The sequence below is a fragment of the Chitinophaga oryziterrae genome, assembly GCF_009758125.1.
Taxonomy (GTDB): domain Bacteria; phylum Bacteroidota; class Bacteroidia; order Chitinophagales; family Chitinophagaceae; genus Chitinophaga; species Chitinophaga oryziterrae.
Map to the genome: position 1 here is coordinate 57,672 of NZ_WRXO01000008.1, position 115,343 is coordinate 173,014.

The 115,343-nt window shown below is 43.2% G+C and carries 99 protein-coding genes, 3 tRNA genes and 1 pseudogene (2 of these 103 cut by a window edge); 50 read left to right on the plus strand and 53 right to left on the minus strand.

Translation table 11 applies throughout. The annotated features are described in order from the left end of the window. On the minus strand, window positions 1-166 hold the beginning of the coding sequence (locus GO495_RS23200; RefSeq protein WP_157302243.1) for a hypothetical protein. It extends 290 nt beyond the left edge of the window; the window shows 166 of its 456 coding nt (coding positions 1-166); it begins with the start codon at window positions 164-166; the stop codon falls past the left edge of the window. A 327-nt stretch (window positions 167-493) separates the two neighbouring features. Between GO495_RS23200 and GO495_RS23205 the strand changes: the two genes are divergently transcribed. The 3 genes from GO495_RS23205 (at window position 494) to GO495_RS23215 (ending at window position 4,877) form a co-directional block, all read left to right on the plus strand. Further along, window positions 494-3,493: a T9SS type A sorting domain-containing protein gene (locus tag GO495_RS23205; RefSeq protein WP_157302245.1), complete on the plus strand. Its 3,000-nt coding sequence runs from the start codon at window positions 494-496 to the stop codon at window positions 3,491-3,493. 88 nt (window positions 3,494-3,581) lie between these two features. Further along, window positions 3,582-3,953, plus strand: a complete 372-nt coding sequence (locus GO495_RS23210; RefSeq protein WP_157302247.1) for a nuclear transport factor 2-like protein — start codon at window positions 3,582-3,584, stop codon at window positions 3,951-3,953. A gap of 144 nt (window positions 3,954-4,097) precedes the next feature. Further along, window positions 4,098-4,877 (plus strand): LamG domain-containing protein, encoded by a 780-nt coding sequence (locus GO495_RS23215; RefSeq protein WP_157302249.1) that lies wholly within the window; start codon window positions 4,098-4,100, stop codon window positions 4,875-4,877. A 153-nt stretch (window positions 4,878-5,030) separates the two neighbouring features. On the opposite strand, the gene GO495_RS23220 is transcribed toward GO495_RS23215, so the two are convergent. Then, window positions 5,031-5,417, minus strand: a complete 387-nt coding sequence (locus tag GO495_RS23220) for a response regulator (RefSeq protein WP_157302251.1) — start codon at window positions 5,415-5,417, stop codon at window positions 5,031-5,033. A gap of 184 nt (window positions 5,418-5,601) precedes the next feature. Between GO495_RS23220 and GO495_RS23225 the strand changes: the two genes are divergently transcribed. Continuing rightward, a tRNA-Glu gene (locus GO495_RS23225) sits at window positions 5,602-5,673 on the plus strand. 417 nt (window positions 5,674-6,090) lie between these two features. Here GO495_RS23225 and GO495_RS23230 read toward each other — a convergent pair. Both GO495_RS23230 and GO495_RS23235 read right to left on the minus strand, forming a co-directional pair. Continuing rightward, window positions 6,091-6,270 (minus strand): hypothetical protein, encoded by a 180-nt coding sequence (locus GO495_RS23230; RefSeq protein ID WP_157302253.1) that lies wholly within the window; start codon window positions 6,268-6,270, stop codon window positions 6,091-6,093. Between the two features lie 59 nt (window positions 6,271-6,329). Continuing rightward, entirely contained in the window at window positions 6,330-6,830 is a 501-nt protein-coding gene (locus tag GO495_RS23235; protein WP_157302255.1) for a DUF6934 family protein, read from the minus strand. Between the two features lie 574 nt (window positions 6,831-7,404). Here GO495_RS23235 and GO495_RS23240 point away from each other — a divergent pair. From GO495_RS23240 to GO495_RS23280, 9 genes and pseudogenes are all read left to right on the plus strand, one after another. Next, window positions 7,405-8,283, plus strand: a complete 879-nt coding sequence (locus tag GO495_RS23240; protein WP_157302257.1) for an ADP-ribosylglycohydrolase family protein — start codon at window positions 7,405-7,407, stop codon at window positions 8,281-8,283. A 185-nt stretch (window positions 8,284-8,468) separates the two neighbouring features. Then, window positions 8,469-9,776, plus strand: a complete 1,308-nt coding sequence (locus GO495_RS23245; RefSeq protein WP_157302259.1) for a hypothetical protein — start codon at window positions 8,469-8,471, stop codon at window positions 9,774-9,776. A gap of 685 nt (window positions 9,777-10,461) precedes the next feature. After that, on the plus strand, window positions 10,462-13,608 hold the full coding sequence (locus GO495_RS23250) for an AsmA family protein (RefSeq protein ID WP_157302261.1): 3,147 nt from the start codon (window positions 10,462-10,464) through the stop codon (window positions 13,606-13,608). A gap of 332 nt (window positions 13,609-13,940) precedes the next feature. Continuing rightward, window positions 13,941-14,717, plus strand: a complete 777-nt coding sequence (locus tag GO495_RS23255; protein ID WP_157302262.1) for a hypothetical protein — start codon at window positions 13,941-13,943, stop codon at window positions 14,715-14,717. A gap of 260 nt (window positions 14,718-14,977) precedes the next feature. After that, complete coding sequence (locus GO495_RS23260; protein ID WP_240915307.1) at window positions 14,978-15,364, plus strand: helix-turn-helix domain-containing protein; 387 nt, start codon at window positions 14,978-14,980, stop codon at window positions 15,362-15,364. Window positions 15,365-15,471: 107 nt separating this feature from the next. Beyond that, window positions 15,472-16,272, plus strand: a pseudogene (locus GO495_RS23265) (aldo/keto reductase). 259 nt (window positions 16,273-16,531) lie between these two features. Beyond that, a complete protein-coding gene (locus GO495_RS23270) occupies window positions 16,532-17,389 on the plus strand; it encodes a helix-turn-helix domain-containing protein (protein WP_157302266.1) in 858 nt (285 codons plus the stop codon). Window positions 17,390-17,466: 77 nt separating this feature from the next. Further along, window positions 17,467-18,588: an FAD-dependent monooxygenase gene (locus GO495_RS23275; protein ID WP_157302268.1), complete on the plus strand. Its 1,122-nt coding sequence runs from the start codon at window positions 17,467-17,469 to the stop codon at window positions 18,586-18,588. A gap of 192 nt (window positions 18,589-18,780) precedes the next feature. After that, window positions 18,781-19,347, plus strand: a complete 567-nt coding sequence (locus GO495_RS23280) for a dihydrofolate reductase family protein (RefSeq protein WP_157302581.1) — start codon at window positions 18,781-18,783, stop codon at window positions 19,345-19,347. 152 nt (window positions 19,348-19,499) lie between these two features. Here the strand turns inward: GO495_RS23280 and GO495_RS23285 are convergent, their stop codons facing one another. Together GO495_RS23285 and GO495_RS23290 are read right to left on the minus strand one after the other, a co-directional pair. Further along, the gene (locus GO495_RS23285) at window positions 19,500-19,721 is read right to left on the minus strand and encodes a helix-turn-helix domain-containing protein (protein WP_157302269.1); all 222 of its coding nucleotides are present in this window, start codon (window positions 19,719-19,721) and stop codon (window positions 19,500-19,502) included. Window positions 19,722-19,723: 2 nt separating this feature from the next. Further along, window positions 19,724-20,353 (minus strand): DUF2975 domain-containing protein, encoded by a 630-nt coding sequence (locus GO495_RS23290; RefSeq protein ID WP_157302271.1) that lies wholly within the window; start codon window positions 20,351-20,353, stop codon window positions 19,724-19,726. Between the two features lie 333 nt (window positions 20,354-20,686). On the opposite strand from GO495_RS23290, the gene GO495_RS23295 reads away from it, so the two are divergent. From GO495_RS23295 to GO495_RS23310, 4 genes are all read left to right on the plus strand, one after another. Continuing rightward, window positions 20,687-21,538, plus strand: coding sequence for a helix-turn-helix domain-containing protein (locus tag GO495_RS23295; protein ID WP_205691312.1), 852 nt, complete (start codon window positions 20,687-20,689; stop codon window positions 21,536-21,538). 77 nt (window positions 21,539-21,615) lie between these two features. Then, entirely contained in the window at window positions 21,616-22,521 is a 906-nt protein-coding gene (locus tag GO495_RS23300; protein ID WP_157302275.1) for an oxidoreductase, read from the plus strand. Window positions 22,522-22,719: 198 nt separating this feature from the next. Continuing rightward, on the plus strand, window positions 22,720-23,061 hold the full coding sequence (locus tag GO495_RS23305; protein WP_157302276.1) for a hypothetical protein: 342 nt from the start codon (window positions 22,720-22,722) through the stop codon (window positions 23,059-23,061). A gap of 88 nt (window positions 23,062-23,149) precedes the next feature. Further along, window positions 23,150-23,347, plus strand: coding sequence for a hypothetical protein (locus tag GO495_RS23310; RefSeq protein WP_157302278.1), 198 nt, complete (start codon window positions 23,150-23,152; stop codon window positions 23,345-23,347). A gap of 30 nt (window positions 23,348-23,377) precedes the next feature. On the opposite strand, the gene GO495_RS23315 is transcribed toward GO495_RS23310, so the two are convergent. From GO495_RS23315 to GO495_RS23380, 14 genes are all read right to left on the minus strand, one after another. Continuing rightward, on the minus strand, window positions 23,378-24,010 hold the full coding sequence (locus GO495_RS23315) for a Crp/Fnr family transcriptional regulator (protein WP_157302280.1): 633 nt from the start codon (window positions 24,008-24,010) through the stop codon (window positions 23,378-23,380). A gap of 70 nt (window positions 24,011-24,080) precedes the next feature. Continuing rightward, a complete protein-coding gene (locus GO495_RS23320) occupies window positions 24,081-24,395 on the minus strand; it encodes a rhodanese-like domain-containing protein (RefSeq protein ID WP_157302282.1) in 315 nt (104 codons plus the stop codon). Window positions 24,396-24,461: 66 nt separating this feature from the next. Beyond that, window positions 24,462-24,647, minus strand: coding sequence for a YgaP family membrane protein (locus tag GO495_RS23325; protein ID WP_157302284.1), 186 nt, complete (start codon window positions 24,645-24,647; stop codon window positions 24,462-24,464). A gap of 17 nt (window positions 24,648-24,664) precedes the next feature. Next, window positions 24,665-24,973, minus strand: a complete 309-nt coding sequence (locus GO495_RS23330) for a hypothetical protein (RefSeq protein ID WP_157302286.1) — start codon at window positions 24,971-24,973, stop codon at window positions 24,665-24,667. After that, entirely contained in the window at window positions 24,970-28,182 is a 3,213-nt protein-coding gene (locus GO495_RS23335) for an efflux RND transporter permease subunit (RefSeq protein ID WP_157302288.1), read from the minus strand. The genes GO495_RS23330 and GO495_RS23335 overlap by 4 nt, the downstream gene beginning before the upstream one ends. Before the next feature lie 5 nt (window positions 28,183-28,187). Further along, the gene (locus GO495_RS23340) at window positions 28,188-29,297 is read right to left on the minus strand and encodes an efflux RND transporter periplasmic adaptor subunit (protein ID WP_157302290.1); all 1,110 of its coding nucleotides are present in this window, start codon (window positions 29,295-29,297) and stop codon (window positions 28,188-28,190) included. Between the two features lie 10 nt (window positions 29,298-29,307). After that, on the minus strand, window positions 29,308-30,651 hold the full coding sequence (locus tag GO495_RS23345; RefSeq protein WP_157302292.1) for a TolC family protein: 1,344 nt from the start codon (window positions 30,649-30,651) through the stop codon (window positions 29,308-29,310). Between the two features lie 299 nt (window positions 30,652-30,950). Further along, a complete protein-coding gene (locus GO495_RS23350; RefSeq protein ID WP_157302294.1) occupies window positions 30,951-31,562 on the minus strand; it encodes a c-type cytochrome in 612 nt (203 codons plus the stop codon). Between the two features lie 9 nt (window positions 31,563-31,571). Further along, window positions 31,572-32,216, minus strand: coding sequence for an SCO family protein (locus GO495_RS23355; RefSeq protein ID WP_157302295.1), 645 nt, complete (start codon window positions 32,214-32,216; stop codon window positions 31,572-31,574). Continuing rightward, the gene (locus GO495_RS23360) at window positions 32,200-33,918 is read right to left on the minus strand and encodes a cbb3-type cytochrome c oxidase subunit I (protein WP_157302297.1); all 1,719 of its coding nucleotides are present in this window, start codon (window positions 33,916-33,918) and stop codon (window positions 32,200-32,202) included. The genes GO495_RS23355 and GO495_RS23360 overlap by 17 nt, the downstream gene beginning before the upstream one ends. Window positions 33,919-33,921: 3 nt before the next feature. Next, a complete protein-coding gene (locus tag GO495_RS23365; RefSeq protein WP_157302298.1) occupies window positions 33,922-34,371 on the minus strand; it encodes a cytochrome c oxidase subunit II in 450 nt (149 codons plus the stop codon). A gap of 19 nt (window positions 34,372-34,390) precedes the next feature. After that, window positions 34,391-34,525 carry a cytochrome c oxidase subunit 2A gene (locus GO495_RS23370; protein ID WP_157302299.1) on the minus strand — a complete coding sequence of 45 codons (135 nt, stop codon included), beginning with the start codon at window positions 34,523-34,525 and terminating at the stop codon, window positions 34,391-34,393. Between the two features lie 131 nt (window positions 34,526-34,656). After that, on the minus strand, window positions 34,657-35,535 hold the full coding sequence (locus GO495_RS23375) for a helix-turn-helix domain-containing protein (RefSeq protein WP_157302300.1): 879 nt from the start codon (window positions 35,533-35,535) through the stop codon (window positions 34,657-34,659). A 244-nt stretch (window positions 35,536-35,779) separates the two neighbouring features. After that, window positions 35,780-36,961: an exo-beta-N-acetylmuramidase NamZ family protein gene (locus tag GO495_RS23380; RefSeq protein WP_157302301.1), complete on the minus strand. Its 1,182-nt coding sequence runs from the start codon at window positions 36,959-36,961 to the stop codon at window positions 35,780-35,782. Between the two features lie 171 nt (window positions 36,962-37,132). On the opposite strand from GO495_RS23380, the gene GO495_RS23385 reads away from it, so the two are divergent. After that, the gene (locus GO495_RS23385; RefSeq protein ID WP_157302302.1) at window positions 37,133-37,915 is read left to right on the plus strand and encodes an HAD-IIA family hydrolase; all 783 of its coding nucleotides are present in this window, start codon (window positions 37,133-37,135) and stop codon (window positions 37,913-37,915) included. Between the two features lie 87 nt (window positions 37,916-38,002). Here the strand turns inward: GO495_RS23385 and GO495_RS23390 are convergent, their stop codons facing one another. Continuing rightward, window positions 38,003-39,421: an MBL fold metallo-hydrolase gene (locus tag GO495_RS23390; RefSeq protein ID WP_157302582.1), complete on the minus strand. Its 1,419-nt coding sequence runs from the start codon at window positions 39,419-39,421 to the stop codon at window positions 38,003-38,005. Window positions 39,422-39,886: 465 nt separating this feature from the next. Between GO495_RS23390 and GO495_RS23395 the strand changes: the two genes are divergently transcribed. Continuing rightward, the gene (locus GO495_RS23395) at window positions 39,887-42,859 is read left to right on the plus strand and encodes a glycoside hydrolase family 9 protein (protein WP_157302303.1); all 2,973 of its coding nucleotides are present in this window, start codon (window positions 39,887-39,889) and stop codon (window positions 42,857-42,859) included. A 53-nt stretch (window positions 42,860-42,912) separates the two neighbouring features. Here GO495_RS23395 and GO495_RS23400 read toward each other — a convergent pair whose 3' ends face one another. From GO495_RS23400 to GO495_RS23415, 4 genes are all read right to left on the minus strand, one after another. Continuing rightward, window positions 42,913-44,346 carry a TolC family protein gene (locus GO495_RS23400; RefSeq protein ID WP_157302304.1) on the minus strand — a complete coding sequence of 478 codons (1,434 nt, stop codon included), beginning with the start codon at window positions 44,344-44,346 and terminating at the stop codon, window positions 42,913-42,915. Then, complete coding sequence (locus tag GO495_RS23405; RefSeq protein ID WP_157302306.1) at window positions 44,339-47,506, minus strand: efflux RND transporter permease subunit; 3,168 nt, start codon at window positions 47,504-47,506, stop codon at window positions 44,339-44,341. Before GO495_RS23405 ends, GO495_RS23400 begins: the two co-directional genes overlap by 8 nt. A gap of 27 nt (window positions 47,507-47,533) precedes the next feature. After that, window positions 47,534-48,616 carry an efflux RND transporter periplasmic adaptor subunit gene (locus GO495_RS23410; protein WP_157302308.1) on the minus strand — a complete coding sequence of 361 codons (1,083 nt, stop codon included), beginning with the start codon at window positions 48,614-48,616 and terminating at the stop codon, window positions 47,534-47,536. Window positions 48,617-48,779: 163 nt separating this feature from the next. Further along, window positions 48,780-49,166 (minus strand): hypothetical protein, encoded by a 387-nt coding sequence (locus tag GO495_RS23415; protein WP_157302310.1) that lies wholly within the window; start codon window positions 49,164-49,166, stop codon window positions 48,780-48,782. Between the two features lie 225 nt (window positions 49,167-49,391). Here GO495_RS23415 and GO495_RS23420 point away from each other — a divergent pair, with 225 nt between their 5' ends. The 10 genes from GO495_RS23420 to GO495_RS23465 all read left to right on the plus strand — a co-directional run bounded on the left by GO495_RS23420 (window position 49,392) and on the right by GO495_RS23465 (window position 58,557). Next, window positions 49,392-50,729 carry a Gfo/Idh/MocA family protein gene (locus GO495_RS23420; protein ID WP_157302312.1) on the plus strand — a complete coding sequence of 446 codons (1,338 nt, stop codon included), beginning with the start codon at window positions 49,392-49,394 and terminating at the stop codon, window positions 50,727-50,729. Between the two features lie 44 nt (window positions 50,730-50,773). Then, the gene (locus tag GO495_RS23425) at window positions 50,774-51,235 is read left to right on the plus strand and encodes a RidA family protein (protein ID WP_240915308.1); all 462 of its coding nucleotides are present in this window, start codon (window positions 50,774-50,776) and stop codon (window positions 51,233-51,235) included. A gap of 29 nt (window positions 51,236-51,264) precedes the next feature. Beyond that, entirely contained in the window at window positions 51,265-52,062 is a 798-nt protein-coding gene (locus GO495_RS23430; RefSeq protein WP_157302314.1) for a HipA family kinase, read from the plus strand. Then, window positions 52,040-52,420, plus strand: a complete 381-nt coding sequence (locus tag GO495_RS23435; RefSeq protein WP_157302316.1) for a DUF3037 domain-containing protein — start codon at window positions 52,040-52,042, stop codon at window positions 52,418-52,420. The genes GO495_RS23430 and GO495_RS23435 overlap by 23 nt, the downstream gene beginning before the upstream one ends. Before the next feature lie 10 nt (window positions 52,421-52,430). Further along, window positions 52,431-53,114 carry a response regulator transcription factor gene (locus GO495_RS23440; protein WP_157302318.1) on the plus strand — a complete coding sequence of 228 codons (684 nt, stop codon included), beginning with the start codon at window positions 52,431-52,433 and terminating at the stop codon, window positions 53,112-53,114. A 6-nt stretch (window positions 53,115-53,120) separates the two neighbouring features. Beyond that, window positions 53,121-54,392, plus strand: a complete 1,272-nt coding sequence (locus GO495_RS23445; protein ID WP_157302320.1) for a sensor histidine kinase — start codon at window positions 53,121-53,123, stop codon at window positions 54,390-54,392. Window positions 54,393-54,400: 8 nt separating this feature from the next. Continuing rightward, window positions 54,401-55,087 (plus strand): VIT1/CCC1 transporter family protein, encoded by a 687-nt coding sequence (locus GO495_RS23450; protein ID WP_157302322.1) that lies wholly within the window; start codon window positions 54,401-54,403, stop codon window positions 55,085-55,087. Between the two features lie 83 nt (window positions 55,088-55,170). Beyond that, window positions 55,171-56,574, plus strand: a complete 1,404-nt coding sequence (locus tag GO495_RS23455; RefSeq protein ID WP_157302324.1) for an ATP-binding protein — start codon at window positions 55,171-55,173, stop codon at window positions 56,572-56,574. 24 nt (window positions 56,575-56,598) lie between these two features. Further along, a complete protein-coding gene (locus tag GO495_RS23460) occupies window positions 56,599-58,281 on the plus strand; it encodes an NAD(P)/FAD-dependent oxidoreductase (protein WP_240915309.1) in 1,683 nt (560 codons plus the stop codon). Between the two features lie 6 nt (window positions 58,282-58,287). Next, window positions 58,288-58,557, plus strand: coding sequence for a UBP-type zinc finger domain-containing protein (locus GO495_RS23465; RefSeq protein ID WP_157302326.1), 270 nt, complete (start codon window positions 58,288-58,290; stop codon window positions 58,555-58,557). 31 nt (window positions 58,558-58,588) lie between these two features. Here the strand turns inward: GO495_RS23465 and GO495_RS23470 are convergent, their stop codons facing one another. After that, window positions 58,589-59,857, minus strand: a complete 1,269-nt coding sequence (locus tag GO495_RS23470; protein WP_157302328.1) for an acetyl-CoA C-acetyltransferase — start codon at window positions 59,855-59,857, stop codon at window positions 58,589-58,591. Window positions 59,858-59,943: 86 nt separating this feature from the next. Here GO495_RS23470 and GO495_RS23475 point away from each other — a divergent pair, with 86 nt between their 5' ends. Beyond that, window positions 59,944-62,100, plus strand: a complete 2,157-nt coding sequence (locus tag GO495_RS23475; RefSeq protein WP_157302330.1) for a M48 family metallopeptidase — start codon at window positions 59,944-59,946, stop codon at window positions 62,098-62,100. Between the two features lie 104 nt (window positions 62,101-62,204). Here the strand turns inward: GO495_RS23475 and GO495_RS23480 are convergent, their stop codons facing one another. The 9 genes from GO495_RS23480 to GO495_RS23520 form a co-directional block, all read right to left on the minus strand. After that, window positions 62,205-63,194, minus strand: coding sequence for a YncE family protein (locus GO495_RS23480; protein ID WP_205691313.1), 990 nt, complete (start codon window positions 63,192-63,194; stop codon window positions 62,205-62,207). Window positions 63,195-63,253: 59 nt separating this feature from the next. After that, a complete protein-coding gene (locus tag GO495_RS23485; protein ID WP_157302332.1) occupies window positions 63,254-63,508 on the minus strand; it encodes an alpha-N-acetylglucosaminidase C-terminal domain-containing protein in 255 nt (84 codons plus the stop codon). A 6-nt stretch (window positions 63,509-63,514) separates the two neighbouring features. Next, on the minus strand, window positions 63,515-64,867 hold the full coding sequence (locus GO495_RS23490) for a glycoside hydrolase family 27 protein (RefSeq protein ID WP_157302334.1): 1,353 nt from the start codon (window positions 64,865-64,867) through the stop codon (window positions 63,515-63,517). A gap of 99 nt (window positions 64,868-64,966) precedes the next feature. Beyond that, window positions 64,967-66,571 (minus strand): RagB/SusD family nutrient uptake outer membrane protein, encoded by a 1,605-nt coding sequence (locus GO495_RS23495; RefSeq protein ID WP_157302336.1) that lies wholly within the window; start codon window positions 66,569-66,571, stop codon window positions 64,967-64,969. A gap of 19 nt (window positions 66,572-66,590) precedes the next feature. Next, on the minus strand, window positions 66,591-69,887 hold the full coding sequence (locus GO495_RS23500) for a TonB-dependent receptor (RefSeq protein ID WP_157302338.1): 3,297 nt from the start codon (window positions 69,885-69,887) through the stop codon (window positions 66,591-66,593). A gap of 276 nt (window positions 69,888-70,163) precedes the next feature. Next, on the minus strand, window positions 70,164-71,309 hold the full coding sequence (locus tag GO495_RS23505; RefSeq protein ID WP_157302340.1) for a FecR family protein: 1,146 nt from the start codon (window positions 71,307-71,309) through the stop codon (window positions 70,164-70,166). 75 nt (window positions 71,310-71,384) lie between these two features. After that, window positions 71,385-71,957: an RNA polymerase sigma factor gene (locus GO495_RS23510; RefSeq protein ID WP_240915316.1), complete on the minus strand. Its 573-nt coding sequence runs from the start codon at window positions 71,955-71,957 to the stop codon at window positions 71,385-71,387. Window positions 71,958-72,138: 181 nt separating this feature from the next. After that, entirely contained in the window at window positions 72,139-73,644 is a 1,506-nt protein-coding gene (locus tag GO495_RS23515) for an ArnT family glycosyltransferase (RefSeq protein ID WP_157302344.1), read from the minus strand. A gap of 58 nt (window positions 73,645-73,702) precedes the next feature. Then, a complete protein-coding gene (locus GO495_RS23520) occupies window positions 73,703-76,162 on the minus strand; it encodes a phosphocholine-specific phospholipase C (protein WP_157302346.1) in 2,460 nt (819 codons plus the stop codon). 141 nt (window positions 76,163-76,303) lie between these two features. Between GO495_RS23520 and GO495_RS23525 the strand changes: the two genes are divergently transcribed. After that, the gene (locus GO495_RS23525) at window positions 76,304-77,728 is read left to right on the plus strand and encodes a cation:proton antiporter (protein WP_157302347.1); all 1,425 of its coding nucleotides are present in this window, start codon (window positions 76,304-76,306) and stop codon (window positions 77,726-77,728) included. 173 nt (window positions 77,729-77,901) lie between these two features. Here GO495_RS23525 and GO495_RS23530 read toward each other — a convergent pair whose 3' ends face one another. From GO495_RS23530 to GO495_RS23570, 9 genes are all read right to left on the minus strand, one after another. Then, complete coding sequence (locus GO495_RS23530) at window positions 77,902-79,203, minus strand: lytic transglycosylase domain-containing protein (RefSeq protein ID WP_157302349.1); 1,302 nt, start codon at window positions 79,201-79,203, stop codon at window positions 77,902-77,904. A 13-nt stretch (window positions 79,204-79,216) separates the two neighbouring features. Further along, window positions 79,217-80,656 carry an Asp-tRNA(Asn)/Glu-tRNA(Gln) amidotransferase subunit GatA gene (gene gatA / locus GO495_RS23535; protein ID WP_157302351.1) on the minus strand — a complete coding sequence of 480 codons (1,440 nt, stop codon included), beginning with the start codon at window positions 80,654-80,656 and terminating at the stop codon, window positions 79,217-79,219. A gap of 190 nt (window positions 80,657-80,846) precedes the next feature. After that, window positions 80,847-81,083 (minus strand): Sec-independent protein translocase subunit TatA/TatB, encoded by a 237-nt coding sequence (locus GO495_RS23540; protein WP_089782222.1) that lies wholly within the window; start codon window positions 81,081-81,083, stop codon window positions 80,847-80,849. Window positions 81,084-81,307: 224 nt separating this feature from the next. After that, window positions 81,308-81,658: a 50S ribosomal protein L19 gene (gene rplS, locus GO495_RS23545; RefSeq protein WP_425549819.1), complete on the minus strand. Its 351-nt coding sequence runs from the start codon at window positions 81,656-81,658 to the stop codon at window positions 81,308-81,310. Window positions 81,659-81,777: 119 nt separating this feature from the next. Then, window positions 81,778-82,449, minus strand: a complete 672-nt coding sequence (gene trmD / locus GO495_RS23550; protein ID WP_157302353.1) for a tRNA (guanosine(37)-N1)-methyltransferase TrmD — start codon at window positions 82,447-82,449, stop codon at window positions 81,778-81,780. A 2-nt stretch (window positions 82,450-82,451) separates the two neighbouring features. After that, window positions 82,452-82,985, minus strand: a complete 534-nt coding sequence (gene rimM, locus GO495_RS23555) for a ribosome maturation factor RimM (protein ID WP_240915311.1) — start codon at window positions 82,983-82,985, stop codon at window positions 82,452-82,454. A gap of 61 nt (window positions 82,986-83,046) precedes the next feature. Further along, a complete protein-coding gene (gene rpsP / locus GO495_RS32820; RefSeq protein WP_157302355.1) occupies window positions 83,047-83,490 on the minus strand; it encodes a 30S ribosomal protein S16 in 444 nt (147 codons plus the stop codon). 131 nt (window positions 83,491-83,621) lie between these two features. Next, the gene (gene ffh / locus GO495_RS23565) at window positions 83,622-84,947 is read right to left on the minus strand and encodes a signal recognition particle protein (RefSeq protein WP_157302357.1); all 1,326 of its coding nucleotides are present in this window, start codon (window positions 84,945-84,947) and stop codon (window positions 83,622-83,624) included. Window positions 84,948-85,105: 158 nt separating this feature from the next. Beyond that, complete coding sequence (locus GO495_RS23570; protein ID WP_089782218.1) at window positions 85,106-85,975, minus strand: sigma-70 family RNA polymerase sigma factor; 870 nt, start codon at window positions 85,973-85,975, stop codon at window positions 85,106-85,108. Between the two features lie 367 nt (window positions 85,976-86,342). Between GO495_RS23570 and GO495_RS23575 the strand changes: the two genes are divergently transcribed. Then, window positions 86,343-86,723 (plus strand): START-like domain-containing protein, encoded by a 381-nt coding sequence (locus GO495_RS23575; protein ID WP_157302359.1) that lies wholly within the window; start codon window positions 86,343-86,345, stop codon window positions 86,721-86,723. 9 nt (window positions 86,724-86,732) lie between these two features. Here the strand turns inward: GO495_RS23575 and GO495_RS23580 are convergent, their stop codons facing one another. Further along, complete coding sequence (locus GO495_RS23580) at window positions 86,733-87,341, minus strand: hypothetical protein (RefSeq protein ID WP_157302361.1); 609 nt, start codon at window positions 87,339-87,341, stop codon at window positions 86,733-86,735. 120 nt (window positions 87,342-87,461) lie between these two features. Between GO495_RS23580 and GO495_RS23585 the strand changes: the two genes are divergently transcribed. Genes GO495_RS23585 through GO495_RS23595 form a run of 3 tightly spaced genes read left to right on the plus strand, consistent with a single transcriptional unit; the run spans window position 87,462 to window position 91,284 of the window. After that, window positions 87,462-88,907 (plus strand): LptF/LptG family permease, encoded by a 1,446-nt coding sequence (locus GO495_RS23585; RefSeq protein ID WP_338075457.1) that lies wholly within the window; start codon window positions 87,462-87,464, stop codon window positions 88,905-88,907. Between the two features lie 45 nt (window positions 88,908-88,952). Then, a complete protein-coding gene (locus tag GO495_RS23590) occupies window positions 88,953-89,615 on the plus strand; it encodes a phosphatase PAP2 family protein (RefSeq protein ID WP_157302363.1) in 663 nt (220 codons plus the stop codon). Between the two features lie 43 nt (window positions 89,616-89,658). Further along, window positions 89,659-91,284, plus strand: coding sequence for an ArnT family glycosyltransferase (locus tag GO495_RS23595; RefSeq protein WP_205691314.1), 1,626 nt, complete (start codon window positions 89,659-89,661; stop codon window positions 91,282-91,284). A 92-nt stretch (window positions 91,285-91,376) separates the two neighbouring features. Here GO495_RS23595 and GO495_RS23600 read toward each other — a convergent pair whose 3' ends face one another. Beyond that, on the minus strand, window positions 91,377-92,108 hold the full coding sequence (locus GO495_RS23600; RefSeq protein ID WP_157302367.1) for a superoxide dismutase: 732 nt from the start codon (window positions 92,106-92,108) through the stop codon (window positions 91,377-91,379). Window positions 92,109-92,515: 407 nt separating this feature from the next. Between GO495_RS23600 and GO495_RS23605 the strand changes: the two genes are divergently transcribed. From GO495_RS23605 to GO495_RS23630, 6 genes are all read left to right on the plus strand, one after another. Then, entirely contained in the window at window positions 92,516-93,631 is a 1,116-nt protein-coding gene (locus GO495_RS23605) for a ThiF family adenylyltransferase (protein ID WP_157302369.1), read from the plus strand. Window positions 93,632-93,652: 21 nt separating this feature from the next. Then, on the plus strand, window positions 93,653-94,363 hold the full coding sequence (locus GO495_RS23610; RefSeq protein WP_157302371.1) for a hypothetical protein: 711 nt from the start codon (window positions 93,653-93,655) through the stop codon (window positions 94,361-94,363). A 49-nt stretch (window positions 94,364-94,412) separates the two neighbouring features. Then, on the plus strand, window positions 94,413-96,563 hold the full coding sequence (locus GO495_RS23615; RefSeq protein WP_157302373.1) for a sensor histidine kinase: 2,151 nt from the start codon (window positions 94,413-94,415) through the stop codon (window positions 96,561-96,563). A 74-nt stretch (window positions 96,564-96,637) separates the two neighbouring features. Then, window positions 96,638-97,735 carry a sensor histidine kinase gene (locus GO495_RS23620; protein WP_089782208.1) on the plus strand — a complete coding sequence of 366 codons (1,098 nt, stop codon included), beginning with the start codon at window positions 96,638-96,640 and terminating at the stop codon, window positions 97,733-97,735. Further along, complete coding sequence (locus GO495_RS23625; protein ID WP_157302374.1) at window positions 97,719-98,135, plus strand: response regulator; 417 nt, start codon at window positions 97,719-97,721, stop codon at window positions 98,133-98,135. The genes GO495_RS23620 and GO495_RS23625 overlap by 17 nt, the downstream gene beginning before the upstream one ends. Before the next feature lie 47 nt (window positions 98,136-98,182). Further along, window positions 98,183-98,255 (plus strand) — tRNA-Ala (locus GO495_RS23630). 46 nt (window positions 98,256-98,301) lie between these two features. On the opposite strand, the gene GO495_RS23635 is transcribed toward GO495_RS23630, so the two are convergent. The 3 genes from GO495_RS23635 to GO495_RS23645 all read right to left on the minus strand — a co-directional run bounded on the left by GO495_RS23635 (window position 98,302) and on the right by GO495_RS23645 (window position 101,342). Then, window positions 98,302-98,862, minus strand: coding sequence for a DinB family protein (locus GO495_RS23635; RefSeq protein ID WP_338075458.1), 561 nt, complete (start codon window positions 98,860-98,862; stop codon window positions 98,302-98,304). Then, window positions 98,819-100,744 (minus strand): gamma-glutamyltransferase family protein, encoded by a 1,926-nt coding sequence (locus GO495_RS23640; RefSeq protein WP_157302376.1) that lies wholly within the window; start codon window positions 100,742-100,744, stop codon window positions 98,819-98,821. Before GO495_RS23640 ends, GO495_RS23635 begins: the two co-directional genes overlap by 44 nt. Window positions 100,745-100,982: 238 nt before the next feature. After that, window positions 100,983-101,342: a nuclear transport factor 2 family protein gene (locus GO495_RS23645; RefSeq protein ID WP_157302378.1), complete on the minus strand. Its 360-nt coding sequence runs from the start codon at window positions 101,340-101,342 to the stop codon at window positions 100,983-100,985. Window positions 101,343-101,676: 334 nt separating this feature from the next. Between GO495_RS23645 and GO495_RS23650 the strand changes: the two genes are divergently transcribed. The 8 genes from GO495_RS23650 (at window position 101,677) to clpX (ending at window position 110,156) form a co-directional block, all read left to right on the plus strand. Next, window positions 101,677-102,630 carry a helix-turn-helix domain-containing protein gene (locus GO495_RS23650; protein ID WP_157302380.1) on the plus strand — a complete coding sequence of 318 codons (954 nt, stop codon included), beginning with the start codon at window positions 101,677-101,679 and terminating at the stop codon, window positions 102,628-102,630. 19 nt (window positions 102,631-102,649) lie between these two features. Further along, window positions 102,650-103,813: a M20 metallopeptidase family protein gene (locus GO495_RS23655; RefSeq protein ID WP_157302382.1), complete on the plus strand. Its 1,164-nt coding sequence runs from the start codon at window positions 102,650-102,652 to the stop codon at window positions 103,811-103,813. A 39-nt stretch (window positions 103,814-103,852) separates the two neighbouring features. Further along, entirely contained in the window at window positions 103,853-105,031 is a 1,179-nt protein-coding gene (locus GO495_RS23660; RefSeq protein ID WP_205691315.1) for an MFS transporter, read from the plus strand. A 395-nt stretch (window positions 105,032-105,426) separates the two neighbouring features. Next, window positions 105,427-106,329, plus strand: coding sequence for an arginase family protein (locus GO495_RS23665; RefSeq protein ID WP_157302384.1), 903 nt, complete (start codon window positions 105,427-105,429; stop codon window positions 106,327-106,329). A 102-nt stretch (window positions 106,330-106,431) separates the two neighbouring features. Further along, window positions 106,432-106,513: transfer RNA gene (locus GO495_RS23670), tRNA-Leu, on the plus strand. 231 nt (window positions 106,514-106,744) lie between these two features. Then, complete coding sequence (gene tig / locus GO495_RS23675; RefSeq protein ID WP_157302385.1) at window positions 106,745-108,127, plus strand: trigger factor; 1,383 nt, start codon at window positions 106,745-106,747, stop codon at window positions 108,125-108,127. Continuing rightward, window positions 108,117-108,818, plus strand: coding sequence for an ATP-dependent Clp protease proteolytic subunit (locus GO495_RS23680; protein WP_089782197.1), 702 nt, complete (start codon window positions 108,117-108,119; stop codon window positions 108,816-108,818). Before tig ends, GO495_RS23680 begins: the two co-directional genes overlap by 11 nt. Window positions 108,819-108,920: 102 nt before the next feature. After that, window positions 108,921-110,156, plus strand: coding sequence for an ATP-dependent Clp protease ATP-binding subunit ClpX (gene clpX, locus GO495_RS23685; RefSeq protein ID WP_157302387.1), 1,236 nt, complete (start codon window positions 108,921-108,923; stop codon window positions 110,154-110,156). 90 nt (window positions 110,157-110,246) lie between these two features. On the opposite strand, the gene GO495_RS23690 is transcribed toward clpX, so the two are convergent. Beyond that, the gene (locus GO495_RS23690; RefSeq protein WP_157302389.1) at window positions 110,247-110,966 is read right to left on the minus strand and encodes a hypothetical protein; all 720 of its coding nucleotides are present in this window, start codon (window positions 110,964-110,966) and stop codon (window positions 110,247-110,249) included. A 140-nt stretch (window positions 110,967-111,106) separates the two neighbouring features. On the opposite strand from GO495_RS23690, the gene GO495_RS23695 reads away from it, so the two are divergent. Next, on the plus strand, window positions 111,107-111,301 hold the full coding sequence (locus tag GO495_RS23695; protein WP_089782194.1) for a hypothetical protein: 195 nt from the start codon (window positions 111,107-111,109) through the stop codon (window positions 111,299-111,301). Between the two features lie 289 nt (window positions 111,302-111,590). On the opposite strand, the gene GO495_RS23700 is transcribed toward GO495_RS23695, so the two are convergent. From GO495_RS23700 to GO495_RS23710, 3 genes are all read right to left on the minus strand, one after another. Continuing rightward, window positions 111,591-113,216 (minus strand): NADP-dependent glyceraldehyde-3-phosphate dehydrogenase, encoded by a 1,626-nt coding sequence (locus tag GO495_RS23700; protein ID WP_157302391.1) that lies wholly within the window; start codon window positions 113,214-113,216, stop codon window positions 111,591-111,593. Between the two features lie 425 nt (window positions 113,217-113,641). Then, entirely contained in the window at window positions 113,642-114,781 is a 1,140-nt protein-coding gene (locus GO495_RS23705; protein ID WP_157302393.1) for an acyl-CoA dehydrogenase family protein, read from the minus strand. Between the two features lie 9 nt (window positions 114,782-114,790). Next, on the minus strand, window positions 114,791-115,343 hold the 3' portion of the coding sequence (locus GO495_RS23710) for a ComEA family DNA-binding protein (protein ID WP_157302395.1). 137 nt of this gene lie beyond the right edge of the window; the window shows 553 of its 690 coding nt (coding positions 138-690); its start codon lies beyond the right edge, outside the window; the stop codon is at window positions 114,791-114,793.

Genomic DNA, 115,343 nt, shown 5'->3' on the forward strand with positions numbered 1-115,343 from the left:
CAGAACTATTACGGAAACCTTTGAACGCAGGATCTTTCTTAATTCTTTTGCCGGTGATGGAACTTTGCAGGCGTACGTAGTACTGCTCATCTTTGAGCCTGTAAACGGTAACACCGTCTTTTGTACCCGTAAAAGGAGGAGGCTTTTGCCCGCACCACCTTGCCATCGTTTGTGTCTTTTACTAAATTTACTGAATTCTTACACCATTTCCATGACAATATCTTTTGACCTTGATTAATCCCAACTGGACAGCCTTCATCCTGAATACAATAAGTGCATAGATTCGCTTTAACCCCGCACTTTCGTAAGGGTCAGACTTATACCCGGGGCCGCATCGCACGTTAAACCTGCGTAATGAACGAAGGATAAACGAAGGATGACCGAATCTATACAGTACATCCTTTCCTCTTCCCTACAATAATCCCTTACTCAATTCCGTTTAATACCAAACCTGTGGCAACCTGAACCTAATAACCATACCTTAATCCTCTACATGAAATACCCGATTTTACTATTTGCTTTATTGCTAAATGTGCTGTCCGTTAATGCAGGAGACATTGTATTACCTCCTGTATCTGCGTCTATTAAATTTACTAATCCTGTGGTAGCCAGTAATATGGCGTTTGGTACAGAGACCAATGCCAGTGGGGAAGGATACACCGAGATTACTACCGTTGATGGTGTACCCTGCCGCAAAATTCCCGCCGGGAAGTTTATGTACGTGAACTGTAACAGGTCCGCAGTTCCCAGTACAGCTAAACAGCTGATCCTTTCCATTACCTATTATGATAACAGCATGAGCTACCTCTGGTTAAACTATACCAGAACAGGTACCGGCTGGGGTGGTGCTGACTTTAAAAAGTCGAACACCAGGAAATGGATTACCCGGCTCGTTATTCTTACTGATGCAGGGTTCGATGGCTCTATGGGCTATGGCGGAGATATCAGGATGGGATTTGGCAGTGAGGATAATTATATCAAAGATATTACTGTGTATACAGGCACATTAACCCCTGATGCACAACCGATTCCGGCAAGACCATCCACTACTTCAGAGTTCATCGGAAAGTCGTACGCCGGGTATCAGTTGTGGCACGAAGCCGGAAATGAACCGAAAGACTGGAGCCATTGGGCTTATGGCAAACTGCCTTCCGCAGGAAGAGGGAACCATAATACAGAGACTTTCCCTTATATCGCTGATTATGCCAATACGAATGTGACCATGTACCCTACCAACTTCGCAAACTTAGGGAATGGTAATCCGGCGAAATTGTATAATTCTACTGATAAAGGAGTGATAGATGTACAGATGTCATTACTGCAAAAAGCAGGTTTTGATGGTGTAGCCATACAGAGGAATGCACCTGTGGGAAGAGACCTGAAATATACTTCTACAGATGATTATTATGTGAGTATCAAGAATGCCTGTGAGACTAGCGGCAGATCGTTCTATGTGATGTATTGCATGCCTGATGTGAATAACGGAGCCGCATTGTCTGCTGATCTCGTGGAAGGAATTAAGCGGGATTGGGTATACCAGATGGAACAGATCTATGCACTCACGTCTTCCGGCGCATATGCCACCGTGAATGGCAAACCTGTTGTTGAATTATGGGGATTAGGCTATTCGACGATTACAGTGGATAGAACACAGGCATTAGCGCTGGCCCAGTTTTTTAAAGACAGGGGCTGTTATGTGATTGCTGGTGTTCCGCGCGACTGGCGACTGATGGACGGTGGTTCGAGAACAGATTTTGCCGACGTTTACAAGGCATATAATATGATCTCTCCCTGGACGGTAGGTGTGTATAGCGATACCACCGGCGCCAATGATTTCAGGACAAATTACATGATTCCTGACCAGCAATATTGTACACAGAACGGGATGGCCTTTTATCCTGTAATATTCCCCGGCAGCGCCTGGTCTCAGCATGTGTCAGGATATCCGAATGATACGAAAAGGCTTGGCGGGCAGTTTCTCTGGAAGCAGGCAAAGAATATAAAGAGCTTAGGGATTAAGTCCATGTACTTCGCCATGCTGGACGAATTTGAGGAGTCTACTAATATTATCAGCTCCGCTGTTGATTATTTTGATATCCCTACAGACCAGTATTTTGGCACATTGGCCATGGATGGTGTATGGACTTCTTCTGATTATTATACCAGGCTGGCCGGTGCAGCTTCTAAGATGCTGACCAGCGCTACTACGCCGTCAGAAATACCCATCCCATATTCTAATGGGCCTCTATATTACAGGAACAGCTTCGAGAGCAGGGTCGCTAATTGTTTAATCAATGATGTAGCGACCGATATTATCTCTCCTATTGATGCCTGTTTTTATAAGAATGCGTTACTATCCGGCTCTGCGGTGAGTAATACTTCCGTGGCTATTGTAAATGAGCCCGCGTTTGCTAAAAGCGGTATTTATAGCGTAAAGATCAATGGGACTGCTGCGGGAGCAGGGAGTTATTATTATAAGATCTCTGAGACAAAGATTGCGGTAAAAGCAAACATGCAATTGAGTTTCTGGAAATATACAGTGAATGATCCGGGAAGATATACGTCGGTCGATCTGGCATTTAAGTCGGGGAAAGTGTTACGTAATCTTACAGCGTATAAAGATAATAAAGGGAATAGCATGCATCCCGGAACTGCGAGAGGTACCATAGGTGCATGGGAGAAATTTACCTGTCAGATAGGGAAAGGAGAACTGATAGGTGATGAGATCAATAGTATTATTGTTGCCTATGCCAACCCATCTTTAAGTGGCAGCTTCTCTGCTTATTTTGATGATATTATTGTTGAAGATGCCATTGATAGCAGTGTGACTACTAAAGCCCCTATAGGCAGTGTCATTTCGTTAACGAATGGTGGATTTTATGTTTCCTCTGAGAATGGCGGTGCTGCAATGAATTGTAACAGAACAAGCGTCGGCCCCTGGGAGAATTTCACGGTAGTAGATGCAGGTAATGGTACAATTGCCTTACAAGGCAATAATGGTTTGTATGTGAGCGCTACCAGCCCGATGTATTGCAACAGCAGTACGATGGTACCATTTAACTGGATTGATACAGGCAATAATGCCGTGGCTTTCCAGAGCGCAGCAGGACTATATATCTGTTCTGAGAACGGAGCCGCGTCTATGAACTGTAACAGGACTGCCATCGGTGGCTGGGAGACTTTTAACTGGAATAGTACTGTTGCAGCCAGACAGGCCGTAACAATGGTGAAAGAGGCATCAATGACAACGCTTAAAGTATATCCTAATCCAGCCAGCTCTTATGTGATTATCAGTTACGAACTGAAAACGGCAGGTGTTGTGTTGATAGAGATCGCCAATATGCACGGAGAGGTGGTGAAGACGGCGAAAGTTAATGCACAGTCGGGAGCGCAACGGTTGAATGTTACATTAAATGGCCTTACGTCTGGTATTTATATGGTGAGGATGGCTGCCAATAACAATGTAGAAACAAAGAAACTGGTCGTTTATTAATCGTCTATAGTGTCCCTTCGCATAATGTAACCCCAGGAAGCTGTCTCTTGACAGTGAGGCAGCTTCCATTTTTGTTGTAAATTTGCTGATGACTACTTTAAAAGATAATGTAAACGCTCTGAATGAGCTGATCATTAATGATGAAACTGTGAAGGCAATGGAGTTGTTCTATTCTCACGATGTGGAGATGCAGGAGAATGAGGATAAACCGAGGAAAGGGAAGGAAACGAATATAGAACATGAGAAGATGATCCTGGATACGTTTAAGATTGTGAGTACGTTGATAAACCAGGCTATTGATGAAGAAAAAAATGTAGTCTTCAGTGAGTGGGAATTGCTCATCACCAATAAGGAGACAGGCAAAACTGCCAGAAGAGTGGAAGTTTCAGTGCAGCAGTGGCATGAAGGTCTTATTGAATCAGAGAAATTTTATTATAACAGAACTCCTCAGAAAATATAGCTCCCACCCGGGAGCTTTTTTATTACCCCAACTTTTTTCTGTAAACATCAAAGTCATGCCTTTTTAAATTGTCATTATATCAGACACCTGTGCTGAGAAACCTATCCACGTCATTTTTTCACCCTTAAAATAAACCATTCTTTTATGCACAAAATCGCAATGCTGATCATCTCTTTGGCTGTTCTTTCCAGCTGTAGCAAAGAGACTGCACAAAGCACACCAACAACAACCCAGAACGAGTCTGCACGTAAAGCAGTAGCTGCTGCTTCTACTATCAGTTTCAGCGGTTATACCTGGGAAGTAAGAACTGAATCCGGTACTTCCGGTCCTGGTCCAAACTACTGGAGCAACAGTAGCAGCAATGTATGGGTAGACGCCAGCGGATACCTTCATCTGAAAATCAGGAAGGATGCATCTACCGGCAGATGGTTATGCTCTGAAGTAACAAGTACTGCTACTTTCGGATATGGTACTTACTTATGGGAAGTAGAAGGCGCGGTTGATAAACTGGACAAAAACATTGTACTGGGTCTGTTTAACTACAAAGCCGGAGATGATGGTCACCATGAAGTGGATATCGAGTTTGCACGCTGGGGTAATAATGCATGGCCTAATTACAATTACACGGTGTATCCAGCTACAGGGTCCGGCAGTGTTTCCCAGACCAATGAGCTGACACTGAATGGTACTTACACTACGCATACATTTACCCGCACCAGTTCAGCAGTATCTTTCCAGGGATATCACGGGCATACAACGGCTCCGGCTAATGCATTTTTCCCGTGGACCACTCCTGCAGGATATAATGTAAGTACGCTGGCCTTGCCTGTTCATATGAACCTGTGGTTGTTTAACGGGAACGCACCATCCAATGCAACTGAAGTAGAAATTATCATACACTCATTCAGATTTACGGCTGCGTAAAATTGAGTATCCTCAAAAAAGTAAGCATATAGCCCGCGTTGACGGGCTATATGTTTTTATAGCTACTGCGATATTGTTTCATTCGGGCACCAGACAAAGTGCGCGGTTAATATGGCGGAGATATGAAGTTAGGTAGAAGGAGCCATGCATCAACTACTCTTCCGACAGGAAGACGTAGAGTTCTTTTGCAAATTCGTGGTAGCGGTCCGGATTATCCGGTTTATCAAAATGCCTGACAGCGCCCAGTTGCTGGCATTTCTTTATATTATCATCTGCGGATGAACTGGCGAATGTAATAACAGGGATTTCCCTGAATGCTTCGCTGGTTTTGATGTAATACAGGATGTCATATCCGGGAGCAACATCAGACAGGATCAGATCGGGATAAAAGATATCCGAATCTTCCATAATGCTTTTTAGCTCCTCTCCGTTTTCTGCGATAGCCATGACATTGAATAGGCCGGAACCTTCAAAGGATTCTTTGATGAATACCTTCCCTTCTGCATCATTTTCTGCTATCAGGATGTTTAGCTTTCTCATAATAGTGCAAAGGTAACTCCTTCATTCACAAATTATAGCGCATGTTTTACACATCACATATAAGATTGATAATCAAATTTAAAAACATAGAAATCGGATAGATACATAGATGTTGTAATAAATAGCATAAATAAATTTTGAATTATTCAGTATTTCCTTACCTTTGCCATCCCAAACACGAAATGCCGCGTTGGTAAATCGGTTAATACACCTCCCTTTCACGGAGGAATGACGGGTTCGACTCCCGTACGCGGTACACGAAAAGGAACATCGAATGATGTTCCTTTTTTCATATCATGCATTATCTTATGCTATGTTCGTATGCGATAGGTTATTTTGCACTCCACCTTACAAGGCCAAAGCCATAAATTTCTTGTAGCAAAAACAATTGAATAAGGCAACCCTCCCAAGTAGGCAAATAGATATCTCATCATAATCATAATGAAACACCAGAGATCTGAAGGCGTAATCTATCCGTATCGCTGGGTCGTTGTGCATTATAATTAACAGAACATGAGGAATTAAAAGATGAGAACCTGATAGCTCATTCAGTATATGCATCTCAGCATTACGAATAGATGGCGAATAAATATTTCCATCTGAAATTCGTTAGGCAGCTTTTTCTGAAGTAAAGAAAGATGATGTATATAGGTAATTGAGAGGGAAGAGAAACTTAACGTATTTTTTTATTAATACCCTTAGGTAAACCTACTCTACTGAAAAGCTTCTTTGCAGCATTAGCTTTCTTTTCAAAAAAAGGATGTCCTTCAAATGAAGACAAGGTTGGGTCTACCGTAACTAATGGCTTAGTACCGACCTGAACAAAAATCTCTTTTTTTGCTTTACGTAACATAATACAAATTTAGTCATTTTTTTTTAATCGCTGACTGGCATATTCATTTGATAATCAGTTCAATCCTTCCTAAATCCTAAGAACGCCAGGTAGTTAATTCCTTTTTTAAGCGGTTCCCATGATTCATCTTCAAGCAATCCATACACTTCAAAAACAGGTTCAATTCCTTCCCAATGTTTGCTTATATTCATCTGATAAAGCCTGGTCCTGGCTTTATTAGTCCCTTGAATTGAAATCATTGCATCGGGGAATAAATTGGTAAAATCGTAAATAATTGATCCTACTGTCCCCATGACAACATCAACATCTTTGTTATCGCTAGTAACAGTGTCAGAAATATCACCGGTCATAGGCTCCAGATCACCAAATCCAAAATTGTAAAGATTCTCGCCAATGAGGCTAAACTTAGCAATTTTCTGTATCGCACCCTGAGGCCCATTACTAATAAAATGATAAGCCGTGAAAGTCTTATCAGCTGTATATTGATATTTATCAAGCCCAAACATAAGATGCAATATACAAAGGAAACCATTTTCAAAATCCATCATTATAAATTGCATATCAACATCATACGCATTTTAATACTAGCCTTATTAAATTGAAATCCCCCACCCAGAAGTTCGACTTTTGTCCGCCCCGCGGTACAGGAAAAGAAGGTTGCTCAAATGAGCAACCTTCTTTATTAATGAGCAGATTTTTTGTTTAAAACATTTCTTCCCAAATATCCAAATCAATTGCAGTCTCTTCCTTTTCATCATCGAAGACAATCCAACACCCACATTTCCGTACTAAAGACCACAATTAGTCAATCTCTTCCTGCGTAAGAACATGATGTCAATAATGTTTATCACCTCCATTTATAATACGCCAAAGGGCGAATTCTAAGCCCGCCATCCAAGCAGCGTAAAAACCCTCTTCAGAAATCTGACTCATTAATAAGTAGTACGATCACACAAAATTCTTCTTTAGACTGCCTCAATGAAAATATATACTTATCGTAATGGTTAGTACAAAAACCAGCGAGCTCAATCTTTCGGCACCACCATTTAAAATCATTTCGGATACCTGAAAATATTTTACTTTTGGAGAGCAATAAACACTTTCCATGTAAGTGGAAAATATACATCTGATTATATGCATGCATCCTTTCTCTATACCATGGCGCTGGGCGACAGCTATGGAATGAAATATGAATACCTGCCACACACTACCAATGCCGACCTATCTGACCTCGTACATGCGGAGCATCCTAAACTGACAGCTTATAAAAAGGGCGATTATACAGATGATACACAGATGTCACTGGCAAATATGGAACTGCTACTCGCAAAGCAATCTTTTGATATTACAGCAGAGGAATTTGTAAGCGCCTGGCTGCATACATTCAAACGTGATCCTCACGTAGGATATTCAAGACACATGCAAAAACTATTAGCAGAGTGCGAAACTCCGGCAGAGTTTGTGAGCCAGCTTGCACCTTCCAGCAGAACTACAAGCGGTGCAGCGATGCGCGCAGGTGTTTTTGGAGTGATTGAAGATATTGAAGAAATGAAACGACTGACACTGCTACAGGGTCGTATTACACATAATAACCTCGCAGGGACTACGTCTGCATTGGCAGTAGCACTGTCTGTGCATTTTTTGCATCACGGAGGTACTCGTCAGCAATTGGAAGCGTTTTTAACTGCGCAGTTAGGCGAAGGATGGGAACAAAATGGTATTGAAAATGATCCCGGAAATGCAATGATGATAGTGACACAAGCACTCTCTGCATTGAAGAATGCAAAAACGATAGCAGATGTATTTTTGAATGTGGTAAACCAAATAGAGAATTCGGATACAGATACAGTGTGTGCAATAGCCGCAATTATTGCCTCCCGTTGTACTGTTCTTGAGGATTATGTGCCGGAGACATTAAAGAAAGGATTGGAGAATGGAACATATGGAGCTGATTATCTTCGTAAGATTGATATGCAGGTAGAAGCAATATTTCCGCGGAAAATGCTTTATTAATTCCTCCATTCTTTTACCGTTTACCTCATTAGTAATTGGAATATAAGGAAAATGGGGAGGCGACCAATGCTAAAGCCGGCAGAATCATCTGATAATGCTATACCCTTTTCTTCACCAGAAAATTAACTTACAAATATTACTAATTTTTATAATTTTAATATCTCATAATAATATGTATAACCTTTATGAGACAAATTTCCCTGTACGCGCCAGCGTTATTAATCCTGTTTTTATCAGCCTGTAAGAAGGATGATCCTTCATCTAAACCATCTAATATTGATTATACCAAAGTAAGTTTTACTTACGATAAGTTCGGCTCAACTGAATTGTATGATCTGTTTTCAGGCGTTAATCCCGCGGCTAAAATAAGCACCGGCAAAGCCTCCAGCGCTTTCAGTTATGAATTAACGGGTAGCAATGGATTGAAAAAAGCATCAGATACGCTTGTAAAAGGTAATGGCACATTAGATGGAACTGGTAATGCCTCCCTCTCATTACAAGGGCTAAAGGATTATAAGGATGGAGAGCTTACCTTGAAAATCCACTTTACTGCAACGGATTCAACTTTACAGGTAAAAGCACAAAAAGCAGAGTATCAGATCAGGAATTACCGGGATTTCATACATATGAGCCCTTTTCGTTTGGCTGATACTTCCGACCATTACGTGCAGGTAAATGACATTGCTTTCCCGGATACGGTATTTACAACAGCGCCATGGAATTCCTTCTTACTTGGAAGCTATGATGGGAAAGGTTTTAAAATCACTAATCTCACTATTAAAACCACTGGTGCAACTCCTAACGGAACGCCATATATTGGCTTATTCACAGGCGCTGATAGTGGAAGTGTATTGAAAAACATACGACTGGAACTCTCTGATGCCGGTATTACATCTACTGGACAAGTTAACGGTGCAGGATTAGTTGGTTATGCCTCTGGCTGCACTATCAGCCAATGTTCTGTAAAAGGGAATATCCTGATTGCCAAGGATGTCCCCTCCTTTATAGGAGGGATTTCCGGGCACAATGACAAAGTTACGATGACTGGCTGTTCTTTCAGAGGACGGATCACCGGAAGCAATGTTGGCGGATTAATGGGTAGTATGGGTACATCCTCAGTAATAAATATGTGTTATGCCTATTTCTCATTTGATTCCTATGCGGTTGGTGGAATTGGATCGGTGTATTCACCTTCTTCCGTTTTAACCATTTCCAATAGCTATGTGGTTGCTCATGATTATACTTCACCAACGTTCGTAGCCATAGGTCCTGTACAATATGCAATGACCTCAACAACTGTTACTAATTGTTTTGCAAATGCAGGAACAGCACAGAATGGTGTAACTATTTTTACTTCTACTACTGACATTAATACAAACCTCTCTACATTAACAATAGCTAATTGGCCTGCGGAAGCAACAGCTCCTGCCGACAAAAAGCCTTATAAATATGATACAGATCTTACTGCTCCTATGAAATTGTGGTGGGAATAATAGGAATCTATTGTATATACAGCGGAAACAATACGTGTATTGTACCCCTTGTATATACTTTTAAAGTATGGAAGCAAAAGAAATATTAGAAGAACATATTGCTAAAACAGCGTCATTAACTGATGAGCAGTTCGAGTATTTCATTTCTCACTAATTTAAAATCCTCCACCCAGAAGTTCGACATTTGTCCGGTCTGTTGTACAATAAAAAGGGAACGATACATATGTATCGTTCCCTTTTTATTGTACAACAGTCTGGCATTACCATTTTCTACTACATAAAAGGTAGTGTTCTTTTAGCCGACTAATCTTTCTGTTAATCTCTTCTATGCGTAATTCCGGTGGGTTCGTTCTTTCCGGCTTTCATCTATCAGCGTTCTGTTAATATTAATACGGTTGAATTACTATACTCAGAAATAACACTGAGAATGATAGAAGAAATATTGGTGGCTATTCTTGTGAAACAGCCACCAGAGAATAAAAAACTCTAGAAATTATTATTTATTCGAATTTGACAGAATCAAGGTAATTAGCATAGCTAATTGATTACCTATCAAACTCATGAGAATCTGCTTACCTTTACTTCCGTAATCATTATTTACTCTCATGCATACCGGTTTTCTCTTATGTTCCATAGGAGAGGGTCTATGCACAGCCAACTGTTCTAAAATATTTCGGGGACTTTTATGAGCAATTTTCAAATCAAAAGAGCTGCACTAAAAACATTAAAGATTGCCATCATTTCAATTGTATCACTGTTACTATTGTTGTTCCTGCTACCTATCCTTTTTCCGGCAACAATATCCAGCAAGATAAAGACATGGACCAATAACAGCATTACAGGTGATCTTAATTTCTCCAGGGCAAGACTTTCGTTCTTCAATCACTTTCCTTCCCTTACACTTACCTTGTATGATTTCAGTCTCAAAGGTGCCGCTCCCTTCCAGCAGGACACGCTGATAGCTGCAAGCGAAGTAGCCCTCGGTGTTAACCTGACCAGCATTTTTTCAAATGTGATCAGGATTGATGAAATTTACCTGACAAAAGGGAATATCCATGTATTGGTGGACTCAGCGGGGCATCCCAACTACAACGTGTACCAATCAGCACCTTCTTCAGGTTCCAATAAAACGGATAGCGGAAGCGCCTCCCTGAAAATAGCGCGCATTCAGCTGGAGCAATGCAACATTATTTACGATGACCGGTCCCTTCCCGTATATATTCAGGCCAAAAACGCGGATTATCTCGGTAAGGGTGATCTCAGCAAGGCACAATTCGATCTGCATTCCAGTATTCATGTTGGTTCATTCGATCTTACTTATAACAATACGCCTTATATCCAGTCCAAAAAACTGAATGGGCAACTTATTACAATGATCAATACCAATTCGTTAGACCTTGTTTTTGAAAAGAACGATCTGAAAATAAACGAACTGCCAGTACAGTTGAACGGAACATTCGGGTTCCTGAAGAACGGTTACCAGATGGACTTCAAACTCAATTCCCGGGAATCCGACCTGCATGCCATTTTCAGCGCACTGCCGCCTGAATACACGACCTGGCTGGAACAGACAAATATAGAGGGATCGGCCGATGTGAACGCCACGCTTACCGGCAAATACATTGCGGAAACCAACACCATGCCTGACCTCACTTTTAATATGCAGGTGAGGAATGGTATGATCTCCAATGCAAAAGCCCCCGCCCCTGTAAAGAACCTGTTCCTCAACTTCCAGTCAAGACTGCTGCAACTTAATACAGACAGCCTTTACGTTAATATCGATTCCATTTTCTTCAACATTGATAAAGACTATTTCAGTGCCGTGATGAAGCTGAAAGGCATGGAAACCCCGGAAGTCCATGTAAAAATGAACACCGATATAGACCTGGAAAAATGGAGCAAAGCCATAGGATTGAAGTCATTCGACCTGAGAGGCAGACTGCAGGCGCACCTGCTGGCAGATGGGAAGTATGCACGGGCTGTTGTATACCGCGGGCTGCGGCAACAGGCAGACACGGTCATCAGCAGCATACCCGTATTCAGCTTCCGGTCTTCCTTCCGTAAGGGATATTTCAAATTCACGTCCCTGCAACAGCCTATTGACAATATCAGCTTTGATATAGATGCCTCCTGCCCCGACAGTAACTATGCACATGCAGATCTTGGTGTCAGGAACATTAATGCAAATGTGCTGAGCAATTATATCAAAGGTTTTTTTCAACTCAGCAATGCCAGGAGTCCTGTCGTGGATGCCATGCTGGAAGGAACCCTGCACCTGAGAGATGTGAAGCAATTCTACCCGTTGGACAGCCTGGACATGTCCGGTGATTTGCATATCAACATCGTCACCAAAGGCAGCTATTTGCCTGTTAAAAAAATGTTCCCTGTAACAACAGCCAGCCTTACTATAAACAATGGCATTGTGCAGACGAAGTATTATCCCAGTCCTGTGGAAAAAATAAATATAGATGCTACCATTACCAATACAACTGGTACCTTCCAGTCGTTGAACGTAAATCTCAAACCTGTGTCCTTTGAATTTGAAGGGCAACCCTTCGCTCTTAAAGCCGATCTGAACAACTTTGATAATCTGCGTTATAATATCATATCCACTGGCAATATAGACATCGGCAGAATATACAAAGTGTTTGCGCAAAAAGGTTATGATGTGAAAGGCTTCATAAAAACAAACCTGTCATTACGCGGTACGCAAAGCGATGCAATGGCAGGACGATATAACAGGCTTTACAACAAGGGCAGCCTTATTTTAAAAGATATTACCCTTTCATCCGAACTGTTTCCTCTTCCCCTTTATATTACCAATGGCGTGTTCCGATTTGACCAGGACAAAATGTGGTTCGATCAGTTCAACGCCCGTTACGGCAAATCAACAGTCCACCTGGATGGTTTTTTAAGTAATGTGATCGGCTATACTATGCAGAAAGACCAAATCCTGCATGGCGTCTTCGACCTTAAAAGCGATTATATACTGGTAGATGAGCTGATGGTGTACGCCGATAACAAAAGTAATACTACAGCAGTTAATACTTCCGCCACTCCTTCGGGCATTATCATGGTTCCCCACAACCTGTCGCTCACCCTGAATGCCAGTGCAACGCTGCTGCATTTCAACGGTATGGACATCAATAATTTCCATGGTCAGCTGGTGATTGACAGTAACCGTCTCCAACTGAACAAAACCGGTTTTACCATTATCGGTGCACCGGTGGAAATGGACGCAAAATACGCCAGCATCAATCCGCGAAAGGCTACGTTTGACTACCGTATCAGCGCCAGGGAATTTGATATAAAACGAGCCTACAACGAAATAAAGCTCTTTCATGACATGGCTACCTCTGCCGCCAGCGCAAGTGGCATCGTGGGCCTCGAATACCAATTAAGTGGAAGACTTGATGAGAACATGCAGCCAGTCTATCCCTCCCTGAAAGGAGAAGGTGTACTGTCTGTAAAAAAGGTAAAGATGAAAGGCTTCCGGTTGTTCAATGCTGTGAGTAACGCTACAGGAAAGAAAGATGTAAAAGACCCGGATCTTTCAAAGATAAATATCAAGTCCCGGATCAATAATAATATCATTACCATTGACAGGACCCGGATGCGCGTAGCCGGCTTCCATCCCCGCTTTGAAGGACAGGTGAGTTTCGACGGAGAACTTAACCTGAAAGGCAGACTGGGACTGCCTCCATTCGGACTGCTTGGTATCCCTTTCAACATTACGGGCACGCAAAACAATCCTAAGGTTAAACTCCGCAGAGGTAATGATAAAGACAGCCTGGAAGAAAAGGAAGATGTTGAAAAAGAGGAAAAGCAATGATACGGGCGAGCTTACATACTCGCCATAACACCTCCGGAATCACTTAATCCTTATTGCATATTTTGTCCAAATCCCCCACATAGCAGTCCGACATTTGTCCGGTCCGTTGTACGAAAAAAAGCCACTTATAGTGTTTTTTTTTCGTACGCTATAGAGCTGCCTGGTTCTATTGTTTACCCACCTTGTCAAATGTGCGTTTTCCTCCGTCGATAATACTCTATACAGAGATAACATTACCTCTTCCCTTGTCTTCTAAATAGGCTCCTGGATGGTACTGAGATGGCTCAATCAAGCCAGGATAAAAGGTTATATTTGTTGGCATATTTATGCCTATGAAACTGAATTACCTCTATTTGTCCCTGATTATCATTAGCGGCTGTCAACCATCGGTGAAGCAGACAGCATTGCCCACAGATAGTATTTCCCCGGTAGAAGATACTGTTCCTGTTGTTCCAACCACTGAAAAATTTCACGAAGTAGTAACCATAGATCTCAATAATGATGGAAAAATCGATACCCTTATACTTTCTAACCCTCCGGCAGATGGTGATCCCGGTATATTTCAGAAGATTGAGATCTCATTGAACGAAGGCGACAGGGAATCATTTGAGACAGAAGATGTGTGGGATGTTGTAGATGAAAGTTTTTTAAAGGAAAACCAGAATTCAGTGGAATCCCCTCATATTTTTGTTTATAAAGACAATAACCAGTTTGCAATTTTGTTGTTTGGATATATTTATGGATCAGGAAGAAGTGATTTTAGCATTATCTATGGCCAGAGAGCGCACTTTAAGATGATTTTTAAAGGCGCAATTCAAGTCCCTATGAAATTGCAGGATATGAACCAGGATGGCAAACTAGAATTCCTGGGCCGCAAATCAGAGTACGAAATAACTGGTGGACCTATAGATAGTCTGGGGCCTGGACAGGTTGGCACCTATGATCCATTTTCTGTGTTTGCAGTTAAGAAGGATACCATTGTGTTAGATGAAGTTGCTACCCGCGAGTATAATGAGCAGCATTATATATGGCTTGGTAAGGAGACGAGTGAAACATTGAGGGTTTATTATTTTAGTGATGAGCATAAGGCCCCTGTAGAGGTTAAATAATTCTCCCATTTGGGGTAACAAAAAAAGGGAATATCTAAGATATTCCCTTTTTTTATCTTCAGCCAATACCTACGCTAGCCCACCCATATGAAGGAGCGCATCATTACCCGCGGGGTTCGACGCTCATTTTTAACAATTGGCGGTAACCTTCATTTATATCCCTGAATATATTGTGCAGACTAAAGCAAATACTTGACACCTCACCATTTTGTATTGATCATCCTCTATACTTTTACAACAGTAATACAAAGACGAAAATGATGGCTAAGATACCTGACATCTATATTTCCCGCAAAGCTGAGATCCTGGCCCAGTTCAAGCAGGTTTTGAAGAGCCATATGGACGACTTCATGGCGGGACGAATAGATAAAATGTATGAGCTGAAGGATATCGCCGATATCATCTGCCTGCATCCTGTTCATCTGAGTAAAGTGATCAAACTGGAAACGGGGCATCATGCCTGCTACTTCTATGAGCAAAGAATCTTACTGGAAGCCAAAAAGCTACTGGCTGATACAGCTTTGCCCATCGGGACGATCGCTCACAAGCTGGATTATGATGTTTCAAATTTTACCAAGTTCTTTAAAAGGTTTATGGGGATAACTCCATCATCATACAGGAAATCTATAGTCAATTATCCTGAATAAACATCTCAATTAAAAAGAAAAAGTAAGACAAAATGAGTAATAAAGTAATCACTATTGGAGCGGGCACTGCAAGTCCTCTAACCGCCCGTACACCGGGTTACGGAACCATGCGCCTGACTGGTGAAGAGTTCTGGGGCGAACCACGAGACCGCAATGGGGCCATTGCACTCCTCAGAAAAGCCGTAGAACTGGGTGTCAATTTTTTCGATACCGCCGATTTTTACGGACCAGGGGTAACCAATAGACTTCTGGCGGATGCATTGTATCCTTATCCGGCTGACCTCATTATTGCGACGAAGGTTGGAGCGATACGAGGAGCTGACAAAAGCTGGTTGCCATACGGTAAGCCTGAGGAATTAAAGAGAAGTGTCGAAAACAACCTTAAAGAATTAAAACTGGAGCAGCTCCCCCTGGTGCATTTCGGAATGGCAGTGAACAGTCAAGGAGATTATGAAGAGTCCTTCGCAACCATGTTAGAGCTACAGAGAGAAGGCAAAGTCCTTCATTTAGGACTTACCAATGCGACCATCGATCAGTTTAACACCGCTATCGTTATGGGTAAAATTGCCACCGTAGAGAATATGTATAGTTATACTCAACGAGTTACTGATCCGGGCAGTCCTTATGGATTTCAGGGTGGAGAGATACTATCTTTGTGCGAAGAACATCAGATTCCCTTCATTCCTTTCTTTTCGCTCCAGAAGTCTTTGCCAACTTAGCAGAACAAGATGAAAGAGGTAGCAGATGCTAAAGGTGTTACTGTTGCGCAACTCAACATTGCATGGCTGCTTCATCAATCTGCCTGGATACTACCCATTCCCGGAACTACATCCATCCAGCATCTGGAAGAAAATATAAAAGCAGCCGACATTTCGCTTTCAAAAGAAGAGTTGACTTTTTTAGGCTAACCTGTTGACAATATTAATTCCCCCCTGATATTCTACGCTCTTAAACCTCGCAAAATCTTCCATAAAAAAGTTCGATTCCGGCCGTCCGCGCTACTACCCCCCTCTTTACATTGAGCAAAGAGGGGATTCTTGTTTTTTATCGATTTTCTAATGCCCTCTATTGCCTGGAAACGCGGATTTCGACCCAATCTCTGGCGGTCCCCCAGACCTACAAAGGTCAAATTCTAAAGGTTATCTTTGTATAGAGAATTGAAAAACGATGCGTAAAAAAACGACCTCCATTCCTGTAAATCATTTTGGTAACGAGTATGGCTCAGGTATATCCATTGAAAAAATGTCTTTTAATGATTTACCCGATTTCGAGGGAGAGGAGCAATCTGAACGACACGATTGCCATACATTTCATTTACTTGAAAAAGGTACAATTACTATCGAAATTGATTTTCAAAAGTATGAAATGAAGTCTCCGTCTGTCATCTATATGCACCCAAATCAGGTGCATCGTATAATAACATTTGAAAATGTAAGCGTCAGTAGTCTGGGAATCAATAATGTAAATCTGAATCCTGAATATCTGACATTATTAGAATATATTACGCCCGCCAGACCCTTATCCTTAAGTGAAGAAACGTTTTCCATTATTTCCGAATCCATATCACTTTGCCTGAAATTTTCAGAACGGAAAAACGATAAACTATATCATTCTTCGCTAAAAGATAGTTGTAACACACTGGTCGCATTTGTTGTGTCTCAATATTTAGACCATTCTAAATCAGTAGATAAATTTTCGCGCTTTGAAATTGTTACAAAAGCCTTCAATGAAATATTGGAACCTAATTATACAACAGTCAAACGCCCGACGGAGTACGCGAAAAAACTCAACATATCTACACCTTACCTGAACGAATGTGTAAAAAACACAACAGGTTATTCCGTTTCGTATCACATCCAACAACGTATTATTTTAGAGGCAAAACGCTTGCTTTATCATTCCGATAAATCGGTAAAAGAAATTGCAATCGAATTGGGCTATGATGATTACCGTTATTTTTCACGGCTGTTTACCAAAGTTACAGGGATGACCGCTTTATCATTTCGAAACAAAAACCTCGATTAGTCCAACACTTACTTCGTATTACCATTTTTTATCCCCGCTGTACGGTGTTCCTTCGCTGTGAAATAAATCAGTATAAGATGGAATCATTAAAAGAAAAAAGGGTACTCATATCGGGTGCAAGTTTTGCCGGACTATCAACAGCATATTGGATGAACAAATTAGGTTACAAAGTAACTGTTGTCGAAATCGGAAATGAGTTTAAAAAGGGTGGCTCGCCTGTTAATATTGATGGAAATACTGTGAACATCGTTAAGCGGATGAAGATTTTTGAACAAATTAAATCAAACCGGTTGAGTTTGGAAATGTGGGAATTCAAAAATGCTGATGATGTCACAGAAGGCTCCATGACATTGAAACAACCGGGAGAAGAACTTCCGGACAATGAATTTGAAATCGAAAGAGATCTATTACTCAATATATTATTGGATACTGTAAAAAATGATGTTGAATTTATTTTCAACAACAGCATTACAGCATTAAACGAAACAAAAGACGATATACAGGTTACATTTAAAAATGGTCCGCAACAGGCATTTCACCTGTTGTTTGGCTGCGACGGTATACATTCGGTTGTCAGAAAACTATGGTTTGGTCACGAAGCGGAATATTCACATTTTCTTGAAGCATATTTTTCAATCACGATCGTAAACGAATTGCTGATAAAAGAAAAAACAATGCAAATTTATGGTGCGCCTGATAAACTTGTAATGCTTAATGCGTACAACAATAAAACCGACATAGTTCTTTCTTTCCGTTCAGAAAAAGAAATTCCTTATGATTATCGTGATGAGGAGCAAAAAAGGAAAATCATTTTGGAACAGTTTGCCGGAGAAAGCTGGAGAACCGCAGAATTATTGGAAGAAATGCAGCGTTCGAAAACTTTTTACTTCGATAAATACTGTCAGATAAAAATGCCATCATGGACAAAAGGCAGAGTGGCGCTGGTAGGCGATGCAGGCTATTGTGCATCGCCAGCCGCAGGAAAAGGCGGATCATTGGCAATAGATGGAGCTGCCGCTTTAGCTGATGCATTTCAACAACACCAGGGAAATTTTGAATTAGCGTTTCAGGATTATAACAAAAATTTCCGTCCTTTCATAGAGGAAGTTCAGGCCGCCGCCGTAATAATGTTAGATCAGCTTGTTCCAAAAACCGAAGAAGCTATTCGCAAAAGAAACACTGCAGGCTTTCGCTTTTAGTATTTATGCATTTAATTGAGATTTAAACCCGATTGCTCGAAGATGTTAAAACTGTTGGTGAAACGGAAGACAGGTTTCACCAACAGCTTGCCAGGTGTATCCCTACAGTTTGATGACGCATTTACCCCTATAGAATGTCATTTTCTCCCCCCGTTTCATCAAACAACGTTCGCTAGTTTTACAAAAAAGATCATGCGAAAAATTATAGTTACCGAATTCATTACCCTCGACGGTGTTATCGAGGCGCCCGGTGGCAATGAAACCTCTCATCCTCATGCCGGCTGGCAGTTTAAATACCACTCTCCGGACACCGGGAAGTACAAGATTGATGAGCTTTCCAGCGTGGATACCTTACTGTTGGGCAAAACCACATACGAAGTGTTCGCCGCGTACTGGCCAGGCCAGACCGGCGACGGGTTCGCGGATCCCATCAACCGGATGCCGAAATATGTTGTATCCCGAAGCCTGCAAAAGGTGGACTGGAACAACAGCCATATCCTTCGCGACGTGGCCAAAGACGTCGCGGCGCTGAAGAAGTCCGATGGTGGTGATATCCTCGTCTATGGGAGCGCCACCCTCGTCAAGGCCCTGCTTCACCACGACCTCATCGACGAATTGCGGCTGATGGTATATCCCCTCTCAATCGGTGGCGGGTTGAGGCTTTTCGATGACAACCGGGAACTAAAGAAATTCGGGCTCAAACACTCGCGCGCGATCGACAACGGCGTTCTTATTCTCGAATATCAGCCAATCAGTTAATCGGATAAGTCTTAGTGATCACTTCTACCGACAGATGTGGTAAAACCACATCTGTTTTTTTACTTCTCTCCCAGCATTCTTAATCTCCCTCTCAAAAGTTCAACAGTCCAGGAAACACTATCCCTTTCATGGTCATTAAAAGAATGGAGTATTCATTTGGCAGATTCCTTTTCGGGCACATATTCCAGGATGTCCGCAGGCTGACATTCCAATATCTCACAGATCATTTCAAGTGTTGAGAACCGAATGGCTTTGGCCTTGCCTGTTTTTAAGATCGACAGGTTGGACATGGTTATGCCAATCTTCCCGGACAATTCCGTGAGCTGCATTTTTCGCTTAGCCAGCATTACATCGAGATTGACGATAATAGGCATAATTAAATAGTCAATTGATTATCTGAATAGATTTCAACCCCTCTGCGATACACCACAGAGAGCGCAAGCAACAACGATCCTACCCAGATACCATTGCCGATCTGTATTAAGAGTTCGGCTCCGCTGAAATACTTGTTTGCCATGAAATCAAATATTATGTAGTTAATGATCTTTACAATGTCTACCCCTATCAGGAGCAGGCCGATATTGCGGATACGCCTGGCATTGGAGGCCGCGAAAGGTTCTTTTATTGAAATTGAACGGAAAATACTCCGCAATTCCCACATTCCATATAAGACTGCGCCAGTTAGAAGTATACTTAAGAAGTAATCGTAATAGCCGATCGGTGAGCGATGGCCTACGAGTAGCTGATAATGATCAGGGGGCTGTCGCAGGGCTGCCAGCTTGCCTTCAGAGTACCTGTAGGGAAATTGTGTAGATGGGTTCAGATGGCCGAAACTCATCACATCAAAACTTAAAGGGTCCTGGTGCCAGGTGCCGGCAAGATTGGCATCGCCCTCGAAGAGGCGATAGGTCCTTATAACAACATTTATAACGCACGTGAGTATGACCAGGTAGAATATGATACCCACGAATTTGCTGGTGATGGTAAATGTTTTTTGTCCGCGCATAAATTCTCTGGTTTAGGCGATAAAGCTATGTAATAATTTTTAAAAAACAACATAAATTTATTGTAAAACAATAAATTTATGTTGTTTAACACCACTCGACATACATATATAACTCCTATTGCCTTATGATAATCAGCAGATAATATTTCCGGAAATTATAAAATCCCTCTTTTTATTAGTTCCAATGCCTGGGCGGCAACCATTCTGGTTATTATGGAACTGTTCATCTAGGCAACCCTCTTTATTCTCCTTACTTTGATTTTGTACCTTTATTACATGTCTGCAATAGTAGCGCTTCAAACATTCTATAATAAAATTCCTGCTCTCCCTTCAATGCCAGCAATCATTGAAGCAGAACATTTTAATGTATTTAAAGTTGATGGTCTGCTTTCCCCGGAATACAAAAAGGCCCCCTATAACCGGAGAACCTTTTATAAGGTAAGCCTGCTTACCGGGCATAGTAAAATACACTACGCGGATCAAACTATTGAAGTAACAGACAGTGTACTTGTGTTTACCAATCCGATGGTCCCTTATTCCTGGGAACTTATTGGCGAAACCCAGACAGGGTATTTCTGCATATTTACAGCTTCATTTTTCAACAGATTTGGAAACATTAAAGACTATCCTGTTTTTCAGTCTGCAGATACAGCAGTTATACTACTAAATGCCACTGAACATGTACAATACAATGAGTTGTTCTTAAGGATGTTCAATGAGCTGCAAAGCGACTATGTTTATAAATTTGATCTCCTGCGCAACCTGCTGATGGAGGTGATACATGCTGCGCAAAAGATGCAGCCAGCTTCCGGCAGCATTCCCTCCGGTGCTACGGCATCTGAACGCATATCCAGTCTGTTTGCAGAATTACAGGAACGTCAATTCCCCATTGCATTCAATAATCAGCACATATTACTGAAATCCCCATCTGATTTTGCAAAACAGCTGAATATACATGTAAATCACCTCAACAAAGCCCTGAAAGAGATAACCGGACAAACTACCACACAACTGATAAATGACAGAATACTACAGGAAGCCCGGATATTATTGCGGAACACCAGCCTGACCATTACCGACATAGGCTGGAGCCTGGGTTTTGAAGCGGCTAATCATTTTTCAGGCTTTTTTAAAAGCAGGACAGGCATCACACCTACTGCATACAGACAATCAAAAATTGATTGATTGATGTAGTTTTTGCTTTCTTTCCCGGAACAACTGCATACATCATTGACAGATCTTTGTATCACAAAACAATATCTATGTGGACAAAGGACAATATCGAAGACCAAACCGGTAAAACAATAATCGTCACCGGCGCCAATACAGGCATAGGATATGAAACCGCACTTGTATTATATGAAAAAGGCGCACACGTGGTGCTGGCTTGCAGAAGCCAGAAGAATGCGGAACATGCCATTACCAGAATAAAGCAGCATAAAGGCAACGGTTCTCTGGAACCAGGGATACTCGACCTCTCCGACCTTACATCAGTAAAAAAATTTGCGGGAACTTTCATTCAAAAACATCAGCAATTACATGTGCTGATCAATAATGCCGGAGTAGCAGTCCCTCCTGCGACGTTAACCACAGAAGGATATGAACTCCAGTTTGGGGTCAATTTCCTGGGGCATTTTGCGCTTACAGGACACCTGTATCCACTGCTTAGGGCCACTGCCGGGGCAAGAGTTGTAACACTTAGCAGTATGGGATACCTCTCCGGAGCAATTGACTTTGAAAATCTAAGGTCCGAAATCTCTTATAACCCTATTCGCGAATACCGCAGAAGCAAACTTGCCAACATACTTTTCTCCGTAGAGCTCCACCGCAGGATAACCGCCACCGGTGACAAGGTACTTTCCGTAGCAACACAACCGGGAGCCAATAATACAGAGCTGGTAAGACATATGAGTGAAGAAGCCGCTGCTGAAGGTATTAAACAGATTGGCGGATATATGGAGCCATGGCAGGGTGCTTTATCATCCTTGTACGCAGCAGTATCTCCGGATGTTGCAGGCGGAGATTTTTATGAGCCTGATGCCGGATACAGGGGCTATCCTGTTAAAAGTACTATTGAGCCAAAGGCTATGGACGAAGAGCTTGCACGGCAGCTTTGGCAAATGGCAGAGCAGGCAACTGGCATGCAGTATCCGATTAAGATGTTCTGATATAGTATTTCAGCATCTACTTCATAAAAGTCTGACATTGTCAGCTCTGCTGCACAAGAAAAAGGGGACGATACAATTAAATGTATTGTTCCCTTTTTTATTCCTCCCGGCGGCACTTGCTACAAAAAAATAATTTCTCTGCGTATATTGTTCCTCCAGGGTTTACCCTGATACTATATATTACAATCCAATAATTGCATGAGAAGACTGCCCTTTATTTTAACTTATCTGATTCTTGTATTTCTCTGGTGTGTACTATTTTATAAGTTCCTCGCTCCTGTAAAGGAACCTCAACTCGTATTGCTGCTACTTGCAGGAAGTCTCTTTTATAGTCTGATATGGGGGATGTTCATTTCGCTCTTTCAACGTATTGTGGGATGGAAAGGATATGGCATGTTATTGATCCCTGTTGCCATTATGATCGTCTTTTTCCTGGGTATGGACAAATCGACGTTCTTATTTATGGGTGGACTAATCATTATAAGTGAACTTGTGTCTTTAGCTAAAATCTTTTCACACTATCATAAAAAAGGGAATTAACTATATTTAATATTGTGTAACTATTGTCACCTTCTTTTATTTTTTCATGAAGGATATTTGTTGAAATAAAAACACACCCGGCATGATCATGAAAAGAATATTAAAAGGTTGGAATATCTTCCGTATAATAAGATTTATTATCGGTATAATTATAATAATAGCTGCAGTACAGATGCATATCCTGATGATCGGCATACTGGGCGCTATGGTCATTGTCCAGGCAATTGTCAATACTACCTGCTGTGATACCGGAACCTGCAATGTAAAGAAACGCAATAGCCTGTAATATGCTATTATAAAGGAAAGTCCTCCATATTTAATTAAACCCCTCTAATAATTTTATCTCATTACGGTACAATAAGACCTTCCCATCGTTTTCCAGGAGTTTAAGCAACCGGGATACAACCACCCGGGATGTTGCAAGTTCATCAGCAATCTGGTAATGAGAAGCTTTGATAACGCTTGAGCCCGAAAGCCGTTTCTTTTCTTTCAGGTAAGCGATCAGGCGTTCATCTAGCTTAAGGAATGCAATGCTTTCAATAGATTTCAGGAGTTCGGAAAACCTTTCGTTAAAACTTCGCAAAATATAGTTCTTCCAGCTTGGATATTTGCAAAGCCATTCATCCAGCTTATTATGCGGGATAGCGATTATTTCCAGATCACCTTCTGCAATTGCCTTCACTTCACTCTTCTTCTCTTCAAGACAGCAACTGTAGGCCATTGAGCAAGTCTCACTACTGGAGAGATAGTACAATAATATCTCATTGCCATTATCGTTCTTTTTAAGGACCTTTAAAGTGCCTTTAACAACGAGTGGCATCATACGGATATATTTACCATAATCTATAATAATATCTCCATCTTTAAATGACCGCAGTTCTCCAAACTCCTCAATTTCTTCCATTAAGGCAGGTTCAAATACAAAATCTAAACGGGCAGACTCATTCATACATCTAAGTTAATAGTAAATGTTCAATTTGGAACATCGTATCCCTGAAGAGTCTTCCCGTCTGTACTTATTATGCCTGGCAATATTTAGCTACATTATTCCAGCTCCCGCCATTGATCACATTGTTAAATCCATTCCTTTCAAGAATAGATTTTGCCTGACTGCTTCTGCCCCCACTCTGGCAAAATACAATGATGTTTTTTTTGTCCTTAAATCTGGAAAGCTGTGAAGCTACCTGATCCAGTGGGATATTTACCGATCCCTTAACGTGCCCATTGGCAAACTCTGCTGAAGTACGTACGTCCACCAAAAACGCACCATCTTTAATAACATTTGCCAGGTCAATTGCTGGCGAACCGCTAAATAATTGCTTGAAAAAATTCATACGATAAGTTTTTATATTCAATTTTAATTCTCAGAGAAACTATTAAATCATACGGCGTATGGACTACTAATTCTTTACACCAAAGGCTTTTAAAATCATCTCCAGCGGACAAAATTTAGTGAACGCAGATTGCAACAGGTTGACACCCACAAAAGCGCCCAACCATAGCCAGTTGATATTTACGGTATACGCTAAGATTATACTTATAAGAACCAATGTGCCGGCAACAGCACGAACTATTCTTTCTTTCATTTTTTTAATTTGTATCGTTAAACAGATTTTTCAACAGGCAGAACGAACGCCCTAACCGGAAAATTTCCTTTAATCCTTTTATTATAGCCGATAATAAGCTCCATTCCATGATCTGCTCCTTCTTCGCTGGTAAAAGAGAAGATCATCATTGAATCAACATCTTCTTCGCCACTGGCGAACCAGTCATCCAGGAGATTATTGGGCGTCCCCTGTTTGTAACCGATAATATCAACTGTACTAAAAACACGAATATTGGCCTGATTAAATATTTTTGAAATATCACCCAGATACTCTTTTAAAGAGGTTACGACAAATAGTTTCATCATTCAGATTTTAAAGATTTTTTACGCATCATCTTAAAGTATAATAATGGCACTACGATTAATGTCAGGAAAGTAGAGGTAATTGTCCCTCCCATTAGCGATATGGCTAATCCCTGGAAGATCGGGTCAAACAAAATGATGACTGCACCCAGCGCCACCGCACCTGCCGTCAGAAGGATCGGAGTGGTACGTACTGCGCCCGCTTCAATAATCGCCTGCTTTAAAGGGATCCCTTCTTTCAGCCTGATATTTACAAAGTCAATAAGTAGTATGGAATTTCGCACCATAACACCCGCCAAAGCGATAAAACCGATCATAGAGGTGGCAGTAAAATAGGCATGCATCATCCAGTGACCCAATACAATCCCAATTAATGATAACGGGATGGCAGCAAGCATCACTAAGGGCACGGTAAAATTCTGAAACCAGCCTACGATCAAAATATAGATCATAATGATCACTACAGCGAAAGCAATACCCAGATCACGAAAAACTTCAAAAGTGATTTGCCACTCTCCATCCCATTTCAAACTGTAGTTATCTTCCAGTTCCGGCTGATGGGTATATTCCTCTTTCAGAGAAAATCCCTTAGGTAATTCGATACTTTTTAAATGATCCGATACATCTGATATGGCATACGATGGGCTCTCCAAATGACCTGCCATATCTGCCAGCACATACACCACTTCCTTCTGATTTTTGCGGTAAATGCTTTTGGGTTTCAACTGACGGGAAACATTTACGAGGTCTCTTACCGGTACTGCGTTACCCTGCACACCTATGACTTTCAGGTTCAGCACATCGTCTATATTGCTCTTATCGGGATCACTCAGTTGCAGCTTTATGGCTGTTTGAGTATAGGCTACCGGCTGAGATATATTTCCTGCAGACATGCCGGACAAGGCAGCATTCACTGTTGCCGCAACCTGCGCGGTAACAATGCCATAACGCATTGCCTTTTCTTTATCAACTTCTATGTGATATTCCGGCTGGTCAGCTTCTGTCATCCAATCCACATCAACCACATCATTGGTTTTGTTAAGCAGATTTTTTACCTGGTTACCGATCCTGATCTGCTCATTATAATCAGGTCCATAAATCTCTGCAACCAAAGTTGATAACACCGGAGGGCCTGGTGGTACTTCTACTATTTTTGCATTCGCATTGTATTTTTTGGCGATATCCTGAATAGCTCCACGCATTTCCTTAGCTATATCGTGGCTCTGGATACTCCGGTCCTTTTTATCCACCAGGTTAATCTGGATATCGGCCACATTATCGCCCCGGCGCAGATCATAATGTCTTACCAGACCATTAAAACTGATCGGCGCTGATGTGCCGATATAGGTCTGGTAATTTCTAACCATGCGCTGTTGTGCAACATAGGTGGCAATATCTTTCGCTACTGCCTGTGTTTTTTCCAGTGTGGTCCCTTCCGGCATATCGATTACTACCTGGAACTCATTTTTATTATCAAAAGGCAGCATTTTTACCGCAACTGCTTTAGTATAAAACATGGATAACGAAGCAAACAGGATCGCGACAATACTCAGAATAAACGTCCAGCGTTTCCAACGGGTTTCCAGTAAAGGCTGAATGAACGAGCGATATATTTTATAGATGCGGGTTTCTTCCAGTAACTTCGGTTTACTTTCTTCATCCGCTATTCCATGATTTTCTTTTTCACGCAGGAAAATGTAGCCCAGGTAAGGTGTTAACGTCAGTGCGACTATGAGGGATAGTATCATGGCGATAGAGGCACCTATAGGCATAGGGCTCATATAAGGGCCCATCATGCCGGAAACAAAAGCCATTGGCAATACCGCTGCGATCACCGTAAAAGTAGCAAGTATAGTTGGGTTGCCTACTTCATTAATCGCATAGATGGCCGCCTGTAATGGCGGTAGCTTTTTCATCTTAAAATGACGGTGCATGTTTTCGGCAATGATAATGGAATCATCGACCACTATACCCGTTATAAACACCAGGGCGAACAACGTAATCCGGTTGAGCGTGTAGTGCATAAAATAATAGGAGAACAATGTAAGCGCGAATGTTACCGGTACCGATAAAAATACGACCAGTCCTCCCCGCCAGCCCATAGCCAGCATCACAAACACAGTCACCACCACGATAGCGATAAACAGATGCAGCAGCAATTCACTTACTTTATCCGATGCACTTTCCCCATAATTACGGGTGACAGTTAAGTGAACATCATCTGGCAGCAGGTGCTTTTTCAAATGCTCCACTTTACCCAGGATCTGTTCTGATAATTTCATCGCATCAGCTCCTTTTTTCTTGGCAACGGAAAGAGTGACAGCCGGGTAAGTGGAATTGAAAGTATGAGCATTTTCGGCATCCGCTTTCCCGTAGCCAAACAGTACATATTGCTTAGGCGTTTCTGCACCCTCCGCTACTGTTGCGATCTGTTTCAGATAAACGGGTTGCTGCTGATTGATGCCAACCACTAAATTACCCACATCGTCAGAAGAGGTCAGGAAGTTTCCGGTTTCAACAGAAAAGGCAGTGTCTTTTTGCAACAGGGTCCCTCCCGGCAACTGCATGTTACTACCCTGGATCTGTTTACTGAGGGATAAAAAGTCTACATGGTTCTCCGCCATTCTATTTTTATCCAGCATTACTTTAACCTCACGGTTCCGGCCGCCAATAATATTAACATCCGAAACGTCATTTATCTTTTTGACTTCATTGGCCAATTCCTGTCCAAGTTGTTTTAGCTGGTAATCATCATATTTATCACTCCAAAGGGTTAAACCCAATACCGGCACATCATCTATCGCCCTGGTCTTGATCAATGGAAGAGTAACGCCCTGCGGCATTTTATCCATATTTTTCATGAGCTCACTGTATAGTTTCACCAGTGAGCGTTCCACCTCTTCTCCCACATTAAACTGCACAATCACCATGGCTTGCCCCTGCATGGAAGTAGAATACACATATTCCACGCCTTTAATATTGGAGATCATTTTTTCTATCGGGGCAGCCACCTTGGTTTCCACATCTTTGGGGGATGCTCCGGGGTAACCAATAAAAATATCGGCCATAGGAACCTGTATCTGCGGTTCCTCCTCACGTGGAATTAAAAAAGTGCTGTAGCCGCCAATCAATAAAAAGGCGATCATCAGCAGTATCGTTAATTTCGACTGTATAAATGCCTTTGCTATATTCCCTGAAAATCCGTTTTTCATCGCTATTATTTTTTAATTTGAACAGCAGCACCGTTAAATAACCTGCCTTCAGCATTAACTATAAACTGTTCATTTGCGGCTAAACCACTAAGCACTTCCACCTGGTCCCCCTCCACTTTTCCCAGTCTTACCCAGCGCAATAATGCAGTGTTGTTATTACCAACAGTATATAACCCGGTCAATGCATCTTTATGCTCAATACACGAAAGCGGCACCATCACCTGATCATTCTTTACTACACTGGCTACTGACGATGCCACAGGTATAGATACATTCGCATACATCCCTGCAAACAAGCCCTCTTTTTCATGATCAGGAATTTGCACCTTGATGATGTATTGCCCACCTGAAAATTGTGAGGACTGACTGATCTGGGTAATCGTTCCTTTGATGGTTTTATTCACCGCGCTGATACTAATGATGGCGACCGATCCCTGCCGGATCCGGCTGATGGCATTTTCAGGAACGGCCGCACTTACCTGGTAACTTCCGCTTTGTTCAAGTGTTAATATCGGCATACCGGGATTGGCCATGTTGCCCACGTCTGCCAGCTTTTGAGTAACTACGCCGCTAAATGGCGCGATTAAACTGGTATAATTCAGCGTGGCGTTTACCTCATTGCGCATCTGTTTTGCACTTTCCAGCCGGGATTTAGCAGATGTATACTGCAGACTCACATTTTCCAGTTCTTTTGCAGAAGCGCTTTGCTGCCTGTATAGATTAGTAAAGCGTTCTAAATCCTTTTGCGCGTTCCTATATGCGGCATCTGCTTCAGTAATCATGGCATCCGTCTGTCCCCTTTTCGCTAGTATATCCTGATTACTGATAGTAGCCAGCAATTGTCCTTTACTCACCTTATCGCCTACTTTTACATTTATCTTAGTAATGTACCCCATCACCCGCGTGCTGATACCAGCTATTTCCTCGGCTTCAACCTGACCACTTATGTTCACTTCCGGTTGCCCCTCAGATGAAGGAGTTGCTACCGTTACGACTATTGCGGCATCTGCGCTTGTTTTATTATCCGTATTCTCATGTGAAGAACACGAGCTTAATAATAATCCCAAACCTGCGCATATAGTTGCTATTGTTTTTGATATGTAAACGCTATTCATTTTCTGAAATTTATTTATTAGTGCCTGTGGTTAAAAATTGTAGGTAGGCGAGGGTCACATTAGCAGTGAACTGCGCCTGTGCCAGTGAGAACCTTTGTTGAGAAAGTTGTGTTTGAGCCAGTAATACATCTGTGGTATTGACCAGCCCCTGCTCATATCTGTTCTGCAAAATGCGTAATGCTTCTGAAGCCTGTTCAATGGCTGCGTTACCCCGCCTTATTTCTGATTGGGCATCAGCCAGGTCACGATAGGCTTTATCCAGTTCCAACTGACTTTGATCTTTTTGAACCGCTAACTGCGTGACCAACTTGTCACGTTCCAGTTTTTGTGTAGTGATTCTGTTTTTAGTACGGTTACCGTTAAAAATATTCCAGGATAATTGTACTCCAACGAGATAGGCATTAGCTGCAAAACCAGTCAAACGGCTATCATTGTATTGATAGTTACCAAAAGCGTTCAGTTTAGGCAGATAGCTCATCCTGTTTGATTTGATCATCAGGTCTGATGCTTCAATCGCCTTTTGCATAGCCATGAAATCGGCCCTTGAAGAAGCCACATTTTGAGGCAGGGCGGGAAGTTGCTGCGCTGCCGTAATGGAATCTGTTGTTTTATATACAGTACCTGATTTTTCACCCATTAATAAACTGAGATAATCCGAGGCGTTGCGGATATTGCTGTTTGCTTTAGCCAGATTACTGGTTAATGTAGCTACCTGTACCTGCGCATTCAGTGCATCCGATTTTTGAATCAGGCCCTGTTTAAAATGATTATCCGTATAAGTATAAACATCTTTAGTTATTCGCAAAGCATCTTCCAGGACACTTACAGCGGTATAAGCCAATTGCAGTTGCAGGTAAGCTTTTTGCACTTCAAAAGTTAAATATTCTTTAGTGTGCTGTGTTTTATATTGATAAACCTCAGTTTGCTTTTCAGCGCCCTTGCGCTGATAAAGCATATCCATATTGATCAATGGCTGCAATACTTCCAGTTTGGCCATATAATCAGGTGTAGCAGAGGGATGATTCAAAAACGCGGGGTTAAAATCATCCTGTGTTATGGTTCTTTGCTGTAGCTTGAAGCCAAAGGCATTGAGCGGGTTGTTCGTGCTCATAGCTGTATAAGAAACATCTACCTTCGGAAGAAAAATGGCTTGTGTTTGCTTATAATCAGATGCCGCAATGCGTTCATCAAGCAATGCCTGATGGAGATCTCCGTTATTGACCAGGGCCGCTGAGACGGCCTCTGTAAGACTTATATTTCGTGTATTTTCCTGCGCAAGTGCTGTTGATAATAAGCCGTTTGTTCCCATCAACAGGAACATCACCAATCTTACAAAATACTTTGTGGTATTCATTAACTTCTGATTTGTACAAAAGTACTTTCAGCAAAAAAGGCAGACGGTAACATTTGTTACTTAGACGTTATAGCCGGCAATTAATCACTGAGCCAATCTGCCGGCACCTATTCTAGTCAAAGTAAGAAGGTATTGTCCGGGTAAATGCAGGCTGGAAATAACTATAGCTATTTTCAGGTAAGGGTTACATGATAAAAGTGTATGGTTTCAAAATATTGGCGGGGGAAACTTATACTTGGGCTGAGCATTGATTATACAAATTTACCCGGACGATATGCCCGGGCAAGTACGGGATATTTTTATTCTTTCGATTGTTTATACTTCTCAAGAATATCATAAGTTTTAACAATTAGCAAAAGAAATAAAACCAAGGATATAATTACTCCAACCAGGGATACTGCAATGAATGGGTCCCGAAAATTTAATGGCCGGTGCTCACCTGGAATATCTAAATAAATTAACTGATGGAGAGGGCTGCTTTTTCCCGAATAGGGTTTATCATCATCCAAGGCCTTGGGTACTGCTGGTAAAACGGCAAGTCTTATCCCTTCCTCTTTGATATAGGCTATAATGCTTTTAATGTCATTATTACTTAAATCCGGATGATTAGGCATGATGGTTTTATTGAACTTCTCAAACAACTTAACTGCAATAGTATCCCCTGATTTGATAACAGATTGCGACCCATGCACAAATTTTATAATCCAGTCTTCTGTATGTCTCTTGTCTACATCTCTCAATGCCGGGCCTGTCACATCTTTGGCCACAGAGTGACAAGCGGCACAACGGATAGTAAACAGCTGCTTCCCATATGTAGCATCAACCTGTGCATCTGCTTTGTTAAACATAAGCAGCAATAAGAGCCCAATACAGGCGGGTGTAAAATGTTCTTTAAGAAATCTTCTCTTCATAAATTCAGCTTATTCGGCAAGCAAACGCTTGATATTGTTAATCAATAGCTGGATATCATTATTTTCGGTTCCATCATAATATCCCCTGATATGCCCTGAGTTATCTATCAGCACCAATTTTTCACTATGAATAAAATCACCTTCTCCACCATCGCCATCTGTGGCCACAATAAACAATCCCTTACGGGCATATTGGTATAGCTTTTTCTTATCGCCGGTTAATAGCTGCCATTGTTTGCTTTGTATGCCCCTGGATTGGGCATACTGTTTTAAAATAGCAGGGGTATCATGTTCGGGATCTACAGTAAAAGATACAAAACGAACATATTCATTATCCGGGAATGCTTTCTGTACAACATTCATCCCATTCATCATTTTTGGGCAAATAGTAGTACAGGTGGTAAAAAAATAATGTGCTACCCATATTTTATTCTTTATAAAACTATTGTCAATCAAAATGCTGTCCTGGTTTACAAATGAGAAATCAGGAATTGCATAATATGGGGGGCTGGTTTGCAAACTGTAATTTTCACGGAAATAAGGCATATCCGCAATACGGTAGTTGTACCAGTATAATGCACCATAAGCCATCGCAGGTAGTATAAATGCGATACCTAAAAACAGCCCCCATGCCCTTTTACTTAGTTTTTTCATTTGTCATAGATTGAGAATGCACATCATTATTACCGCCTTCATTTACCGGACTTTCTGCATTGAATTTGTTGGGAACAGGCGAGCTGTATTTGAATACATTTATTAAAGAAGGAATGTAAGTGATCATTATCAATATTACACTGGCAATAATCCAGGGCTTCATGTTGTGTAATAGTGGGATTGTTTTTTCTTCATGCAATTCTTCTGATTCAGGCAGCGAAATTGCGGGTTGCCTTGTTCTTTTCCCCAAAGCGGTAACAAAAAAACAGACTAAATATATGGATGCCGCAACTCCCATCACGATACCTCCGACCATTGTAACTGTTGCTGTAGGTACCCAATGAGGGTTAAACAGATCGCTTGCCGGATTAGTATACGACATCCCCATATTGGTCCTCCTGGGTTCTCCCATTAATCCACCTGCCATTAATCCATGTGAGAGTATTGCCACACCAATCATCCAAACGTATGGAACAATGGTAACCATGCTTAAAAATTTTACAGGCTTTCCCGATACAGTGCTATACATATAAATACTCATACCTAGTATTACCAGGAGTACAGGTCCGGCCACAGTCATATGAAAATGTCCCGGCACCCAACCAGTATTATGCACCATTTGGTTGAGAGAATAGGATGCATTGATAATTCCTGACAATCCTCCAAAAATGAACAACAGCAATCCGCAAAGAAAATATCCGAACAAGTAATTTTCAGATCGGAACCAAGGTAATTTCCCCATCCAATCAAACAACCCTCTGGCACCTCTTTTTCTCCCTGCCAACTCTAAAGAGGCCCCAACAGTAAATGCGGTCATAAAACTGGGAATAGACACAGCATAAGTAAGTATGCTTACCCAAAGTTTGGTGCCCTGCCCCATTACGGGTTCACTAAACTGATGGTGTACACCTACAGGAGTAGATAATATCAGGAATAACAGGAAGGCTAACCTTGCCGCATTTCCAGAGTATAGTTTTCCGCCGCTTATTTTGGGCAGAATAGTATAAAATGCTATATATGCAGGCAATAACCAGAAGTAAACCAAAGGATGTCCAAACATCCAGAACAGCATACGGGTAAGCGGCACATTGATATCATTTGTCCAACCGGCAGACCAGGGCATTAACAATATCAGTGATTCATATGCCACAGGGATACTACTGATAAACCACATTGTAAAATTTACGAATGTACCTAAAACGGCAATGGGCATTTTTGCATTGAGGTGTTCCTTCTTCCAGTCGCTATACATTTTAATCCAACCAAAGAATGCTACCCAGCTACCTACAATCAATAAAGATGTACCCAGATAAAATAAAGGTGAATTCTTAAGTGGCGCATAAAATGTATACAGGGCCTGGGCCTTGCCAATTATCATTAATACAGCATCTATTAAGGTACCGCCTACCATAAGTATCATCGATATACTGTAAGACCATCCGGGAGGCTCCTTCTTCAGATAATGACTCATAATTACATGTCCGAACACCACGGCAAAAAAGGTGGTAAGGACAATCGCATTGATAACTCCATGCATTGTAAGTCCCTGGTAATAATTGATGCCTGCAACCGCTGTTTTATGAATAACACCGGCCCTGTAAAGGGTCTGCATCACACCATTATAGGCCCCCAATATAAAGAGCGTCATAGGCATGAAAAGACCAATAAGAATCGTATTTTTATATGATTTTGATATATTCATTCTTCATTTCTTTAAATAAGTTACCAGTACCTGGGCCATCATATTATGATGCCCGGCGCCGCAATACTCATGACATACTATTCTATAAGTTCCATAATCAGTAAAATTTACAGTTGTCTTATTTACTGCTCCTGGTATGGCCATAAGGTTGACCCCTTTTCGTTCAATATTGAATCCATGTACTACATCCGCAGATGTAAGGTAAAAATCTACAGTACTCCCGGCAGGCACGATAATCTCTGCCGGATCAAAGGCCCACATCCTGGCTATAATATATACTTCGTAATGAGTATCATCCACCTTCTTTATCGCTGACTGCCGGAAAGTGGCATTATAAGGGATACAGGCCGGCACATCTATTTTCCTGGCAAATGCATTATAAAGAATAGCGAAAAAGAATACCGCCATTACTGAGCTACTTAGTAAAATGGTTTTTATTTCATACTTATTCATAATAGTGGCTGTTATTAACTTAATGCCTTTCCAGTTGAAGATTATACACGCTGAACCATAGTAACACAGTAAACATCAACAAAAGAATGATGAACACGATGGTGCCTTTGGGTTTGAAGTCTCTTTCTATGTCAGAATGGGTATCTGTATTCATATTCCTGCACGTTTGTTATTTATGCAACAAAATTAACTACCATCCGGAGGAGGTAGTTACCCTATTTATATCATTGATGTACCTTTTTACTTATTATTAAAAAACACTGAAATTTCAGGCAGGAGTTTATGTTATATCAGATCTTTGTTGCTATGCTTTATCTTCTTGAATTTTTCAGGGCTGATCCCTTCATACTTTTTAAAGAAGCGGGAGAAATAAGAATTATTCTCAAAATTGAGTTCCCACGCTATTTCACTTACAGACAGCGTGGAGTTAACTAAAAGTCTTTTTGCCTCTAACAATATCCTGTTTCGGATCAAATCGCCGGCAGATCTACCTGTTAGTTTTGAACAAAGGGTATTCAGATAGTTAGGGGTAATAAATAACATTTCAGCATATTCTTTGGGCAACTTTTTTTTTGTATAAAACTGCTCTATTAACTTTTCGAAAGATATAAGTTGACTGTATTGATAAGGCGACTTTTGTTGTCCATGGCTTTGTTTTTTCCTATTTGCCAGAATAAAAACCTGCAACAGTAAAGCCCTAAGCATATCAAGACATCCTTCTTCCTGTAACCTATACTCGGAAAGCATTTGATGAAATAAAGAATCAATATCGCTGACGTCATCCGGAAAACCAACAACAGAATGCTTACCATTTAAAGAAAAGAATAACAGGTTGCTTAAATAATTGCTGTTCGCCAGGAAAGTGCTGAAAAAAGGCATACCGAAATTAACAAGTATTCCATCAGTGTCATTATCAAAAATCCATTCGTGAATTTGTCCCGGGGTCAAGAAAAAGACAGTACCTTTTTCTACCGGGTAGCTTTCAAAATCTATTACATGCCGACCACCAGGCCTGGTGATATACAAAATTTGGTAAAACGAATGTCTATGTGGAAATACCAACGATTGCAGAGATTGCAGATAAGTACGCAAATCAGTAACTACTATTTCATGGTTATCCTCATTATGCAAATTACAAATACTATATATTGGAATTTTTTTCATCGTTCTTTATTTCCTCTCAAGCAACATATAGTACAATTACATTCTGACGAATTCAAAGGTCTGATATAATATATTATTTATTAGTGACAATAGTCACACACTTACCTGATTTCCTTAAGCATTCTTAATCTGAAATCAGCACAAATCAACCAAAACCGTTTTAACCTGGTTCCATCTGTTTCCATAATACTTCTGTTACCGCCAGCGTTTTTTATATCTAGAATAATACAGTCTCTTTTATATTTCATTTCCCATATAACAGGTAAGGGTCTACCATAGCAGCCCATTCACCTGCATTGGTAAAGGCATTTAGTCCGCCCATAAAATCCGGCAAGGGCAGTTCAAACATTTGTCCTGCGTCCTGTTTGCCGGTCAGGAGCTTCAGGTGGTTCTCGCCGGTACCGTTAACATGCGTTTTATAGGGAGCCCATTCAAAAGCGCCGGCATGTGTATCCCGGATCAGTTTCAGCAACAGCAGGCCAGCCCTTACCGGGCGAAAGCTGTAGGGGTCGGTTACATGCAGCATCAGCCCTTTGCAGGACTGGCCTGTATACCGGCCAGCCTCCGGTACAAAGTCCACCTCTCTGGCCACTACATCATCATCGATATTTTTATTGAATAAGGTGGTTATTTCCCCTGAGCGTAGCCAGGGTGCGCCAGCTACCCTGAAAGGTACGGCCGTCCCCCTGCCCTCACTGATATTCGTAGCTTCCAGGAGACAAAGACCGGGATATAGTAAGGTTGCTTCAAAACAATTGATAGCCGGCGAAGCAGGCACAAATGAGGTGCTCCAGTCGGGATGCAACAGATCCCGGTACCAACCTTCACAGGGGATCACCTGTAAAGGACATCCAATATGCTTAACTGCGTTAAAATACAGCGCCAGCTCTCCCAGCGTACAGCTATGCCGCACCGGCATCTGCCATCTTCCTATAAAACTGGAAGCAGTTTCCTCATCCAGCAATGGACCTTCTGCCAGCAACAGGTTCCCTGATAAAGGATTGGGCCTGTCCAGCACAATCAGCGGCTTGTTAAAAAGAGCGCTTGCTTCCAGTACATAGGTCAGCGTCCATAAATAGGTATAAAACCTGCTGCCTACGTCTGGCAGGTCCAGCAACAACAGATCAATATCCTCCAGGTCTTCCATGTCCGGCATCAATTTGTGGCCATACAGGCTAACTACCGGGAGGCCGGTAAGCGTATCGTTCCCGTTACGCATGAAATGCCCATCAGGCCCTGTTGTATCCAGCCCATGTTCCGGAGAGAACAATTTCACCAGGTTGTACTGCTGCTCTAACAATGCTTTCCGTGAAGGAACAAATGCCGACGTCAGGGCTGCATTATTGGTAACCAGACCTATACGTTGGGTTTTCCAGGAGGGAGCCTGCGCTAATAGTTTATCAATGCCAAACTGTACCTTTATCATGCTTTAATTTAATAAAATTACAGTTAGATACGTCCTTCCTTTTTCATTTCGGTTAATAATTTCGTTTATCACATTATCACCGGAAACTTACCGTTGCCCTTAGATATATTATATTTGTTAAACCTGAACGGCCTGATTTCAGATCATTTTTATACTAATAGCATATAATATATGAAACACGGACTTTTGATTGACATGGATGGCGTCATTTATAGCGGAGAGACTTTAATTGAAGGCGCTGACAAATTTATCGGGGAATTGCTTAAAAATGATATTCCCTTTACTTTTATGACCAATAATAGTCAGAGAACAAGACTGGATGCTGTACGGAAACTGAGGCTCCTTGGTATAGAAGTTACCGAAAACCACATTTATACAAGCGCTATGGCTACGGGTAAATTCCTTAGCGATCAGGGTGCTCATACAGCATATGTTTTGGGAGAAGGAGGGTTGTTAACCAGTTTGCACGAAAATGGTATTAGCCTGGTGAATACAGACCCGGAATTTGTAGTTTTAGGAGAGGGCAGGAATTTTACACTGGAGATGGTCCAGCGCGCCGTAGATATGATCCTGGCAGGAGCAAAATTTATTACCACCAACAGGGACCCTTCTCCGAAAAAACCAGGATGGAATAACTTAGGTATTGCCGCCACTACCGCAATGATCGAGGAAGCTACGGGAAGGAGAGCTTTTGTTACCGGAAAACCCAGCCCGGTGATGATGCGTTCTGCACGGAAATATTTAGGACTGGAAACAGCTGAAACAACCGTTGTAGGGGATACCATGGAAACGGATATACAGGGAGGCGTACAAATGGGATACAAAACAATTCTGGTACTTTCCGGGATTGCCAAAAAAGAAGATCTAAGTCAGTATGCCTTTAAACCGGATTTGATAGTAAGTTCTGTAGATCAAATTGAAATCCCGCTTAAATGGTGGCCTTTAGGAGTCTAATACATCTCTTCTTTTACACCCCTAAAGGAATTATAATGGTTTAAGCGTAGTTATATATAACTACGCTTAAACCAGCCCATTTCAGTACTACAACAATGTTGAGGGACATACATAATCACTTATCCTGAATTTACCGGATTCTTTGATAGCCTTGAAACCTCCTTTTACATCAATCAGATTGTTGTAGCCTCTCGCTCTGAGGATTGAATTGAAGATCATGGAGCGGTATCCTCCGGCACAATGCACGTAATAGGTCTTATTCTTATCCACGTCACTTATATGCTCATTGATATAATCCAGGGCCATGTTCTCTGCTCCAATAACATGTTCTGACTGGTGTTCACTTTGTTTTCTTACATCCAGCATGTTTATATGCGGGTTAATATTCATTCTTTCTGCCAATTCATCTACGGATACAGATTGAATGGTATCCGTTTCTTTGCCTGCATCTTTCCAGGAATCGAAACCTCCTTCCAAATGGCCGATAGTATAATCGTAACCTACACGCGCCAAACGGGTAACAACTTCCTCTTCGCGGCCTTTATCCGTAATCAGTAAAATTCTCTGATTAATGTCCGGAATCAATGCACCTACCCAGGGCGCAAAGTTGCCGTCTATACCAATGTTAATGGAATTAGGGATAAATCCTCTGGCAAACGTCTGGGCATCACGTGTATCCAGGATCAGGGCACCGGTTTCGTTGGCAGCAGCCTCAAATGCGTCAGGGCTCAATGCATGTCTGCCTCTGTTTAGCACGGTGTCTATGCTTTCATAACCTTTAATATTCATCAGCACATTCGCCGGGAAATAACCAGGCGGTGGCAGCAATCCATCTGTAACTTTTTTGATAAATTCTTCCTTAGTCATGGGTTTCAGCGCATAATTTGTTGCTTTCTGATGGCCCAGTGTGTCCGTTGTTTCCTTACTCATATTCTTGCCACAAGCAGAACCTGCTCCATGGGCCGGATATACAATAATATCATCTGCCAGCGGCAGTATTTTATTATGCAGCGAGTCATAAAGATGGGCTGCCAGTTTATCCTGGGTTAAGTCGGCCACTAATTTCTGCGCCAGATCGGGCCGGCCAACATCGCCAATAAACAACGTGTCTCCTGTAAACAGGGCAATGTCCTTCCCATTTTCATCAGTCAACAGGAAGCAACTACTTTCCATTGTATGTCCCGGAGTATGAATCACTTTAATGGTAATATCGCCTAACCTCAGCACTTCACCGTCTGCCGCCACATGTGCATCAAACCCTGGTTTTGCTGTTGGGCCATATACTATGGTTGCCCCTGTTTTATTGGCCAGGTCCAGATGCCCGCTTACAAAATCAGCATGAAAGTGGGACTCCAATACATATTTAATTTTTGCGTGGTCTTTTTCTGCACGTGTTATGTACGGCTGCACTTCTCTTAGCGGGTCAATAACAGCGGCTTCCCCCTTACTTTCAATATAATAAGCCCCCTGAGCTAAGCAACCGGTATAAATCTGTTCAATTTGCATGATTGACATTAATGTATAGTTAAATAACTTCTTCGTTTTATTTCTTCAAAGATCTGATATGATATATTAGTTATTGGTGACTTTAGTCACACACAAACCTGATTCTCTTAGGAATCACATAATCAACCAGCCCCCTTTTTTAACCTGATCCCATCTTTTTTTCCACCAATATCATACCGATGATAATGCCTGTGGCCGCCAGAGCAATATCCAAGGGTTGCTCAAAACGAGCAACCCTTGGATATCAGGGATAGGGATATATGGGTCTGATTAATACTTTTTTTAATGACTTTTTGTTTATCCACGTAATTCCTGTAAACTTGTAAAACCATATCGTTCGCCTTCCCCAAGGCAGAAAGATTTTTTTTGAAACCTATTGTTAGAACCTATTCATAACCAATACCCTTTTTTTAAAAACCCATATAAGCTCCTTGTTCATTACATTTTTACCATAAACTATACCTAATGAAAACCAGATTTTCCCTCGTAAAATTAGCGCGTGCCAATAAATTACGCCTGCTAACCACCATTTTACTAATGGTGTCTCTCAAACTCAGCTATGCACAGAGTTTCAACTATGCAGAAACATTGCAGAAGTCGATGTTCTTCTATGAATGCCAGCGCTCCGGACAGCTTCCTTCGGATAACCGGGTAACCTGGCGTGCCAATTCTGCCATGAATGATGGTAGTGATGTTGGCCATGACCTGACAGGCGGCTGGTATGATGCCGGTGACCATGTTAAATTTAATTTTCCCATGGCTTTCTCTGCCACCATGCTGGCATGGGGGGCCGTAGATTTTGCCGCGGGGTATAATGCCTCCGGACAAATGAAATACCTGAAAAGCAACCTCCGGTTTGTAAATGATTATTTCATCCGCTGTCATACAGCTCCCAACGAATTGTATGGGCAGATCGGTAACGGCAGCACTGATCATGCCTGGTGGGGATCCTCAGAAGTAATGGCCATGTCCCGCCCCGCTTATAAGATCGATCAAACGCACCCGGGTTCAGACCTCGCTGCTGAAACAGCCGCCGCCATGGCAGCAGCCAGCATGGTATTTAAAACAGATGACCCATCGTACAGTTCCACCTTGCTTAGTCATGCCATACAGTTGTATAATTTTGCAGACACCTACCGCGGAGTATATACCGGCGCGATTACTGACGCGGCCGGATATTACCAGTCCTACAGCGGCTATAATGATGAGCTGGTATGGGGCGCTATATGGTTATATCGTGCTACCGGTGATGCTGCATGGCTGGCAAAGGCAGAAAACTATTATGCTAACCTGTCTGTAGAATCCCAGAGTACTATCAAGTCTTATAAATGGGGACTTGCCTGGGATGACAAATCATTTGGATGTTATGCCCTGCTGGCAAAACTTACAGGTAAAACCCAATACAAAGAAGATATAGAAAGACACCTCGACTACTGGACAGATGGTTATAACGGGCAACGTATTACTTATACTCCCGGTGGGCTGGCCTTCCTGGATGTATGGGGTGCATTAAGATATGCGATCAATACCGGTTTCCTGGCAGCCTACTACAAGGATGCGGCTACGACAAGCGCCAAAGGAACAAAGTATTATACTTTTGCTCAGCAACAAATGAACTATGCGCTGGGTAATAATCCCAACAACCGCAGTTATGTATGCGGCTTCGGTAATAATCCGCCTACCCAACCACATCATCGCACTGCTCATGGAGCCTGGGCTAATAATCTGAATGGCCCTCCTACGGCAACACGGCACACCTTATATGGTGCACTGGTAGGTGGCCCGGGAAGTAATGACGCTTACACGGATGATCGCTCTAACTATGTGAACAATGAAGTTGCCTGTGATTATAACGCCGCTTTTTCAGGACTGCTTGCCAAGCTTGTTGAAGATCATGGGGGAACGCCGCTGGCTAATTTCCCGGTTGCAGAAACGCCTTCCGGTGAATTCCTGATCGAAGCAAAATTAAATGGCAGCGGGAATACCTATACTGAATGGTCCGTATGGGTAAACAATCACACGGCATGGCCTGCACGCATTGCCTCCAAACATGCCTTCCGGTTGTTTATTGATGTTTCAGAAGGATTGACGGCAGGTTATTCTCCTTCACAATATGTTGTTTCATCTAATAATGCAGATGTTACTTTTACGCAGTTAATGCCATGGGATTCCACCCGGCATATTTATTATACAGAGGTAACCTTTAATTCCAGCATCAAGATCTGGCCAGGCGGACAGGGTGAATCAAGAAAAGAATCGCAGATACGTATACGACTTCCTTATGAAGCCAGTGCTGCTGCCTGGAATCCTGCAAACGACTGGTCTTCACAGAACGTTGACGGCACTCTTAAAGAAGTGTCCAACATCCCTCTTTATGTAGATGATGTACTGGTATATGGCAGTACACCAACACAAGCCCAGGTAGTGCCTGTTACAGGTATAAGTGTAAGTCCTGCAAACAGTACCCTGAATATCAACACGACCCTGCAGCTCACGGCCACAGTAGTCCCTTCCAATGCTACCAATAAAAGTGTGAGCTGGAGTTCCAGTGCTCCTGCTATTGCTACAGTAAGCAGTACGGGTCTTGTGACAGCCCTTGCCGCAGGCACAGCTACTATCACGGCTACTACCGCAGATGGCAGCTTTACTGCCAGTGCAGCTATCACTGTTACAAATGTGGTAGTGCCCAAACAATACACACTCACCACAGCAGTAACCGGCTCAGGTACCATCACGCTCAATCCTGCAGGTGGTACTTATGCGGAAGGGTCTCAGGTCATAATTACCGCGAGTCCGTCAAATGGGTATAAGTTCAGCAACTGGAGCGGCGCCATATCAGATACCATCAACCCTGTTACTGTAACAGTAAATACGAACATAGCAATAACAGCAAACTTTACTCAAACAGGGAATCAGGGAAGCTGTGATAATCCCAGCCCGGTGACACTTCCATTCAAAAAAGATGGTGCGGGAGAATATTGCTACGTTATTTCAGGTAATATTTCTTACATCAATTCCTGGAACCTGAGCCTCCTGGAGATTAATGGTGTTAACTATACCAACACCTGGTCTAACAGCCTTCCGGCAAGGGTAAACGGTAATTATTATATTCATTATGTAGGCCCGTATGCATGGTCACACTTTGAGGCAGACGGTTCTGAGTCCGCTGCAAGAAGCAGTGCCATTGAGGAAAAACGCAGCGGTGCCATTTATCCCAATCCTGTTACACAACACAGTTTTGCTATCCGTATCTCCGATCCGGCGATTACAGATGTGATAGTAACACTTACGGATATGTCTGGCAAGGTAGTATTGAAGAAGACGGCAAAAGCGAATGAAACTTTTACCATTAATCCTTCTATACCTGCGGGTATCTATCATGTTGATGTTAGCAGTAAGAATAAAAAAGTGATAAGCACGAAGTTGATGATACAGTAATAAAAAAAGGCCGGCAACGATATTGTTGCCGGCCTTTTTTATGTAAGATCATTTTACTTCCAACCGCCTCCCAGATTCCTGTAGATATTAACTACCGCATTCATCTGTTGCTTTTTGGTTTCTATCAGTTCCAGTTTAGCTTCCAATGCATCTCTTTGCGTCATCAGGACTTCAAAATAATCAGCTCTTGCGGACTTGAACAAATCATTTGAGATGTCTATTGACTTCGTCAGCGCATCTACTTGTTTCGATTTCAGATCATAACTCTTTTCGAGGTTACCGATATTCGAAAGCTGTGTAGACACTTCAAAGTATGCATTCAGAATGGTACGCTGATAGTTATACAAAGCCTGTAATTGTCTTGCACTGGCGCTGCTAAACTCCGCCTTGATCGCATTCCTGTTAATCAATGGCCCTGCAAGATCTCCAGCCAGGGAGTAAAGCAAAGACTCTGGGAACTTCACCAGGTAGGACGGCTTAAATGCCTGGAGCCCTGCCGCTGCTGAAATACCGAATGAAGGATAAAATTCCGCCCTGGCAATTTTTACGTCCAGTTTCGCAGCTGTTAATTCCAGTTCAGCCTTCTTAATATCCGGGCGATTAGCCAGTAATTGCGAAGGAATACCGGAATTGACTACCGCCGGCAACAGATCCAACATGTTGCTTTTATCCCTGGCTATCGCCTGTGGATAACGGCCTAACAAAAAGTTGATCTTATTTTCCGTTTCTGTTATGTTTTGCAGAATTTCAAACTCCAGACTCTGAGACTTCAATACTTCAGCCTCAAATTTCTTAACAGCCAGTTCTGTTGCCCTGGCAGCCTCTTTCTGAACTTTTACTATTTCCAGCGCACTCTTTTGCAGTTCGATGTTTTGTCTTACAATCAACAATTGGTTATCATAAGACAGCAATTCGTAATAAGAATTAGCCACCTCTGCAACCAGGTTGGTCACTACAAAATTCTTGCCTTCAACCGTTGATAAATACCTGGTAATGGCAGCTTTTTTGGCGTTATGCAGCTTTTTCCAGATATCCACTTCCCAGTTCGCATAAGCAGCAATGGTATAATCCATCAACGGGTCCGGCATCTCTTTACCCGGTTCGATTTCCGTAGTGGCGTCACCAGCACCCTGACTGGTATATCTGCCTACCTTTTCAACACCTGCTCCTGCCCTTACACCAACTGATGGAAGTAATGCACCCTGCCTTACACGGATATCATTCCTTGCTATTTCAATTTCCTGCAAGGTCATCATCAACTCCTGGTTGTTTTTCAGCGCAGTATCGATCAGGCTCACCAGGTTCTGGTCTGTAAAAAACTTTCTCCACTCAATATTTGAAATATTGGTCGTATCCCCATTATTGTTATAAGTGCCGGGAACTGGCTTATTTTCATCCGAAGATGTGATCGCCGGGACCTTGCAGCTCGCTACGACCAGGCAAACACTCAGCAGCCCAATGCACTGATTTATTCTGAACTTATACATTATGATCAATTTCTTCGGTTAAAGGATTCTCTTCTTCATCTTTAACAAGAAGATGACTTTCTGCAATTTTGCCGAATATGTAGTACAATCCCGGGATGACCAGTACGCCGAAAATGGTCCCGAAAAGCATACCTCCGGCAGCAGCAGTACCGATTGTTCTGTTACCAATTTTACCCGGGCCTGAAGCAAAAACCAATGGGATCAAACCCGCAATAAATGCAAATGAAGTCATCAGGATAGGACGGAACCTCACCTTGGAACCTTCCATAGCAGCTGTCAATACGGATGCTCCTCCCCTATGTCTCTGAACAGCAAACTCCACGATCAGTACGGCATTCTTACCTAACAGACCGATGAGCATTACCATTGCCACCTGTGCATAAATGTTATTCTCCAACCCTAATAATTTCAGCAACAGGAATGCGCCGAAAATACCAGCTGGTAATGAAAGTATTACCGCCATCGGCAGCACGAAACTTTCATATTGTGCAGACAGGATCAGGTATACGAAACCAAGACAGATAAGGAAGATATAAATGGCCTGATTACCCTGCCCCACTTCATCTTTGGAGATACCGGCCCAATCTATCCCATATCCTCTTGGCAAGGTTTTCTTTGCCACTTCTTCGATCACCTTAATGGCCTCACCACTACTATATCCGGGGGCTGACGAACCACTTATTTCCGATGCATTGGCCATGTTATGCCTGGTGATCTCTGATAACCCATATACCTTTTCCATTTTCATGAAAGCAGAGAAAGGGACCATCTCATCGCGGTCATTCTTCACATACAGCTTCAGGATGTCTTCAGGTAATGCCCTGTACTCCGGCGACGCCTGTATTATCACCTTGTACTGGCGATCGTATTTAATGAAGCTGATCTCGTAGTTACTACCTACAAGAGTGGAAAGCGTGTTCATGGCATTGTCGATAGACACGCCTTTTTGCTGGGCAATGTCATTATCAACTCTCAGCATATACTGAGGGAAACTGGCGCTATAAAAACTGAATACAGATGCTAGTTCTTTACGTTTAGTCAGTTCCGCCACAAAATCCTTGCTTACCGTTTCCATCTTTTTGTAATCACCGGAACCTAATTTATCCAGTAAACGCAATTCGAAACCACCCGCAGCTCCATACCCCGGCACCGCAGGTGGCATGAAGAATTCAATGGTAGCACCTCCTATGTCTTTGGATTTCTCTTCCAGTTCATGGATTATTTCCTGCACAGAATGCTTACGGTCTTCCCAGCTTTTCAGATTGATCAGACATGTACCAGAATTCGAGCCGGTACCTTCTGTCAGGATCTCATAACCAGCCAGAGAAGAAACGGATTGTACTCCTTCAATACTCTGAGCCAGTTTCTGCACTCTTTCAGCTACATCATTTGTTCTCTCCAGGGATGATCCCGGAGGAGTCTGGATGATAGCATAGAACATTCCCTGATCTTCATTGGGAATAAAACCTGAAGGCAGATTGTTATTCAGGAAATATGTTCCGGCGCAGAAAGCGAGCAGCATGATAAAGGTGATCGCTCTTCTGTTGACGATAACACCCAGCACTTTCTGGTATCTCCCTGTAAGGCGGTTGAACGAGTTGTTAAAACCACCCAGGAATTTATCCAGTATATTTTTCTTCTTTTGTTGTCCATGATTATTTTTCAGGATCATGGCGCAAAGCGCCGGGGTAAGGGTCAATGCTACCACACCTGAAAGCACAATGGCCGTTGCCATGGTGATGGAGAACTGTCTGTAGAATATACCCACCGGGCCAGACATAAATGCCACCGGAATAAATACCGCTGTCATTAAGAAGGTGATCGCGATAATAGCTCCGCTGATCTCATGCATTGCTTTCTTGGTAGCTTTCAGCGGAGAAAGATGTTCTTCTTCCATCTTGGCGTGCACCGCCTCAATTACCACAATGGCATCATCCACCACCACACCGATTGCCAGCACCAATGCGAACAGGGTGATAAGGTTCAGTGTAATGCCGAAGAACTGCATGAACAAAAACGTTCCGATAAGGGATACCGGTACCGCCATTGCAGGGATCAGGGTAGAACGCCAGTCGCCCAGGAACAGGAATACCACCAGTCCCACCAGGATGAAGGCTTCCACGAGGGTATGAATTACCTTTTCAATAGAGGCATCCAGGAACTTGGAAACGTCATAGCTGATTTCATAATCCATTCCTTTAGGGAAAGAATTTGCCTTGATCTCTGCCATTTTAGCCTTTACATCCTTGATTACCTGGCTGGCATTACTTCCGTACGATTGTTTCAGTACAATTGCAGCTGAAGGTTTACCATTCAGGTTGGAGTAAATATCGTACATGGAGCTTCCGAATTCCACATTTGCAACATCTTTCAGACGCAGCAATTCACCATCTGCACTGGCTCTCAAAACGATATTTTCGTATCCTTCTTTAGTGCTGAACCTACCGGGATATTTCAATACGTATTCAAATGTCTGGGACCTTTTACCGGAACTTTCACCGGTTTTACCTGGTGAAGCTTCCAGGCTCTGTTCATCCAGTGCTTTCATCACTTCATCCGCAGAGATCTTATAAGCCAGCATACGATCGGGTTTCAGCCAGATCCTCATGGCATATTCCCTGTTCCCAAGGATATCTGCAAATCCAACACCATCCACTCTTTTCAGTTCCGACAACACGTTAATATCCGCGAAGTTGAAGAGGAATTTCTCATCTGACTTTGGGTCCGTACTGTAAAGGTTAATGTACATGAGCATGTTAGATTCCTCACGGGTGATCTTTACACCTTCACGTACTACTAACGGCGGCAGTTTATTAACCACTGACGCCACCCTGTTCTGCACATTCAATGATGCCTGGTTAGGATCTGTTCCCAGGTTGAATACTACCTGTATGCTGGCCTCACCATCATTACCTGCATCTGAGGCCATATATTTCATTCCCGGAATACCATTGATGGCTCTTTCCAGCGGAATAACCACTGCTTTGATCATTAACTCCCCGTTGGCACCGGGATATTCTGCAGTCACATTCACCTTTGGCGGTGATATGGAAGGAAACTGCGTTACCGGTAATGAAGTCATAGCCAGGATCCCCAGGAAGACGATGATCAGCGATATGACTATTGACAGTACCGGCCTCTGTATAAATTTATTAAACATTGAACTACGCTATTAGAGATTAAACTACTATTCCGCTTTTAATCGCAGATGGGAAATAACTTCCTGAGGTACCTGGTATTCATAGTTGATCTTATCATCATCTTTTACCTTCTGAACACCCTCTAACAGGATCTTATCAGTTTCGGTAATACCACTTTCAACCACGTACAGATCAGGCATACGACCACTGATGGTAATATTCCTTGATTTTACAACGTTGTTTTTGTCAACCACAAAAACATAGATCTTATCCTGAATTTCGTAAGTCGTTTTCTGTGGGATGACCAATGCATTACTAAGCGGAACGGTCATTAAGACCTTACCGGTTTCACCATGTTTCAACAGCTTATCAGGATTCGGGAATCTTGCCCTGAAGGCAATATTTCCTGTTTCATGATCGAACTCACTTTCAATAGTTTCCACATCGCCTTTATATTTCAGGGGGGTGTTGTTTGCTAAAAGCAGGCCTACCTTAGTGTTTCCGCGATCTTTTGTATTGGTTTCGTAGTCCAGGTATTCCGGCTCAGACACATTGAAATAAGCGAACATCTGGCTGTTATCTGAAAGGCTGGTCAGTAAAGCGCCTTCATCGATAAGACTTCCCAATTTCAAGGGGATACGGTCAACAGTACCGTCAAATGGTGCCCTGATCTCTGTGAATGACAGGTGGAGTTTAGCCAGCGCCATTTCGGCTTTTGCCTGGTCCAGTTTGGCCTGCGCCATCGCCTGCTCATTTTTTGAGATCACATTTTTATCCACCAGGGTTTTAGCGTTCTGCAGTTCTATTTCTGCACCTTCGGCTTCAGCCTGTGCTTTCACAAGTTCCGCTTCATATATTTTAGGCATGATCCTGAACAACAGCTGACCAGCTTTCACAAACTGGCCTTCATCAACATAAATGTTTTGCAGGTAGCCTTTTTCCTGGGCCCTGATTTCGATGTTCCTTACAGATTTTATCTGCGAAACATACTCCTTCGTAAAGGAAGTATCAACTCGTAAAGGACTTGTAGCGGTGTATTTGCTGGCTTCTTCCTTTTCTTCTTTTTTAGGTTTACAGCCTGTCTGGTACAACAGAATAGACAAGCCTGTGAACATGACAATTCTCTTCATGATATTAAATGGATATTGAACGTTTGAATGGTTGGAAGTCAGAGATTCCTTTGAATATAATAAAGGATCAGTCGCCAGGGTGAGACCTGAACTGTCATGCAGGAGGATGTAACATCTACCGGGTATACATGATCGCACATAGGTAACTGATGCATTTTATTGATCAGATCCTTAAAACTTGTTGCGTAATGTATTTATAAGATGAAAGACAGCCAAAGTTAAGAGGGGCTTTAGCGTAGTCATGGAGATATTGTAAAATAACAGGATGGGAGTTGATCAATTGGGCATTGAACAACAATCTGTACTTTCTGGCAAAGAAACTATCTGTTTCGTCATCTTCAGCATCTTCACCGATGAGATATTCATCTTCATCATCCGGCATAGTATCCTGGATTAATGAATAGTCCTGATTGGCAAGTTTAACTTTTACCAGTTGCGTTCCTTCAGTATGGTGAGCTGAAGTGTTGCTTTGATGGGTATCTGTATATGCATAATTATACCCCTTTAGCAGAAGGACGCATAGGCATACTAAAAATACAGTTAGTCTCATTTGGAAGCCGAAAATAATAAAAGTTTGAGAGCCGGAGAAAAATTTCATAGGCGCTGACACTAAAAAAAAAGATTCAGTTTTCAATTCTTATCGACAGGCTTTCATATTGTTACTTATCCTTATTTTTTGTTACGTATATGACAAAAGAACGGGGTTTTCATTCATCATAAATTATGTAACCCCCATATTTATTTTTCTATATTCATCCAATATTTAAACTCCGTTATGAAAAGAAGAGACTTTATTAAAACAGGTAGCGTTGCTGGCTTAGGAGCAGGATTGACCATCCTCAACTTCCCGGTCTTCGGGAAAAATGCTCCCAGCAATAAGCTGATACTGGGAGTAATGGGTGTTAACTCCAGGGGAAACTGGCTGGCACAGTGTGCGGCAAAGCTACCGGGCGCCGAAATAGGCTATATCTGCGATGTTGAAGACTCCGCCATTGCAAAAGGATTGAAAGCCGTAGCAGGCGCTCAGGATCGCAAACCTACCGTCATAAAAGACATACGCAAATTGCTGGAACGTTCTGATTTTGATGCGCTCTTTGTAGCGACACCGGACCATTGGCATGCCCCGGCGGCAATTATGGCCACAGCAGCCGGCAAACATGTATATGTAGAGAAGCCCTGTGCCCATAACCCGGCAGAAGGGGAACTGCTGCTTGCTGCTGCCAAAAAATATAGCCGGCACGTGCAGATGGGCAGTCAGCGCCGTTCCTGGCCTAATATGCAACAGGCAATAAAAGAGGTGAAAGAACAACATGTATTAGGCAAAGTATATTATGGAAAAAGCTGGTATGTGAATAACCGTCAGCCTATAGGTGCGGGTAAAAAAATAGCGGTACCGGGTACGCTGGACTGGGATCTATGGCAGGGACCGGCTCCACGTCGTGATTATCTGGATAATATTGTGCATTACAACTGGCATTGGCGCTGGCATTGGGGCACTTCAGAAACATGTAATAACGGAACGCATGAGCTGGATTGCTTACGCTGGTTCATGAATGTGGAGTACCCCACTAAAGTGACTTCTGCTGGCGGTCGTTATGCTTATTCAGGAGATGATTGGGAAACACCGGATACGCAGACCCTGAACTTTGAATTTGAAGGAGGGAAAGCGATTTCCTGGGAAGGGAGGAGCTGCAGTCCGTTCAGTCTTGAAGGCAGTGACCGTGGATTTGTGCTTTACGGAGAAAATGGCAGTTTGTATAATACCGGTGGTGACAGCTATAAGATCACGGACCTCAAAGGGAAGGTGGTAAAAGAAGTGAAACAGGCAACGAATACCGGTCAGAGTGTGACCAATACAGTGAGTCCGGCCGGGGAATATTATGACGCCATACATATTAATAACTTCCTGGAAAGCATACGAGGTAATGCTACGCTTAATGCAGAGATAAATATTGGCTACCGCAGTGCGCTGCTTCCTTTATTGGGCAATATTGCCCAGCGTACCGGCAGAATATTACATACAGATCCTTCCAGCGGACATATCCTGCATGATGAGGAAGCTATGAAACTGTGGAGAAGGGAGTACGAAAAGGGTTGGGAACCGAAGGTATAAAAGGGTTATAAAATTCATTAAATTCCTTGCTTAAATCCATTAAAATGAAACCCGTTTTATTATTAGTTGCTCTCTGTATGGCCCTACAAGGCTTTTCCCAGACTACTGTAGAATTAGTAAACCCTCCTGCCCTGGCTACTCCCAAAGGGTATTCCCATGCCGCGGTGATTGATCTGGGCACGGCTAAAATGATTATTATGTCTGGTCAGGTAGGGCTGGATAAACAAGGGACCCTGATAGGCAAAGATGATCTTGAAAAACAAACGGAGCAGGTTTTCAGGAATATTAAAAGTATTGTTGAAGCCAATGGCGGAACGATGGAGAATATTGTAAAGCTGGGGTATTTCATTACTGATGTATCGAAGATATCTGTTGTACGCTCTGTGAGGGACCAGTTTATTAATACACAGCATCCGCCGGCGAGTACATTGGTAGAGGTTAGTAAACTGTTCAGAGATGATGTAATGATTGAAATAGAAGCGACTGCGGTTATTCCTGTGAAATAGCGGAAATTTGGTTAATTTCCGACTTACTTATGGATAATAATAAGCCCGAACTCAGAACCGTCAATGTGATACGATATGTCACACCATTGCGCGAAGGAGGCTCATTACCTGCTATTGCAGAAGCAGATGATGGGTTTCTGTACGTACTTAAATTCCGTGGCGCCGGACAAGGCGTAAAAGCGCTGGTAGCAGAATTAATAGGGGGCGAGATAGCCCGTACCCTTGGAATAAAAATGCCGGAACTGGTATTTGCCAACCTCGATGAAGCCTTTGGCAGAACAGAACCGGATGAAGAAATACAGGACCTGCTGAAGGCAAGCGTAGGCCTTAACCTGGCCTTGCATTACCTGTCCGGGGCCATCACTTTTGACCCTACTGTTAATAAGGTACCCTCTAAAGTGGCCTCACAGATCGTATGGCTTGATTGCCTGCTCACCAACGTAGACCGTACTGCCCGTAATACCAATATGCTGGTATGGCACCAGGAGTTATGGCTGATAGATCATGGCGCTTCTCTTTATTTTCATCATTCCTGGCAAAACTGGGAAGAACAGGCTAAACGTCCGTTCCTACATGTAAAGGACCATGTGCTGCTGCCCCAGGCATCTGAACTGGAAGAAGTGGATGCGGCGTTCCGCGCTATCCTTACTCCGGAAAAGATAAAGGCGATTGTCTCCGTAGTGCCGGACGCATGGCTGGCTTCAGGATCAGAAGAAGAAACTGCGGAAGAACGCAGACAGGTATATGCGCAATTTTTAACGTTAAGAATCGCTAGCTCAGAAATCTTTGTAAAAGAAGCACAAAATGCAAGAAAATCACTTATTTGAGTATGCCGTTATTCGGGTTATGCCACGGGTTGAACGGGAAGAATTCCTCAATATCGGTGTCATTCTTTATTGTAAACAACAAAGGTTTCTACAGGCGATCTATACACTGGATGAACAAAGGCTTTCTGCTTTTTGCGGTTCTTTAGATATAGCTGTACTAAAAGAATATCTCCATGCATTTGATCAGATCTGCATAGGGAATAAAACAGGAACTATTGCCCGCCTGGACATGGCCTCCCGTTTCCGCTGGCTCACAGCTACACGCAGCACGATATTACAGACATCCAAAGTACATCCGGGATTTACCAGTAATCCACAGGCGACACTTATCAGGCTGCATGAGCAATTAGTATTGTAAAATCTTATACATGAAAATCTTAATCATAGAAGATGAAAAAGAACTGTCGGATAGTATCTGTACTTATCTGAACAATGAAAACTTCATTTGCGAAGCAGCATACGATTTCAATACTGCCAGCGAAAAGATTCATCTTTATGATTATGCCTGCATCATACTGGATATCACTATCCCTCATGGAAATGGTCTTGATATCCTCAAAGAATTAAAAACATCCAATAAATCAGAAGGGATACTTATCATCAGCGCTAAAAACTCTCTGGATGATAAAGTACACGGGCTTAACCTGGGTGCAGATGATTATCTCACAAAACCTTTTCATCTCCCTGAATTAGGCGCCCGGGTATCTGCCATTATACGAAGGAAATCCTTTGAAGGAAAGACTATTATCAAGTTAGATTGCCTTACGCTTAATATTCAGAATAAAACATTGACCGGCACAAAAGGCGTCCTCGTTGATCTTACCAGAAAAGAATATGAACTACTGGTATACTTCTTCGCCAATAAAAACCGTGTCATCACCAAAGAAGCCATCGTAGAGCATTTATGGGGAGATGATATTGATATGGCCGGCAGTTATGATTTCATTTATACCCATATCAAAAACCTGCGTAAGAAACTGATGCAGGCAGGATGCCCCGATTATATTAAAGCCGTGTATGGCATGGGTTATAAGTTCACCATTAATCAATAAATCAATATGAAACTATTTACCAAATACAACCGTATTAACCTGTTTGTAATGGTAATTGTTTTCCTGTTATCCAGTTGCGCGTATTACATTGTACTGAGTTACGTATTGCTGAATGAATCAGACAGAGATCTGACTGTGATTAAAGGTAAACTCGAAGAATATGTAGCGGAATATCATCAGCTTCCTACCAACAGACAGATAGATGATGAGCAGATCATTTATACACCTACATCTTTCCCGGGAACAGGGTCTCATATACAATTCAGCAAGCTGTACGATCCTGAAGAGAAAAAGAAGGCGACCTTCCGGGTGCTTACTTTTTTTATCCTGGCAGGAGAAAAAAATTATGAGGTCACTATCATCAAACCAACAGAAGCTACCATAAGACTTTTACGCACGATCGTTATACTTACCATCGCGACTATCTTCATCATCAGCATCTCTTCCCTGCTTATCAACCGTCTTGTACTACATAAATTATGGCAGCCATTTTACAGGACGATAGATATTATGCGGAATTTCAAGTTAGGTACGAAGGAGCGGCTTACACTGCCTGAAACAGATATTGAGGAGTTCTCTTTTATGAATATGAGTCTTCAGCATGTAGCCAGGAAAGCAGATGATGAATACCTGGTGCTGAAAGAATTTACGGAGAATGCTTCTCATGAAATACAAACGCCGCTGGCAATCATCCGTTCTAAACTCGACCTGCTGATACAGGATGAGAACCTGTCTGAAACGCAGAGCAAGACATTACAGAGCGCGTATATGGGGATTAAGAAGATTTCCCGTTTGAACCAGTCTTTATTGCTGCTGACCAAAATAGATAACTACCAGTTTACGAATGTTCAGGTAATAGATATTAAAGAGAATATAGAAGAAAAGATTGCCCAGTTCCAGGAGCTATGGCAGAATAATCAGATAGAAGTGATTAAAACACTGGCCCCGGCTACCATCAATGCCAATCCTGAACTGATAGAGATCCTGCTGAATAATTTACTGAGCAATGCTACGAAGCATAATATGACGGGGGGATCTATCGGCATTACTTTGAAAGAAAACAGTCTGGAGATTTGTAATACCGGTCCGGCCCACGCCCTTGACCAGTCGCGGTTATTCCAGCGCTTTTATAAAGAGGTCCCACACAGTAACCACAATGGCCTCGGGCTATCCATTATCAAGCAGATTTGCGAGGTATCAGGGATTACACCTCAGTATTCATTTAAAGAGAATAAACACTTCTTTCTCCTTAGCTGGACCTCTGGAAAAATATTATAAATTTGAATATGCAGCATACAGAACAACATCTTAAAAGCTCTGACTTTATTACGGACATGGTCATAGGTATGAGTGACGGGCTGACCGTCCCCTTTGCGCTGGCGGCAGGGCTTAGTAGCGCAGTAAGCAGTAACAATATCATTATCACCGCTGGTATCGCCGAAATAGTAGCCGGCTGTATTGCCATGGGCTTGGGCGGCTTTTTAGCCGGGAGAACAGAACTGGAACATTACCAGAGTGAGCTGAAAAGGGAATATGATGAGGTGGAAAAAGTGCCCGCCAAGGAAATGGAAGAGGTGAAGGAAGTCTTTGCCGAATATGGGCTTAGTACGGAAGCCCAGGACCTGATAGCCAATGAACTGGCGAAAGATAAAACCAAGTGGGTGAATTTTATGATGAAGTTTGAGCTTGGACTGGAACCCCCTAATCCTAACCGGGCCGTTCAGAGCGCCCTTACCATTGGAGCATCTTATTTTGTGGGAGGCCTGCTTCCCCTTTCCGGTTATATTTTCACATCTACTCCTCTGCAGGGACTGGCAGTGTCCGCTATTCTTACGATTATCTGTCTTTTTGTATTTGGATTCTTCAAGAGTAAAGTAACAGGACAACCGCCCATTCAGGGCGCATTAAAAGTAACGATGATAGGTTTACTGGCCGCAGGCGCGGCTTTTGGTATAGCTAAAGTAGTAGCATAAGACAATGTAAATATCATGTATTAGGATGTACATATTATCGGTTGCCCCGGCTGTTAGTGAGATAATAAGTAACTTTAATTGACATGAATAATATTACAACTGAATGGCTGCAATCTGTAGAAGTACTACAGGATGTTCCCATAGACCAGCTTCAATGGCTGATAGACCAGAGTGAGCAACTCACCATACCAGCAGGTGGTTTTTTATTCAAAAACGGAGACCCATTAGTATCTACACAATTTATTGTATCCGGCGTGGTGCGATTGTGCCGGATCATGAATGACAATAAGGCCTACGAGGTTGCCCGTTTTGATGACAAATACATTATCGGTTACCTGCCCTTTTCAAGAGGACTCGTCTCGGCTCTTAACTGCGAGGCAGTTGTAGACACTGTCATCATGAGTTTTCCCATTGGGAAAATGAATGAACTAATCCGTAATTATTTTGAACTGACACAGGCGCTGGTGCATGTGATGACCAACAGGGTACGTAACTATGCCGCTATTGTACAGCAGAATGAAAAGATGGTAGCGCTGGGTAAACTCTCTGCCGGTCTGGCACATGAGCTTAATAATCCCGCAGCAGCTGTCGTGCGTGGGGCCGTGACCTTAAAAAAACACCTGCACTTATTACCGCAATCATTTAAGGATATCATTTCGATAAGGATGAGTCCTGAAGATGTAGATATCGTGAATGAGAGAATGTTTGCAGTATTGAACCGGGCAGATAAACCGGTGTTATCTTTATTAGAGAGATCTGACAAAGAAGATGAACTGACGGACTGGATGGATAATCACGGGATAGCGAATAGCGTGGAGCTGGCGGAGAATCTTGTTGATTTTGGGTTTACAGTGAGCGATCTGGAGTCTTTTAAGGAACATATACCTACTGTCCATCTCTCTGCCATCTTTATGTGGATCAATAATAACCTTGTGACTGAAAAGATGGTGACTGATATTGAAGAGGCCTCCAGCCGTATCGCACACCTGGTAGGCTCTATCAAAACATTCACCCATATGGACCAGGGGCTGGAGAAGCAACTGACAGATATCCATAGCGGTATCAACAATACACTGACCATCCTTCAATATAAGATCCGTAAAGGGAATGTTGAACTGGTAGAGCGTTTTGACAAGGACCTGCCGCAGATAATGGCCTTTGTCGGGGAATTGAACCAGATATGGACAAACCTGATCGACAATGCGCTGGACGCTATGGAGCCTAATCAAAAAGGTATCTTAGAAATATATACGTTGAGAGAGGGGGATTATATACAGGTTTGTATCATTGATAATGGCCCGGGAATTCCTGAGGCTGTTATGTCGAAGATCTTTGATCCTTTCTTCACTACTAAAGAAGTAGGAAAAGGAACCGGACTGGGACTGGATATTGTGAGCCAGATCATTCGTCATCACCGTGGCAACATCAACGTTAGCTCAGAACCAGGGCGTACGGCTTTTGTAGTTCACCTTCCGGTCAATGGATAATTTGCATATTTAAACTGGTATTATATGCCAACAGATAAAACGATGAATTTACCTATCATTCTTTGCATCGACGACGATGCGCAAGTACTACGTGCTTTAGTCCGGGACCTTAAAAGTAAATACCGCGATCAATATAAAATAATCAGTACCGCTGATGTGAAAGAGGCTTTGAACAGTTTACTGGAGTTAAAAAATAAAGGCGAGACAATTGCCATGTTCATCACAGATCAGCGTATGCCAGGTGTAGAAGGCGTGGCTTTCCTGGAGAAGGCGATATCATTTTATCCGGAGGCCAAACGTGTGCTACTGACAGCTTATTCAGATACAGATGCTGCTATTAAAGCGATCAACAAGGTGCAACTGGATTATTACCTGGTGAAACCCTGGGACCCACCGGAAGAGAAGCTGTACCCGGTTATCAGCGGACTGCTTGAAGACTGGCAAACTGAGTATCATTCCGATTTTAAAGGAATTAAAGTAGTAGGACAGCAATATTCCAGAACGTCTCATACCATCAAGGAATTTCTGGCCGGGAATCTTATTCCTTATAAATGGCTGGATATACAGACGGCAGATGAAGCCACCCGTTTGCTTACACTGAATAATCTCAGCCATGATAATCTACCTGTTATCTTTTTTGAGGATGGCAGTTATCTGATTAATCCCACTATTATAGAGATTGCCCAAAAGGTGGGATTGAATCCGCAGGTGAAACATGACGTGTATGATGTGGTGATCATTGGTGGAGGTCCTGCCGGTCTTGCAGCGGGAGTGTACGGCGCTTCTGAAGGACTGAAGACATTACTGATAGAAAGACGTGCACCAGGCGGGCAGGCAGGTACCAGCTCGCGTATAGAGAACTACCTGGGCTTTCCTACAGGATTGAGTGGTGCTGAGTTGACGCGTCGTGCGGTGACCCAGGCAGCGAGATTAGGAACGGAGTTGATTACGCCACAGTCGGTGAAGGATATCCGGCAGAAGGATGGTTATAATAAGATCATCCTGGAAGATGATACTGTCATTAACACACGTAGTGTGATTATCACTACCGGTGTTGATTACCGTACTTTAGATACAAAGGGGGTGGCTGATTTTACAGGAGCGGGAATTTATTATGGGGCTGCTATGACAGAAGCTACGGCTTGCAGGGATAAGGAAGTGTATGTTGTAGGTGGAGGTAATTCTGCTGGTCAGGCAGCAATGTATTTGTCGAAGTTTGCCCGGAATGTATATATACTGATCCGTAAAGATGATCTTAGCAGTACGATGTCTGCTTATCTTATTGAACAGATAAAAGGCGTACCTAATATTATTTTACGTCCGAAGACGGAGATCGCGGAAGCCAAAGGGTCTGATAAATTAGAGCAGTTGACGCTGATGAATATTGAAACTTCTGAGACGACGACGGTGCAGGCGGATGCCTTATACATCTTTATAGGGGCGAAACCTTTTACAGACTGGATTGCGCTGGATATTATCAAAGACGAGAAAGGGTTTATTGAAACGGGTCGTGAGTTGAAAGGTTATGAGAACTTTACCAGGATCTGGAAAGAGAACCGTGATCCTTATCTGCTGGAGACCAGTTGTCCGGGCATTTTTGCAGCCGGAGATGTGCGTGCGCGTGCGATGAACAGGGTGGCGGCAGCCGTGGGCGAAGGATCAATGGCTATTAGTTTTGTACATAAATATCTTGCTGAAGTAAAATAATTAAACATGGAACCAGATATCTGTCAACACCTGCAAGCGATCCATACGCTAAAAGTTGAGCATGAGCATGTATGTGAGGAATGTATAAAGACAGGCGATGAGTGGTTACACCTTCGTACCTGTCAGACCTGTGGGGTAACTTTATGCTGTAATGATTCCCCGAATCAGCATATGCAGAAACATTATCACAAGACGAAACATCCTGTTATTTCATCAGCAGAGCCGGGAGAGAGATGGTTGTGGTGTAATGTGGATGAGATCATGGTAGAATATTAATTTTATAAAGAGGCTCCTCAGAGCCTCTTTATTATTTTTCAAGTATTACGGTAGCTCCTTGTCCGCCTGCGGCACAAACAGAGATAAACCCTCTGCCACTCCCCTTCTCATGCAGTAATTTGGCCATAACAGCCAGTATACGTCCGCCGGTGGCCGCGAAAGGATGTCCTCCTGCGAGGCTGCTGCCGTTTACGTTTAGTTTGGCTTTGTCTATGCTGCCAAGGGCATGATCAATACCGAAGGTTTTCATTAGTTCCGGGCTTTTCCATATTTTAAGAATGGCCAGTACCTGTGCGGCAAAAGCTTCATGAATTTCGTAGAAATCAAAGTCCTGTAGCGTCAGTCCTGCTTTTGTGAGCATACGGTCAGCAGCATATACAGGTGATAATAAGAGGTTTTGTTTGTGCTCGATGTATTCTATGGCCGCGACTTCTGCATATGTGAGATAGGCCAGGATGGGCAGGTTATGTGCTTTTGCCCAGTCTTCACTGGCCAGCAGTATACAGGAAGCCCCATCTGTTAAAGGGGATGAATTGCCGGCGGTGAGTGTACCATTTACTTTATCGAAGGCAGGTTTCAGCTTTGCCAGTTTCTCCAGGCTGGTATCTCTTCTTAAATTATTATCCTTCCCCAGGCTAAGGAAAGGCGTTATCATATCATTAAAAAAGCCGTTATCATAAGCTTTTGCCATTTTCTGGTGGCTTTCTAATGAGTACTGGTCCTGCGCTTCTCTTGAGATATTGTAGTATTTAGCAGTGATCTCTGTATGTCCCCCCATAGATAAACCAGTCCTTGGTTCTATGTTCATGGGCGCTACAGGTGTGAGGTCTTTCAGCCGGATCTTTGAGAACTGCTTTAGTCTTGCGCCAAAGGTCTTTGCTCTTCTGGCGGATAGAAGGATCTTTCTGAGTTTTTCTCCCAGCACTAAAGGGACGTTGCTGGCAGAGTCTACGCCACCGGCAATACCGGAATCTATCTGCCCAAGGGCTATTTTATTAGCGATGTATATCGCCGCTTCTATACCCGTGTTACAGGCCTGCTGAATATCGCAGGCGGCAGTGTTCGGGTCCAGGGAAGTACTCATCACACATTCCCGTAACAGGTTGATTTCCCAACTGTGTTTGATGACAGCACCACCGGCTACTTCGCCTAACAATTGCCCATGCAGGTGATAACGCTCTATTAAGCCGTCGAGGGCTGCTGTCATCATATCTTTATTACCAGCCTCTGTGTAGGCAGTGTTGTTCCGGGCAAAAGGGATGCGGTTATAACCTACGATTGCAACTTTACGTGGAATCATATAATTAGTTTAATGGTTATTCCAAAGTTCTCTTTATTTTGTCAAATGAATAAGATTGTTTTTGTTCTGGAATATTCGGCCTTCCTATGATAAAAAATGTGTTGTTTTGGTTTAAACCGGGACGTGCTGCAGGGTTTAAAAAGGTGATAACTGCTGTTTTTCTTTTCTTTGTTGTTTATGCGGTATTACTGATAACAGTTGCTCTTCTTGCTACAGCCATTTGTTATACCGGTCTCCGGATTATTATAACTACACCCGAATTCCTTGTTATTGCTGCAGGTGCCGGGCTCGTTGCCTTCGGTTGTTTAGTGTTGTTTCTCCTTATAAAATTCCTGTTTACACCCTGGCAGCATGACAAGGTTATTTATGCTGTTATAACCAGTGCGGCTTTGGCGCTTGTTGCCGTTTCCGGTTCTTCAGGTATCTGGATTATTATGGCCAGGCCTGCAATGGTGGCTATTGTGGTGGGCGCAGCGTTGATAGCCTCTGATGGGTTGGTACTGTTCTTTTTAATCAGATACTTGTTCAGGGTAGCTGAAAATATTAACCCTGGCAGGCTAGAAATTACGGAAGAGCAGCATTCTCAGTTGTTTGCGTTTATCCGGCAGCTGACAACCGATGTTGGTATGCCATTTCCTAAGAAGGTTTTTGTCTCTCCTGAAGTAAATGTCAGTGTGTTTTATAACGTTGGTCTATGGAGTATTTTCCTGCCTGTATCCGGTAATCTTGAAATCGGGCTGGGGCTTGTGAACAGTATTAATATCGCTGAGTTTAAGGCGATTTTGGCTTGTGAGTTCGGGTATTTTAGCCGGAGAAGTACAAAACGTTTTATATACCAGGCTAACTATCTCATTTATAACTTGCTCTATGATAATCGCAGGGATGCTAAATTTATGCAGTCCCGGGCAAAGATGCGGGATGTATTTGCATTCTTTGCTTTGCCTGCAGGTAAGATTGGTAAGGGCATTTTACTGATCTTAAAGAAGGTTTATAAGATTATCAGTAAAAACTATCAGACGATAAGCCATGAGGTTTCGTTTCATGCTGATGCGATTGCGGCGGGCGTTGCCGGGAGGAATAATCTGGTAACTGCGCTCAACAGGATAGCTGTTGCCGGTGGTTGTTATACCATCGCTCTTAATGCGGCCAGTACATTTATGAAAGAGAAGAAGGTAACGCGTAATATTTTCAGCAACCAGCTGACGGTATTACGTTCGGGATTTGTTCACCCTCTTTCAGGGTCAAGGATCAATTATAAAAATCAGTGGGCCTGTTATCCCACATTAAAAGAAAGAATACAACGTCTTGAATCTGCTGTTCCTGAAGAGTTCCCTGATAATGATATAAGCACCTGGGACTTGTTTAGTAATCCAAAAACTTTGCAGGAAACCTTAACAGCTAATCTTTACAGGGAAATAAAACAGGAACCCAGTTTTCAGTTTTATGAGGAAAATGAGTTTGATACCTGGTATCTGGCAAATCCATATAAAATGCCTGCCGTTTATAAAGGATTCTATAATCGACGTTATATTGATCTTATCAACTGGGACTTAGAAGCATTGGCTGCGCAACCTGTACATGTGCAGCCCGGAGCATTGTTCAATGAAGAAAACGGGCAGTTACCCTCTTTTATCTCGCGTAATGAAAAGGATATTGCTACTTTAAAAGCAATTAAAGAAAAACATGTTCGTGCTGAATCATTTGATTTCGAAGGAACTAAGTATGAGCGGAGTAATTGTGATGAGATCATAGCGAAAATGGAAGAAGAGATTGTGTTGATTAAAGAAAAGCTGTTACAGACAGATAAACAGGCCTTTTCTTTTTTTTATCAGCAGAATAATAGTGTGATGGTATTATATCAGCAGTATCAGGCTATTCAACGGCAACAAATTGTTTTCACTGAAACAGCCGGTCAGGTTATACAATTAATAAACTCATTTTATACCAGTACCCTTACATCTGAAGAAGTGAAATCTACCTTAGGTAAAATTGCAGCACATGAATTAGTAATAAAGAAAGTGATGCGATCTATAATAGACGAAAACATTATTACTTCGGGATCACCTTTATACAAGCAGATCAGTAATTATATCAATACGCAGTATCTATATTTTAGTGATAAAGGAAAGCATGATGAGGAATTGTATGCATTGAGTGAAATGCTTACCGGCAAGAGTCCCTTATTGGAAGAGATACAGCATAAGTATTATAGAAAGATGATCGAAGGTCAGTTATCAAAATAAAACAGGCTGTCTCAAATTATGAGATAGCCTGTTTTATTTTGATAACCGAGATAGTCATACAGACTATCCCCATACGCTTTATTTATTAGGATACAGGTCCTTCTTTACTTCTCAGGGCCGTAAACGTATACGCCAAAAGTGCCCGGTTTAATTTGTTTATCCTGTAATTCAGCTCCGCTGATAAAAATGTTATGAGAAGCTTTACTATACACCAGTGTTCTTAACCCCGGATGTGTTTGTAAAGTCTGTACGACTTCGTAATGATCCGCATCTTTCTGATGGATAAAAGTAGCATTTCCTTCTCCGTTGGAAGTAACAATCAGTTGCTTTGCCTTGTCATACACAACAGCATCTACCCTTCCTCCGATAGGCAGTTCTGCAACGATCTTACCATTTGCCGCATCCAACACCAGCAGATTTTTAGTATCACTGCAAACAGTGAATAACCTGTTGTTAGTTTTATCTATGGCAATTCCGGTAGGCGCTCCCCCTTTCTTTAAAGCATAACGCCTGATTACCTTGCCAGCTTTGGTATCAATCACAACTACTTCATTCTTATCTTCCAGGTTATTATATATCAGTCCTTTCTCATCGGAAACTGCGAACTCCGGACTTCCTCCCAGTTGAATAGTACCTGATTCTGTATCTGTCTTTACATCGATAACAACTGCATTCTGGCTGTTCCCACAGAAGGCATATACCTTGCCGGAGAATTTATCATACATGATGCAGTCCGGTTTTTTACCACTGAGAGGGATCGTTTTGAGGACTTTAAAGGTAGTATAATCAAAAACGGTCACTGAGTTAGCTGTACCGTTAGAGATATATCCCTTATTCTCTTCCTTTACCAATGCAATGCCATGTACGCCACTTAAATTGCCGATCTCTGCCAGTGGCTTACCGGTTGTGAGGGATATCACATGTACCCTGTCAAAGTGAGAAACGAACAAACGATTATTGTCATCGTCCATCTTCAGATAGTCCCACTTACCATCACCGGGTAAATTGATCTTTTCTACCAAATGATAGGTTTGCTGTGTATAACCTGCAAAACCTGTTAGCAGTGCGATTATCAGGAATGTTATTAGTTTCATCTGATAAATTTAACCGGCAATTCTGTAATCATTCTGAAGTTTATCCTTTCAGGAATAGTTTATTTCTGTACAGGAAATAAAGAAATGTCATTTGTATAATGATCACCGCTATGCTGCCAGCGGGTCTTATAGAAGTCATGTAACAAGCCATTCCATTGCCGGTTGGAATATTCATGTAATGCTGCGGCCTGTTGTGGCACTACTCTTTTTATCAGTGCTAAAGAAGCCTCTTTATTCAGTTGTGCAACGGTAGGAAGCTGCATGGATATTATCATTACGCAGATCATGCGCAACAATTTATTGCATATTTTCATGATGGTTTATTTCTTGCTCAACCGGAACAAGGCTGTTCCATGCGGATTGATCTTCTGTTTAAAACTATTCCTGGCAACACCTGCCGACGTTTGCTGCCATAGGTCTTTTACCTGCCAGCTGCCTTTTATACCCAGTGCGGAGAAGTCTACTGATATATCCTGTGGCTCATCTCCCAGGTTAAAGAATGCGATGTTCCAGTCACCGGTAGCAGGCATCTGAGATACCCATACAACAGCGTTTTCCCTACGGTATAACTGCCGGCTGTTAATACCGTGCTGGTCCACGTCCAGCACATTTTTATTGGTCAGTAGCTGTTTTACAAAGTCTGTATTCTCCGGCATATTCCCGCCCATCATCAGCGGAGAATTAAACATACACCATAAGGTCATATGTGTACGTTGTTCATCTTCTGTCAATCTTGAAAACCTTTCCTGTAATACCGGTCCGCGTTTGGAGACTTTCCCGAATTGCAGCATGTCTGCATCCGGCCAGTAACCGGGGGCTCCTATGCCCATCCATTCCGCACAATGATCAAATTGTTGTTTTAACTGTTTCCAGTTATCCCAGAAATCCCCTGAGATACGGGATAAGTTTGAATTCTCTTTTATACTGGCCAGTTCTTTCTTCAGGTTTTTAGGAGAAAGACTGAGTACGATAGGCCGGCCTGATTGTTTTATCGCTTTGTGAATAGCTTCTGCTTCCGCCTGGTGATATACCTGATCTTCCGCATCAGCCGTCATATCGTCCATCTTAATATAATCCACGCCCCATGAGGCATACAATGTTATCAGAGAATTATAATATGCCTGCGCATCTTTTAATCCGTACATATGGTTCAGCCAGGGACAGATAGAATTCTGATCCGCAATGTCTGCCGCATGAGCATCCGTACCTAATATCTTTGTGTTCGCCCATACTGCCTGACGCGGTATTCCCCTCATAATATGGATCCCGAATTTTAATCCGAGAGAATGTACGTAATCCGCTAAAGGTTTGAATCCCTGTCCATCTTTTGAAGAAGGGAACTTCCCGGGATCGGGCAATAGTCGACCATATTCATCCATGCTGCACCAGGGTACATACGCCCCGTCTTCCAGTCTGAACTGTGGTGCGTTAGATACCTTTGCTCCGGGTGGGTGAGGATAATACCAGCAATAATCCACTATGATATATTGCCAGCCATATGGTTTGAGATACTTTGCCATGTAATCGGCATTCGCTTTCACTTCATCTTCATGCACAGCACCACCAAAGCTGTTATAACTATTCCATCCCATTGGGGGTGTAGCGGCTATTTCCTGTCCAACAGACACTTTATTGATAAAAAGCAACAATAGAATGATACGAGAGACCTTCATGATTATCTTATTTTATATTCATAACGAGGGCGGGGCTGACCAGTTGTCAGCCCCAATGCCCCGATAAGATATAAAAAAACAAATGCAAAATGAACTATTTTAATAGCCGGGGTTTTGATCCAGCTTAGGATTCAATGCTCTGGCAAAAGTGGGTATAGGATAGATGCGGTGGTTTAGATCTGCATCCGTTTTATATCCCCAGGAGCCTTCAAACTTACCGAAGCGGATCATATCATTCCTGTGCCAGCTTTCATATACCAATTCACGATTTCTTTCTGCATACAGATCGTCCAGCGTTACAGCGGTTAAAGCTGTCGTATTACGGATAGTTCTTACATCATTGGTAAGGGAGAGCGCTGTTTGACCGTTGGTCGCAGCGGCCCCACGCAGAATAGCTTCGGCCTTCATGAGAAGGATATCTGCATACCGGAAAATCGGGAAGTCATTATCCTGGTTACGGGAAGTAGAGGTACTGTCCGGATAGAATTTAATACAACGGTATCCTTCTGCCCAGCTCTTTTCATCATTACCGGCATCAAAGTTCTTCACATCGGTAAGCACGATATCCGGGGTAAGGTTCAACTCGTAGTTATATGCGGCTGTTGGATCACTACCGGAGTAGCTGGCATCATAACCTACATTGGTCGTGGAGATCACAATAGGATTCCCGCTGTAATCATACTGTTTGCCCCTTAAAAAGAGATCATTTCGTACATCGCCCGTCTGATTAAAGTAACTGTAATATTCCGGCATTATACTTACAGCACCACTGGGTGTATAAGGCAGGTGATATTTGGCTTTCATGGCTCTGTGCAGATAATACCGCGCAAAGAACTGTCCGGTTGTCTGGCCACTGCTTGTTGCCGCATTTGTATTAGGTACTGCAAAGATGAACTCCTTACCACCACCGGTATTGGGGCCGTTATTGATAGCGAACATAGCTTTGTAGTTACTTTCCAGCCCGAACTTACCGGAACTGATAATACTATCGCACATTCTCACAGCATCAGCATACCGGTCGGTACCGGTATAGACTACTGAGTTCAGATACATTTTAGCCAGTAATGCAAATGCAGTATACTTTGTTGGCCGGCCGTAGGTACTGGTACCTACCGTTGTACTGAGACTCGGCAATGCGGCCAGCACCTCTTTCTCAATGAAGGCAAATACATCTGCACGTTTGGTAGTGCCGGGCTGTGTGGTATCTCCAAAAGCAGTAGTCACCGGAACATTACCAAAGTTGTCCATCATAAAATAATAAGACAGTGCACGCATAGTCTTTACTTCTCCAACGATCTGCGGATCAGGTGTTGCTGCAGAAGAGGCAAGGATAGACAGCACCAGGTTAGAGGTACTGATAGTAGAGGTCAGCAATGTCCATCCGGCGCCCACATTACCATTATCAGCATTCCAGGTATGCAGATGCATCTGCTGGTACTTAGAACCATCAAGCCAGTTACCCCCTCTTGCAGGTAATATGCTTTCATCGGTACTTAATGATTGCATGAACCAGAATTCCCTGGTAAGGTTAGCATTGGCAAAAGCAGTATACACCGGACCGGATGCCAGAATAGCCTGCGCTTGTGTTAGTGGAAAGTTCTCAGGATTCAGTTTACTCTCCACAGGCATATCGAGCTTATGACAGGCGCTTAAACAACCTGCCACCAGAAATGTGAATAATATATGTTGAAGAAGCTTATTCATAACTACTAATTTTATTTATTTAAAACGAAGCGTTTAATCCTACCAGGATAGTGCGCGTTTTAGGATAGAAATTATTTGAGTCCACACCAGGAGTTAAACCGCCCAGGTTTACCTCAGGATCAATGCCTTTATATCCTGTAATAGTGAACAGATTATTACCGCTTACATATACACGAAGAGAATGTAAGTTCTTTGCAACGTTCTTAAAGGTGTAAGCAACTGTTGCATTATCCAGTCTCACATAATCTCCCTTCTCAATAAAACGGGTTGAATACCTGTAGGCGTTACCATCCTTTGCAGATTCGTCGGCTGAAGATACCAGCAGGTTATTGATACTGGCAGTAGCTGGTCTGTTCAGATCCGCCCGGGTAGCATTGAAGATATGGTTACCTAAGGTGGAACGGAAGAAGAAATTAACTGACAATTGCTTATAGTTAATTGTATTATTCCAGCCCAGCAATAATTTAGGCTGTGCATTACCGGCATAATAATAATCCTTCTGATTCGTAAGTGAAGTTACATTCGAAGTAACCTCTCCTTTTGAATTATAGAACTGCGAAACACCGTTTGCATCCTTGCCTGCATATTTAAAAGTGAAGAACTGTCCTATAGGATGGCCTGACTTTATCAACTGCAGTGTAGCGTTCGTCTGTCCGCCGCCATCCGGTTGCATCAATGCAATGGAATCCAGTCTGAACCGGCTGTTGGACATAGATTCAATATTGTTTTTATTATGCGCCACGTTCAGGGAAGTAACCCATGAGAAGTCCTTGCTTTTTACGGGCGTCACATTAATACTGATCTCTATCCCTTTATTGGTCATTGTTCCTGCATTCGCAGTTAAAGTCCCTACTGGATATTGTGTGGTTGCTACGGGATAATCCCATATCAGATCCGATGTCTTCTTATTATACACATCTACCGTACCTGTAATGCGTCCGTTTAACAGGGCATAATCGATACCGATATTACTCATGGCTGTCTTTTCCCAGCGCAGATCAGGATTAGCGTTCTGTGTAGCTCCTATAGCATTTACATACGATCCGTTGTAATAGAAGTTACCGGCAAAACCAAATTGCAGTCTTGAAACATAAGGATCAAAACCAAGAGAGTTACCTGTAATACCATAACCTCCGCGTAATTTCAGTTCATCAATAATATGCTGTCCTTTCATGAATTCTTCGCTGGTAATGTTCCATGCTGCTGATATGGAAGGGAAATATCCCCATTGATGATTTTTACCAAAAGCAGAAGAACCGTCACGTCTTACAGCTGCCTGCAGGAAGTATTTACCTGCATAATTATAATTCAATCTGGCAAAGTCCGATATAAGACGCAGTTTGGTATAATAGTTATTTCCCCAGTCTACTTTGTAACCTGATCCACTGCTGCCAAGACTAATACCATAATATCCCAATGCATCGGAAGGGAAATTGTAGTTATTACTCTGGAACCCATCATTATTACCATCCTGCTGATAAGAATAACCTACCAGTGCATTAATGGAATGAGCTCCTAATTTTTTATCATAGGTCAGGTAGGTTTCTGCAATAGTGTTGGTATTCTGGAAAGATGTTCTGTAAGCAAGACCATTGGTGGCCCCTGTAGGCAGCAAAGAATTATAGTTGGTAGTATAATAGCTGTTATAATAAGTGCCTCCTGTTTTCTGAACGTTCTGCCAGGCCAGGCTGACATTGTATTTAAACCCAAAAGGCAACTTCAGTTCTGCAGTCACATTTGCGATCATTGCCTTGGTCTGCAGCTTATTAAATGCATTGGTTTGCAGCCCTACCGGATTGAAATATTTTTCACGTTTAAAGTTCTCTGTCAGACTACCGTTTGCCTGGTATACAGGAACAGTCGGTAAATACTTTACCATGTTCTCCAACAGATAACCTTTGTTGGTATTCTCCGGAGAATTTGTTGCACTTGTCAGATCAGTCACCTGCAGGTTAGGGATATTGTCGGCATTGGTCACTGAATTACTGAGAGAGAAGCCCAGTTTCAGTTTATCATCAAAAGCCTTTTGCTCAATGAACAAACGGCCATTGTAACGCTCTGACTGAGTCCCTTTGATAATCCCTTCTTTCTTAAAATAATTAAGACTTACACTATATAAGGTTTTATCACTTCCTCCACTTACTGATATATTATGATTATGCGAAATGCCGGTTTTACGTTCTACTTCTTTCTGCCAGTCTGTGTTGCCTCCCTGGTCATCAATAGGATCAAATGCAAGGCTGTTCTTCGTTACAAAGTCTCTCAACTGGGAAGCATTCATCATCTTCATCTTGTTAGACACTTTCTCGAAACCTACATAACCGCTGTATGATAATTGTGATTGTCCACTCTTCGCTCTTTTGGTCGTTACCATAATCACACCATTTGCTGCACGTGTACCATAAATTGAAGTAGCCGCAGCATCTTTCAGTACATCGATAGAGGCGATATCATCCGGTGCGATCAATGTGATGTCTACGCCCGGTACACCATCCACTACATAAAAAGGCTGTTGTGCAGCGCCGGTACGCAATGTAGAAGCACCGCGCAGTACCATGGTAGCCGTTTTATTCGGATCACCGCTACTGGTAACGTTTAATCCGGGTACTTTACCCTGTAATAACTGTGCAGGGTCGTTGGAGGGGGTACGGTTCAGGTCTTCACTCTTTATGGAAGTTACGGCGCTGGTTAATGCCCGGCGGCTCTGACTGCCATATCCAACTACTACCACATCACTGAGCCCCAGGGAGCTGGTGAGCATGGATACAGCAATGTTGCTGCGGCCACCTACGATTATTTCCTGCGACTGGAATCCTATAAAGCTGAATACCAGCACGGCATTGTCAGCTACGCCACTGAGGCTGTATTCACCAGTAGCGCTGGTTTGTGTACCCTTGGTGGTACCTTTTACCTGTACGGATACACCAGGTAAGGGATTGCCTTTGTCATCAGTTACTTTTCCCACTACGGTCAGGGCAGGTGCCACGTCTGGTACAGCCACCATAGTGGTGTGGCTCCCGGGCTGCTTAGCCTTTACCACCACAGTTTTATTCACCATTTCATAGGTAAGAGGCTGATCTTTGAAGATAATGTCCAGCACTTCGTGCAGGTCTTCATCTTCTACGCTTACGCTTACCTTTTTAGCCTGCTGCAACATTTCCAGTTTATAAAAGAAAGTGTACCCTGTCTTCTTCCTGATCTCCCGGAATACGTCTTCCAGCGGACGATCTTTCAACGACAGGCTCAACTTTTGTGCATATCCTGTGGCGTTAACCTGCAGGAAGGCAATAGTGAGCAAAAAAACAGTCATTTTCATAACAAGCAGAATTTTACGGTACATTATAGCACCCTTGCAGCGGGCTGCGATTTTGGTTGGTAAAAGCCACGATAAAGAAGTGGCCCTTACATAATCATGCAATTGCATAACTTTGCAGTGTTTGGGTTTAAGTAATAAATAGTCTTAGCGGATTGTTTCTAACGTGGCCCGGGCATTCAGGGGCGGGCTCAATCGCCCCTTTTTTTGCGGTATATGGGCAGTCTTTCCTTACGGTGCTTTGTCCATAGTTTTATAACGCGGTTGATTATTAGTTGATTAAGGCTTTACTATGATCTTCCTGCCTTGTATGCTAAAGTTTACGCCGCTTGCTTTCAGGATTTTTAATATTGAAGACATGTTCTCATTCCTGAACATTTCCCCCCGGAAGTGGTCCTGTGGAATGCCTTCCGGATAAACAATCTCCATATCATACCACCGGCCAAGCTGGCGCATTACATCTTCTATTGTTGCATCATTAAAAGTAAAGAGTCCGTTCTTCCATGCAATGGTTGCATCGAGATCCGCCTTTACTACTTTTATATCTCCGTTGTTATCTGTTTGTGCCTGCTGACCAGGTTTCAGGATGACGTCCTTACTTTCCTGTACTACTTTTACGGCTCCGTCCACCAGGGTGGTCTTCACGGTCTGTTCATCTGAATAAGCCATCAGATTGAAGCTGGTGCCTAATACCTGCACTTCCATCTTATTCACTTTCACCATAAAAGGCTGCTTCACATTGGCGGCTACTTCAAAATAGGCTTCCCCTTTTAAGGCTACTTCCCTGTTCCTGCCAGTGAAGGAGGTGGGGAAAGTAATGCTGCTGGCGGAATTTAGCCATACGATGGTACCATCCGGCAGCGTCACCTGGTACTGCCCTCCTCTTGGCGTGGCGAGTGTATTCAGCGCTGCCGGTTCCTTACTCTTCCCGTTTTCATTATTATAGGCCAATTGGCCGCTTTTTAGCTTTACTACGGTAACTGTACCTTGCTTGCTTAATGCGCCGTTTTTAGCGTCTTCCAGCACGATTACAGAGCCGTTAGCGAGGGTGAGGGTAGCTTTGTTGCCACCAGGACCAATATCTTTAATGGATTGCCCTGCGATAGGTCGTTTGTTTTCTGTTCTTACCCACCAGCCACCGGCCAGAATTAATAATAGTACCGCAGCGGCGGCACTCCACCAGATGGTCCTGTTAGTATGTTTTACCTTTACGGAGAGTATGTTTTGTAATAATTGCCTGCTTTGTTCTTCTGTATATATGTCAGGCGCATCCGTGCTGTCTTTCCACACATCATCCATTACAGCTTTTACGGCAGCTTCGTTCTTGCTGTCCGACAGCCATCGCATCAGCGCTTCTTCCTCTTCGGGAGTGGCTGTACCATTGAAATAACGGCGCATCAGATCTTGTAATTCCAGGTCAGACATCGGTTGATGATTTTGGTTCCTTGTATATTAAAGACACCAGGAAAAACAAAACCGGGTAGTCCGTTCCGGATTATTTTAAAAAAACTTTGTAAGGAGGAGTATAATGATATGATGGAGATGGGTGCGTACATAAAGAGTAATAGAGCGTAAGGCTGCTGACAGGTGTTTACGGGCGGTTTCGGGAGAGATTTGCATGTGACGGCTGATTTCTGCGTATGCCATGCGGTGATGCTGTTTCAGCAGGTACACCTTCTTTTGCTGGGTGGGGAGTTTGGCCACAGCCTGTTCTATTAATGGGGTATAGTCATTCTCTTCTGCGGCTGGTGCTGCATCCTGTTCGTGTTCCCAGGTTTCCCGGCGTACACGTTCCCTGGCGGCCTGACGCAGGCAGTTGAATGCCTCGTTACGGGCCAGGATATATAAATAGCTGTCTATCTGTTTAATTTCTGATAAGCGTTCCCGCTGTGTCCAGATCTTCATGAATACATCCTGGACGATTTCTTCAGCCAGAGCGGCGGATTTAGTCCAGCCCAACACAAAGCCACCCAACCTGTTATGGTAGGTATGGAATAATCCTGCAAACGCAGCTTCGTCTCCGGCAGCTATCCGTTGCAACAGATCATCTTCTCTATGCTCACTATTGTACATCCTGTTCACCCCTTAGCAAAATAAGTGGAAATATCCCCCGTATTCCTAAAAATACAAAAACATCCCGATGAAAAAAGGGGTAAATAAAAATAAGCTGTAGGAGTGACAATTAATTAATAAAGGTGATATCTGCATTTAACAGCTAAGTATAATGCTATTAAGATGAGTGACCTTATCCTTGTTAAGGCTTACGCGAAATGAATTCCGGATGATAATTCACACATCTGTATACAAGGAATTTCCTTACTACTTTACCACTCCTGTGAATAACAATAGGTTTTAATGGTATGATATTATCAAAATAACCATTCAGATCAGCAACGAATTTCTTCTCATCAAAATCATCTTTTACATCCGGAAGGGAGTTGATGAATAAGGCATTCCTGCCTTTCAGCTTATTCAGGTCCGTACCAATGTAATCAAACTGTAAGGCAGGACGACCAAGAATATTCTGTCCGTATACCATTTCATTCATGTAAAAATTCAATACCGCACTTGTTTTATAATCATCCGCAGAGAATATAAAATCCGTTGGGTACTGATGCTGCAATATCTTTACATCATTCGTCATACTCTCCCATCCTACCCAGATATCATCTGATTTTACGGCTACCGGATAAAACAATAATTCTGCGGCCATGCTCAGATGCACCACAAGCGCAAACCATAATTGCCAGCGGATCCATTTCTTACTGAAGTAGGGCGCAACTAATATAATACCTGTGATATAAGCAGGCATCATCCAGTTTAATTTCACCCAGGTAACAAATGATACGAGAAAAAATCCCATAAATACCGGTACGAAAAAACACAAAAGGAATAATTTCTTCTGAGGGATAGTGGCTATTCTCCAACTGTATTTTTTAATGGTCCGGTATAACAACCAGATTAATGCAAATAATAATACGGGCATGAGAATAGCCGCCTGATGCCCCACTACTCCAAGGAAATCAACCACGTTAATATGGAAACCATTGACTCTTTCAGACGACTGAAAACGGAAAGAAGCTAAGTTATTACGCACATTCCATATGATGACCGGACTAATAGTAATACCAAAGAACAATACAGCTAACCAGCTCCAGGGAGAGAACAGCAGTTGACGGTATTTATTCGATAATATCAAAAACAATACGACACCTGCGGGCATCAGCAAACCGGTATACTTACTATCGAAAGTGAGGCCCATGCTGATACCGGCCAGTATCCACCAAACCTGTTTATGCTGAAAAACGGCTTTGTAAACGCATAAGAGAGACAAGGTCCAGCATAATAGTAATGGTACATCGGGGGTCGAAACCAGTGACAGGATCGTTACCATCAGCGTGGAAAAAAGCACCAGTAAGGCGTTGTCTGTTCTGCGGGGACTGAGGAAATATCCCGCCAGCTTATAGAACGAGCATAAAGTAAGTAAGGTGATAAAGGTATCCGCCAGTTTAATGGCGAATACCTTCTTCCCAAATATAGTTGTGAATGTTTTTAATAAATAGGCAATGGCGGGGGGATGATCAAAATATGAAAGGGCCGGATGCTCTCCATAGAAAAAGTAGTAAGCATCCTGGGGCATTAATCCCATGATGCCTATGAATGCTAATCTTAGCAAAAGAATGATCAACACCGTAACAGTTAAGAGCTTATGCTCTTTTATCACAGCTCCGGGATTTGCCCAAAATCCGGCTTTATTCATATATACTTTAACGCCATAATCATTCCACAATTGTTACAACATTGATGGAACGGAAAAATCAGAGCTTTACCCTTCCCATCAACGGATCTGTGAAACCGGCCTTCCCTGTTTCCACTCTTCCTGCAAAGCGTTGCTCAAATGTTGTGTATCCTTTTGCCCTCACAGTGAAATCATACCAGCCGAAACTCTGGCTAAGGTCCAGCCTGATGCTGCCCTTGCCCGGAATAACGAATGAATGGTCCCCGCTTTTGTAGCCATTGTCTTTAATTTCAATGCTGTACATAGCAGAGCTGGAGAATTCTATATTCAGATTTCCTGTAAACTCCTCATTATGGCAGTAGACTTCCATCTTAGGATCATCCTTATCTCCTTTGAACTCGCGGAAGAAGCCATTAGGCCCATACACTTTCAGGTGGTATTCTTCATTTTCAAACTGGGACAGCGGCCATTTGTCGGTTAGTTCGTCTCCTGCCGACACAGCGTAAGACCATGTTCTTACCGCTTCCATTTTGTTGTTATGCCTTGACTGGTATTTCCCCGGAGCGTATACGTTAAATGGTGCGCCGGCGGCCTTCTTTTTAAACAGCGTATTGCCTACCTGGAATTCAATCGCAAATACTTTTCCGGATAAACGCCCGTTCACAGTCAGTTCATAAGGCAACGCACAGGAGTTACTGATCCCTTCTTCCTGCCTGGGCATCAGTGGAGAGGCCGCAGGATTCTGGTTGATGGCGGCAATTTCCGCTGCCGTCAGCTTATGGAAGCCGGATGGCACTTTCTTAAATTGTGCCTTATGGATGCTTTCTATAAAAGGGTCTCTATCCAGGTATTTGGGCAGGGTGATCTTTTCACCGTTGTACGGACGGAACACGGAAGTCAGATCTCCGCAAACAGTACGGCGCCACTGGCTGATATTAGTTTCTACGATCTTTTTCCTGGTCTTATGACCAAGGAATTCTTCCAGGAACTGCAAGACGGAAGTGTGATCAAACACCTGTGAATTTACCCATCCACCCCTGCTCCAGGGAGAAGCGATTACCAGCGGTACCCTGTACCCAAGGCCGATAGGGCTTTCCCTGACGTCGGCAGCTTCCATACCGGGCTTACTCATTTCCTGTTCACGGGTTACATATTCTGCAGCAGTGTTTATCCTTTTAGATGCGAGCCCTGTTCCTGGCAGATGTGGTGATACAAATGGAGGGATATGATCGAAATCTCCGTCATTCTCATCGTATGCCAGGATGAAGACCGTTTTTTTCCATACTTCCGGGTCCTGCGTAAGGATATCCATTACTTCGGATACATACCAGGCTCCGTACCAGGGTGCACCGGGATGATCTGAGAAGTTCTCAGGAGCTACCAGCCAGGAAACGGTAGGCAACTGCCCGGTCCTTACATCTTCCCGGAACTGATGTAAAACATCTCCCTTAGGAACGGTCATTGTTCTCTCCTTATCTCCGTCCTTATAATTAAGGGTGGTAATGGAATGATAAGCAGGATCTTTTTTATTGGTAGTAAACGCCTTTTCATGCAGGTTCCTTTCCTTCTGGGAAAGCTGCGCGAATTTCTCCGGCCGCCATTTGGCAGCGTACTCTTTCAGTGCCGTCAGTTTTTTCTGCTTTTCTTCATCCGGTGAATTTTTTATTTCTTCGGATAACTGCGCAATTCTTTTCTGTACGTCTTTATAATGCGGGATGGAAAAACTTACATGATATTGTGTGAACCATTCCAGGGGGTTATCTGTGAAGTTGGCCAGCCAGGCATCTTCATCCCCTTCAAATCCTACTCCTGCACTTATTTCGTTCTGGTATACTTTCCAGGAGACACCGTTATCTTCCAGTCTTTCCGGGAAGGTAGTCCAGTTGGCAGGGAAGCCATAATCCACTTCACTGTTCCTGACATTTGGCTGCCCGTCGGCCTTTGCTCCGGAACGAAGCGTGCCTGTCCAGAAGTATAAACGGTTGGGGGTAGTGCCTGTAAGGGAGGAACAGAAATTCTGGTCACAAACGGTGAAGGCATCTGCCAGGGAATAATAGAAAGGGATATCTTCCCGGGTATAATGCCCCATGGTAAGCGGCATATCCGCATATTCCTTGTTACCGGACCTTTTGGAATCCAGCCATTTATCATATTTACCATCATTACGGGCATCTACCTGGTTTTCCCAGGAATGAGGAAGAGAGCTCATCCAGGTAGCTTTGGAATCTTTCAGGTCCAGCCGGAACGGGGCATATGTTTCTCCTTCTTTGTTGGACTGCAACCATACCAGGTTTTTATTTGGCAATGTGATAGCCCGTGGGTCGTTGAAACCACGTACGCCTTTCAATGTACCATAACAATGATCGAATGAACGGTTTTCCTGCATTAGGAGAACAATATGCTCAGCATCCAGGAAAGTACTGCCCGGAGCGGGATCGATTGCTAATGCTTTTTGAATAGAAGCGGGTAATACACCCAATAAACCAGCACCGCTGGATAATAATGCGGCTTTCTTAATAAAATCTCTCCTGTTATCCATATACGTGGCAATATAATGTATGAGTATCTAAGCTACAATTACTCAGTAAAAAGTTCAAACCTATTTAACATTGTAAAAGGAGTGAATATGTCCTCAACAGGATATTTATTATTATCTTTCTCTCAATTAATAAGGAATGATATGAATAAACGATTGTTGTTGTACCCGCTTATTATAGGGTTTTTCGGATGCCTGACCTGGTTTATTATAAAGCAGGGCAGTGCGTTATCGGTAAAAAGCGGCCCAGTTGTTACGACCACCTCATCAACTGCGGCAACAGTTGCTACTCATGAAACTATATGGACGTCTTTAGTACATAATATACAACATCCGCTGGCATTATTGCTATTGCAGATCATATTAATATTGGTAGCAGCGCGTGTGTTCGGCTGGCTGGCCGGGCGTATTGGTCAACCGGCCGTGGTAGGTGAGATTGTAGCAGGAATTTGTCTCGGGCCTTCCCTGCTGGGTTGGCTGTCTCACGATACCAGTGCTTTTCTGTTCCCGGCAGACAGCTTTAAAAACTTACAGTTCCTTAGTCAGATAGGGTTGGCGTTCTTTATGTTCGTAGTAGGTATGGAGCTGGATACGCATAAGATAAAGAATAAAGCGCATGATGCGGTGATGATCAGTCATGCCAGTATTGTGGTGCCTTTCTTTTTAGGGGTATGGCTGGCTTATCATATATATCCGCAGTTTTCTCCGGCGAATGTGAGCTTCCTGTCTTTTGCGCTGTTCATGGGCATTGCGATGAGTATCACGGCATTTCCGGTACTGGCGCGTATTGTACAGGAGCGTAAGCTGAGCGGAACTCCTCTTGGCCTGCTGGCAATTACCTGCGCGGCGGCGGACGATGTAACGGCCTGGTGTATTCTTGCGGTGGTGATCACTATTGTGAAAGCCGGTACTTTATGGAGTGCAGGGCTTACGCTGGGTATGGCGCTGGTATTTCTGGGCGTTATGCTGTATGTGATAAAACCCTGGATCACAAAACAGTTTAAACAGTTTGCCGCTAAGGGTAAAGAAAAATCTATTGTTGCGCTGGCGTTCCTGACATTGTTATTTTCTGCATGGTCTGCTGAGGTAATTGGTATTCATGCATTGTTTGGGGCTTTCCTGGCAGGTGTGATCATGCCGGCAGAAGTCTCTGTTCAGAAGTTGCTGACGGATAAGCTGGAAGATGTGAGTGTTTTATTACTGTTACCTATCTTCTTTGCCTTTACGGGTTTACGTACACAGATCGGATTACTGGGTCAGGGGCATCTCTGGGCCGTGTTTGGGATGATCATGCTGGTAGCGGTATCCGGTAAATTAGGAGGAAGTGCTGCAGCGGCCAAACTGATGGGACAGTCCTGGACAGATTCTTTAGCGATAGGCGCGTTGATGAATACCAGGGGTTTGATGGAGCTTGTGGTATTGAATATCGGTTATGACCTTGGTATTCTGACTCCTGAGATATTTGCGATGATGGTACTGATGGCACTAGCTACCACTTTTATGACAGGCCCGATACTGGACCTGGTGAAAAGGATAGAAACGAATCGTTTGCAGACAAGCAGCCTCTGATATTCTCTTTGATAAATAAACCCGCAGCATTATACAAACGCTGCGGGTTTATTATTTGCCGTAATAACGGGTACATCTGTTCTCTTTTATGGAAAGCATATTCTATAAAAGAGAATCCCCAAACAAAAAGGCTGGTCATATGACCAGCCTTTTTGTTCTTTATCAGAATATCTTTATTTGTTTGCTTTCTTCTTTGCAGAGATAGTTTTCTTACCAGCTGTTCCTTTCTTAGCTGCTGATTTGCTCTTTACCGCTGTTTTGTGCTTTGCTGTGTGCTTTGCTCTTGTTGAAGCAGATGTCCTCTTTGCTTTCGCTTCAGGAATCGCTGCCATTTTTGCTGGCGGCGGGAACTTGGATTTATCTACACCAGTTGCTTTTTCGTCCAGCATCATCTGAAGAGATTCTTTCAGGATTTCTTCTTTTTCTGCCTGGAACTGTTGCATTTTCTCTTTAGGCACACGTAAGTCGTAGCTGTTTGAAGGGCCTGACATCAATTTCTCGAAATCGGGGTTCAGGTGGTCCAGTTCAGCTCTTCCCATATTCAGGCGTTTGGCGATTGCCTCCATCTTGTATTTGCCGGAAATATTGAATTCTACGGTGTTGAATATTTCGTCTTCTGTGAGTTCTGAAGCCATAGAGCTAACTATTGCTGCAGAAGCCGGGATGTTGGCAGGGATGATTTTATCACCATCGTCGCCTACACCGAAGAAGTTATTGAACCTGTCTAATATATAACCTGTAGCGATGAATTTGTACACGTGGTTACGTGATTCGGCAGGCAGGAAGTACTGCATACCCCAGAAATCGCTGCGGCCGCTTGCATTCATGGCGCGTTTTACGCCACCTGCACCGCAGTTATAAGCTGCTACTACCAGGAGCCAGTCGCCGAACTGGTCATAGAGTTCATTTAAGAATTTTGCTGCTGCCACGGTTGATTTGTAGAAATCTTTCCGTTCGTCCACTTTTTTACCAACACTCAAGCCGAAGATGCGTGCAGTACCGGTCATGAACTGCCAGGCACCTACAGCTCCCACACGGGAACGGGCATTTGTATTAAAGCTGGATTCTATTACAGCCAGATATTTCATTTCCTCGGGGATCCCATTTTCTCTGAAGATCTTTTCAACCATAATGAAGTATGGTTGTCCTTTGGCAATCATTACCTGCAGGTGTTGGCTATATCTGCTGGCAAAGTTGTTAATGTAACCTGCTACTATGTTATTATTGATTTGTTCGTAGACCTTGGGGCTACTAATGCTGGCGGGCAGGCTTTGTGCGTTCCGACGCACCGCTACAGCGGTTGCGGAAGGCCCCGAAGTGTCCTTAGGCAAACGCACTTTACGGTTAAGTACTGTAGTATCCGGCGCCTCATAGGAAGATGCCGTCATGTTTACAGATACACTGTTGTTCCCTTTCGCCTCAGAATGCCATGCACCCAAAACAGGTAACAGCAGTACTAATAAGATTTTCCTCATACACATATTTATTTTAAACAGGAGTGACCTGTCTTGTCTGCATTACATGTTCTGCAATGCTTAACAGGTTCGCTTCGCTAAATTGCTTTGTGATGATCTGTACACCATACGGCATTCCGTTTGAATGCCGACTTAAAGGGACCGAAATAGCCGGAACCCCTCCCAGATTTGCCAGTACCGTATAAATGTCTGCCAGGTACATGGCTATAGGATCGTTTGTTTTCTCCCCTATTTTAAATGCCGTTGAAGGCACTGTTGGCATAATAATCGCGTCGTATTGGGACAGGATTTCTGATAATTTATCTACTACCAGTCGTCTAACCTGTTGAGCTTTCGTGTAATAGGCATCGTAATACCCTGCACTCAGCACAAATGTTCCCAGTAATATACGTCGTTTTACTTCCATTCCAAAACCTTCAGACCTGCTTTTTTTGTAAAAGTCAACCAGGTCCAGGTTTTTTAAGGGAGTTCTATGCCCGTATTTTACTCCATCGAACCTGGAAAGGTTGGAGGAGGCCTCGGCCGTAGTTAATACATAATATGCAGGAACTACGTAATCGAGATAGGCGAAATCCGCGGCAGAGACAGTATTACCGGCGGTTTCCAGTTCTTCCAGGAAGAGACTATAGCCTTCTTTCATTTCTGCGTCCAGTCCCGGATGCATCAACGCATCTTTTAAATACGCTATTTTCCAGGATTTATTGTTCAACGATTGATAATCAGGCACTTTTTCCGTAGAAACAGTGCTATCATACTCATCCGGACCAGCAATTGTTTGTAGAACCTTCGCAACATCTGCAACATTCCTGCCAAAAATGCCAATCTGGTCAAAAGAAGACGCATAAGCAATCAGCCCGTACCGTGAAATGCGGCCATAGGTGGGCTTTAAGCCTACTATACCACAAAAGTCTGCCGGCTGCCTTACAGAGCCACCTGTGTCACTGCCAAGACTTACCATACACAGATCAGCCTGTACCGCTACTGCCGAACCACCTGAAGACCCACCCGGAACCCGGCTGGTATCCAATGCGTTCAAAACAGGGCCATGTGCTGAGTTCTCATTTGTGGACCCCATGGCAAATTCGTCACAGTTAAGATTGCCTATGATAATAGCATCTTCCGCCAGCAGCCTTTCTACGGCGGTGGCGGAATACAGGGAAGTGAAATCTTCCAGCATGCGCGAAGCTGCGCTTATTTTGTGCCCTTTATAACAGATAACATCTTTGATGCCCACAACAACACCTCCAAGCATTCCCAACTGTTCCCCTTTTTGTACACGGGTGTCGAGTGCCTGTGCTTTCTCCAGGGCTTCCTTTTCAAAAACTTCCAGGAAAGCGTTCAGGTGTTTTGTCTTACTGATACGGTCAAGGTACAGTTGTACCATTTCCGTACAAGTAATCCTGCCGGCGTATAGTGCTTCATGGAAAGCTGATATACTGCTGAATTTAGACAAACCAGATAATTGCTTAATAAGATAAGATAATCAATCAAACGTAGGCCAGGTCAGTTGGCGCGCCGGAATATACCGGTGGCATATTGGTCAGAGCTAGTACTCGTCCCCCAATACAGTTTGAACATTAATAAATAATAAGGTCAGGATATAGTACTGAGGCAGTCCCCGATTAAAGGGACTTTCAGTTATATCAAACGCTTTTCTGATCAGTAGTAGAAGGCTGGTCCTTCATACCATCTTCAATTTCCTTACGAACGTTATTCTTGGCATCATTGAACTCACGGATACCTTTACCAAGGCCTTTCATCAGTTCAGGGATTTTCTTACCACCAAATAATAACAGTACAACCATTGCGATCAAAAGAATTTCAGTCATACCCAGATCCTGAAACAATAAGAGTGGTGCTTTTGCGATAACGGCAGTCATTTTCTCAGTTTTTATAATGTTAAGCAAACAAAGATAGACAATTATATTCGGGATTTCTTCAATGCCGGCCGGGGGATAGGGAGTTTTAATTTTATTTTAAGAGTGGAAGCTCAGCCGTATTAAATAGAAAAGGTGAAGACTGCAAATTCATGCGATCTTCACCCAATGAAATAAAAACGGAGACCGGAAAGGTCCCCGTTATCACTAATTTCCCTGTATTTATACTAAACCCTTTTCTCTTTAATACGGGCAGCTTTACCAGCACGTTCGCGCAGATAATACAGCTTTGCCCTTCTTACCTTACCTACTTTATGCAGCAGGATACCATCGATGTTAGGTGAGAACAGAGGGAATACCCTTTCTACACCAACTCCATCGGAGATCTTTCTAACTGTAAAAGATGCGGTAAAGCCAGTACCCTGGATTTTCACCACGTCCCCTTTAAAGGACTGGATCCTCTCCTTGTTACCTTCTACAATTTTATAATTTACAGTGACATTGTCACCGGCCTTAAACTTAGGGTATGTTTTGTTACCTGTCAGTTGCTCGTGAACAAAAGAAATAGCGTTCATCATTCAAATATTTATCGGAGTGCAAAGGTAATTTAAGAAATATCAAAATCCAAATTAAATCAGAAAGAAATTTGAGAAACCGGCTACACTACCACTCCGTTCCCCCAGATTTCCCGGATCTTCTATAATAAATCAGGACGGCGTTCCTTTGTGCGTTCCAGCGCCTGTTCATGCCGCCAGTCGTCTATCTTCTTATGATCTCCGCTTAACAGCACGTCCGGCACTCTCCAGCCCCTGAATTCTTCCGGACGGGTATATACAGGCGGTGCCAGGAGATTGTCCTGAAATGAGTCCAGCAGGGCCGATGTTTCGTCATTCAGCACCCCGGGTATCAGGCGGCCGATGGCGTCTACGAGTACGGCAGCTGCCAGTTCTCCGCCGGACAATACATAATCACCAATGGAGATCTCCTTTGTTACGAAGTGTTCGCGGATGCGCTGGTCTATGCCTTTGTAGTGCCCACACAGCAGCAACAGGTTCCCTTTGAGGGATAACTGGTTGGCAATCTGTTGGTTCAGTGTTTTCCCGTCGGGCGTCAGGTATATGATTTCGTCGTATGTCACCGTTTCCTGCAGCGTTTCGATGGCCCTTACTATGGGTTCGAGCATCATTACCATACCGGCCCCACCGCCAAACTGGCAGTCATCTACCTGTTTTTGCTTCTGTGTGGAGTAATCACGTAAGTTATGTACGTGAACTTCCAGCAATCCCTTTGTTTGCGCTCTTTTTAAGATAGAGTGCGAAAAAGGGCTTTCCAGCAGCCCGGGTTGTACGGAAATGATATCTATTCTCATGGTTACGCTAAATATATATCCAGTAATCCTTCGGGAAGGTCTACATGCACAATCTGCCCCTTCTTATCCACCTTTACGAGTGACTGGTCATTGATAGGCAGTAACACTTCCTTTCCGGTGATGACTATCTTGGCCAGTACCTGCATGGGCATTTCGATAATTTCTTCAATAACGCCCAGTATCCCCAGTTGTTTGTCGTGTACGGTAAAGCCCAGCAAAGATAAAGGTGCAGAGGAGGCTGTCTGTTTCTTGAAATCAGCTTCTTCCATGTATACCCCCATTTGTAATAAACGGCGGGCATCTTCTTTATTATCAATGCCTTCGAACTTCACAAATACATGTTCGTGGTCCTTGGGACTGGTTTTCTGTACAAAGTACGGAATAAAGGAATTCTTGCGTTCTTCTACGAAAAGCGCATGTACTCCCTGCAGCGTGGTCTTTTTGCCCAGGCTGTGCTTAAGGATGTATTCCCCCTGTAGACCGAATACGGCTACCAGTTTACCGATACTGAAGTAATTATTCATATGCTTTTGCATGAAAAAGGGAAATATTTGCACGCAAATATTTCCCTTTTCAATATGATCCTAAAAGGCTGGATTAAGCTTCAGCGCCGCCTTCAGACTGCGCAGGAGCATCTTCTACCCTTTTAATAATTGGCTGAACTGCTCTTGCCGGCTTTTTGCTATCACGACGGGCAGCAACTTTCTGCTCGTGTTCAGCCTGCCATTGTTCAAATTTCTGGAATGCAGTAGGTTCGTCGAACAGACCCAGCTTAACACCTCTCAGTAAGTGTTTCAGGTAAAGAACACCCTTAAATGACAGGATTCTTCTAACTGTGTCAGTAGGTTGTGCACCTTTCTGCAACCAACGCAATGCTTTCTCTGTATCTATATTGATAGATGCAGGAACAGTCAGCGGATTGTAAGTACCGATCTTCTGGATGAATTTACCATCTCTGGGCGCGCGAGCATCGGCTACTACAATAAAATAAAATGGTCTTTTCTTAGCGCCATGACGTTGTAATCTGATCTTTACTGGCATAAATAATTCGAATTATTTTTTTGCGAGTTTAAAAAAATATTTAATCGGGCTGCAAAAGTACGTAGTAAATAAGGAAGTTCAAAATATTTTCTCCAGAATTGAGATAAACAGGCCTCAATTCCAAAATATTTTTATCTCCCTAACGCCTTTAAACCTTTCCCGCCTGTTCCAAATTTATTCATCATTTTCATCATTTGACGCATTTGGTCAAATTGTTTCATGAATTGATTGACATCCTGGATCTCTTTTCCTGCTCCTTTGGCAATACGCTTGCGGCGGCTGCCATCGATCAGGTCGGGATTACCGCGTTCCTGGGGCGTCATAGAGCCTATCATCGCTTCTATGCCCTTGAATGCGTCATCACTGATATCCAGGTCTTTAATGGCCTTCCCAACCCCCGGGATCATCCCCATCAGGTCTTTCAGGTTACCCATTTTCTTGATTTGCTGTAACTGTTCCCGGAAGTCATCAAAATCGAACTGGTTCTGACGGATCTTCTTTTCCAGTTTCTTTGCCTGTTCTTCATTGAACTGTTCCTGTGCACGTTCCACCAGGGTAGTGATATCACCCATCCCCAGGATACGTTGCGCCATACGTTCCGGATAGAATACGTCCAGGGTATCCAGCTTTTCCCCCATACTTACAAACTTGATGGGTTTCTCCACCGTGTATTTGATCGTAAGGGCAGCCCCACCGCGGGTATCACCGTCCAGCTTGGTCAGTACCACACCGCTGAAGTCCAGGCGTTCATTGAACGCTTTGGCGGTGTTAACGGCATCCTGTCCTGTCATAGCATCTACGACAAAAAGGATCTCGTTGGGTTTTACAGCAGTTTTGATATTGGCCACTTCGGTCATCATCACTTCATCTACCGCCAGACGGCCGGCTGTATCTATGATGATAACGTTGTAATTATTCTGTTTAGCATGCTGGATAGCGTTCTGGGCTATCTGCACCGCATTTTTGTTTTCCGGTTCATTGTACACTTCCACACCGATCTGCTCTCCCAGTACTTTCAGCTGGTCTATCGCCGCAGGGCGGTAGATATCTGCTGCTACCAGCAAAGGCTTTTTCCCTTTTTTGGTTTTGAGGAAGTTAGCCAGTTTACCAGAGAAGGTGGTTTTACCGGAACCCTGTAAACCTGCGATGAGGATAATGGAAGGATTGGATTTGATATCCAGTTCGGCTTCTGCCCCACCCATCAGTTCTGCCAGTTCGTCCTTCACGATCTTCACCATCAGCTGGCTGGGGGAAATGGCAGTAATTACCTTCTCACCCAGGGCTTTTTCTCTTACCCTGTCTGTAAAGTCCTTGGCTATCTTATAGTTTACGTCAGCATCCACCAGTGCGCGGCGTATTTCTTTCACCGTGCTGGCCACATTTATTTCGCTGATACGGCCTTCACCTTTCAGTTGCTTGAACGCCGAGTCGAGCCGCTCTGATAATGATTCGAACATTAGTAATCTGTTTTTTAAAAATGGGAGCTTCCCAAGGGTTGCAAAAATAGTATAAAGTAGCATGCAAACCAGTGGGCAGCTATAATTAACAAAAAAAGGTGAATATCTGCCCGATATTCACCTTTTAAATATGTTCGCTAATTGCATTTAGCAATTAATCAGCTTCCTAAATAGTTCCTCAGCAGCTTGCTACGGGAAGTAGTACGCAGTTTGGTGATCGCTTTATCTTTGATCTGACGGACCCTTTCGCGGGTAAGTCCAAATTTTTCACCGATATCTTCCAGGGACATAGGGTGCTCAACAGCTATACCGAAGTAAAGGATGATCACATCTTTCTGCCTGTCTGTAAGAGTGGACAAAGAGCGTTCTATTTCGCGGCGCAAAGAATCATGGTGTTCCAGTTCTTCATCTGCACTTACGGCATTCGGATTGGCCAGTACATCCAGCAGCGAATTATCTTCACCATCTATGAAAGGTGCATCCATGGATACGTGACGGGCGGCGACACCTAAAGTGGCTTCCACTTCTTCCGTATTGATTTCCAGGATAGTAGCCAGTTCATCCGGAGACGGTTCTCTCTCAAATTCCTGTTCCAGCTGGGAATAAGCCTTGCTGATCTTATTGCTCAGACCTACTTTGTTAAGCGGCAGGCGTACGATACGGCTCTGTTCTGCCAATGCCTGCAGGATAGACTGACGAATCCACCATACGGCATAAGAGATAAATTTGAACCCGCGGGTTTCATCGAAACGCTGGGCCGCTTTAATCAGACCAAGATTACCTTCGTTTATCAGATCACTCAGCGACAATCCCTGGTTCTGGTACTGCTTTGCAACAGAAACCACGAAACGTAAATTGGCTTTGGTGAGCTTTTCGAGGGCTCTCTGATCTCCTTGCTTAATGCGGATGGCCAGGTTTACTTCTTCCTCAGGAGTAATTAAATCCACCTTCCCAATTTCCTGTAAGTATTTCTCCAGGGACTGGGATTCCCTATTCGTGATGGACTTCGTGATTTTCAGTTGGCGCATTGACATAATAACTCGGAACAGTTACAGGTTAATAAAATGTTACCTATTTGATGAATGCAAGACAAAAATAAGTTTTTTTAGACAGTGGCCAAAAAAAATGTTTACTTGTTAAATCCTTTTCAAGCAAAAACGTTTCATCATTCATAAGTTCGTTATTGAACCCATAGAACGTATACGCAGCAACAAAAAGGGTCAGAAATTGTCTCCAAATGCTAATGTATTTCTATTTTTTATAATAGAATTGTTATTTATAAAGTGTAAAAAGATTTGGGGCAATTATTAAAAAAAACCATGAAATAATTTTGACAGAATAAATAATTTTCTATAATTGCAGCCAGATGATATTGAATTACTAATTACTTGAGCGATGTCAAAGAAAGTGCAATATGAGTTAGAATACCCCGTACGATGCTCACCAAGTATCCTTTACGAGTTCCTGTCGACCCCAGCAGGGCTGCAGGAATGGTTTGCGGATAAAGTCGACTTCAGGGACGGAGTGTTCTCCTTTTCATGGAATGGTTCACTGGAAGAAGCAGAAGTACTGGAGCAGCAGGAGAATGAGTATATACGTTTACATTGGAAACATGCACCCAAAGAAGAATTCTTTGAATTTCGCATCCAGATATCCGAAGTAACTACCCAAACGATCCTGATTGTCAAAGACTTTGCTGAGAAAAAAGAAATAGCTGATCAAAGCCAGCTGTGGGATTACCAGGTGAAAGACCTGTTCCACAGAATCGGTAACTAATTGATTATGTTACTTATTAACTAATATCTGTAGCAGTAGTGCGTAGTCCATTACTACTTCAGGTATTATTTTTTCCCAAAGAGCTAATTTATAAGGTTTAGCGAGTTTAATAAAAGATAGCCGGTATATAAGATGCTCAAATTCCTGTGCCTGCATAGCTGATATTAATTTGTAATTCCCGTTCCCAAAATCATGCTCCCAGGGATCTTCCCTAACATAGATCTGGAACTGATGAGTGGCCAGTAATGACCATGCTTTTGCCAGAACCCCGCTATACTTGTCTTTGGCTTCACCCGCCAGATGCAGGGTGGCGCTAAAATAATGTCCCCACCAGAACATGGTCCGGAACGCAAATATGTCCTCCCTGCTAAAAAACCTGGGATAATCCAGGATCGCATACGGTAACTCCTTGTATCGCTCTCCCCGGGAAATCTTCCCCCCTTTTGCCAGACAACCTTCCGGAAACGGAAATTCCCCCGTTAAAGGATGTGCCTGCAACGCTTCCTGCAAACCCCCAAACAAGTCCATCACCTTTTGTAATGCACTGTTCTTCAGGTAGATCCATCCTGCATTATCGATCAGTTCCTGCTCTTCCGGTGTTAATGCGGGTATCTTCATCCTATAAATTTATAATTTAACGGTATTTTAAAGCATGGTCTATCCGTAATTCATATTAAATTTGTAAGATTTGTGAAAAGTTCGGACTGCGATCCGGAAGTCTCTAACTAACTGCCGGCTGTGAAAAAACTGGATAAGCTACTCGTTAAAACATTTATAGGTCCGTTCGTGGCCACGTTCTTTGTTACCTTATTCGTACTGGTCATGCAATTCCTATGGAAATACATCGACGACCTGGTAGGAAAAGGACTGGATACGCCTGTAATTATAGAACTCATTACCTATACCAGCGCAAACCTGGTATCCCTGGCATTGCCACTGGCCGTGCTGTTATCCTCTATCATGACCTTCGGGAACCTGGGAGAGAGCTTTGAACTGGTGGCCCTGAAATCATCCGGGATCTCATTACTGCGCTTTATGCGCCCGCTCCTGCTGGTATGCACCACCATTGCCGTACTCGCTTTCCTTTTTAATAACTATGCCATGCCGGTGGCCAACCTGCGGGCAAAATCACTCTTATACGATATCACCAACTCCAAACCTGCCTTTAATATCAAGGCTGGTGTGTTTTATACCGATATACCGGACTATACCATTAAAGTAGCCAGTAAGGAAAAAGATAATAAAACCATTCACCAGGTAATGATCTATGATCATAGCGCTGGCGGACAGGATAAACTGATCCTGGCTGAAAAAGGGACCATGCTGCTGTCTGAAGACAAACGCTTCCTTTATTTTGTACTGGAAAAAGGATGGCGCTACGAAGAACGGGGCGCCCGTGCTGCTACCATTCCGGGAGATATGATCCGCCTGGGCTTCCGGGAATATAAAAAAGCATTCGACCTCAGCTCTTTTGCTTTCAGTCGCCTGGATATGGGCCTCTTTGCCTCCAACCAGCAAATGCTCAACGTAAGGCAGCTGGATAAAGCCATCGACTCCCTGGCCATCCAGGAGAAAATGTTCACCCGCACCGTCAACGCATACGTTACTACCCGGTATCCTTTTTATAAATGGCAGGACACCGGCTGGTTAGCCACTGCGCCTCCTTTAACCGTAAAACATTTCAAGGACATAATACCTGAGAAGTCCCAACGTTATGTAACGGAGAGAACAGAACAGAATATCCGTGATGCTATCAGTAACCTGGAAGGCCCTTCCAGGGAATTTGCAGATAAACATAATACCCTGCTCCTGCATAAGGTAGAATGGCAGCGGAAATTCACACTGGCGTTCTCCTGTATTGTAATGTTCCTGATTGGTGCCCCCCTGGGATCAATTATCAGAAAAGGAGGCTTAGGTACTCCACTCATTTTTGCCGTTATATTCTTTGTTATCTTTAATATATTTTTCATGGTGGGGGAAAAGATGGCGCGTAAGGATGTGATGGCTACCTGGAGTGGCATGTGGCTTTCCAACATCGTACTGATACCTATTGCAGTATTCCTGATAGTGAAAGCGCTGAACGATTCACAACTGTTTAACAAAGATTATTATAACAAGATTTTCAGGACAATTAAGCAATTCGTACAGAATTTAAATATAAAAAAGAAGACTGCCGGCATTTAGTCCGCCGGTAGTCCACAACAACCTGCAACTTTTAAAACGCGACTATTGAAAACGCTGATTACGCTGTTCGGCAAGAACCCATGGTTCTTCGTTCCGTTCCTGTTATGGGTAGTAACTGGTGGAGTATTGCAGATCTTTTTCTTCACACATGAAGAATTATTTCTTGCTATCAATCACGCACACGCACCATGGGCCGATGTCCTGATGTCTGGCGTAACCTATATCGGGGATGGGATCACCTTTGCTGTTATGCTGGCGATCATTCTGTTGTTACGTAAATTCAGGTTGTTTTTTAATGCAGCTGCGATCCTGTTACTGGTAACAGTAATCATACAAACGGCCAAACATGTCTTTAATGCGCCAAGGCCCATGAGCTATTTCGGCAATGCCAGTCTGATACATACTGTGAAATGGGTAACGGTACATGGTAGCAATAGCTTTCCTTCGGGGCATACCACTACCGCTTTTGCCATGTTCTGCTTTCTTGCACTGATCAGTAAGAATAAACTCGCCGGCGCGTTATTCATAGTAATGGGACTGATCGCTGCCTGGTCAAGAATTTATCTGGCACAACATTTCTTTATTGATGTGTATGTAGGCAGTATCATAGGTACTTTAAGCAGTGTGTTCATTTACATGCTGTTCGAACAAAGAAAAATCAAGTCGTCTCCTGAAATTGTTCAGGAACCGGTCATAGGTCTAAGTTGATTTAGCTAATCAACAAAATTAAAGCTATCAACTAATGAATGGAATGAGATACTTGTTGATTGCCATTGCGGCAGCCATCCTTTTTATACCCTTTCTGGGGGCTGTACACCTGTTTGACTGGGACGAGATTAATTTTGCAGAAGCTGCCAGGGAGATGATTGTGAGCCATAATTACTCACAGGTGCAGATCGACTTCATGCCATTCTGGGAAAAACCTCCCCTGTTCATATGGTTGCAGGCCGGCAGTATGCATCTGTTTGGTATCAACGAATTCGCTGCACGTTTTCCTAATGCTATTATCGGTATCGCAACGCTACTCTGCCTTTACGGTATTGGCAGGAAACTGGCTGATGCCAAACTGGGATTATGGTGGGCGCTGGCTTATGCCGGATCATGGTTGCCTCATTTCTATTTCAAATCAGGTATTATAGACCCTACTTTTAACTTCTTCATCTTCCTTGCTATTTATTGTGCTTTCCGTATCACATATGCTACCAGGCCATCGCGTATGGCTATATTAAGCGGTATATTCCTGGGACTGGCAGTACTGACCAAAGGCCCTGTGGCTATCCTCATAAGTTTATTAACACTACTGGTATACTGGATCTGTAAAAAAGGAAAGACCGGTATAACCCTGCTGCAACTGGGCATTATTGTGCTTTGTACAGCATTGACTACTGCGCTTTGGTTTGGTTACGAGATTCTCTCCCATGGCTGGTCGTTCGTGAATCAGTTCATCATTTACCAGGTGAGATTGCTCACCACACCGGATGCAGGACATGGCGGCTCCTTCTTCTATCACTGGATAGTATTGCTCCTGGGATGTTTCCCGGCCAGTATGTTCCTGTTCTCTTATATCCGCGGCCGTAAGGGCAAGTCTATTTACAGCGGCTCTCAATCACAGGAAATAAAGGATTTCAAAATATGGATGTGGGTGTTATTCTGGGTGGTGCTGATCCTGTTCTCTATCGTAGAAACCAAAATCGTACACTATTCTTCCCTCTGTTATTTTCCGCTTAGTTTCCTGGCGGCATGGCAACTGTACCGTATCACAGAAAAGAAGGTACAACTGTATGCATGGAATATTGCCCTGATGCTGCTGATCGGTCTTTTACTGGGACTTGCCATCGCATTATTACCTATTGTTGGTCTGTACAAGCAGGCGCTGATCCCTTATATAGGGGACCGTTTTGCACAGGCTAACCTGCAGGCACAAGTACCCTGGTCTGGCTGGGAAGCGGTTTATGGTGCAGGATATATGATACTGGTAGTGGTGAGTGCGGTATTCCTGTTCCGTAAAAAGATGCAGACAGGTTTATTGTGTTTATTCCTTAGCACTATACTGATTGAGCAGATTACCGTTGTACATTTCACACCCAAGATTGAGCAATTCTCACAGGGCGCTGCCATAGAATTTTTCAAGTCGCACGAAGGGAAAGATGATTATGTGCAGGTACTGAGTTATCATAGTTATGCCTATCTGTTCTATACAAAGAAGCAGCCTCCTGCCAATAAGAATTATTATAACAGAGACTGGTTGCTGAATGGGGCTGTAGATAAACCAACCTATTTCATCTGTCGTAATACAGACAGTGATCCCTGGAGGGCTAACCCCAATCTTATAGTGATCGGAGAGAAAAACGGATTCGTATTCTTCAAAAGGAAATAATACACCATCGATATGTTTGCGACAACACTAAACAGGCTCCTGACGGAGCCTGTTTAGTGTTTAATAATACTTTTGAAGACTGCGGGCAGGTATTAACCTTTCAATGCTTCATTATATCTTGATTCTACTTCGTTCCAGTTAATCACATTCCAGAAAGCAGTAATATAGTCCGGACGAACGTTATGATATTTCAGGTAGTATGCGTGTTCCCATACATCCAGTGCCAGGACAGGAGTACCATGATCTTTCACGATACCATCCATTAACGGGTTATCCTGATTAGGAGTTGAGACTACTGCCAGCTTTTTAGCAGGTGTTACTATCAGCCATGCCCAACCTGAACCGAATACTGTTTTAGCAGCAGTATTGAAGGTATCCTGGAATTTCTCCCATGAAGTGAAGTTGCTGGTGATAGCAGCTTTTAATTTATCTGAAGGTGTTGTTTTTTGCGGGGAGAGCAAAGTCCAGAACAGCGAGTGGTTATAATGTCCCCCTGCATTGTTACGGATTGCTTTGTCTTCCGGCTTTACTTTTGCCAGTATCTCGTCGAGCGTAAACTTTTCGTAAGCAGAGCCCTTGATGTTATCATTCAGATTTTTCACATAGGCGGCATGATGTTTATCATGATGAATCTCCATCGTCATTTTGTCGATATGAGGTTCAAGCGCATCGTACGCATATGTTAACTTGGGTACTTCAAAAGGAGCTTTAGGGCTGTCAACAGAACCGCGGCGGATTGAAGGAGCTGCGATTATACCTGTTGGATTGATTAAAGCGGCTACGCCTGCAAGGCCACCCAGCTTAATAAATTCTCTCTTGTCCATATACAAAGAAATTAAATAAAAGTGAAGAACTGATGTATGCTGAAAGCAGCAAATTCTACACCAATATTATTAAATTTTAATTTATGATAATGTATCTGAAAGAAAATAAGGATTATCCATAAAATAACTGCCTCTTTGCACAATATTTTCAAATTAATTGTTATTTTACCTTACGCTTTCATGTGAAACTTTTTATTTGACCAATTAAAATAATTTATCCCAGGCTACATATTAGTTATATGGTATATGTAGAGAGCAGCTATCTCGCCTATTTACCAGGTCCACACTATACCGGAACACAACATTTTACATTTTTAGATCTGCTGTACAGCAATATTATATCATGCTTTTTTTTCATACCATACTAACCATTCCAGTAGGCCCGTACATTGTTCAATAAATTTTTTATGCCAGGCAAAATGATAGAATTAGAAGAATATATAAAACAACAGCAAAAAGAGCCGGATAATTATACACCCGTATTTTACCGATTAAAGAATCAACAGGAATACGATGCATTATTAGCCCTGCTTGCCTCTAAACCACATATACAGGTATATGACCAGATCTCTTCTCAACTGAGTGAGTTGATGAAAATCCGTAATCCGGCAAAACGCCTTACGACCGAAGAATCTGAGCAGCAAATAAACGAGTTCCTCGGGAACGCTTCTTTATCAACGATAGGTGTATGGGTTTATTTCCCATGGTCCGGCCGTGTTGTACATATACTGGACGAGAAGGAGTTTGTTGAACTGCGTACAAGCAGGAACAAACACAAGATCACAGATGAAGAAGCTGCCATACTGGGAACAAAGAAAATCGGTATCATTGGTTTATCCGTTGGACAATCGATTGCTTTAACGCTGGCCATGGAGAGAGTGTGCGGAGAACTGAGGCTGGCCGACTTTGACGAACTGGAGCTGTCGAATATGAACCGTATCAGAACGGGCATTTATAACCTGAGCCAGTCGAAAGTAGTGATAGCTGCCAGAGAAATAGCGGAACTGGACCCTTTTATCAAAGTAAAGTGTTATACCCAGGGCGCTACAGAAGATAATCTGATGGATTTTATGACTGGCAATGGTCAGTTGGACATATTGGTAGAAGAGTGTGATGGAATAGATATCAAGATCATCAGCCGTATGAAGGCAAAGGAACTGAAAATACCGGTAGTGATGGAGATGAACGACCGCGGGATGCTGGATATAGAACGTTTTGACCTGGACCCGGAACTCCCCTTATTGCATGGATTAATCCCTGATCTCGATCTGGTAACTTTACAAAACCTTACCTCCGAAGAAAAAATACCTATCCTGGGTCCTATGGTAGGTATGAAGGACATGTCACCCAAAATGAAATATTCTCTTACTGAAATTGGGAAATCGATTACTACCTGGCCGCAGCTTGCATCATCAGTGGTACTGGGGGGAGCCATGGTAGCAGATACCTGCCGCAGAATTATCCTGGATCAACTCCGCAGCTCCGGGCGGTATTATGTAGATTTCGAACAATTGATCAGGTAAGCAATATTTAAGCGCTATCAAATGAGTATAACAATCAATGTGAGGGCTTTTGTTGCTCCTGATGATCCGGAAGCATGTATGCGGTTCTACGAAGGCCATAGCAAACTGCTGGAAATTCATTTCGGCATAGCCAAGATCACATCGGGTAATATAGATTGGTTACAACACAGGAATACAATTGTAGTAATAGTTGAAGATGAAACCGGCACCAAAACATATGGTGGTGCCCGCGTACAGGTAGCAGACGGCGTATTGCCACTTCCCATTGAAACTGCTATCGGAAAATATGACCCTAACATTTACTCGTACGTACGTAAAGGCAGTGCAGAGATCTGCGGCATGTGGAATTCCAAAGAAGTTGCCGGTATGGGCATCGGTAGCCTGATCCTCTGCCGGGTATGCGTGGCGCTGATGCCGCAGCTTCCTGTAGATAATGTACACGTTCTCTGTGCCCCTATCACTACCCGCATGGGTAAAAGAGTGGGTGCCGTGATAGACAAATCTCTGGGAAACGAAGGGACTTTCTATTATCCCAAAGACGACTTCATTGCCACCGCCATGGTAATAGACGATATATACAACCTGCCCAACGCAGACCCATCAGAAAAAGAACTGATAGACATTTTACGGGCAAACCCCACACAACACCGGCAGGAAAAAGGGCCCAAAGGCATTTTTGACGTAAATTACCAGCTGGAAGTGCCGAACCTACACCAGGTACGTAGCTTATAACCTTAAAAAGTAATAATTTACAGCTGTCTTTTTTAATTAAAAGGAACAAATGTCTATACGTGCATTTTTTGCGTTTCTTATTACAGTTACGCTGTTCACTCATAATACTCAGGCATCGGTACCCGTCGTTTATTCAGACAGCACCCAGCTGCTTCAGATGGGTAAATGGCTGGATTTGTACACAGATAAGACCAACCAGCTTACTTTCCAGCAGGCTATTAATCAGACTTTCATCAATCTGAACGAGCAGGTCCCCAACCTGCAGATTACTCCCTATACGCACTGGGCCAGGTTCACTGTTACCAACAATACGTCCGTAAAACGCCTGCTGCTGGAAATAGAATATCCTACTATCGACGATATCAGTTTATACGAACCCTTACCAAACGGCACATGGAAAGTAACCAGGATGGGCGAATTCCAGCCTTTCAGGTACCGCATCTTCAATCATCAGAACTATATTTTCCCCCTTCCGCTCAAATACGGAGAAACAAAGACCTATTACCTGAAGATCAAAGCAGGTGAACAGGCACAGTTACCCGTATTCCTGGGACCGGAAACACTGATCGATAACAAAAATGCACTCAGGAACCTGATATTCGGGATCTATTGCGGGATCGTACTGGTAATGGCGCTGTATAACCTGTTCATTTACTTTTCAATACGCGACAGAAGCTACCTGATTTATGTAACCTATATCATCTGTGTGGGCCTTACCCAGGCCTCCCAGCATGGTTACGCATTCCGCTACCTTTACCCGAACAACAGCTGGCTGGCCATGCATGATACGGTGCTGATACCTATCCTGAACGGTCTGACGGCGGCTCTTTTTATACAATCATTCCTGCATGCGCGGGAGAAATACCCCCTGGGACATAAACTCCTCAGCTTTGTGATCATTGCCTACCTGGGCTGCCTGGTCCCTATGTTTGCCAATAACTATTATGTGGCGCAGATATGGGTGGAACTGGTAGCACTATCCGGGTCTTTTCTGGCAATATATATAGGGTTTAAGGTGGCAAAGACCAATTATATGCCGGCGAAATTCTTCCTGGTGGCATGGTCTATCTTCCTTACCGGCGTAATCATTTTTGTAATGCGCAACTTCAATGTGCTGCCATATAATGACATTACCTACTACGCCTTGGAGGTAGGGTCAGCCGCCGAAGTTACCCTGCTGTCCTTTGCACTGGCCTACCGGATCAACATCTACCGGCAGGAGAAAGAACTGTCGCAGGCACAGTCACTCGAAGTCTCCAAGGAAAATGAAAGACTGGTACGTGAACAGAACGTGATCCTGGAAATCAAGGTAAATGAAAGGACCAACCAGTTGCAACAGGCCAATGATCAACTGAACGTGGCGCTTGTGAGCCTGAAAGATGCACAGTCTCAACTGGTAGAAAAAGAGAAAATGGCCTCTCTGGGTCAATTAACGGCAGGTATCGCCCACGAGATCAATAACCCTATCAACTTTGTAACGTCCAATATCAAGCCCTTAAAATTAGATATAGAGGATATTAAATCTTTGCTGGGCAAATATGAACGGCTGGAAAATGAGGACGACTTCAAATCCGGCCTGCAGGCAATTAAACTTTTCAGACAAGAGATCGATATTGATTATATTCACGAAGAGATCACTTCCCTGATAAAAGGTATAGAAGATGGTGCAACACGTACCGCAGAAATTGTAGCAGGGCTAAGGACTTTCAGTCGCCTGGATGAAAGTGACCTGAAGTCAGTGGATATTCACGAAGGACTGGAAAGCACACTGGTATTGCTACGCACCAATATACCCAAGAATGTGACCGTTATCCGTAATTATGCAACACTACCCAAAATAGAATGTTATGCGGGTAAGATCAACCAGGTGTTCATGAATATTCTCACGAATGCCTTCAACGCGATCAAAACATATTCGGACGGACGCGAAGAATTTGTAACTATTACTACCAGGGAAGAGAACGGGCAGGCCGTTATCAGCATAAAAGATACAGGCCCTGGCATGACACAGGAAGTGAAAGAGAAGATCTTCGATCCTTTCTTTACGACCAAAGACGTGGGAGAAGGGACCGGACTTGGGCTTTCTATTGTATTCAGTATAATAGAAAAACACCATGGCCGTATCAACGTCATATCCAGCCCCGGGGAAGGTGCGGAATTTATTATATATTTACCTATGAACATTATTCCAGGTTTATAAAGCCCATAATATCAGTTATGACATGTTCCCCGATCTACCAAAGCACTCAATACCGCGATATAAAACCATAATGGATGAAAGACAACCGTATCAGGATATTGTACATTGATGACGAGATCCATAACCTTAATGCTTTTAAAGCAGGATTCCGGAGAAGTTATGAGATCTACACAGCTAATTCCGCTCAGGAAGGGAAACAGCTGCTGAAAAGCATTGATGTACACATCATCATTGCAGATCAGAAGATGCCTGTTTCTACCGGGGTTGAATTCTTCAATGAGATAAAAGAAACGCTGCCGGATCCTATGAGGATATTGCTGACGGGATATACTGATGTGGAAGACATCATTGATGCCATCAACAAAGGGCATATTTATTCTTATATCAAGAAGCCCTGGGATGAGCATGAATTGCACAAGACCATCAACAATGCTTTTGAAATATACCAGACACGCAGGCAACTGAAGGAAAAGATCATAGAGCTGGAGAAGATCAATGATGAGCTCAACCGCTTCATCTACTCCACTTCCCATGACCTTCGTTCTCCGCTGATGTCTGTACTGGGAATTATCAATCTCAGCCGCCTGGATAATTCTGTGGAAGATCCGAACGGTTACCTGAATATGATAGAGGTTTGTATACTGAAGCTGGACGGGTTTATTCAGAAGATCATAGAATACTATCGTAATTCCCGGCTGGATGTGGAATACGAGAAAATAGATTTCAATCACCTGTTGCAGGAATGTATTGGTTCATTCCGGCATCAGAATACAGCTATCGAGTTCCAGGTGAATGTGGAACAACCGGTAGATTTTAAAGGAGATACTTTCCGTATCAGCGTTATCCTCAATAATCTTATCTCCAACGCTGTTAAGTATCAGAAACCGGATGAAAGCAATCCGAAAGTGAATTTGTCTGTGAAAGTAGAACCACATAAGGCCACTCTGTATATAGTAGATAACGGTATTGGTATATTGAGCGAACACCTGAACAACATCTTCAAGATGTTCTTCCGTTCCAAGAACAATAACAAACCGGGCAGTGGTATAGGATTGTATATTGTGAAAGAAGCGCTGAATAAGATTGGTGGTACGATTAACGTTGAATCCAAATACGGAGAAGGTACACAATTTGAAATAAGCATCCCCAATAGAAATGATTTCGATTCCTGATTTGCGTGTTATTCTGATTGATGATAATGAGGTAGATCTTCTGCTGCACGAGAAGCTGATTACGCTACAACATATCAGCAGAACTGTGCTTGCTTTCAATAATGCGAATAAGGCATTGGAATTCCTGTCTTCCAATATTGCCCTTCCCAGGATCCCTCCTACCGTGTTGCTGCTGGATATACAAATGCCGGAGATGGATGGCTTTGATTTTTTAGATGCATTTGACAGTTATCCTCAGAAGATAAAATCACAATGTCATGTAATCATGGTCTCCTCTTCTCTTGATTATGGTGATATCAATCGCACGTATGCCAGTCCCATGGTGGTTAAACTACTCAGGAAACCCCTTATTGCGGCAGAGCTGAAAAACACGATCATGGAGATTTTCAAAGATTTTTAGGGAAATGCTTGCAATTACAGGAAAAAAATTAAATTTGCACCTCGTCCGGGGGATTAGCTCATCTGGTAGAGCGCAAGCATGGCATGTTTGAGGTGATCGGTTCGAGTCCGATATCCTCCACTGGTAAAAGTCTCACATAAAATATGTGAGACTTTTTTTATGCCCTTTAGTCGTGGCGGATAAACATCAGCTGCCCCAGGTGATAAGCAACGTGCGAGGTACGATTCATCAATACACTCAGTTTATTACGGTGTGGTTCTCTTTGCAGATCTTCGTCTGTCATGGTGTTGTGGCGCTGGAACCATTGTTCTGCGCTCATAGCATTGAATGCTTCAGACAGCTTGCTGTGGATAGTAGTCCAGCGTTCACGCAGATCTTTGACGGACGTCACTACTAAATCAACGTTATCAGGATTTTTGATGAAGGGTTCTTCCAACTCAGGGTAGAGTTTTTCCCCCAGGCTGAATAAGGGCAGCATTGCATCGTGTACGGCGATGAGATGCCCTAACAGGTAAATCCCCCTGTTTCTGCCCGGGGCTACTTCCTGTAACAGTTGCTCATCGCTAAGGCTGTTGATCAGTTTTTCTGTTCTTTTTATCTGTACGTCCCATGCCTGTAAGGCCATTTTTACGAATAATTCCATATTGGTGGTTGTTTTAAAATTTTTCAAGGTATCCTTTTGTTTACCAGCCGATACCGTAATCTTCTCCGTGATTACTGCTGCCACCCCATAAGCTACCGTGTTTAGTATCTATCAGAATTGCATTTATCGGGCCGCTGGTACGTTCTCCAAAGGTGGGGATATATCCCATATTTTTCAAAGAAGTCCTTACGCTGTCTGGTGTATTTTTATTCAGCAGGATACTGCCGGGATGCGGTAGCCTGTCTTTGATAGCCGTACCGCCCAGTGATAACCATAACTGGTTGGTGTTGATGTTTGCTGCTTCAGTGGCCTGTTGTACTGTCATTCCGAATTCAGCTATGTTTAAGAAGAACTGTAACAGGTTTTGATCCTGGGTATCCCCACCCTGTACGCCAAAGGCGAGGAAAGGTTTGCCGTCTTTTAATGCCAATGAAGGTGTGAGCGTTACTCTTGGACGTTTACCGGGAGCGATCACATTGAAAGGGGATAACGCAGAATCCAGCACGAAACTCTGAAGACGCTGACTCATACCAACACCGGTATGTCCGGCGATGCATGCGGGTGTCCATCCACCGCTGGGCGTGATAGAGATTACCCAGCCGTCTTTGTCAGCAGCTTCCACGCTGGTAGTACCACGCCATAGGCGGTCCATGTATAAACTGTCTGAGTTAACAGCTAACATATCTTCTGTGACAGGTCTGTTTAATAAAGTGGCAGCATCATGCTTTGGCAAAAATCCACCCTGCTTTTTATTCGTAGTATCTGTGTATGATTTTCTTTGTTGCAGTAGTTGTACAAATGGATTTGATTTTCCTTCGTAAGGATAAGGATCTCCGGGAGCAGCTTCAGGATCATTCCTGTCAGGATTGATCTGTTTTGCTCTTTCTTTTGCATACGCTTTACTGAGTAATCCCGTGATTGGTATTTTAGTTGTGAAGTAAGGATCACCATAATAAAAATCACGATCTGCAAAAGTAAGATTCATTGTCTGGTACAGCGTATGGATATAACGTGTACTGTTATATCCCATTCCTTTCAGATCAAGGTTTTCCAGGATGTTGAGACTTTGCAATAACATAGGCCCCTGTGTCCAGGATTGTAACTTGTATACTTCTATTCCTTTATAGTTAACATGTAGGGGTTCTTCTTCCAGAGGCTTCCATTTAGCCAGATCATTTAAGGTAATCAAACCTCCCTGTTCCTGGCAGCCACGTACAAATTCCTTTGCAATATCCCCTTTGTAGAAACGGTCATATGCGGCCATGATAGCTTCTTTCCGGCTTTTCTTATTGCGAAGTGCATTCTGCTCTGCTTCTACCATTTTGGTTAATGTAGCCAGTAATTCTTTCTGCACAAAGATCTCTCCTGCTTCCGGTGCTTCTCTCTTCTCTCCCGGATGTGTAAGGAATACAGCCTTGCTGTAAGGCCATTCCTTAATACGTTGCTTATTATTTTCTATACTGTTGGCTGTTTGTGCTTCTATAGGATAACCGGCGGCCATCTCCATTGCGGGCGCCAGTACTTCTTTTAAACTGAGAGTACCGTATTCCGCCAGTATGTAACAAAGACCTCCCGGTGTACCTGGCGTAACAGCCGCCAGCGGTCCGTATTCAGGCGGAAAATTATATCCTTTGCCTTTGAAGAAATCTACGGTAGCACCGGTGGGCGCTACTCCCAAAGCATTAATAGCTATTACTTTTCCTGTTTTAGGATTGTAGATGAGCGCCTGGGTCTCTCCTCCCCAACTGAGTACATCCCACATGGTGCAGGTAGCTGCCAGCATAGCACAGGCTGCATCAATTGCATTGCCTCCTTTCTGGAAGATCATGGCACCGGCAGTAGCAGCCAGGGGCTTGCCCGTAACAGCCATCCAGTTCTTACCATGTAAAGGTGGTTTCTGAGTTTGCTGGGCTTGTATCTTTCCTATTATCAGTAGAGAGAAAGCGAGGAGGAAAAAGTGTTTCATAAGCTATTAACAGATTTAAATACGGAAGACGTAAATTAAGAAAATAGCCGGTATTGAGAGGATTCCTTACATGAACGGTTATCACAATGAAAAAAGGAATAGAAGAGCAATTGGTAAACTTCCAAACAGGATTATCTTACGTTTATCCTACGTTAAAAGACGTAGGATAAACGTAAGATAATCCTGTTCAAGAGCCGGTCAGAACCTCTTTATGGTATCAGGAGATACTATGAGCATTTTAGAAAAAGAATTGCTCTGAAATCACCTTTCCATCTTTTGTTACATACACACAAACTTCAGACATCGTTTCACGGTCCCGCCCTTTCATCCTAACGTCCATGTCCATGGTGAACGCGAATGAGTTTCCTGCGACAATCGGTTCAGACACTTTCACCGCAAATACTTCTTCTACCATAGACATGAATTGCCTGATCTTTTCATTAACGGCGGCCAAACCTTTTGTTTCCTTTTCAAATGCAGGAGTCGCAAACGGTTCAATGCTTACTACATCCTCTGCATATAATTCTTTTTGTGCTTTCTCGAATTCACCTTTAGCACAAAATGCAGCCAGCTTTGTGGCGATTTGTTGTGTAGTCATTGCAAGAAATGTTTATGGGGTATGATAATTCAACTAAGTTATTATAATTTCCTGATAACGTTCACCTTACATAGCCCTCTTTATGGAACCTGGCACAACTGTATACCGTATAACAGCTGCAGGGTACAATGCTTTACATCTTCTCTCTGGTCACTCAAATATGATTAAGTGTTATTTTAACAATAGGTAGTACCATCGCAGTCCTGCGATATAAATTGCATATACGCTACTTACAAAAACCAGAATCAGGCTTACAGTTTAACCGGCTAAATATGTGAATAATATGATCTCCAGTCAATATCCCTCTGCACTGCAATTTGGGATACCTGCAAAAATGCATACTCATATAAAAGTTTCCACGCAACTGCCCGACCATTACCGTCAATACAGGATTGCTGTTCCGGCTGAGACCAAATATGTGGAAGCGCCCTTTGGCAGCTACATTACACAGGAAATAAGGGACCCGGAATGGGCTATCAGCTGGCAACAATGCTTTATTAAGGAAAGAGTACGGCTACGCCCGTCTGCCGTACATCCTATGCTGGTCATGTACTGCATCCTGAAAGGCAATGTACCATGCCGTTTACAGGGGCAGGGAAAGTTAATGCTGATAGAAAAAGAGTATGGGGTATATTATATCCCTTCTCAGTCTCAGAACATTGCAGATTTAAAAACGGGGAATTATGAAATGATCTGCATCTCCTTCTCTCCTGCCTTCTTCAGCAGGTTTATCACCCGGCATCCTTCCTTTGAAGACATCTACCAGCAACAGTTAAAACAGGCACGCAGGGGGACTATGTTACCTGCTATCCGCATGGATAACTGTGATCTGAAAGTACTGAATGAGCTCAGGCACTGCCCTGCAGAAGGCCCGGAAAGGAAGGTATTCATTCAGGAAAAACTGAACGAGCTGCTCACCTTTTACTTCAATGCGCTTACGCCCAAATACCTGCAGAACGGGGACCTCGCGAAGAAACTACGGCAGGTATGTGTATACATCCAGAATCATTATCATCAGTCGCTCAGTATTGCTGAACTGAGTAAACATGCAGGAATGCATATCAATACTTTTGAAAGGGCTTTTAAGGAATTACTGGGGACATCACCAAGGGGATATATTGAACATTTGAGAATGAAGAAAGCAGCAGGACTATTACTGCAAACTTCACTGAGCATAAAGGATATCAGCCTTAATACCGGCTATAGCGGCGCCAATTATTTCACGGCCGTTTTTAGAAAGCGTTACCGTTGTTCACCAAGAGAATATCGTAAAAACCGCTTATCTTAATGCAAAATCCTGCATTAAAATGGATAGGCAACTTACAGATCGGCTCATCAGTATCAGAAGACAGATTCATACCCAACCGGAATTAGGTTACCAGGAAATACATACCTCACAGCTCGTCCGCAGGGAGCTGGACGCACTTGGCATTCCCTACGTGGCAGATGTTGCCGGCACTGGGGTAATAGGTACAATCACCAAAGGTCATGGACCGTCTGTAGCGATACGGGCCGATATGGACGCATTACCCATAGAAGAGGAAACCGGCCTGCCTTTCAGCTCTGCCAACAGTGGTAAGATGCATGCCTGCGGTCATGACCTGCATACGTCTATGCTCATAGGAGCAGCTGCACTGTTAAAAGATATCCCTTTTGAAGGAACGGTAAAATTACTTTTCCAGCCTTCTGAAGAAGGGCCCAATGGCGATCCTGAAAGTAAAACAGGCGCCCATAAAATAGTGGAAGCAGGTTACCTGGATGATGTGAAATCGGCCCTGGGAGTGCATGTCCATCCACTGATGCCTGTGGGCAAAATCTCTTATGCCCTGGGGCCGGCACTGGCCTGTACAGGATTCTTTACAATAGAAGTGCTGGGCAAGGCCACGCATGCCGGCGCTACTCCTCAGCTGGGCGTGGATGCTGTGGTGATTGCCGCTCAACTGATACAATCTGCGCAGATGATCGTGTCCCGGCATACGGCCCCTACCGAGACGGCCGTACTTTCCTTTACAAAAATAAATGGCGGTGTAGCACCCAATGTGATTGCCGACAGGGTTGTTATTGAAGGCACTATCCGCTCGCTTAACCTGGATGTTTACAGGGAGATCATCCGGCGTATTGAAAAGATTGCAGAGGGGTTGATGACTGCCTTTGATGCGGAGATCAAATTTGATCTGTATTATGATCTGCCAAGTGTGATCAATGATAAACAGGTACACAGCAGTTTACAGCATAGCCTGCAACAGGTATTCGGGGATACGAATGTGATTGAAACGGAAGCCATCCTGGCAGGAGAAGACTTTGCACATTACTCCCGGAAGGTACCCTCCATGTTTTATTTCCTCGGAGCGCAGCACCCTGATAATGCCGGTTATTTCCTCCATCATCCACGTGTACTTTTTAATGAAGATTGTATCGCTTATGGTGCATCATTCCTCGCTAACGGTGCCATTGATATGCTAAGGCCCTGACATTTCCCTACTTTTGCGCAGTTACGTAAACCAAGAGAAATGGACCAACAGTATTTAGGGAAAGCAGATATCATTATTATGGCGGCCTGCGCAGGATTAATGGTAGCCAATATTTATTATTGCCAGCCGCTGATCGTTTTAATGGCCAGGGATTTTGGCATCCGGGAGAGTGCCGCCGGAAGGGTTGCTTACTTCACACAGATCGGTTATGCCATAGGCTTATTACTACTTGTACCTCTGGGCGATATCCTGGAACGCCGGAAACAAATATTATTCTCCACATTTATCACCATCCTGGCCCTGTTGCTGTCTGCAAAGGCGCCAAGCTTTCCTGTATTACAGATTGCCAGCGTACTGATAGGGGTTTCCTCTATCGTTCCCCAGCTTATCCTGCCACTGGCAGCCAGTATGGCACCTGCCCATAAAAGAGGCAGTGTGATAGGTTCCATTATGGCCGGACTACTGGTAGGTATACTGGCCTCCCGTTCATTGAGCGGCGCTGTAGGCAGTTTGTACGGATGGCGGGAAATGTACCTGATTGCAGCGGGTATCTGCACCATGTTACTGGGAGTAATGTGGTGGCGTTTCCCAAAGAGTACCCCTACTTTCAGCGGTAATTATAAGGAACTGATGGCATCCATAGCCCATTATGTAAAGACCCAGCCGGCGTTGCGACTGGCAGCGCTGATAAATGCCTTGTCTTTCGCCGTAGTGAGTGCCTTTTGGGTAACGATGGTGCTGTTTCTGACACTGCCCCCTTTCGGGTATAAATCGGCTGAGATAGGCCTGTTTGGTCTTGCCGGAGCGGCAGGCGCTTTAGCGGCCCCTCTGATTGGCAGGATCAGCGATGGCCGTGATCCCGGGAAGAATATATTAATCGGACTGATATGTGAGCTGATCAGCTTTGCTGCCTTCTACTTTACAGGCAGCGGGATTTTCCTCCTGCTGGCAGGGATTGTACTGCTGGATGTAGGGCATCAGTCGGTACAGGTGACCAATCAGACGATTATCTATTCTATAATGCCTGAAGCCAGGAACCGGTTCAATACCGTCTTTATGACTTCTACCTTTATAGGTGGCGCCAGTGGCTCTGCTCTGGGACTATTGTTGTGGAACATGGGGCATTGGACCGCGGTATGTGCCGGGGCCTCTCTGGTAATAATACTCAATGTATTTTTGTTTTTCAGGTACAGACCAGGCAGGCAACAATTAGACTAATATCAACATTGAACTTTTTACTATTTCCTGCTATAATAATTTTCCATATATTTTAATTTATTGCTAATCAGTAGTAAAAAAGCATTGAAATATTAGTAAGCACTAATAACCTATTGATATTCTGCCCATTAGCATATATAACCCCTATATAAGCCCTATACAACCTGTATATAAGCTGTATATAAGCTATACTTATATAGATACGGCTTATATAGGGGTTATATAGTAGTCTGTTACCAGTTATAAAGCGTTTACAGGAACATTTAGGCTTTATTAGACGCTTATTTACAAACCCGGGGTTAACGGACCTTATTGAATGGTATTTTTAACTGGCCTTTTTAGCCATCCTCAGAAAATTTACCTTTATAATATCTGCTATACCCAAACCAGATCTTATGCACAACTTAGTCATCATAGAAGCCCCCTCCAACCTGGGTTTAAAATCATTACAACCTGGTACAGAGCCAGGTGTGAGGCTATTCCCGGAAGCGCTCCGGAAAACCGGCTTCGCCGATAATACCGGTATTACCCAAATCATCCAGGTCCCGGCTCCCCCGTATAGTATGGATATTCATGCCGAAAGTAAGATCCGGAATGCAGTAACGATTGCGGACTACAGCCGGACATTGGCCGCTCATGTGCAGGAAGCGGTAGAACAGGGTATGATCCCCGTGGTCATAGGTGGGGATTGCAGCATTTTACTGGGTAATACCCTGGGACTTAAAAACACCGGGGGCCGGTACGGGCTGTTTTCCATAGACGGACATACGGACTATATGTTGCCGGAACATTCCGGCACTGCCGGAGCGGCAGGTATGGACCTGGCGCTGGTCACCGGTAATGGGCCTGCCATTCTTTCGGACATAGACAAACAGGGACCTTATATAGCAGAGGAGCATGTTTTCTCCTATGGCAACCGGGAGCTGGACGAGGATTACGTAGCGGTTATTAAAGGCAGCAGTATCCGTTATTACGACCTGCCCGCTATCCGTGAACAGGGAATTGGCCGGATTACGGCGGATTTTCTCACAATGATCGGGCAAAATGACCTGGACGGGTTCTGGATCCATCTGGACGTGGACGTCCTGAACAATGAGATCATGCCTTGTGTGGATTCTCCCCAGGAAGACGGTTTGTCATACCAGGAATTAAAGCAGACATTACAACCGTTGCTGGCTTCTCCTTTTTTTAAGGGGATCAATATTACGATCCTGGACCCTGCGCTGGACCCGCACGGGGCCTATACTACTGCCTTTTCAGCGCAATTATCCGCATTACTAAAGCCTGCGGAGATATAATAAATCCGGAAGCACATTTTTTTAATCCATAAAATACAGTACCTTTGCAGACCTTTTTCGGTATGTTTAAGTACTGATTAAGCAGCTCTTATAAATAGGATCGCGGGTGTGGTGAAATTGGTAGACACGCCAGACTTAGGATCTGGTGCCTCACGGTATGCGGGTTCGAGTCCCTCCACCCGCACAAAATGCTGAATGCAGAACGCTGAATTTAAAATGCTATACACATAATTAGATGAAGCCTTCTGCATTCAGTGTTTTAACTACAGCTTACATCGAACTTTGCCATTAAGGCGCTAAGTCACCAAGTAACTCCCACATAGCTGCCATTCCTTCGTGCCTTTGTGACTTCATGGCAGAAATTCAAAACAAGGAATTATTATTGCTTCATACAAGAACATTTATTTAAACAATTATGGCAACCGTTACCAGAGAAAACATCGGTTTATTGAATGATAAGATCACTGTGAAAGTGAGCCAGGAAGATTATCTTCCGAATTTTGACAAAGCAGTAAAGCAACTCAGCAAGACCGCCAATATACCCGGATTCCGTAAAGGCATGGTGCCTGTAGGAATGGTGAAGAAGATGCATGGACAGGCCATTTTTGCAGACGAAATACTGAAGACTGTAGAAAAAGAGTTGACCGGCTACCTGCAGAACGAAAAACTGGAGATCTTCGCACAACCCCTTCCACTTGATCGTGAAAGCGTAAAATTTGACCAGTTCCAGCCTGCTGACTATGACTTCGGTTTCGAAGTAGGCCTGAAACCGGCTTTCAATATCACTCCCCTTGAAGAAGGAAAAACCACACTGACCCGCTATAAAATAAAAGCCACCCCTGAAATGGTCAACGAAGAAGTTGAGCGTTTACAGATGAAGGGCGGTAAAATGAGCGAGCCTGAAACTATTACTACTGAAGAAAATGTGCTGAACGTAGAGTTTGAGGAAAGCGATGCAAAGGGTAATGTAACAGAAGGTGGTATCGAAAAAGATAACTCTCTACTGTTAAAATATTTCTCTGCTCCTATCCAGGCACAACTGATGGGCAAGAAAGTAGGTGATTCTATCGTATTCCAGCTGGCTACGTCTTTTGACGGCGATAAACTGGGATGGGTATTGAAAGACCTGGGCTTTGAAGAAAACGACGCTGAAGCAGCGAAGAAATACTTCAAACTCAGTATTACCAAAGTAGGGTTAATTGAAAAGAGAGAACTGAACGAAGAGTTCTTCAAAGAGATCTATCCTGCTGACAACATTACTACAGAAGCAGCTTTCCGTGAAAAACTGCAATCAGAAATAGAAAAATACTGGGATTCCGAAAGCCGTAACCATCTGCATAACGAACTGTTCGAAGTGCTGGTTCACGAAACGCCTATAGAACTGCCCAAAGATTTTCTGAAACGTTGGCTGCAATCCGGCGGAGAAAAACCAAAAACTGCCGAAGAAGCTGACAAAGAATATCCTGGTTTTGATCATCAGTTACGCTGGACACTCATCAGCGATAAACTGATCCGCGAAAATAAACTGGACGTTTCTTTTGATGAACTGAAAGAGAACGCCAAACAGAAAGTTATGGGCTATTTTGGTGGCGCTGCCGCTACAGATGGAGCAGACTGGCTGGATAGTTACCTGGAGCGCCTGCTGCAGGATGAGAAATTCGTAGATCAGACTTACCGTGAAATGGTGACTCAGAAACTGTTTGACTGGGCAGAAAATAAGGTAAATGTAAAGCAAGAGGAAATTACCGCCGAAGAATTTGCTAAATTACCTAATAAACATCACCATCATGAACATTAATAACGAATTCAGGAAGTATGCCATCCAGCATAGAGGGATCAGCAGCCTGGTAGTAGATAGTTATACGCGTCATCAGATTAACGCCCTGACACCAAACATCATCGAGGAACGCCCGATGAACATGGCTATCATGGACGTATTCTCCCGTCTGATGATGGACCGTATCATTTTCATGGGAGATCCCGTGAATGACTATGTAGCGAATATCGTTACAGCACAGATGCTGTTCCTGGAATCTACAGACCGTACAAGAGATATACAGATGTATATCAACAGCCCCGGTGGTAGCGTTTATGCAGGTTTAGGCATTTATGACACCATGCAGATCATCGCTCCTGATGTGGCCACTATCTGTACCGGTATGGCAGCCTCTTTCGGCGCTGTATTGCTGGTAGCCGGCGCTAAAGGCAAGCGTACTGCTCTTAAACATGCAAGAGTAATGATCCACCAGCCTCATGGTGGCGCAGAAGGACAAACATCCGATATCGAAATCACAGCCCGCGAGTTCGTTAAGCTGAAGAAAGAGCTGAACGAAATCATTGCTACCCATTGCGGCCAGCCCGTTAAGAAGGTAGAAAAGGACTCTGATCGTGACTACTGGATGACTGCTGACGAAGCTAAAGAGTATGGCATTATCGATGACGTACTGAGCAAGCACCCGAGAAAACAGCAGGAAAATAATCCGCAATAATATCCAATACGGATAAGATAAGAAGTGAAAAAGGGCACGCTGTACAGTACGGCGTACCCTTTTTCACTTATATTTTACCCTTTTAACGTACATTTGTAAGCTATGAAAGAGTCCAAAATACGTTGTTCATTCTGCAACCGCTCTAAAGATGAAGTGCAGATCCTGATTGCTGGTGCAGATGGCCACATATGTGAGAACTGTGTAGCAAATGCTCAGGAAATCATAGAGCAGGAGCTGTTTCAGCAACAAGGAAAAAAAGCGCCTTCTCACTTTGTACCCAAAGTGTCTAAGCCCGTTGAGATAAAGAAATTCCTGGATGAGTACGTGATTGGTCAGGATGATGCCAAGAAAATCCTGGCAGTGGCCGTATATAATCACTACAAACGCCTGAACCAGCAGGTAGGTGATGATGATGTGGAGATTGAAAAGTCAAATATCATCATGGTAGGTGAAACCGGTACCGGTAAAACCCTGCTCGCCAAATCCATCGCACGTTTACTGAATGTGCCCTTTACTATCGTAGATGCAACTGTATTCACAGAAGCAGGTTACGTAGGGGAAGACGTGGAAAGTATCTTAACCCGCCTTTTGCAGGTATGTAACTACGATGTAGAAGCTGCTGAACGTGGTATAGTATATATTGATGAGATAGATAAGATCGCCCGTAAAAGCGACAATCCGTCCATTACCCGTGATGTTAGCGGTGAAGGTGTACAACAGGGTCTCCTGAAGCTCCTGGAAGGTACAGAAGCACTGGTTCCCCCGCAGGGCGGACGCAAACATCCGGAACAGAAGCTGATCAAAGTAAACACCCAGAACATCCTGTTCATTTGCGGTGGTGCTTTCGACGGCGTAGAGAGGATCATCAGCCGCAGGATACAGACCCATTCCATCGGGTTTACTGTCAACAAGGAAAAAGAAGAAGAAAACAAAAAACATATCCTGCGTTATATCAACTCACAGGATTTGAAAGCGTTTGGTCTTATTCCCGAGTTATTAGGCCGTTTACCGGTGGTTACTTATCTGAACACACTGGACGCCGATGCACTGAAACTGATCCTTACAGAGCCTAAAAATGCCCTGTTAAAGCAATATAAGAAGCTGTTCATGGTAGAGAATATAGAACTCTCCATAGAAGACGGCGCTATTGACTACATCGTTGAAAAAGCATTGGAGTATAAACTGGGTGCACGTGGCTTACGTTCTATCTGTGAAGTGGTACTGAGCGATGCGATGTTCAACCTGCCTTCTTCCAATGAAAGTACTTTTGTACTGACAAGGGCCTATGCAGAAGAAAGATTAGACAAGTCTACACTGGTGCAACTGAAAGTTGCGTAAGTACAATAAAATCATAATAAATAAGGGATCCACTATACGCGGGTCCCTTATTTTATTTACAGTTCTTTCGGCACTCCCTCGTTTGGAAATTCATTTATCAACAGCTGTAATTTTAATAGCAGTTTCTTTTTCCTCCAAGGGTTTTTCCAACCTTTGTATTCCCATCAGGGAGAAAGTACCCAGCTCAAATAATGCAGTATCAAAAGAATTTTTCTCTTTTGCCATTTTAAGCAATGTTCTTTTGCTGACCCATACCGGCGGGAAATTCCGTGTACTGTCTCTCAGCAATGCTACAATTTCGGCTGGTAGATTCGTCTTCGGTTCCAGTACAGCAGCAGACAGTAACAATGCCGTATCATTCTCTCCTACAACTTTTGCATACTCCTCTCTGCTACCGTAAAAATGGTAATAATCCTGTAGGGTAGGTTTCGTAATGAGGGCTGCTTTCTGTTCATATTCCTTTTCCTGTCGAACTTTCCGATCATAATTCTTGTACATGTCCTCCAGAGAATAGAGTATGCTGCCCGCCAGTATCAAAATCGGGCCTATAAATGCGATCAGAATGGATGTCCATGAATAATGGATATGCTTCAATTGCTGCTCAAGTGCATCATTTATCTTGTATAATTTCCCGTCATTTGCCCGTGCATTCCAGGAAAGCCCTATCGGGAATAAAGGGATCCAGTAAACATGTGCATAGCGTTGTGTTAATTCGAACTGCTTAATATTCTCAAGGGGGGTGAGAATTCCAAGCTCCTCCAACTTAACAGACTTCCTGCAATAGTGGTTGTGTCCAAATACTATTCTCATAGATGTAGGTACGTATAGGTGTTCTACAAGATAATAAATACCGCTCACTTATATGTATTATTTTACTAATAACTAACCTGCCACCATTTATTTCCTCCTTTTTTCAATTCTCGTTACCTTTAAGGCTCAAGCTATTAATTATGGATCTGTTACAAGAATTAAAAGACAAAGCCGGCCTTACCAATGAGCAGGCACAGAAAACTTTTGAGATACTGAAAGAGTTTGTAAATGGTAAAGTGCCTGTCTTTTTAGCGGGTACTGTAGACAAATGGTTTAAAGATATTGAGAAAAGAGCGGGGGAGAGTAATAAGGAGAATGACTTCCTGGAACACTAGCAATTATTGATTGATACAAATGCAAAAAGCATCCCGGTTGAGAGGATGCTTTTTTTTTGGGTAGAAATTTTTCGAGTGTCTGTCTGTGTTGAAGGTTGATAAATGGTAAAGAGTGATGAATTAACCCAAATTTAACGTTCTTAGTTCAATATTCCATCACACTAAAGGGTTAATACTCACTTTTTTGTAAAATAATATGATCGGTAACCATATATTAATAAATTAATTTATGGCTAAATAATTAGTTAATAATAACGTAACACTCTTTATTCGGCTAATAGGATATTGCTTAAAATATATATTTTGTTGACAAAAAGTTCGAAGTCTGATCGCTGATGATCTGATTGAGGAGTTTTTTATTCTCTTCTGTTTGTTTTACTGCTACCATTGTTCGAATAGAAAACGCTCTCAGTGCATCCGGCACACTTAATGTTCCTTCTGCAGAATCTTTACGACCGGTAAATGGAAAAATATCCGGTCCGCGCTGACACTGACTGTTGATATTTACCCTGCTTACCTGGTTTACGAGCGGATCTATCAATGATGCCAGTTCGTCTGCATCGTTGGAGAACAGGCTGACCTGCTGTCCGTGATCTGATTGGATCAGGTATTCTATCGGTGTTTCGATATCATCGAAAGGCAGTACAGGAATTACAGGGCCGAATTGTTCTTCGCGATATAACTTCATCTTCCCGTTCACCGGGTATAACACTGCCGGATATACTAAAGATTCGTAAATCAGTCCGCCGTTTTCATTCATCACCTTTGCGCCGTTAGCGATCGCATCATCTATACATTCTTTCAGGTACACAGGTTTCTGCGGTTCCGGTAACGGTGTAAGGAATACATCTTTTTCCCAGGGCATGCCCAGTTTCAGCTTTCCGATAGCAGCGCCTAATTTTTCCAGGAAAGCGTCTGCCACCTTCTTATGTACAAAAACGATTTTAATGGCCGTACAACGCTGCCCATTGAACGATAATGATCCCAGCACACATTCCTTCACTGCGAGGTCTAAATCGGCCTTATCGGTGATAATAGCGGCATTTTTAGCGTCGAGTCCGAGGATGGCACGGAGCCTGTTCACTTTCGGGTGCAGTTTTTTGAGCTGGTTGGCTACTTTGCTGCTGCCTATCAGTGTCAATACATTGATTTTACCTGATACCATCAAAGGGGCAATGATCATGTTACCACGTCCGTAGATCGTGTTCACTACACCCTTGGGGAAGCAGGTACGGAAGGCCTCCAGCAGTGGATAGTGTAATAAAGTACCGTGCTTGGGCGGTTTGAACAGGATCGTGTTCCCCATGATCAAAGCGGGGATCAGCGTGGTGAATGTTTCATTCAGCGGATAGTTGAATGGTCCCATACAGAGCACTACTCCCAGTGGGGACCTTCTGATCTGACCTATTATCCCCTGTTCTATCTCAAAACGGCTGGAGTTACGGTCCAGGTCTTTCAGCGAGTCTATTGTGCTGTTGATGTACTCTATCGTTCTGTCGAATTCTTTTACGGAATCTCCATATGATTTGCCTATTTCCCACATGATCAGCTTTACGATCTCGTCTTTCTTTTCGATCATCTTACCCGTGAACTTATCCATGCAGGCGATCCTTTCTGCGATAGGCATGGTAGGCCATTCTCCGCGACCGTCATTATATGCTGATACAGCCGCGTCTAAAGCGGTCATTGCTTCTTCTGGTCCGCACAGCGGGTAAGAACCGATTACTTTTCTTTTTAGTCCTGCTGACGTTTGTATGCATATAGGCGAGAGCACGGTGTGTACGTCTCCGTTCCAGGGTTTCATTTCTCCTCCGGTCAGGTATTCTCTCTGGTGAACTTCTTCAGGCAGTTGGTATTGAGCCGGAATGGCATCTGCTGAGGGGAACATATGATGTAATTGTTCTTCAAAACTCATGACATAGTTTTTTGGTACTGAAAGATAAGAAAAGCAGGATTATCTAAATGTTATAAGATACCGGATCCTATATTATTCAATAGCTATTATTGAATACCTATCAATGGATGCTTATCATTGGATGGTATATTATTCAGGCTCCTACGGAGCCCCGTGTTTGCAGCAAATATTTTACGCCACAAACCCAGACTCCGTCAGGAATCCCCTATTTGCGATAAATAAGGGACTCCTGACGGAGTCTGGGTTTGATTGTATATCGTATTGCTACAAACACGCCGCTCCTCTGGAGCTAATGATGTTTTGTTATGAACACAGAATCTAGTGGGGCTTTCAATTTGCGACAAGCAGGGAGTTGGGTTAGATCCTTTTTGGTCACCCCCATATATTTCTCAGGCAGCAAACAAGCAGCTCTTAACGGATAAAAATTACCGGAGTGCTTCTCTTGCTATTACCAGCTTCTGTATTTCAGATGTACCTTCCCCGATAGTGCAGAGTTTTGCGTCTCTGTAGAATTTTTCTACGGGGAAGTCTTTCGTGTAGCCATAACCGCCAAAGATCTGTACGGCTTCGTTGGCGGCGCGCACTGCCACTTCAGAGGCGTAGTATTTGGCCATAGCAGCTTGTTGTGTAACTTTCTGTCCATTCGTTTTGCCTGCTGCTGCCTGCATGGTTAACAGTTCCGCAGCCATGATCTCTGTTGCCATATCTGCCAGTTTAAAGGAGATACCCTGGAAGTTGGAAATCGGCTGATCGAACTGGTGACGTTCCTGAGAATATTTAAGGGCTGCTTCATATGCTCCTTTAGCGATGCCAAGGGATAAAGCTGCAATAGAGATCCTGCCGCCATCCAGCACTTTCATAGACTGAATAAAGCCTTCTCCGGTGTGGCCCAGCATATTGCCAGCCGGGATGCGGCAATTATCGAAGATCATCTCTGCCGTTTCAGATGCTCTCATCCCCAGTTTGTTTTCTTTTTTACCACCACTGAAGCCAGGAGTACCTCTCTCTACGACGAAGGCCGTCATACCATGGCTGTCACGTACATCGCCGGTACGGGCGATGACTACTGCCAGGTCTCCGCTTTTACCGTGGGTAATCCAGCATTTTGTACCGTTAAGCACCCATTCGTCCCCATCCTGCTGTGCCACACATTTCATGTTCATGGCATCAGAACCGGTGTTGGGTTCTGTCAGTCCCCAGGCGCCTATCCATTCTGCGCTGGCCAGTTTAGGCAGGTACTTCTGTTTTTGTTCTTCTGTGCCGAATTGTAGTATATGTCCGGTACACAAAGAGTTATGGGCGGCGACACTTAAGCCGATGGCTCCGCAGATTTTAGAGATTTCGCTGATGACTGTCACGTATTCCAGGTATCCCAATCCGCTGCCACCGTATTGTTCCGGCACCAGTACTCCCATTAAGCCCAGTTCTCCAAGTTGTTTGAATAGCTGTACCGGAAATGTCTGGGTTTCATCCCATTCCAGTACATATGGCTGAATATTTGTTTTTCCAAAGTCACGGATCACCTGTGTGATCTGTTTCTGCATTTCTGTAGGCTCAAAATTCATAACGGGGGTCTATTTTATTGTTTTGATGTAAGGTTCAAGTTTACGATAAATACTATCATCTACCAATGGTATGTCAAGAAGCGCCGAAGTATGCCTGAAAGGCCCGTTGTTATTGCGATACAACACTATTAACCGTGCCAGTTTATAGTGTATGTACGGATGTTGTGCCAAAGATTTTTCATCCAGCTGGTTGATATCCAGATTTTTTAGTGAAACCGTATCTAATTTCAGATATGATTGAATTTTCACAAATGTGGAATCAGGTAAACCGTATGTTTCTCTTATCTGACTGATGCTGTAAAAGCCGCCAAGTTTATTTCTGAAGCGGATAATACGGCTGGCCAGGGCCGGACCTATTCCCGGTAAAGAAGTCCAGGCGATGGAATCTGCACTGTTAATACTGATGATCAGTTTTTTACGCGTATAGATCGTATCTCTTTTCCAGTCGGTTCTCTTCCAGGCAGTTACACCGTGTATGCGTTGCTGCTTATCCTTTTGTTTAAACTGTTTACGGGGCGTTTCTGCCGGTTTAATCCATCCTTTATCTGTAATGATCTCTCCT

Excerpts from the sequence above, each read along its gene's own strand:
- GO495_RS23360 (WP_157302297.1), bottom strand. The coding sequence starts at position 33,918 with ATGAATATATCAAAATCATATAAAAATACGATTCTTATTGGTCTTTTC.
- GO495_RS23430 (WP_157302314.1), top strand. The coding sequence starts at position 51,265 with ATGGATAATAATAAGCCCGAACTCAGAACCGTCAATGTGATACGATAT.
- GO495_RS23385 (WP_157302302.1), top strand. The coding sequence starts at position 37,133 with ATGAAACACGGACTTTTGATTGACATGGATGGCGTCATTTATAGCGGA.
- GO495_RS23215 (WP_157302249.1), top strand. The coding sequence starts at position 4,098 with ATGCACAAAATCGCAATGCTGATCATCTCTTTGGCTGTTCTTTCCAGC.
- GO495_RS23520 (WP_157302346.1), bottom strand. The coding sequence starts at position 76,162 with ATGGATAACAGGAGAGATTTTATTAAGAAAGCCGCATTATTATCCAGC.
- GO495_RS23620 (WP_089782208.1), top strand. The coding sequence starts at position 96,638 with ATGAAAGACAACCGTATCAGGATATTGTACATTGATGACGAGATCCAT.
- GO495_RS23235 (WP_157302255.1), bottom strand. The coding sequence starts at position 6,830 with ATGCAATTTATAATGATGGATTTTGAAAATGGTTTCCTTTGTATATTG.
- GO495_RS23440 (WP_157302318.1), top strand. The coding sequence starts at position 52,431 with ATGAAAATCTTAATCATAGAAGATGAAAAAGAACTGTCGGATAGTATC.
- GO495_RS23680 (WP_089782197.1), top strand. The coding sequence starts at position 108,117 with ATGAACATTAATAACGAATTCAGGAAGTATGCCATCCAGCATAGAGGG.
- GO495_RS23330 (WP_157302286.1), bottom strand. The coding sequence starts at position 24,973 with ATGATGAAACTATTTGTCGTAACCTCTTTAAAAGAGTATCTGGGTGAT.
- GO495_RS23490 (WP_157302334.1), bottom strand. The coding sequence starts at position 64,867 with ATGAAGGTCTCTCGTATCATTCTATTGTTGCTTTTTATCAATAAAGTG.
- rpsP (WP_157302355.1), bottom strand. The coding sequence starts at position 83,490 with ATGCCAGTAAAGATCAGATTACAACGTCATGGCGCTAAGAAAAGACCA.
- rimM (WP_240915311.1), bottom strand. The coding sequence starts at position 82,985 with ATGCAAAAGCATATGAATAATTACTTCAGTATCGGTAAACTGGTAGCC.
- GO495_RS23540 (WP_089782222.1), bottom strand. The coding sequence starts at position 81,083 with ATGACTGCCGTTATCGCAAAAGCACCACTCTTATTGTTTCAGGATCTG.
- GO495_RS23655 (WP_157302382.1), top strand. The coding sequence starts at position 102,650 with ATGGATAGGCAACTTACAGATCGGCTCATCAGTATCAGAAGACAGATT.
- GO495_RS23355 (WP_157302295.1), bottom strand. The coding sequence starts at position 32,216 with ATGAAAAAACTAAGTAAAAGGGCATGGGGGCTGTTTTTAGGTATCGCA.
- GO495_RS23380 (WP_157302301.1), bottom strand. The coding sequence starts at position 36,961 with ATGATAAAGGTACAGTTTGGCATTGATAAACTATTAGCGCAGGCTCCC.
- GO495_RS23300 (WP_157302275.1), top strand. The coding sequence starts at position 21,616 with ATGTGGACAAAGGACAATATCGAAGACCAAACCGGTAAAACAATAATC.
- GO495_RS23575 (WP_157302359.1), top strand. The coding sequence starts at position 86,343 with ATGTCAAAGAAAGTGCAATATGAGTTAGAATACCCCGTACGATGCTCA.
- GO495_RS23395 (WP_157302303.1), top strand. The coding sequence starts at position 39,887 with ATGAAAACCAGATTTTCCCTCGTAAAATTAGCGCGTGCCAATAAATTA.
- trmD (WP_157302353.1), bottom strand. The coding sequence starts at position 82,449 with ATGAGAATAGATATCATTTCCGTACAACCCGGGCTGCTGGAAAGCCCT.
- GO495_RS23480 (WP_205691313.1), bottom strand. The coding sequence starts at position 63,194 with ATGAAACTAATAACATTCCTGATAATCGCACTGCTAACAGGTTTTGCA.
- GO495_RS23320 (WP_157302282.1), bottom strand. The coding sequence starts at position 24,395 with ATGAATTTTTTCAAGCAATTATTTAGCGGTTCGCCAGCAATTGACCTG.
- GO495_RS23325 (WP_157302284.1), bottom strand. The coding sequence starts at position 24,647 with ATGAAAGAAAGAATAGTTCGTGCTGTTGCCGGCACATTGGTTCTTATA.
- GO495_RS23610 (WP_157302371.1), top strand. The coding sequence starts at position 93,653 with ATGAGTATAACAATCAATGTGAGGGCTTTTGTTGCTCCTGATGATCCG.
- GO495_RS23245 (WP_157302259.1), top strand. The coding sequence starts at position 8,469 with ATGAGACAAATTTCCCTGTACGCGCCAGCGTTATTAATCCTGTTTTTA.
- GO495_RS23375 (WP_157302300.1), bottom strand. The coding sequence starts at position 35,535 with ATGAAAAAAATTCCAATATATAGTATTTGTAATTTGCATAATGAGGAT.
- GO495_RS23370 (WP_157302299.1), bottom strand. The coding sequence starts at position 34,525 with ATGAATACAGATACCCATTCTGACATAGAAAGAGACTTCAAACCCAAA.
- GO495_RS23705 (WP_157302393.1), bottom strand. The coding sequence starts at position 114,781 with ATGAATTTTGAGCCTACAGAAATGCAGAAACAGATCACACAGGTGATC.
- GO495_RS23410 (WP_157302308.1), bottom strand. The coding sequence starts at position 48,616 with ATGAAGAGAATTGTCATGTTCACAGGCTTGTCTATTCTGTTGTACCAG.
- ffh (WP_157302357.1), bottom strand. The coding sequence starts at position 84,947 with ATGTTCGAATCATTATCAGAGCGGCTCGACTCGGCGTTCAAGCAACTG.
- GO495_RS23650 (WP_157302380.1), top strand. The coding sequence starts at position 101,677 with ATGCATACTCATATAAAAGTTTCCACGCAACTGCCCGACCATTACCGT.
- GO495_RS23470 (WP_157302328.1), bottom strand. The coding sequence starts at position 59,857 with ATGATTCCACGTAAAGTTGCAATCGTAGGTTATAACCGCATCCCTTTT.
- GO495_RS23220 (WP_157302251.1), bottom strand. The coding sequence starts at position 5,417 with ATGAGAAAGCTAAACATCCTGATAGCAGAAAATGATGCAGAAGGGAAG.
- tig (WP_157302385.1), top strand. The coding sequence starts at position 106,745 with ATGGCAACCGTTACCAGAGAAAACATCGGTTTATTGAATGATAAGATC.
- GO495_RS23315 (WP_157302280.1), bottom strand. The coding sequence starts at position 24,010 with ATGAATGAGTCTGCCCGTTTAGATTTTGTATTTGAACCTGCCTTAATG.
- GO495_RS23420 (WP_157302312.1), top strand. The coding sequence starts at position 49,392 with ATGAAAAGAAGAGACTTTATTAAAACAGGTAGCGTTGCTGGCTTAGGA.
- GO495_RS23600 (WP_157302367.1), bottom strand. The coding sequence starts at position 92,108 with ATGGACAAGAGAGAATTTATTAAGCTGGGTGGCCTTGCAGGCGTAGCC.
- GO495_RS23510 (WP_240915316.1), bottom strand. The coding sequence starts at position 71,957 with ATGTACAATAGTGAGCATAGAGAAGATGATCTGTTGCAACGGATAGCT.
- GO495_RS23390 (WP_157302582.1), bottom strand. The coding sequence starts at position 39,421 with ATGCAAATTGAACAGATTTATACCGGTTGCTTAGCTCAGGGGGCTTAT.
- GO495_RS23255 (WP_157302262.1), top strand. The coding sequence starts at position 13,941 with ATGAAACTGAATTACCTCTATTTGTCCCTGATTATCATTAGCGGCTGT.
- GO495_RS23660 (WP_205691315.1), top strand. The coding sequence starts at position 103,853 with ATGGACCAACAGTATTTAGGGAAAGCAGATATCATTATTATGGCGGCC.
- GO495_RS23485 (WP_157302332.1), bottom strand. The coding sequence starts at position 63,508 with ATGAAAATATGCAATAAATTGTTGCGCATGATCTGCGTAATGATAATA.
- GO495_RS23350 (WP_157302294.1), bottom strand. The coding sequence starts at position 31,562 with ATGAAGAGAAGATTTCTTAAAGAACATTTTACACCCGCCTGTATTGGG.
- GO495_RS23695 (WP_089782194.1), top strand. The coding sequence starts at position 111,107 with ATGGATCTGTTACAAGAATTAAAAGACAAAGCCGGCCTTACCAATGAG.
- GO495_RS23525 (WP_157302347.1), top strand. The coding sequence starts at position 76,304 with ATGAATAAACGATTGTTGTTGTACCCGCTTATTATAGGGTTTTTCGGA.
- GO495_RS23305 (WP_157302276.1), top strand. The coding sequence starts at position 22,720 with ATGAGAAGACTGCCCTTTATTTTAACTTATCTGATTCTTGTATTTCTC.
- GO495_RS23475 (WP_157302330.1), top strand. The coding sequence starts at position 59,944 with ATGATAAAAAATGTGTTGTTTTGGTTTAAACCGGGACGTGCTGCAGGG.
- GO495_RS23295 (WP_205691312.1), top strand. The coding sequence starts at position 20,687 with ATGCCAGCAATCATTGAAGCAGAACATTTTAATGTATTTAAAGTTGAT.
- GO495_RS23665 (WP_157302384.1), top strand. The coding sequence starts at position 105,427 with ATGCACAACTTAGTCATCATAGAAGCCCCCTCCAACCTGGGTTTAAAA.
- GO495_RS23595 (WP_205691314.1), top strand. The coding sequence starts at position 89,659 with ATGAGATACTTGTTGATTGCCATTGCGGCAGCCATCCTTTTTATACCC.
- GO495_RS23210 (WP_157302247.1), top strand. The coding sequence starts at position 3,582 with ATGACTACTTTAAAAGATAATGTAAACGCTCTGAATGAGCTGATCATT.
- GO495_RS23250 (WP_157302261.1), top strand. The coding sequence starts at position 10,462 with ATGAGCAATTTTCAAATCAAAAGAGCTGCACTAAAAACATTAAAGATT.
- GO495_RS23405 (WP_157302306.1), bottom strand. The coding sequence starts at position 47,506 with ATGTTTAATAAATTTATACAGAGGCCGGTACTGTCAATAGTCATATCG.
- GO495_RS23500 (WP_157302338.1), bottom strand. The coding sequence starts at position 69,887 with ATGAAAATGACTGTTTTTTTGCTCACTATTGCCTTCCTGCAGGTTAAC.
- GO495_RS23435 (WP_157302316.1), top strand. The coding sequence starts at position 52,040 with ATGCAAGAAAATCACTTATTTGAGTATGCCGTTATTCGGGTTATGCCA.
- GO495_RS23605 (WP_157302369.1), top strand. The coding sequence starts at position 92,516 with ATGCCAGGCAAAATGATAGAATTAGAAGAATATATAAAACAACAGCAA.
- GO495_RS23290 (WP_157302271.1), bottom strand. The coding sequence starts at position 20,353 with ATGCGCGGACAAAAAACATTTACCATCACCAGCAAATTCGTGGGTATC.
- GO495_RS23455 (WP_157302324.1), top strand. The coding sequence starts at position 55,171 with ATGAATAATATTACAACTGAATGGCTGCAATCTGTAGAAGTACTACAG.
- GO495_RS23285 (WP_157302269.1), bottom strand. The coding sequence starts at position 19,721 with ATGCCTATTATCGTCAATCTCGATGTAATGCTGGCTAAGCGAAAAATG.
- GO495_RS23505 (WP_157302340.1), bottom strand. The coding sequence starts at position 71,309 with ATGTCTGACCTGGAATTACAAGATCTGATGCGCCGTTATTTCAATGGT.
- GO495_RS23340 (WP_157302290.1), bottom strand. The coding sequence starts at position 29,297 with ATGAATAGCGTTTACATATCAAAAACAATAGCAACTATATGCGCAGGT.
- GO495_RS23460 (WP_240915309.1), top strand. The coding sequence starts at position 56,599 with ATGCCAACAGATAAAACGATGAATTTACCTATCATTCTTTGCATCGAC.
- GO495_RS23415 (WP_157302310.1), bottom strand. The coding sequence starts at position 49,166 with ATGAGACTAACTGTATTTTTAGTATGCCTATGCGTCCTTCTGCTAAAG.
- GO495_RS23625 (WP_157302374.1), top strand. The coding sequence starts at position 97,719 with ATGATTTCGATTCCTGATTTGCGTGTTATTCTGATTGATGATAATGAG.
- GO495_RS23530 (WP_157302349.1), bottom strand. The coding sequence starts at position 79,203 with ATGAGGAAAATCTTATTAGTACTGCTGTTACCTGTTTTGGGTGCATGG.
- GO495_RS23230 (WP_157302253.1), bottom strand. The coding sequence starts at position 6,270 with ATGTTACGTAAAGCAAAAAAAGAGATTTTTGTTCAGGTCGGTACTAAG.
- GO495_RS23260 (WP_240915307.1), top strand. The coding sequence starts at position 14,978 with ATGGCTAAGATACCTGACATCTATATTTCCCGCAAAGCTGAGATCCTG.
- GO495_RS23425 (WP_240915308.1), top strand. The coding sequence starts at position 50,774 with ATGAAACCCGTTTTATTATTAGTTGCTCTCTGTATGGCCCTACAAGGC.
- GO495_RS23270 (WP_157302266.1), top strand. The coding sequence starts at position 16,532 with ATGCGTAAAAAAACGACCTCCATTCCTGTAAATCATTTTGGTAACGAG.
- GO495_RS23345 (WP_157302292.1), bottom strand. The coding sequence starts at position 30,651 with ATGAATACCACAAAGTATTTTGTAAGATTGGTGATGTTCCTGTTGATG.
- rplS (WP_425549819.1), bottom strand. The coding sequence starts at position 81,658 with ATGATGAACGCTATTTCTTTTGTTCACGAGCAACTGACAGGTAACAAA.
- GO495_RS23645 (WP_157302378.1), bottom strand. The coding sequence starts at position 101,342 with ATGACTACACAACAAATCGCCACAAAGCTGGCTGCATTTTGTGCTAAA.
- GO495_RS23450 (WP_157302322.1), top strand. The coding sequence starts at position 54,401 with ATGCAGCATACAGAACAACATCTTAAAAGCTCTGACTTTATTACGGAC.
- clpX (WP_157302387.1), top strand. The coding sequence starts at position 108,921 with ATGAAAGAGTCCAAAATACGTTGTTCATTCTGCAACCGCTCTAAAGAT.
- GO495_RS23240 (WP_157302257.1), top strand. The coding sequence starts at position 7,405 with ATGCATGCATCCTTTCTCTATACCATGGCGCTGGGCGACAGCTATGGA.
- GO495_RS23615 (WP_157302373.1), top strand. The coding sequence starts at position 94,413 with ATGTCTATACGTGCATTTTTTGCGTTTCTTATTACAGTTACGCTGTTC.
- GO495_RS23275 (WP_157302268.1), top strand. The coding sequence starts at position 17,467 with ATGGAATCATTAAAAGAAAAAAGGGTACTCATATCGGGTGCAAGTTTT.
- GO495_RS23570 (WP_089782218.1), bottom strand. The coding sequence starts at position 85,975 with ATGCGCCAACTGAAAATCACGAAGTCCATCACGAATAGGGAATCCCAG.
- GO495_RS23495 (WP_157302336.1), bottom strand. The coding sequence starts at position 66,571 with ATGAATAAGCTTCTTCAACATATATTATTCACATTTCTGGTGGCAGGT.
- GO495_RS23515 (WP_157302344.1), bottom strand. The coding sequence starts at position 73,644 with ATGAATAAAGCCGGATTTTGGGCAAATCCCGGAGCTGTGATAAAAGAG.
- GO495_RS23365 (WP_157302298.1), bottom strand. The coding sequence starts at position 34,371 with ATGAATAAGTATGAAATAAAAACCATTTTACTAAGTAGCTCAGTAATG.
- GO495_RS23280 (WP_157302581.1), top strand. The coding sequence starts at position 18,781 with ATGCGAAAAATTATAGTTACCGAATTCATTACCCTCGACGGTGTTATC.
- GO495_RS23700 (WP_157302391.1), bottom strand. The coding sequence starts at position 113,216 with ATGAGTTTTGAAGAACAATTACATCATATGTTCCCCTCAGCAGATGCC.
- GO495_RS23445 (WP_157302320.1), top strand. The coding sequence starts at position 53,121 with ATGAAACTATTTACCAAATACAACCGTATTAACCTGTTTGTAATGGTA.
- GO495_RS23465 (WP_157302326.1), top strand. The coding sequence starts at position 58,288 with ATGGAACCAGATATCTGTCAACACCTGCAAGCGATCCATACGCTAAAA.
- GO495_RS23580 (WP_157302361.1), bottom strand. The coding sequence starts at position 87,341 with ATGAAGATACCCGCATTAACACCGGAAGAGCAGGAACTGATCGATAAT.
- GO495_RS23640 (WP_157302376.1), bottom strand. The coding sequence starts at position 100,744 with ATGAAACACTTTTTCCTCCTCGCTTTCTCTCTACTGATAATAGGAAAG.
- GO495_RS23335 (WP_157302288.1), bottom strand. The coding sequence starts at position 28,182 with ATGAAAAACGGATTTTCAGGGAATATAGCAAAGGCATTTATACAGTCG.
- GO495_RS23310 (WP_157302278.1), top strand. The coding sequence starts at position 23,150 with ATGAAAAGAATATTAAAAGGTTGGAATATCTTCCGTATAATAAGATTT.
- GO495_RS23205 (WP_157302245.1), top strand. The coding sequence starts at position 494 with ATGAAATACCCGATTTTACTATTTGCTTTATTGCTAAATGTGCTGTCC.
- GO495_RS23400 (WP_157302304.1), bottom strand. The coding sequence starts at position 44,346 with ATGTATAAGTTCAGAATAAATCAGTGCATTGGGCTGCTGAGTGTTTGC.
- GO495_RS23690 (WP_157302389.1), bottom strand. The coding sequence starts at position 110,966 with ATGAGAATAGTATTTGGACACAACCACTATTGCAGGAAGTCTGTTAAG.